Source organism: Marinobacter sp. MDS2 (assembly GCF_030718085.1).
Classification (GTDB): Bacteria; Pseudomonadota; Gammaproteobacteria; order Pseudomonadales; family Oleiphilaceae; genus Marinobacter.
Map to the genome: position 1 here is coordinate 285,692 of NZ_JAVAJF010000001.1, position 115,343 is coordinate 401,034.

Consider the following 115,343-nt stretch of genomic DNA (forward strand, 5'->3'; position numbering starts at 1 on the left):
GCCTTTCTTCCTGCGCTTCCTAGGTAGCGCCCCTTGCGAAGATGAAAATGTGCAAAGCCGCGGTCGAATTCTTTAATGGATAAAGCGTCCGGGTAGTCCCGTCTAAAATCGCGAATAATCTCTTCGTTAACTCTAAAGCGACGAGTTTTATCGGAAGAAATCTGATCCTCCATAACCCGATACCAAGCCCAATATTCGGGCTCATATCTAAAAATATACTTGGCGGACAAGCGAAGCCATAAATCATAATCATCAGCAACCCGACGCTTACCGCTCATTCCTCCCATTTCATCAAAACACTTCCGGCGGGCCATGGTTGTGTTCATCGCCACGCAATTATCCTTAATCATCTGATGAGCAATGCGGCCAGAATAACGCGATATATTTTTACGGCTGATCTCACGCCCGTTTTCATCGATAATGACATTATCGCCATACAACACGTCTGTTTCGGGATGTGCTTCAAACAACCGAACTTGCTGTTCAAGCTTCTGCTTTGGCCAGTAATTATCGGAGTCCAGGAAGCAAATAAACTCCCCTTTCGCCTCAGCCAAGGCCAGGTTTCGCGCTACACTTTGCCCCTGATTCTCCTGCCGAAACAGCTTGATCCGGCTATCGTTCAAGTAGGGTCCGAGCACTTCCGATGTATTGTCTTCAGAGCCATCGTCAACGATCAATAACTCGAAATCAGGGTAGCTCTGAACCAATACACTTTCGACGGCCTCGCCTATAAAATCCGCTCGGTTGTACGTTGGCGTGATGATGCTCACTAAGGGCCGATGAAGCGACATTACACGTTTTCCCTGTGGTTGATATTCTCATTCCAAGATTCTCTTGCGGCTTGTAACAATTCACCGTCGGAATCCCCACCCATAATGAACCAGCCTTCCGTGTTACGTTCGCACTCTGCGGGGCTAAAGTCCCTTGGCGATGTCCATATATAAAAGCGTGGCTGCTCACGCCCCTGGTAAAAACCCAGGGACTTCATAATCTTTTTGAACTGCGAGTCCGAAGTCATCGCCGAGACGGCTTTCGCATCGGGCCAAGTATCTAGCACCCCTTTGATCAACGCTCGTTTAACGCCGAAATCTCGGGCGGGCCCCATGTAATCAACAAGGCGCACTTGCCCCCCGGACGCCCGAACGATACCAATTGCTTTTAATTTGTTAGCGCTGTCCCTTAGCTCTAGGAAACTGTACGTAGCCAAAGGGTGCGTCTCATAACGCCAGTGCAGGTAGGACCAGTTTCGGACAACCACTTTGTTATAACCGGTTTTCACATCGTCCCACAGGGCGTCAACGGCAGGCTGTTCCGGAAGTGTCTCACGCACTGAAACGGAGTGCTCATCGCCACCAAAGGTCCAGTTAACAACCGACGTCATACGCTGGAAAACCGAAAGTGCGTGGTCACGCATGGAGGATGGGCATCGGATCTTTTTGAGGAAGTGAACATCATTGTTGGGTTGCCAACCCATGCGTTTCAAAACAATGGCGGCAACTGGGCTAATACCAAAAGAAATAAGTATCGGAGATTGTTGAGCAAGTTCTTCTTTGATTAATCGCCCTACTCCCTTACCCCGAAGTTCACTAGAAACTTTAAAGTCGCAACTCCACAGACCTTCGCGATGCTTACCGTGCCATAAAATAGCCACAGGAACCACGCCATTAAAACCTGCTACACGATCACTTTCTACCGCAACAACAGGCTGGAAACCGCGTTTAACCGCACCGGGATTCAATAGGAACTGATATTCCCACATAGCTTTTTTGAAAGGCACATCTGAAAACAGTGCCAGCACTTGATCGCGATGTAATTGGTCATTATAAAGAACAACTTTAGCCAAAAGACCGCTCCAGCCAAGCAAGAAACATCAGGATTCCCCACAGTTCGGAGGAGTAGTCCTCCCGCCCGCGCAAGTGCTCGTGCCAAAAAGCTAAAACAACTTCTTCATCCAAGAAGTCTTGCTTGCGGAATACGGAAGGCGCGAGTAAAGACTCTGCCCAGTCGCGCAGAGGCCCTCGTAACCACTGGCCAATTGGCACCGCAAAACCTTGTTTGGGGCGGTCAACCAGAGCTTGTGGTACATGTCGGAAAAGAACACTGCGCAACACCTGCTTTCCAACACCACCTTTAACGTTATAGCTCAAGGGTAGTGATAGCGCGAAAGCAACAACCTTAGGGTCTAGCATGGGGATGCGTGTTTCCAAACTGCAAGCCATGGCAGATCGGTCTACTTTCACCAGAATATCATCGGGTAAGTACCAGTTCAGATCTCGCCACATCAGAGTCTTCATGCTGTTATCCGGCACGTCTTGTGGCAGCGTACTGTTTAATCCGTAGACGCCCTCGAGAAATCGCTGTGTGATACATTCTGGCCCATTCCAAAATGAGACCGACTGGCGATAAAACTCTGAGATATTACCGGCTTTTGCCATGGCTCGTTCAGCTTGCAAGCGATGGGCAACCGCCAAATGTGAACGCCCTCTCTGCGAGGGTACAGCTGCGCGTATGGCCCTGCTTGCAAAAGCCTCGGGTAGGAAGGATGCAGCTTTGCGCCCTAGAGACTTCGCACCGAACCGATTCTGCCAACGATTAAATACGGATTGATAGCGGGTATAACCGCAAAACAGCTCGTCGCCACCGTCTCCGGAAAGCGCAACCGTGACGTGCTTACGGGTCATTTGACTGACCAAGAACGTTGGCAACTGAGAGGAGTCTGCAAAGGGTTCGTCGTAAAGCTCGGGCAATTGAGGAACCAAGTGCAGAGCATCCGCTGGTTTTACGTAAAGCTCGGTATGTTGGGTGCCGAGATGCCGCGCCACTTCGGCCGCATGAATCGCCTCGTTAAAACCGGGTTCATCAAACCCAATACTGAAGGTCCGGACTGGGGTGGAGGCCCGAGATTGCATCAACGCGACGACAGTTGAAGAATCAATTCCACCAGAAAGGAATGCGCCTAAAGGCACATCAGACACCATCTGGTCTTCGATCACATCACCCAACAGACTTTCGAGTTGCTGACTGCATTCTTCAAACGTGCCCTCAGCCCGCTTGCCAAAGCACGTTTCGAGTTGCCAGTAACGTTTCGGTGCTGGAACCTGACCAGAAGCGAGACTCGTTAAATCAAAAGAAATCAGCGAAGCCGGTGGTAACTTAAAAATCCCGGGGTGAATACTCCATGGAGCTGGAATAACGTTGTGTCGCAGCAACAGCGACAAGGCTTTTGGCTCGATGCCCCCTTCCCAGTCCGGATGTACTCGCAGCGCCTTTAACTCGGACCCGAACAGTAGCGTTTTCCCCTGCCAACCGTAGTACAGAGGCTTCTCCCCCATACGGTCCCGCGCTAGGACGAGCCTTCGTTTATGGGTATCTACCAAGGCAAAGGCAAACATCCCGGAAAAACGCTCAAGACTTGCTTCCAACCCCCACGCTTCAATGGAAGCAAGCATGACTTCAGTATCTGAATGGCCTCTGAAAACGCAGCCACCCTTCTCTAAATCCTTTCGAATCTGCCGGAAGTTATAAATCTCCCCGTTAAACGCGATAACGTAACGGCCAGAGGCCGATGCCATAGGCTGTGCCCCTGCGGGAGACCGATCCTGAATAGCCAAGCGCCGGTGAACTAAACCCACACCCAGCCCTCCGCCCACCCACACGCCGTCAGCATCTGGCCCACGATGGGCTATCGCCCGCCCCATCCTGCGCAACGTATTCCCTGTTAGCCCAGAGCCCTGAGGGCTTACAAACCCGGCAAAACCACACATTTGCTACGTCCTTTTATGCATGCGAGCAATTTTGGCCCCCAGAAATCCTCGTTCTTCCTTGTTCAGCACCAGCAACCAGAAGCTGACCAGCCAACTAAGGCTACTGAGCGCTGCCCCTGCAAGAATATCGGTATAAGAATCATAAATCAGGTACTCACCGACAATCAGCAATACCATAGCCATAACGCCAGCTGGCACAAACCCCGGCAGTACCGCCGAACGCAAATAATAGAGCACTGAAATATCTACGTGTCGGCAGGTATACCGAAGATATAGAGGAACGAATATCAAACCAGGAACGACGGAAGCAAAAGCTACGCCCTCAAGGCCAAACGGGTGAACAAGAACAAGGCTCAGGCCAATATTCAGTGCGGCGGCCAAAGGAGTGAGGCGTGCAAAAATCCCGTGTTTGTCAATCGCCGTCAGATAACGGCTGGCGAACGGATTGATAAAAGGCAGCACCGTAAAGAACACCAGAAACACGATAAGCCATTCCGCCTTCTCACCAAACTCTGGCCCCAGCCATACTGAGATAAAAGGCACTCCCAACAACAGAGCCCCCGTACCCATGGCCAAAAGAATGCTGACAACGTAACGGGACGAAATCAGAAAAACCCGCCGGATGGTGTCGTTCTCAGCCCTCGCACTCAAGCCGCTGAACAGCGGCATAAAGGCATGAGTTAGTGTCCACCCGAGGTTTCGGATGTGCTGAGTCAAGTTCGCGGGAATACTGTAGAACGGAACCATAGCAGGCCCCATAATCAAACCAATCACCAAAACGTCCGTAGCATTTTCAACACGTGTGGCAATACCTTGAACGAATGATTTAAAACCGAAAACAATCAGCTCTTTCAAACGCGCCCAGGAGTAGGATCGCCAACGGGCCCTGATCGCACCAAAGGCAGGGCGGGACAGCAACCACATGAAGAGGATGTACTTTATGGAAATACCAATGGCGTTGATGCCAGCCAAGAGCACCAGACCGTTTTCAGGAGTAATCAACAGGTAAAGGAGCGTAGAGCCCACGATCGAATTGATAATCGTGATGTTGTTTTTCAGGTAGTACTTCTGGAAACCTTCCAGGTAGCTCTCTGCAACATATCCTGGAAACGAGATTAACAGGTGGGCGCCGATGATGATCAGAAACAGCGTGTATTTCTGATATGGCTCACCCTCCGGGGCGATCGCACCGGAAAACCAGATTCCCCAGCATAAGAAAAAGGCGAAGAGGAGCAGCCCGACCATCATCATGAACGCAAAGGCGGACATGTACACAGACTCAAGTGCCTGTGAATCCTGCTCGGCGTGGTGTTTCGCGGCATACCGACTGATGGCAGGCCGCAGGCCAAGGTCCAATATCCCCATGTAGCCAATTACAGCGCCAATCATCTCCCACAGACCGTAGTCGTACTTCCCAAGGTTGTGAACGAAAACGGGGGTCATAATGAAGGTGATGACCAGTTTAACGAGCATCACCAGGACATTTGAGCCGGTGTTGACGAATAGGGTATGAATCATTCAGTGGCCACCCGACAGTCTGCAATAGAGAGTTCGGAGTGAATCTGCTGGCCGTGTAATTGCAAAACGATCAACTGCCTCAGGCTGGTAGCGAATGAACGCCTCTTTCGTCGGTTTGTGTATTTCCTCTGTGATCAGCTCAGCGAGTCCCCCGACATCCCCGGGAGAAAAGATACGAGCAGGTGATCCCGCAACGACCTCTCGAAGCCCGATACAGTCTGTCGAAATAAGAGGAACACCCGCCGCCAGGACTTCCATACCCAGAAGACCACATGCCTCCCAACGGGATGGCATGACAACCATATCCATAGCCTTGATCATAGCCGGCATGTCATCTGTCCCTGGCATTTGGATAAAACGATCACCAAGCCCTATACTCTCCAGATAGGCATAATCTTCCCTAATAAACCCGCCCCATCCGAAAGTTACTACTACCGGAAGCTGGAGATTCTCCTCGTTACGCTCCTTCATTAGAGCAATTGCATCAACAAGCGTACGAAACCCTTTCTGGCCCATAAATCGGCCAAAGAAACCGATCAGAGGAACAGACGCTGGAATCGAAAGCTCCGTTCTTAAATTCCACGCGATACCATTCTGAAAGTAATGAGTATCAACTCCATGAAGGATAGGATAGAAAGCTGACTGAGAAACACCTGGAAAAAACTCTTGAAAATTGCGGGTAGCATCCTCGGTCACGGTGTGTATCGCATCTATCCTACCGAAGACGAAGCCCATGATACGTTTTTTTATCCGGGATTTTGCATTCTCGAACTGGGAAGGCAAAAACACATCGTGGGCTGTCATTAAATGCTTGGGACCAATGACGAACGTCGAGGCTATCTCGGTGAGTAAACCGGCACCAAATCCGTGCGAATGTATTAAATCATAATTGTCAGATTTCAGTTCATTTCTTACAGATCTTATAAACTCAAACGGTGCACAGCCGGTGTGAATCACAGAAATCTTTCCGGATGCTACAGTCGTGTCAAGAAAACGCTGAAGTGAACCATCGGGATCCGGAGCGATAAGCACGAAGCTATCTTCCTTGAACGCAGGCTGCTGGTAAATGTACCTAAAAAAGGTTTTTATGCCGCCACTTGGCTGCATTGCAGTCATTAATACTTTCATCTATCAATCCAGATCTAACAATACTACTTGCCAACTTGTCGAGAAAATCTTTGCGCCAGTGGATACTTTGGCTCAACAGACGCCACAGGTCCCTCATTAACGATCTTTTTGCTTATAATATTATGGAAAGCCAAAGCGAGCCCTCCGAACAAATACCAGTAATACTGAGACAAACCCCAATAATTTAGGCTATAAACTACATACATCCAAAAAACAGCAATCATAGACTTATTTAACATTCGATAAAACTGAAACTCATCACTACTTATCGATTCAATATTTAACCTATTAAAAGACAACTTCTTGTAAACTCTTGTAAGAAATAGCAAGAATATGACAGTACCTACTATACCAAGCTCAATTAATAATTCGGCATATAGATTATGAGATGCTTGCCGACGACCCAGAATGTGCGTCTTCGCCTCTGGCGTCGTTCCCAGACCATGCCCTACAATCGGGCGCTCCAGTCCCAGCGAGAACTCACGAATAATCCCGTCCAATCGGCCATCAACAGTTGCAGCATTAGATGTCTCAGACTTTCCAATTAGAGAGAGATACCGATCCTTTTGATCGCTACTCATACTGCTCCACCCGAGAATTGAAACAACAACCGCGACCAAAATCAGCCTAAACTTCTGATTTGATTCTTTAAAAATAAAGAAAGCAATGACCAAAAGTGCAAGAAAAGCCCCTCTGGACTGCGTTAAAATAAGCGCATAAAGGATCGGTGGCATTATCACCAGGTAAATCAATTTATACTTGAAGCCATTAGACCACAACAAATAGTGAAGAAAAGGAATCAAAGTAACAATAACAAAACCGAGTTCGTTTGGATTAATAACATCTGAAGGCGCACCGGCGAGTCTCTGCGAAAACTCGCCATGTCCGAGATGCGTTCTACTTCCCCAGTATCCTTCCGTAATATTTAGAAATAGCGGCTCAAAAACTCGAATAACTTGACAGCCCAAAAAAACCACAAGAAACAACTTAAGCCTACGCTCGCTGTCAATTAGTAAAGCGGCGAAGAAAAAAAAGACGACAGCTTTCACGAATTCAGAAAGATTGTTTCTGATAACGCTTCCGGGCCACTCCACCAAAGGCAATGAAATAAATATATAAAAAATTAACACCAAAACCGATGATGATATCGGGTCTTTGCTCCACCCAGAAACCTTTTCCCGCTGAAGAAAAATCGACAAAGAGATAATTAAAACAAGAAGTAAAGTAGGCCGAATTACGCCATAGCCGGGTATGCGAGCAGAAAGATGTAAAAAAAAGTCAATCAAAAAATATAAAAATATAACAAAAGTAATAGTATTTATTGACCGAGATCTGCCTGCAATTTTATGGTTACTAACTCCTAAAGCTGAAGCGCCGGTTCCACTAATCATAACAGGTCTCTACCAAGTGATGCCGAAGCCGCATACCTAAAAGCTCAACACCGGATATCGATTTCAAGAATTGAAACCGATCTTGAGAGCCCGTATGTCTTCGCATGGCATAACGCTGAGCATGGCCTTGGCAATCAGCAAATGCTACCGCTGCACAGGAAAAGCCAGCGTCTTTTATAAAACTAACCTGACCCCCAACGAAATCATCAACGGTACCATTCGGGTAACAAAAAGATCGGGGCGATTCTCCCAGCTTCTGCCTCAGAATCTCGGCGCAACCAAAGATTTCGCTCTTCGCCTCTTCCATAGATACCCTTGCCAAAGAAGGATGCGAAACCGTGTGACCGCCAACTTCCAAACCTTCGCTCTGCATTTCCTGTAACTGCTCCCAGGATACGGCACGATACTCCTCAGGTGGAATTTCAGGGAGATCAATATCCCACGCTGCAGCCATTTCATTCAAACAAAGTATTTTGTCTGCGTTATCGGCCTGAAGCATTAACTGATTGAGTCTCCAGTACTCGGATTCAAACTTTTCGTTCGGAATGGGCGTTTCAATTCGTGCAATATTGAAGTCGTGCCGACCAACGGAATCTGGTGAATGCTCCAAAAGAAATCTGAGTTGATCGGGCCACAACCAGATGTCACCCGAAACGAAACCCGTGGTGACATAAAAGGTGGCAGGCACCGAATACTTCTTTAGAATTGGCCAAGCGATTTCGTAGAAGTCTTCGTAACCATCGTCAATTGTGATAGCAATTCGGTTCCTTGGCCTACGCTGCTTGACGTACAAGTCCTCAGCCAACTCAGAGACGGTTACCGGGATGTAGTTCTTTGCTATGTGTTGGACTTGCCATTCAAACATTGCCGCGTCCAAATGTCCGGGTTCCACATTCCGCGAGAACCGGTGATACATCAGTATCCTGGGGTGCTTGGCTGTTATCAGCCTGGAAAGCTGATAACCTCCGAAGCTGCCGGCAAAACGGACAAGAGGAGATATATTCACTTCGCCTCCCGGGATGAAAACGCCCCGTCATAGCACCCGATATACGAGTCATACAAACGAACATGAGCTTCGATCATGGTGTTTAGAGCATGCCTTTTGCAGGCCAAATGAAAACCGGCCTGCCCCATTTCTGCAGAAATACCCCCTTCGTCAGAGAATAATTTGCCAAGATACGCAACGAGGCTGTCCACGTCTCCAGAAGGATAGACATACCCAGTTTTGCCATGAACAACCGCCTCGGCATTGCCACCGACATTTGATGCAACAACCGGCAATCGTGCCTGCATGTATTCTACGATGGCATTGGAATAGCCTTCGGACTCCGAGCAAGACAAACCAACATCCATCGCAGGCAAAATTTCTTTAACATCGGAGCGAGCTCCAAGAAAGTGGACGCGCTCACTCACGCCCATCCGTTGAGCTAGCTCCCTATATGTAGACTGCTCTCCGGCACCGACAAGTACCAAATGAGCATTGGACACAGAATCTGATAGAGCGCTTAGCGCTATGATCGCATCCCCTATCCTTTTTATTTCGCGCAGGTTGGCAACCAGTATCGCGAAACGTCCTTCGGCAGGGAGCCCTAACTGTTCTCTACGAGGCTTCTTTTCCGCCTCTGACAAGGGGTAACTTGGGGATTTGCCAGCGGGATAGCCATTGTAGATAACAGAAACTTCGTCTTGGCTAAAATGCTCTTTCTCAATAGTAATGCCTTTCACTGCTTCGCTATTGGCGATCACATGGCTCACAAAATGCCGAGTCTTTCGGAGCAGTCTCAGGTATCCCGGTGTGTACCAAAAGCCCATGTCACGACGTGAGATCAGAGTCGGAATACCCACAAACGCCATAATCGGCGGCAATAGAATTGAAGAATCGTTAAAGAAAACGTGGCATAGGCGATAGCCTTCCGCCCTTTTTCGTAACGCATATCGGAATAACGAAACCCATGTAACCGGACTCAATACTTTTGACCGGCCGAGAACAGTAAATGAACACGGCAACCCACCCTCGCTCACAAACTTCGAGTTCCGCAAAACCAGAACTTCTGGTTCAAAACGGTCTGGTGGCAGGTTCTTTATCAACTGCATAAGCTGCCCTTCGGTACCGGCATAAGGGCTCTCAAAGCAATCAATCACATAGAGGATCTTCTTTGGAATTCCGTTTTCCATCAAAACAACTTCCCGGGCTTAGGTGATCGCTTCACGACCCCGAATTACGTCGAGGGATCTTTTGGGATCCCCAATGCCAGCTCTCAAGAGATGCGCGATAGCAAGAAGAAAACGACCTTGCTTCCAACGCACTTGCGCCATCCGAAAGTGCAAAAGCGCCAATCGCTTCCTGAGGACAGATCTTCTATACGGATAGCGGGCCTTAGCGCGGTTCAAAATCTCAAACCCCGCTTTCCAACGTCTCTCCAGACCAGTTTTGCTGATTGATTCTTCATGCTTTCGATAGAAGAAGACGATCCCCTTCAAAAACTTATACGGTGCTATCTCGGCGATACGCAAAACCATATCGTGGTCTTGACCTGCCCTGAATCTCTCCTCAAAAAAACCGGCCTGCTGAAAAACCTTCGACCTCACCATCGCACCACCGGGCAATGCCATATAGCAATCCAAAAGAAGGTCATTAGGGTCGCCCGTTTCCTGGTGATCATCGGGTGGCAGCGGAAAAAGATGTTGCCCATTCTCCGACACAGCCATTGCCTGACCGTACACCATCCCAAACTCCGGGTGCGCCTCGAGATATGCTACCTGATCACGGATCTTGTCTTTGTGAAGATAGTCGTCACTATCCAGAATGACGATGTATTCACCTTTCGCAGCCCTCAATCCGAGATTCAAGGCAGATGATTGCCCTTTATTCTGACGATTGGCATGTGACAGCAATTCAAGCTTTTGTTCGGCCTCAAATTTTTGCAGAATTTCGAACGTACCATCGCTTGACCCATCATCAACCACGACTAACTGGACATGGGGATAGGACTGACTGAGGACAGACTCTACTGCTTCGGTGATATACTCAGCACGATTAAAAGCTGGAGTGATTACGGTTACTAAAGGGTTCAAAAATTCACCTGCTAACAGTTAAACGACTGCAAACCACCTAAAAGCAACATTCCGATCGTAATGATCTTTTGGAATGAATATCGTGTTTATAGGTGCTTTCTCCACTATCTAACTGGCTTATCCGTGGTGAGCATGATTTATTGGCTAGCTCTGAAGGCCCAACCGCCGATACCTTTTCGAAACATCAATTTACACAAAATTACAGAGAATAACCACCTGTTAGAGAGGCTCATTGATCAACAGAACATCAGCATCTCGCTCATCCAGCCCCACAGCATCGGACAGGGAAAACCGTGAACAGACGCCATGTATTTTTCACAGAATCAGCTAACATTATTAAAGAGCCACGTGCCAAATGAACACTGTTAAAACGCTTAAGCCTACGGGTGGCATTATGAAGCACACAAACACCGTCTCAATAGCAATGCCTTTTGTCCTGGCTGCAACGATTACATACGGAAATGGCGCTGTTGCTGCACCGCAAATCACCCAAGCAGACCTCTCTGACAGTACGATCACCATCTATGGCACCGGATTTGGCAAAAAGGATCAACCAGCTCCTGTTCTTTGGGCATTTGGTCAGGACATCAGAGAGAACGGCGTTCAGGTTGCCAAAGAGAGAGAGATAGGTTTAGGTCGGCCCGTGCCCGTTGCAAAGGATCCCAGCTTGAGTATTTGGTCGCGGGGCACGGGTGCAACTTTCAGTGATATCACCAGAACGACAGGCATAACACATACCTACCGAGCTACCAACGAAGGGTGGCTTGGCTGGCCACATGCATTTGGTGGAGAGAACACTCCATACTCAGACAAAGCCTACATTTCTTGGAGGATTAAACCAGCTGGCGACATTAACAGTTACAGAACTGTTCGCATATCAGATGTTGGTGGCGTTTTTGACTCCGGGAAAGACCGCTATTCGCCGGGGGAACCGGTTCGGATCCTAACCTCTACCGGAAGTGAAATAAGCGGAAGAATTGTACACTATGACGCCGCCAGCTCCCTGGTCCACCTCGAGGCAGGAACTCTCCAATCAACCGATAGTGTTGGGGCCAAAATTGTCGGTCTGAATAGTGGCGCCTACGGTTTACTGAAAGGCGACGAATTCTTCCAGTCATCGATCTCCGGAAAATATTTACGATCCTACGAAACCCTCAACCAGGGTGGCACTAACTCTGTTTTTTCGACTAATAGGTGGATTGCTGTCCAGTTCAATAGCAGTGGTAGCGAGTTGCGCCGAGGATTCGAAACACAATCTGATAGCGGTTACGGCGTACCCGACATATCGAACACAACCAACTGGAAATTGCTAGAAGCTTTCATAGATCTCTCTGGAGAGTATGGCTCAGGCTATATTTCCATGGATAGCAAAGATCAAAAATGGTTTAAAAACCTCTACATTGGTGACTCGAAACCGCAAGATGCGGGCCCCACCATTTCCAATATAGGTTGGGAACCGGCAGGTGGATCAGAGTCGGTGAACGTCGGCTTAAATTTTGGAGAAATTTATTTCGATACTACTCCACAAAGAGTTGTTTTGAGTGACCAGGGCCTGTTTTCTGATGTTCGGGGAAACCAAGAGTTTCAATACATAACTGAATGGACTGATCAAAAAATCTTGGTTGATATAAGACACGGAGCACTAGCCCCAAATGGTCCCCTCTTCGTCTATGTCTTTGACGAAAGCAACGTTGTTAATAAAACTGGCTTTTGTGTCGCTAACTGCGATGTGGATATGAGTCCTCCGAGTAAAATTAATCTCGGTATCAATTGATTACTGACCGGATGGGCTCGGACGACCTTGCTCCGAGCCTGTCAATACCTACCTCGAAAAACGCTACTCAAGAACCCTCCCCCTCTGCCCAAGTAATAGACAAATGAAAGAACTAGTGAGAAAAAAAGAGATTGTAAAGGCACACCTTTTAGGCCTTGCGACCTCACCTGATTTATAAAGAAAGCCAAGGGACATAAAACAATGAATACCGAGCCAATCAGCGCCAACGAAAATCCAGTAAACAAGTATGTAAAAAATGATACCGAAGACACCAAAAAAAGAATCACAGTCAGAAACATCTTATCTTTAAAACCGTAATTCGACTTCAAGTAACTTGATGCGTGCCAGAATTCACGCTGAAAAAAACCTCGCAGAGTAGACGGATAGCCAAGATGCACCACATAGCATTCTTCTGTAAACCAAAGCTCAAAACCCAGATCGGTAATATCCATCGATAACCTAGTATCCTCGCCAGCATTAATTAACTCATTAAAGCCACCAAGTTTTTCAAATAACGACCTTCCTACGATAAAACTGCCTCCGGCGAGAGCCTTGACCTTACGGGTTTCTTTGATCGAGTTAAGCTTCCACCCACGCTCAACCCAGGATGGCCGGTCTCGCAGAAGACATCCGCCACCGACACCGCCAACATTTTCATTGGCGAGGACCTCTACCGCTTTCGACAACCAATGCTCTCCCGCAACGCAATCGCCGTCGATAAACGCTAAGATTTCGCCTTTAGCCTGCTTAACACCATAGTTTCTCACGCCGCCAACTTTAACGTTTTCTTTAATGAAAACCTTGTCCGTAAACTCTTTAGCGATACTTACACTATCGTCCGTAGAACCATTATCAACAACTATCACTTCATAACGATTCTTTGGATAGTCCTGGCGCAACAAAGCACGAAGACAATCAGAAATATACTTAGACTCATTAAAGACAGGAACAACAACAGAAACAAAAGGGACATCAACAGAATCTTTCATAATATAAAAACGGTTAGGATTAATGTTTCCAGCTAACATTATAGCTTCTGGATAAAATAGGTGTGCTTGCCTTCACTGAATCTATCGTGGTTAACTAGGACTCGGATTTCTAAATGGTCAGTCAATGAAAGACCAGTTTTTAAGTTAGATTTCAAAAACAACCTCAAGTCTTCAAGACCCCGCATGGGGGTCTCGGAAACGTAGAGATCAAACTCACTATAGCCAACCTGAACAATCGTAAACTTGAAGCAGTCACCGGTCTGCTCCATGTAGGTATTGAGTGCTCGCCCAAATACGACAGCGTGGAACTTTTGCTCCGGATTGATATAGGCAAACTGCTGAGCTGTACGTCCTCGCAGCTCTTCGATCGAGCACCTCGAACCCAACTCACCACAATCACCCTTGGCAAGGCTAACTGAATCTCCCAGCTGATAACGAACGATACTTTGAGATTTGCGAGAGACATCCGTGATCAACACCGTGTCTTCTTCTTCCTCAACCCAAAGCCAGGGATTTACCAAGTGCAAATGCCCTTTTGAGCATTCAAAGGCGATGACATCAAACTCGGTGGACCCATATTCCTCAAAAACCGGAGCTCCAAACACCTCTGCGATAAACTTCTTCTGCGCGGGCAGGATCGACTCCGCCGTGCAAATCACGGCTTTTACGCCCCTTGGGTTAAGTCCCTTCTTTTGCGCAATCTGCGCGGCCTCAAGGATGAGCGACGTATATCCATACAAATACTCAGGGCTCCACTTGACCAGTTTTTCAACCGTTTCTTCTGCACCGTCTTCCGCCGGGTAGAACACCTTACGGTTCAACAAAAAATCGCGGATCTTTGCCGTTAGGGAATTGGCTGCCCTACCCCATACTCGCGCTTCTCGCTGACCCAGTTTCAGACCGTGCTTGTTATAGCAATACGCCCTGACGGCAAGCATCTGCGCCAGCTCAGTTCTGGACAGAGAAATATGTGTTGGCTCTCCGGTAGTGCCCGCAGTGTGCCGGGAAAAACCCGATGCCACAGCGCTGCTGGCAGCGGACATTGCTCTGAGATCAGCCTTGCTCATTGGCGGTCTATCCGGCAATTCCGACAGAGAATGCACTGCCACACCCTGGGCATCTTTAGGCTGATTCTTGTTGAGTATACAAGACAGCCGCTGCAGTCTTTCGTTTGGCTCTAATCCCCAAAGGTCCTCTACTTCAGCCTGAAACCTGGCAACAGGAAGCCGCAGAACCAGGTAGGTTAAGCGCGCCAAGACATACCGAAAAAAGAACAAAGCCTTCAAGATGCCACCACCCCGTTATATACGCGCAGATACTGTTCGGCCATTGATCTTGCAGACAACTCTCCGGAGACTTTATGAAAAGCTTGCTCAGTTTTCCGATGAATGGCCTCTGTCTCGTTGAGCACGAGTTCTATGGCATCAACCAACTCTGAAGCAGGATCCTTTACCAGAACGCCGCTATCCCCTTCATCCAGAACAAACGGGATCTCGCCAACGTCGGTAGATACAACGGGCAGGCGGACAGCCATCGCTTCGAGCAAGGTGATCGGCAAGCCCTCGGTAGACGAGGAAATAACCAAAGCAGACGAGCGCGCCATCAAAGCAGGCACATTGTCGTAATACCCGGGCAAGCAGACATCGCTGCCAAGACCGAGACGTGCAACCTGGTCTTCCAGATCCTTACGCAGCATTCCATCGCCAACAATCAGCAATCCAGCTTTAGGAGCAGATTGTTTGATCTCACGGAAGCTATCAATAAGATGACTGAAGCCCTTTTCCTTGGATAGACGACCAACACCCAGAATCACCGGCTCATGGGTGCTAAAAAACTCTTCCAACGCCTCTGCCAAGGGTTCAGATACCTTGCGCTGAGTGTCGTCTACCGCCAGTCCGTTTCTTATTGTCGTGAGGCGACGGGGGCGAATCAGGCCCGTTGATAGTTCCTTCTTCATCGCCGCGCCAACCATGACCACTCCATCCAACCGACTGACCGCCAGTCGATCAAGCAATTCATATACCCACATCCTGGAAAAGCGAGGCGCGTGAACGTACCCGTGCAAAGTACTCACAACGGGAACCTTCCGACTAAACCGACCAAAGAGAGACATCAGAATATTGAATTTGTACCCGTGAGAATGCACCAGTTCGACGCCCCAATGCTCGGCCCACTCACAGATTTTCCGAGTTTCCGAGTAATTCAAGCCCGGAGTCATTCGCCATACTACAAGCGGCAATCCCAGTTTCTCAGCCTCGATCTCAAGCGGCTTTTGGTGAATCCCTTGCTCACCGGCACTCAGAATCATGGGCTCCAGCCCCTGTTTGATTTGCTCTGCTACCAGAGTCAACAGCATTCGCTCTGCGCCGTACAGGCCGCCACTATCAATCAGGTGCAATACCTTCAACTGGAACGCTCCCTGGCCGCGAGGCTCTCCATTCCGGATGGATTACCCGCCTTCGGTGAGCGTCCAGGCTTTGTTCCCACTACCTCATAGCGGTGCTTTAATCGCAGGAATCGTTTTTCGAGAAAATGGTAAGACGCTGAGGCAAGCACACCACTGAGAATCACGCCAGCCAGGAGCTGTAACCACTCGGGGAGAAAATTCAGTTTGTCGCCGGCCTGAAGGCCCCATACATGCCAAAGATAGATCGGGTAGGATATAACTCCGAGATAGACCGACACAGGGTGGTTCAACCAGCCCCAGAAAGCCCCTGAGCTGAGCCTGATCAATTGCAACAATAGAATCGCGAGCAACAACGCATCAACCGTAAACGCCGGGCCGTAGGCATAATCGCCGCTGCCGTACTCTTTTGACAGGAACAACAGGCCCAAGGGGATAAAAGGCATCCAGAACCGGCTGCTGATGCTATTGAACACAGACAGCCAACGCGGTTTTTGCGCCAGAAACGCCAAAAGGCATCCCAGAGCCAGATTATCAAATCGCGTATCAAACGCGTTGTAGGCGTAGGATGGTCCGTAGTCGAGGTAGGTGTAGGAATAGGAGCGCCAGGCCAATACAACCAAACTGGCAATAATCAGGAAAGCAACCGCGTACTCCCGGCCGCGCCTCATCAGAAATACGAAAAGCATCGGCCAGATGAGATAGAACTGCTCTTCAATGGCCAGAGACCACACATGCGCAATCGACGACGACGAATGTCCCTCCAGCGCGTTGTGGTAGTTCATAAAATAGAACAAGCCGGGGACTATGGCTTCTTTGATGTCGTCATTTCCGCGGAACAAATCCCACGAAATCGATACCAGTAAGAAGGCGTAGTAAGCCGGGAAGATGCGAAGAGACCGGCGCATGTAGAACTTTCTGAATGAAACGGTTCCCGTTTTGGCATGTTCCTTTAGCAAGAGCCAGGTAATCAAAAACCCACTCAGAACGAAGAAGCCAGCCACGCCATGGCGTGCCGAAAAGAACAGCGTGCCTACCCCTGAGTGAGCCAGCACCACGGCCATCACGGCAACCATTCGAAATCCATCAAGCCCGGGGAGTTTTTTCTCCTCCAGCAAGGCTTCCAGGTTGGGCAATGCCATTATCCCTTCCTTGGGTTCCAGACAACCTTCTTCTCGCCCTTGGCGAAGGCGACAAATGCCTTAAAGGACGCAAGGTTTAACAACACGAAGTAGTAAGGCAGGGCATACACGGTAGAAAGCGATTGCCCCCGGCTCTCTTTTTGATAGCCCGCCCACGCGAAATAGAGAAACAGGCCGTACCCTATCGCGGCTAACGCATACAACCCTTTCACCGGCGCCAGGTAAAGGGCAGCAATCGCAAGGGTTATCATGGGTGCAAAGGCCGCGTAGCGCAGCAGCTTGTGGGAGATAAGCTGCCAGGCAAACACTGGATCGTTGGCCGGGCTCATGAGCTGTTTCATGTCTTTGAGCGCCCACAGTGCACGCAGGCTTACCCGCACCCGCATGCTGAATTCACTGCCCCCATCGCTTAACGCTTCTTCCTTGAGCAGCGCCCCAGGTTCATAAACAACGCGGTACCCCTGCTCAACCACTTTGAGTGGCTGAACAAAATCCGGCAACTGATCGGCATTCAGCTCGGAATGCAGTTCTTTACGCATGGCGTCAATGCCACCGTCAACGCCCACCACAGAGCCTACCAGAGTCTCCTGTGCCCTGAGCCAGTTCTCATACTTCATGTAAGCGCTGCAGCCGTCGCCAATCAGGGCGCCCTCCGGGTTCACGTAGACCATTTTTCCGGTTACGTATCCCACCGCTGGGTCGTTGAAGTTACTCACCAGTGCTTTAAGGGCTTGTTGATCCCATTCGGAGTTGGCATCCGAAAACGCCAGGATATCCCCCTCCGCATGCTGTTTGAGCATGTTGAGCCCTGCGGTTTTACCCTGACGGGGTACCTGACGAAACAGTTTGACCGGGAAAGGCGCATCCGCAGCAACCGCCTGGACAATCTCGTCGGTCCCATCCTCCGACTCATCTGAAACCACCAGGATTTCCAATTGCTCTTCGGGATAGTCCAACGCTAGCTTGTTCCTAAGCGTCGCCTCAATATCTTTAGCCTCGTTGTAGGCCGCTATCAGTATCGAGACTTTTGGTAGACAAGCACCGCTCTTGTCTATTGGCGAAGGGCGAACAGCCGCCAGCAGCTTGATGCAGACGGGATAGCCAAAGTATATGTAGAGCAACAACAGGAAAGATAACCAGAAAACCGCAACCATCATGCTATCCCTGCTACAGAGTCTGAACCCAGAGTGTTCAGTGATCGGTCAAGAACTCCCTCATTTTCCAAAACTTTACTCATGGTGGTAAACCGGAAATCTGACAACAACGTTGCTAATCGCTGCTCACACACATCCAGATTATTGTAATGACGGAATCGCGAGAACCATTTAACGTCAAGCCGTGGTTGTTCAGGGTCTACCTCCCAAGGATGGAGATAAAAGACAAAAGGTTTCCCTTGGCGGTTTATTGAGCCCAGCCCCATCCTGCTAAACCAATACGGGAATAAGCGAAAATATCCGCCACCCGCAATCGGTAAGTTATAACCGGGAAACTTCAGGGTGCTAAGTGGGAATTCCGCTAGCTCATAACCTTTATCGGTTGTTAGCCGGTGCGGCCATCGTGGGGTGCCGGGCATGCCGTATCGGTCGTGGTGCACCGGGAAGATTGATGAGTCCCAGGTGAAGCCTTGCTCGGCTAAAATATCCAGCGCCCATCGCGACTCATTCGTGATGGAGTAACTGGCTGCGCGGTAGCCTGTGACAGGCGCCTGAACAATGTCTTCCAGAATCTTTTTCGAACGGATGGTTTCTTCGCGGAATACGTCTGGGGTTTGATTATAAATCAACTGATGGCTGTAGCCGTGGCTCGCCACTTCATGGCCCGCCGCTGCTATACGCTTGACCATTTCCGGAGAACGCTCGGCCACCCAGCCTAGTGTGAAAAATGTACCCTTTACGCCGGCTTCGTCAAACAAACTGAGGATTCGGTCTGTATTGGCTTCAACCCGATACTCCATGCTGGCCCAATCGTCGTAATCCACGGCTTCCGCCAGCGCAGCAACCTGAAAGTAATCTTCCACGTCGATGGTCAATGCATTTTGAATTCGCTGCGTCATCGCTCAAGCCTCTCGCACATCCTGTGCGTGTTATCGGAATCGGTATTCCAACCCAACCAACACCCAGTTCTCGTCATATTCACTGGTGGGCGCATCACTGACTTTATTTTGATGACCGACTTTTGCGGTCAAGCTCAAATCTCTGGAGGCCTCATGTTCAGCCCCTACTTCAACCCGTGTAATTCGTTCATCCAGCTCGTCGCTGGCATAGGTCAGGTAGTCATACCCCAACCCAATATGTCCTGTGGTGCGCTCTGCAATCGGACGGCCGTATCTGAAGTTAACGCCACCGCCGTCTTCTCGTTCGGGGTCATCGATATAGTCCGACTGGCTGCCATAAAACTCGACATTCAGCGTTGCGCCGTTGGAGAAACGATTGTCAAAGCCCGTCGAAACGGTCGTCGTTTCGACGGTAATGGAATCTTCTAAACTGAACTGGAAGTTCTCTAAAACAAAATCCACGTTCGAACTTCTATCCGTCAATTGGTGAGCTGCACGTAGATACCAATCCGAGCTGGGTGTAAGCGCCCGTTGAATCGACAGTTCGCCCACCAGACCATCACTGGATTGCGTCGAACTACCGGCCTTGGTTTCAATTTCACTCACACCTATTGCGCCCGACACATCCATGGTCGGCCAGTTTCTGCTGAACGTCAGGTTGACTGTTTTGACGTCAACTTCAGCGCCGGTATCGTATTCAGTTCGGCTGTAGTTGGCGCTCACGCCACCATTAAAGGTTTTGCTGAAGGCATGATTCCAAGCGGCGGACCCTAAATAACGTTCCGTATCGCTGGTATCCCCCTCCGAAAACTCCGTGTTCTCGTAGCGTGTAGAAAGTGTCAGCCAATTCGTGTCGTTAATTCGCCAGTTGTATCTCGGCCCGGTGCTGAAGACATTCTTCCGAGTACGGTTATCAGGGGTATCACTTGAACGGCTGCTTTGGGTTACTTCGCGAAGGGTATTGGCAACGTCCCAGTACAACTGGTTGGCTAATTCGCAGTCGCCGAGAAAGTCCATCTCTCCATAGGCTTCGTCGTCAAAGGTGCCATCCAACCAATTCGAATAACCCAGTGTTCCGGAAAACGTTGCGTTGCAGCGCCCTGGGTCACTGGCGTAATCTGCTTTGAGGTAAACACGAGATTCGAGATCACTCTGTTCGTCTCGACTGGCCTTGCTTGCGTTATCGGTGAACCTTGAATCCAAGCCGCCCGTGAGCTCAACCTGGGCCTGCGCACTTGTACCCAGAGTGCTCGCTATTACGAACATCAGCCCTATTGGAGCTAAGGCAAAACGGCTTTCCACGCCTTGTTGCTTATCCATTGATCACCGCTCCCACGAATTTATCGGGATTAAATGCCAAAGCGGCATCTTCAGCAGTACTGCCCGTAATTTTTCCATGAGGAACCACTAACATGGCGTAATCACAGAGTTCCGTGAGAATCCGTGCGTCTGGCGATTCTGATATTGGTGCCGTATCCAGCACAATAAACCGATCCGGGTAACGCCGGCGAACCGCCTGCAAAAATTGCTTCATGCGAAACGAGGTAAAGAATTCGCCGGGAGTTTCTCGCCGGCTTCCGGCCGGAATCAAACGTAGGCGAGGGATACCAGTCGGATAGAGAATTCGGGCGATATCGAAGTCAGGGTCATCGAGAAAGTCGGTTAACCCCGTTTCCGGCATAACGTCCAAGGTGCTGTGCAACGAGGGATCCCGAAGGTTGCAATCGATAATCAAAGCGGTTTTTGACTGGTCGAATGCAAAGGCGGCCGCCAGGTTCAGGGCCACGAAGGAAGTACCAGCGCCTGGGCTGGCTCCACTAACCACTAACGTAAAGTTGTTGCCGCCTGAAAGCTCCAGTAGTTTGGTCCTTAGGTTACGGAATCGGTTGACCAAGGCCCGGTCACGAGATTCCGGATAAATTACCCGCCGTTCGTCTAGGTCATCCGGTGTTAACTTTCGGGGTTCCTGCATCCGGACGATCTGTTTGCTAATCACATATTTATCGACAGCGCCCGGCCCCAATTCAAGCGAACTGGGTACCAGCAAACGGGAATCTTCTTCGTCGCGCTTCTGCATCTCGGGCTGCAGGTTCCTTTGTTCAGGCATCAAACCACTCCCAGATAAGCAAGTACGACAACGGCAACATAAATAACAACGGCCACGAGTGCGAAGACACCCACAAGAAGCGTCACTTTACGATCGAGGCGCTTTTCATAAGGCGTTCGTACTTTAGGAATTTCGATGAGCACAGGAAGCCCAATATCATCTTCCAACTGCTTGGAAGCTCTTATGCGCGGATCAACCTGGAGAATCCCGGCCAGCGCTCCGAAAGGTGCAGCCATTCCCAAAAACAATCCGGCAATCGCGAACATTGAAAACTTAGGGCCTTTGGGTTCACGAGGGTACTGTGCGGGCTCGTTAATACGGTAATTAAGTCCTTGCCCTTCAATATCCAAATGCATAGAGACACGGGCTTTTTCCCGACGCTTCAGTAAGTCGTCGTATATCTCGCGGTTTACTTCCATATCCCGGGTTAGCTCGGAATAACGCGCTTTGTTAGCTTGGATCCGCTCCATTCTGAGCGTTTGTTCTTCCATCAGTTTTTCGAGGGAGGCAATACGGGTCTTTACCGTAGCCATGTCGGCCCGAGTGGTTGAGAGAGATGCGCTGAGCTCCTGGTAAAGCGGGTTTACCGCATCTTCACCGGACAAGCTCCTTCGAGTGCTCGGTCGCCGCGCCGCCGCTCTCCGTTGTTTTTTAAGCTCTGCAAGTTGCTCTTGCAAAATAACGATATCCGGGTAGGTATCATGGTATTGCAGCCTTAACGAGTCCAACCGTTCTTCAAGGATTCGAATTCTTTCGCTGTAGCTATCCTGGCTTCGGCCTTGCCTAATAGTTGGCCGAACGCCTTGTAATTGTTCTTCCAGTGAGGCGGTTCGAGTGATGAGCTCTTCTTGCTCAAGCTTGGCCAATTCCAACTGGTTGCGAAGCTGAGCCATACGAGCATTACCCTGCTCTTCTGTTCCGTCATTGTGTTCCGACAAAAACTGTTTCAGGCGATTCTCCGCATCGGCGAGTTGCTGCTCGTACCCCTTAACCTGTTTATCTATAAATTCGTACGCGCCGCGACTTTCAACGCGTTTTCTATTCTTTGTTTCTTCGATAAACAGCTGGGCTAATCGTTGAGCCGTTCGGAACGACTCCATTTGAGATGTAGATTTAAACCCAATACTAAAGTAGCTATCTCCTCGAGGTCGCACTGCGACACCTGAGCGCACGTATGCAATCCGTTTTTCGATAGATTCCTGATCAGCTGGTGCTTCACCAAAAATACTCGAGTCTGTAGCGACCTTTTCGATAACGGTACGGCTAAGGAGAAGTTCCTTAGCGGCCGATATGCGATCACTTATCTCCGTAGTGACAGCTCTCCCCTCCATGAGCGGAGTGATAATATTTTTATCATCGACGAAAATAACCACATCAGACTGGTACTTGTAGGGCCACAAAAAACCCGCACCAAGAATCGCAAAACTCACGAAAACGAATAGGAAGAACGCAAGCCATTTACGGTTGCGTACCTCCCGGATAACTTCCTGCGGTATCTGCGAGAGCGGTAATGCCATATCTAATTAACCTTGTGTGTTCCGAAGGAACCGTCCCTCAAAATCGCCGCTCGGGAATGGTCAGAATGTCGCCTGGGCGCATGGAGTAGTTTGTTGAAACTTCACCCTTGCTCAAGATGTCATCAACATTGACCGGAATGGCAATCACCTCACCGTCTAGTTTTCGGTAAAGCATTGCGTCATTCAAAGACGCGAACTCGTTCGCTCCGCCAGCGCTTAGAAAGACATCCAGAACCGTCATGCCACTGCGATGTGGCACGGATAGGGGCTGACGAACCGCGCCAGTTACCCGAACCCTGTCGGTGAATTCGTGGCTACCCATGGAAGTGACTACCACGCTGACTTGCGGTTCACGTATGTATTCTGCAAGTGATGCTTTGATATTACTGGCCAACTCCTCCGGTGTGCGCCCGCTGGCCTGCACATCACCAACCAAGGGAACCGAGATCTTGCCATCCGGCCGAACGGGAACGGCAATGCTCAGGTCATCGTTTCGCCATACCGACACCTGAACGACATCGGTCGCTCCAAGGATGTACTGATCAACGCTGTCTCGGGTTTCGACCGCGAGCGCGCGTTGAATTTTTTCAGGAGATGAGGCGGATGGGCCGGCACAGCCGGAAAACAACGCTACCGCCAACAAAGAGACAAAAAGCCCTTGGGTGAGATACTTCCGTGACATCTTATTTCCTCGCGTCTGAGGTCCGTGCTTCGCTCCATGTCCCGGGAACAGCTTTATCCCGAAACTACCTTGATCCTTTCTTGAACAACACTACTTCTACGGTTTGAATAATGACCAGAAGGTCAAGAAGCAGGCTTTGATTCTTGATGTAGTATAGGTCATACCTGAGCTTTTCTCGGGTATCTTCCTCGTTATCTGCGTAGGCAAAACACAATTGTGCCCACCCGGTCACACCGGGCTTAACGCGGTGTCGCTCCGAATAAAAGGGAATGCTCTCGGAGAGCTGCTCCACAAACACGGGCCGCTCTGGGCGTGGCCCTACGAAGGCCATGGTGCCGTTGAGAACATTAAAAATCTGGGGAAGCTCATCAATCCGAACTTTGCGGATAAATTCACCCACCCGCGTGACCCGGCTGTCGTTCTTTTTCGCCCATACCGCGCCATTTTTTTCAGCATCGGTGGTCATAGACCGGAACTTATAAACGCGAAACACCCGATTGTTCAGCCCTACTCTCTCCTGGCTATACAGAACGGGCGCTCTCAATCCGTCTTCTATTTTGATGGCAAGCGCAGTCAGCAACATGATCGGGAAAGTGGTCAGTAACAAAGCACAAGCTGTCAGAATATCCAGCCCGCGCTTCCCGACACCGTAAACAGACGAAACGGTGAAGCCATCCGAGAAGACGAGCCAGCCCCGTGTAATCATCTCCAGCGCGACTTTGCGGGACTCCCGTTCGTAGAAACTCGCACCATCAATGATCTGAACGCCTTCCATTTTGCATTCCAAAAGATCTTCCATTGGCAGTCCGCGCCGACGGTCATCCACTGCGACCACAATCTCTCTCACAGGATGGCGCAGCACATAGTCGTGGAGCGTAAAGGGGACATTGAGAAGATGCTCCTCGGAGACTTGCACTTGCTCATCCGGCATCGGCACAAAGCCGTCTAGCTTGAAGCCTTTCCGATTAAAGGGCGTGGTTAGGTCTTCAAGCATCTGTTTCGCCCTGCGCCCTGCGCCCAGCACCAGAACGCGTCGCTTGAACACATCACTGCCAACTATCGCGAAGAACAAAACACGAACAATACCGAGCGAAAAAATCGAAAGCACAGTAGCGGAAGTGAGCACACCAAAGTTACCGAGATACCAGAGCCAATCATCTGCGATGAAATAGGCGAACCCATGTACCGGAATGGCAAGAATCATGGCCATGATGGTTCGCAGCATCATTCCGGACATGCCCTCCTCAACGCTGGCTTCGTGCACACCGAGGGCGATCATGACAATCAGATTGGCTAATGCGAAAACAAGAATGGAAGGAAGAACGAAGAGAAAACTTTCCGCAAAGAAACCCACTTCCCCGAAAAAGCGGAAAAAGGCAGCCAGTGAAAATGCGAGGCTGATGACCACAAAGTCAATCAAGCCAAGAATAACAAAAGGCAGGTGGATATAGTGTCTGAACAACCTGACGTGGGCCACGTCATCTCCTTGTGCGGTTCATACTACACTGTACTGCTAGCGTCCTTTGCTACACACCGTAACAAACCGTAACAAGATTGTACGTCAATTAGTTGAAACTTCAATCATCCCATGAGTGAGATTTTAATGTGTTTTACAATCACGTTACAAAGCATAGGGGGCACCAAGCGCCACCTAAGCGCCACCTAAGCGCCAAATAAACCCACAAACTCATGCACCGGCATAACCTCCAATGCCCCTAAATCTTCGCAACTGGTCATAATCGCCTTGCACTTCCGCGGCACGAAACGAGTCTTTAAGCTGTTTTCGAATTTTTTCACCAACAACGGCATACCCTCCTCCCGCCTTCTCCGATGCCCAATCGGGTATTCCACCGCGATCTTTTCCGTACTGCTGCCATCGGTGAAAAACACCTGAATCGCGTTGGCGATAGAACGCTTGTCTGGCTCCAGATATTCCCGCGTGTAACGTTCATCCTCAATCACCTGCATTTTTTCGCGTAGGCGATCGATTTCGGGGTGGGCTTGGTGAAAGCTGTCTTCGTAGTGCTCGGCGGTAAGGCTGCCAAAAATCAGTGGCACGGCGGTCATGTATTGCAAGCAGTGATCCCGGTCGGCCGGGTTGGCCAACTCACCTTGTTTGGAGATGATGCGTATGGCGGATTCGTGGGTGGTCAATTCGATGCGGTCAATTTCATCGAGCCGGTCTTTCACTTCCGGGTGAAGTTTCACAGCGGCCTCGGCCGCGGTTTGGGCATGGAACTCCGCCGGGAACGAGATTTTGAACAGCACGTTCTCCATCACATAGGAGCCAAAGGGCTGCGGTAATGAGAGCTTCCGGAGTGCATCAGGCTTTAATGCCTGATCGCGGTTGGTTTTACTGAACAACACATCGTAAAACCCCCACTGATTTGCGGTCAGTGCTCCGGGTACACCCATCTCGCCGCGCATGGCGATATCAGCCAGACGAACACCCCGCGAGCTAGCGTCGCCCGCTGCCCAGGATTTGCGAGAGCCGGCGTTTGGAGCGTGGCGGTACGTGCGGAGGGATTGCCCGTCTACCCAGGCGTGGGACAAAGCCGAGAGCATCTGCTCCCTGTCCGCCCCCATCAATTTGGCGCTTACAGCGGTGGAGGCCACCTTTACCAGCACCACGTGATCCAGCCCGACCCGATTAAATGAGTTTTCCAACGCGAGAACGCCCTGAATCTCATGGGCCATGATCATGGCTTCCAGCACGGCTTTCATGGCTAGGGGCGCTTGCCCGTTGGCTACGCGTTTTTGGGAAAGGTGGTCGGCAACCGCGAGAATGGCGCCGAGGTTATCAGAGGGGTGGCCCCATTCGGCCGCCAGCCAGGTATCGTTGTAATCCAGCCAGCGCACGATGCAGCCGATATCCCAGGCCGCTTTAACCGGGTCTAACCGATATGGCGTGCCAGGCACCCTCGCCCCGTGAGGAACAACAGTGCCTTCCACATAGGGGCCAAGGTGTTTGGTGCATTCCGGAAACTTTAAGGCGAGAAGCCCGCAGCCAAGGGTGTCCATCAAACAGTAACGGGCAGCCTCCCATGCCTCGTCACTGTCGATTTGGTAATTGAGGACATAGTCCGCAATTTCCTGTAACACCTCATCGTAATCAGGACGTGTGTTCTGGTCTACGTTGGCTCCCATGGCAAAATCCTCCTATTTCCGGAATCGTCAGGGTATGCCTCAGCTTAGTTCAGAAACTGTCTTGAGGCACCCTCACCCAACCTTCCATGATAATCCGCGCACTGCGGCTCATGATGGCTTTGGTTGCAGTCCACTGGCCATTCACTTCTTTGGCTTCCGCGCCTACGCGCAAAGTTCCTGAAGGATGGCCAAAGGTAACTTCGGTACGGTCACCGCCGCCAGCCGCCAGGTTCACCAATGTGCCCGGGATAGCCGATGCCGTCGCGATAGCCACCGCCGCCGTGCCCATCATGGCGTGATGCAGCTTGCCCATAGACAGAGCGCGTACCAGCAAATCCACATCCGAGGCGTTAATTTGCTTGCCGCTGGACGATACGTAATCGACTGGTTTGGCGACAAAGGCCACTTTCGGGGTGTGCTGACGATTAGCTGCTTCGGCGATGTCTGTGATCAGGCCCATTTTCACCGCACCGTGGGCGCGAATGGTTTCGAACATGGCTAAAGCTTTCGGATCGCTGTTGATGTCGCCCTGAAGCTCACTGCCTTTGTAGCCAATGTCTTCGGCGTTCACGAAGATCGTGGGGATACCGGCGTTGATCATGGTCGCTTTGAGCGTGCCTACGCCCGGCACTTCAAGATCGTCTACCAGATTGCCGGTCGGGAACATGGAGCCTTCGCCGTCGGCTGGGTCCATGAATTCGATCTTCACTTCAGCGGCCGGGAAGGTCACACCATCCAACTCGAAATCGCCGGTTTCCTGCACCTCACCGTTGGTGATGGGTACGTGGGCAACGATGGTTTTCTTAATGTTCGCTTGCCAGATCCGAACGGTGCAGATGCCGTTTTCGGGGATGCGCTCTTTCGCAACAAAACCGCCATTGATGGCGAACGCTCCGACTGCCGCAGTCAGGTTGCCGCAGTTGCCACTCCAATCCACGAATGGCTTGTCGATGGACACCTGACCGAACAGGTAGTCCACGTCGTGGTCTGGCTGAGTCGGCGCCGCCAGAATCACGGTTTTACTGGTACTGGAGGTGGCGTTACCCAAACCGTCGATTTGTTTCTCGTAGGGATCGGGGCTTCCGATCACACGAAGCAACAGTTTGTCGCGGGCCTCACCGGGCACCTGACAGGCTTCAGGCAAATCTTGCAGGCGGAAAAACGCGCCTTTACTGGTGCCGCCACGCATGTAGGTAGCGGGTACTTTAATCTGTGGGAGGAAACTCATGAAATGCCTCTCTTTGAAAGCATTTGGGGTGGTCCGAAAGTTGGGTGTGGCTAGCTGGGTGGGGTCTGACCCCGAGGGGTCAGACCCCTTTGCCAGTTTGGCTTCGGAGTCAGAATTCAAACTCTACAAGCTGATTACGCTGCGCCTTCGGCTTCCAGGAAGTCCTGGGCGAAGCGCTGGAGTACACCGCCAGCTGAATAGATGTTCAGCTCAGCGAAGGTGTCCAGACGGCACGTCACAGGCACTTCGACGGATTCGCCGTTCTTGCGGTTGATCACCAGAGTGAGCTCCGCACCCGGGGCGATTTCGCCTTTCACATCGAAGGTTTCAGTACCGTCGATGTTATAGGTGTGGCGGGTTTCGCCTTCACGGAACTGAACCGGCAGTACGCCCATGCCAACCAGGTTGGTACGGTGAATACGCTCGAAGCCTTCCGCGACAATCACTTCCACACCCGCCAGACGAACGCCCTTGGCGGCCCAGTCACGGGAGGAGCCTTGGCCGTAGTCCGCTCCAGCCACGATGATCAGCGGCTGCTTGCGCTCCATGTAGGTTTCAATCGCTTCCCACATGCGAGTAACCTGCCCTTCCGGCTCGATGCGAGCGAGGGAGCCCTGCTTCACTTCGCCGTTTTCATCCCGAACCATTTCGTTCAACAGTTTCGGGTTGGCGAAGGTCGCGCGCTGCGCGGTCAGGTGGTCGCCACGGTGCGTTGCGTAGGAGTTGAAGTCTTCCTCTGGCACGCCCATTTTGTGCAGGTATTCACCGGCGGCCGAGTCCATCATGATGGCGTTAGACGGCGACAAGTGGTCTGTGGTGATGTTGTCACCCAGAACCGCCAGCGGACGCATGCCTGTCATGGTGCGCTCGGCAGCCAGTGCGCCCTCCCAGTATGGCGGGCGACGGATGTATGTAGACATCGGTCGCCAGTCGTACAGCGGGCTCTTGGCCTGCTCAACGGCATCCAGGTTGAACATCGGGATGTAGACTTCTTTGAACTGCGCTGGCTTCACGAATTCGCCGACGATGCGATCGATTTCTTCATCGGAAGGCCACAGGTCTTTCAGAGTGACCGGCTTGCCATCTTTGTCGTAACCCAAGGCATCCTGTTCGATGTCGAAGCGCACGGTACCGGCAATGGCGTAGGCCACAACCAGCGGCGGTGACGCCAGGAACGCTTGCTTCGCATACGGGTGAATACGACCGTCAAAGTTCCGGTTACCAGACAGCACGGCGGTTGAGTACAGGTCGCGGTCGATGATTTCCTGCTGGATTTTCGGGTCCAACGCGCCAGACATGCCGTTACAGGTGGTGCAGGCGTAGGCCACGATACCAAAGCCCAGCTTTTCCATTTCTGGCAGCAGGCCGGCTTCTTCCAGATACAGGCGAGCGACTTTGGAGCCCGGTGCGAAGGACGACTTCACCCACGGCTTACGAACCAAGCCTAACTCGTTGGCTTTTTTCGCCACCAAACCAGCCGCTACCACGTTGCGGGGGTTCGAGGTGTTGGTGCAAGACGTGATTGCAGCGATGATCACAGCGCCATCAGGCATCAGGCCTTTGCGCTCTTCTTCCAGCGCAGCTTCCAGATTCACGGCAATGCCGCGCTCTTCCAGCTCTGATGTTGCAACTCGACGATGCGGGTTAGATGGGCCAGCCACGTTGCGAACCACCGTAGAAAGATCAAATTCCAGCACACGCTCGTACTGGGCTTCGGTCATTTCAGTGGCCCACAGGCCAGTTTCTTTCGCGTACTTCTCAACCAGATCCACTTGCTCCGGCTCCCGGCCGGTCAACTTCAGGTAATCGATGGTCTGTTCGTCGATGTAGAACATACCCGCGGTGGCACCGTATTCCGGTGTCATGTTGGAGATGGTAGCCCGGTCGCCGATGGTCAGGCTGGAGGCACCTTCACCAAAGAACTCGAGATACGCGCCGACAACGCGTTCTTTGCGCAGGAATTCGGTAATGGCCAGAACGATGTCGGTTGCGGTGATGCCAGGCTGGCGTTTGCCGGTCAGTTTCACACCTACGATGTCCGGCAGGCGCATCATGGATGGCTGACCCAACATAACAGTTTCCGCTTCCAGACCACCCACACCAATCGCAATAACACCCAGCGCATCGATGTGCGGGGTGTGGCTGTCGGTGCCGACACAGGTATCCGGGAATGCAATCGGATGCCCGTCTTCATCTGGACGATTCTGGATCACCGGAGACATCTTCTCCAGATTGATCTGGTGCATGATGCCGTTACCAGCCGGAATCACGTCCACATTACGGAAAGCGGTGCGTGTCCAGTTGATGAAGTGGAAACGATCTTCGTTTCGGCGCTCTTCAATCGCACGGTTTTTCTCAAAAGCATCCGGATCACAACCCGCGGCTTCAACCGCCAGGGAATGGTCCACAATCAGCTGGGTCGGGACAACCGGGTTTACCTTGGCGGGGTCACCGCCCTTCTCGGCGATGGCATCACGCAGGCCGGCCAAGTCAACCAATGCTGTCTGGCCAAGAATATCGTGGCAAACCACACGCGCCGGATACCACGGGAAATCCAGATCGCTCTTACGCTCGATCAACTGCTTCAAGGAATCCGTAAGGGACTCAGCATCACAGCGACGAACCAATTGTTCGGCCAGAATTTTGGAGGTATACGGCAATTTCGCGTAGGAACCAGGCTGAATATCTTCAATGGCCTGACGAGTGTCGTAGTACTTCAGGTCAGTACCCGGAAGCGGCTTTCTATATTCGGTGTTCATCTCATGTCCTCTAATTCGGAGATCGGCTCGGGCAACATGGATGGGGTCTGACCCCGCGGGGTCAGACCCCAGCGGGGAGTCAACAATTCCCTAAGATTGCTTAGCCTTTAGCTGCGCTTATCAATCGGCAGCCATTCCTGATCTTCCGGGCCGGTGTAGTCCGCGCTTGGGCGGATGATACGGTTCTTGGCACGCTGCTCTTTTACGTGCGCTGTCCAGCCGGATACCCGCGACATCACGAAGATGGGCGTAAACAGTTCGGTCGGGATGCCCATGAAGTGATAAGCCGAGGCATGGAAGAAATCCGCGTTGCAGAACAACTTCTTCTCGCGCCACATAACTTCTTCACAACGTACCGAAACCGGATACAGAACGGTATCGCCCACTTCTTGCGCCAATGTCTCAGACCACTTCTTGATGATGCCGTTACGGGGATCGGAGTCTGTGTAGATCGCGTGGCCGAAGCCCATGATCTTTTCTTTACGCTCAAGCATACCCATCAGGCCAGCTTCGGCTTCATCCGGAGTCTGGAAGCGCTGAATCAGTTCCATGGCAGCTTCGTTGGCGCCGCCGTGCAGAGGTCCGCGCAGAGAACCGATGGCACCGGTCACGCAGCTGTGGATGTCCGACAGCGTCGAGGCACACACGCGAGCGGTAAAGGTAGACGCGTTGAATTCGTGCTCGGCGTACAGAATCAGAGACACGTTCATTACACGCTCATGCAGCTCGCTCGGTTTCTTACCGTGCAGCAGCTCCAGAAACAGGCCACCGATAGAATCGGATTCGCTGTTCGCGGTATCGATACGCACACCTTCGTGGGCGAAACGGTACCAATAGGTGATGATCGCGGGGAACGCCGCCAGCATGCGATCAATTTTGTCGTCCTGCTCACTGAAATCGTTTTCAGTTTCCAGGTTACCCAACATGGAGCAACCGGTACGCATCACGTCCATCGGGTGAGCGTTGCTCGGGATCTGCTCCAGAACGGTTTTCAGGGCATCCGGCAGTGTACGCAGGCTCTTGAGCTTGGCTTTGTAAGCATCCAGCTCCTGCTGGTTGGGCAGTTTGCCACGCAGCAGCAGGTACGCCACTTCTTCAAACTGGGCATGTTCCGCCAGGTCTTTTACGTCGTAGCCACGATAGGTGAGGCCCGCACCGGTTTTACCCACAGTACACAACGCTGTTTCACCAGCCACCTGGCCACGCAGGCCTGCTCCGCCTAGTTTCTTTGCTTCAGCCATGTTGGTCTCCCTCAATGTTCCGTTTTTAGATTTGTAACAATTCAGTCTTTTTTCTGAGTAAACAATTCGTCCAGCTTCTGCTCGAAGTCGTGGTAGTTCAGGAAATCGTAGAGTTCCATGCGAGTTTGCATCAGATCCACTACGTCTTTCTGGTCACCTTTTTCCAGGATGTTCTGATACACCGTCAGCGCCGCCTTGTTCATCGCGCGGAAGGCACTGAGAGGGTACAGAACCATAGCGGCACCGGCTTCAGCCAGCTCGGCCTTGTTGTATAGCGGCGTAGCACCAAACTCGGTGATGTTCGCCAGAATCGGCGCATCGATGGCTTCAGCAAACGCTTTGTAGTCCGACAGTTCGTGTACCGCTTCAGCGAAGATGCCATCAGCACCGGCTTCGATGCAGGCCTTCGCTCGATCAATCGCAGCTTCCAGACCTTCTTTCTGGAAGGCATCGGTACGGGCCATGATGAAGAAGTCTTTGTCTTCACGGGCATCGGCCGCCGCACGAATACGATCTACCATTTCTTCTTTGGACACAATTTCTTTGTTCGGACGGTGGCCACAGCGCTTCTGGGCAACCTGGTCTTCGATGTGAACAGCAGCTGCGCCTGCACGTTCCATTTCGCGAATGGTGCGAGCAATGTTGAAAGCGCCGCCCCAGCCCGTATCGATATCAACCAACAGCGGCACGTCGGTAGCGGCGGTAATGCGGCGAACGTCTTCGACAACGTCGTTCATGCTGGTCATACCCAGATCCGGCAGACCGTAGGACGCGTTAGCAACACCACCACCTGACAGGTAAATGGCCTGATGCCCTACCCGCTCGGCCATCATGGCCGCATAGGCATTGATGGTCCCGACAATCTGCAGCGGTTGGTTTTCTTTCAGAGCTTTACGGAAACGAGCACCTGCGGAAAGCTTAGCCATAATAATTACCTCTTATTCAGATGGTTAACACGCCTTCTTCAATCTTTTTCTCGATATTCTGGCGTGCGGCGTTGATGTGTCTTTTCATTAGAAATTCGGCGAGTTCACCATCACGCTGGGCAATGGCTTCGACGATACTGCGGTGTTCGCCCAGCGCCATATGAGGGCGCCCGGCGGATGTGCTTAATCGGTAACGGTACATTCGCACCATGTAATAAAGGTCACCCAGAAGCATCTGGGCCAACTTGGTGTTTCGGCTCCCGGTGGCAATACGGTGATGGAAATCGTAATCGCCCTCGGCCTGATAATAGGCCTGACCGCGAGCTTCTTCGATCATGGTTTCATGGCTATCGAGAGTGGCCCGCAGATCCCGAATCTCTTCATCGGTCATTCGTTCGGCTGCTTGCCGCGCGGCCAGACCTTCCATCACTTCACGGATTCGATACAGTTCAATCAATTCCGCGGCGCTGACAGAGACCACCTTCACTCCGGCGTGCGGACGGCGCACCAGCAATCCACGAGACTCCAAACGGCCCAACGCTTCTCGCAGCGGCCCTCGGGTCAGATTAAATCGAGAACAGAGCTCTACTTCGCCGATTTTCTCGCCCGGTGCCAAATCGCCTTTTACGATTGCGGTTTGCAAACAATCGAATGCTTCGTCGGCGCGGGTTTGAGTTTGTAACTGAACTTCAGCCATGTTTTGTTAACAATCCAAGGTTTGATGATTCGAAAGCTACGCCTCAACACACGGATTGTCAACAATTCGCGTTGCGGCGAAAGTCTAATTGTTAGCAGATAACCCGCCGAAACCTTTCTTCTCTTCCTTTCTGCCCACGAAACCCTCCATTTAGACCTGCAACTTCGCTACACTTAGCGCACTTTGTGGGAAGGCTCCCAACAAGCTCGAATCGAATGAAGGATGAACCCTATGATCAAGAAGTGTCTCTTCCCCGTTGCCGGTTATGGCACGCGCTTCCTCCCGGCCACCAAGGCCATGCCCAAAGAAATCCTGCCGGTTGTTAACAAGCCGCTGGTTCAGTATGGCGTCGAAGAAGCGTCAGACGCCGGTATACACGAATTCGGGTTCGTGACGGGTCGCGGTAAGCGCGCCATCGAAGACCACTTTGACATCAGTTACGAGCTGGAACATCAGATTGCTGGTTCAGGTAAAGAAGGCCTGCTGACCTCTATTCGCGATCTGATTGATAACAACACCTTCGCGTTTACCCGCCAGAGCGAAATGAAAGGTTTGGGGCACGCTATTCTAACGGGCCGTAACCTGGTCGGTGACAACCCGTTCGCGGTGGTTCTGGCTGACGACTTCTGCGTGGGCCCGGAAGACGACGACGGCGTATTGAGCCAGATGGTGAAACTGTACAACCAGTTTCGCTGTTCAATTGTCGCCATTGAAGAAGTGCCTATGGATGAGACCCATAAGTACGGCGTGATTGCCGGTGAGTCCATGAAAGACGGCCTATACCGCATCACCGACATGGTAGAGAAACCAGCGCCCGAGAATGCACCGAGCAATCTCGCGATTATTGGCCGCTACATTCTGACGCCGGATATCTTCGAGATCCTGGAGCGCACCCCCCCGGGCAAAAACGGCGAAGTGCAAATCACAGACGCCCTGCTGGAGCAAGCCAAGAACGGCTGCGTTCTGGCGTATCAGTTCAAAGGCAAACGTTTCGACTGCGGCAGCATTGATGGTTTTGTGGAAGCCACCAACTACGTGTATGAAAACATCTACAAGAAAGGCAAGTAAGGACTTAGCCCCCTAACAGCTGCAACACCATGCGCCGGTTATCCGTTGAGGCTTTGCGGAACCGGCGCAGAATTTCCATTTCCTCGTTTGACAGCTTCACGCGCTCTATCTCCTGCTCCAACTCTTTAAGCGCTTCTGCCAGACCATCACCGTTACTGACGACCAAACCCGGTAACTCCAGCTGGTCTGCGTCGCTGTCTTCGTTCATGTCCAGCATTTGTTCGAGCGGCGTTTCTGTTTTCACACACAAATCCAGCAGCTCGGCCACACCCGGGTAACTCCGCTGCTTGAGCTCCGGCGCCTCCCAGCGCTGAACCTCCGCCTCTTCTACGCCGCACATGGCGGCAATGTCGGAACAGGATAACTGGCCCGCTTCGCGCAAATAACGTAAACGACGATGAAATGATTGCAGGTACCGCATCCTGTTGCCTCTGACCCGTTCGCGGTGGCCTTTAAAAACCACCAAGCGTTGTACGTAATGAAGTGCGTTATACGGAAATGTATCGTATATGTCGCTTTAGGCACAACGTGCGAGTTCGTATAACCCGCTCCCCTCGGTTTTCGCTGCTTTCTTTTTTAGCGACCTAACGATAAATTGAGCGACCTTTTTATCGATGCAGGCTCTTATTAATCATGTCTGACGCTCATAAATCCGACCTTCTTCTGGTCGTCGTCACTCTTCTTGCGGCAGTCGGCTGGATGTTTTCAAAAGAAGCGGTTTTGATGATGCCGCCTTTGCTGTTTATGGCTGTTCGGTTTCTAATTGCCGGTGGTGTTCTGATTCTTTTGGCCCTGCCCTCTTTGCGCCGCTTGAGCGCGGACCAGATTCGGCGAAGCATCGGCGTTGGCGCAGTGTTCGGAATTGCCATGACCTGCTGGATTATGGGGCTTTTCCACGGTGAGAGCATGGGAGAAGGCGCCTTTCTCACCAGCCTGGGCGTGGTTATTGTGCCAATACTGGCACGACTGGTGTTTGGTGAAGCCCAGCCCATCAGTACTTGGATAGCGATACCCATCGCGATATCGGGCCTCGCCCTGCTCTCATTGGAAAACGGGTTCCGGCCAGACCCCGGCCAACTCTACTTCGTGATGGCCGCGTTTATCTTTGCGCTTTATTTCACACTGAACACCCGAACTGCCAATCAACGGACGGTGGTGAACAAACACGGTGAGACCATCGAAAAAAAGAAAGTCCCCGCCCTGCCACTCACCGCCATGGCACTTCTGACCGTAGGTTTCGTAACCCTTGCTGAATCGGCCATCAGCGAACCCTGGGCAGCCACTTTCACCAACCCGCCACCCATCCTGTACGCGTGGGTGCTGGCCAGCGCCATCATTGCCACAGCGGGTCGTTTCCTACTGCAGACCTTTGCTCAAAGCCTGTCTGCACACAGTCACGGGGTGGTAATTCTGATACTGGAACCTGTGTGGGTCGCGCTGTTCGCCGCGGTATGGTTTGGCGAGAGCATGACAACCCTGCAAATAAGCGGATGTGGTCTGATTTTCGCTGCTTTATTAGTCAATCGCTGGAATGCTTTGAGCCGCGCCATCAAAGGCTTCATGAAAGTAAAAAATACGCCTCAAAGTAGTTGACCAACAAAAGGATAATCAGTATATTTCGTCCCCGTTGCAGGACATAGGACCATAGCTCAGTTGGTTAGAGCGCTACCTTGACATGGTAGAGGTCCCCAGTTCGAATCTGGGTGGTCCTACCATTCCCTGCAAGCAGAAAAGTCACTTAGGCGTAAGCCAAGTGGCTTTTTTCGTTTCTGGCGCACACCTTTCTCAAAACCAGCTATTCCACCCACTCTTAACGCCCCCATCCACACCTTCATTGCGGTGCGGTGTAATAAAAACACTAAAAACTGGTGACTCGCCAAACGTCGACTATTCTTGTCGTAAGTACTCTGTAATATGTAGCCAACGAACACACGTTTTAGAATAAAAAGCGTGCCGCTTAGAAGGAGTTAAGCGTGGGAACTGGAAAAAAGTGTACTTTTGCAGCGGGAATCATGGCCTTGGCAGTGGTCGCAGACCACCCCGAGTTGCTTGAAACCAAATACCTGGATCCGTATTACTATTACGACTGGGCGTTCTATTTCGCCCAGGATTACGTGTTGCTGGCTGGGTTCTAAATTTACCCCTCCCGCTTTTCCTCTTCTCGCTCTTCTTTCTCGAGCTGAGCTTTTCGGGCGCGGATCTTTTCCAGTTTCTCTTCCGGAATTTTCATATTCGCGCTGTCTCTGAGAAATAACAGGCTGCCAACCACCAACGCGATTGCGGCCAAAATAAACAACCATCCTATGAGCGGCATCTTTATTCTCCTTCTCGGCGTTTCTACTCAGTGTACACCCTCCCCATTGAATGGTTAACTCAGCGCGAAAGCACTTGTCCGGCGCCCTGCCGGTTCGTACCATTGCTCCGACAACCGCCCCCTTCAGGACACCCGATGCGCAAACAGATTGATATCACCGTTAATGCCACCCAAACCGCCGTGGATGCTCTGGCGCAGGCGTCAGATTTACCCAAACAGCGGATCAAGGATGCCATGGCGAAAGGGGCTTGCTGGTGGTTGCAGAAGGGCAAACGGGTACGGCTGAGAAAAGCAAAACGGGAATTAAAACCGGGAACCCGCATTGAGCTGTTCTATGATGACGCCGTGTTGGCCCGTGAGCCAGAAGCCCCAACGCTCATTGAAGACAAAGGTCGTTACAGTGTCTGGAATAAACCCCATGGGCTACTATCTCAAGGCTCTCAATGGGGAGATCATTGCAGCTTGCTGCGCCTCGCAGAAATTCAATTGAACCGCTCTTGCTTTCTGGTGCACCGCCTGGATGCGGACGCCGCAGGATTAATGCTTGTTGCCCACGATGGTAGGGCGGCAGCGGCCCTCTCTACCCTGTTTTCAAGCCGGGCCATGACCAAAATCTATTGGGCACGGGTTACCGGACAACTGACCGCCCAAGACACCAAAATTGACGCCCCTATTGATGGCAAAGCATCGGTAAGCCACGTCACGACCATTAAAGCCGATTCGGAAACGAACACAACGCTCGTGGAAGTCAAAATAGACACTGGCAGAAAACACCAGATACGGCGTCATCTCGCATCGATTGGACATCCGATCGTGGGGGATCGGATTTATGGTGCCAAAGCTCCTTCAGGACTCCAGCTGGTGGCCAAACACCTGGCCTTTGATTGCCCGCTACAAAAGCACCCGGCTCGCTACACCCTTGAATGCGAGCCGCCGGCCAACAATTGAGGGCGAGAAGACGGCCCTCAGCTTGTCAGCTTTTTATACAGTTATTCTCGCCGCCCGCACCAAAGACTTTGTAACAGACTGTTTTAAAAGAACAATATTAAACCTAAAAACATGGCACGCGGCATGCTGGTATTCCCTTACGCTCAAACTTATAACGGGCGATTTCGAATAAAATGGAACGAGGGATCCAACCATGAACCTAAAAAAACTATTCTCAGGGCTCCTGCTGGGAGCGTCCATAGCACTATCGCCGGCGCATGCGGCCCCCATTCTCAGTGACATCGTGTTTGTTGTCGATGAGTCTGGCTCCATGGGTAGTGTTCAAACCAACCTCCGGAACAACATCGGGCTGTTTGCCAGCATACTGACGGGAACCGGCCAGGTTGATGCGCAGTATGGTTTAGTAGGGTACGGAAGCGCATCGCCTGCCCCCAGAATGATCACCGATTTCACCGATGCCACGAACTTCTCGACCGCAGCGCAAGGGCTATTGACCAACGGTGGATCAGAACCAGGCTACACCGCAACCGCCTTTGCGCTAAATGCGCTGGACGGCCAGACCGACCTTTTCTCTTTCCGCGGTAATGCAGTCAAAAACATCATCATACTGACAGATGAACCCTCCAATGGCGACTTCGTCTCACGCGGAGCTGTCGGTGGTCAGGCGGTCTCAGAAACCATCCTCGACGGGCTTCTGACCAACAACAACGCGCTGTACAACGGCGTGCTCAGAAGGTCCAGCACCATTACCTCCTACCAGCAACTGATTACCGATCATGGTGGCACCGTGTTCGACCTGAACGGGTTTAACACCAGTGACCAGAACGTTGTTCAGCAGTTCGTGACCGACTTCGCAAACAAGAAACTGCAGGAAACTCTGGATTTCTGCCAACTCAACCCAACCGATCCTGCATGTCAGCCATCCGCCTCAGTGCCGGAACCATCATCTTTGGCTCTCATCGGCTTGGGTCTATTGGGGCTCGGGCTCCGGGCGCGCCGTAAAGCAATTACTGCTTAAATAAAACTGGAAGCCAAACAAAAACGGCCGACATATTTGTCGGCCGTTTTTTTTTCACGCATAACACGTGTTGTGATCAGACCTTATAAAAATCCCGGTACCAATCCACGAAGTTAGCGATACCCTCTTCAACCGGCGTTGCCGGCTTGTAGTCCACATCGTTGATCAGGTCATCGACATTGGCGTAGGTGGCGGGCACGTCACCTGGCTGCAACGGTAGCAGGTTCTTCTGCGCTTTCTTGCCCACTCGCTCCTCGATGATCTCGATAAACCTGGACAGCTCTACCGGATTATTGCTGCCGATATTGTAGATGCGATACGGCGCCTTGCTGGTGCCTGGGTCTGGCTGGGCGCCTGACCATTCGGGGTTCGATTCGGCCACGTGGTCCAGCGTGCGGATTACGCCTTCAACAATGTCATCGATGTAGGTGAAATCGCGGCGGTGTTGGCCGTGGTTGAATACATCAATGGGCTCACCCGCCAGAATTTTCTTGGTGAAGATAAACAACGCCATGTCCGGGCGACCCCAGGGGCCGTATACGGTAAAGAATCGCAATCCGGTGGTCGGCATGTTGTACAGATGACTGTAGGTGTGAGCCATCAGCTCGTTAGCTTTCTTGGATGCTGCGTAGAGACTCAATGGATGGTCCACGTTGTCATGCACCGAGAACGGCATGGTTTCGTTGGCACCATAAACCGAGCTGCTAGAGGCATAGACCAGATGCTTCACGTCGTTGTGACGACAGCCTTCCAAGATATTGGTGAAGCCCACCAGATTCGCGTCGATATAGGCATGAGGGTTTTCCAGTGAATAGCGAACACCGGCTTGCGCTGCCAAGTGCACCACTCGCTCAGGCTTGTGCTTCTGGAAAAGCGCTTCCATCGCCTCACGATTGGCCACGTCTTCCCGCACTTCAGTGAAGCCCGGCTTATCCAGCAACCGTGCCAGCCGCGCCTCTTTCAGGTTGACGTCGTAATAGTCGTTAACGTTGTCCACACCGATCACTTCGTCGCCACGTTCCAGCAGTCGATGAGCAAGGTGTGAGCCGATGAACCCGGCGGTGCCCGTTACGAGGATTTTCAAAATCTGTTCTCCAACAAAAAGGCGCCCGGAGGCGCCTGGATAGTCTGCTTAGAAGTCCACGCCGATACTTGCAAACGGACCGGACAGCTTCACGTCCAGTCGATCGTCGTCGTCTTCGTAATCAATGGCCATCTCGCGGTAGCCGGCGCGCAGGCGCAGTACAGCCACATCGAACTGTCCGTATACGTTAACGTCGTACAGGGAATCACCGCTGTAGGAAATCACGTTGCCTTCGCCACCAACGGATACGCCGGTGAACGGCAGGTCGAAGCGAACGGAGGCGTAACCCATGGGCAATACTGCATCGACCTCGGTTTTACTGACCTTCGCCGAACCAGTTTGGTCGCGAACGATCAACTCAGCATCCATCTTCCTAGCCGTCAGACCCAGATCCAGATTCACCCAGTTGTCCAGCACTTCGTAGTAGAAGGTGGCATCAAGCTGTTCGATATCGAGGTCGGATTTAACATCGGCCCCCGGCAGAATACCGTCAAAAGCCGCTGCACCAATCTTACCACTGCCACTCTGGGATATACCGGTATAGTTCAAGCGAACGTTCGGCAGTACCGGAATCGGGTGCTCAAAGCTTGCAGTAAAGTTGGCGTTGCCGTCGCTGCTCATGTTGAGATCATTCTCGATATCAACTGCGGAGTTCTTGTTAACCACTTCCCCGGAAAAATCCGACTTCCAGTAGCTAACGCTTGCACCCGCACCAACTACATCCGCGCTGGCCAACGGAGCGGCAAGCACCAAGGAGCCACCCACAGCAATCATCAATTTACGCATAAAACACCCTATCGATTGGTTATTTATTATAGTGATCAGTCAAAACTGATGCCGAGACGACGACCTACTTCTTCGTAGGTTTCAATCACGCTGCCAAGCCCCTGACGGAACCGGTCTTTATCCATCTTCTTGCGGGTTTCCTTATCCCAGATACGACAGCCATCCGGGCTGAATTCGTCACCCAGAACAATCGTTCCTTCACTGCGGCCAAATTCCAGTTTGTAGTCAACCAGCAGCATACCGGCCTCATCAAACAGAGCCTTAAGTACATCGTTTACCTTGTAGGTCAGCTCTTTCATCTGCGCCAGCTCGGCTTCTGAGGCCCAGCCGAAGCTCACCGCCAACGACTCGTTCACCATGGGGTCGTGCAGGGCATCGTCTTTGAGGAACAGCTCGTAAGTGGGCGGATTCAGCTCAACGCCCTCTTCCACGCCAATTCTACGGCACAGGCTGCCGGCAGAAATGTTGCGCACAACGCATTCAACCGGAATCATGTCGAGCTTTTTCACTAAAGATTCGGTGCCGGACAGCAGCCCTTCAAAGTGAGTCGGCACGCCGGCCGCTTCCAGCTTCTCCATGATGAAGGCGTTGAACTTGTTGTTCACCATGCCTTTGCGGTTCAACTGCTCTTTCTTTTCGCCGTCGAAGGCGGAAGTGTCGTCCCGGAATACCAGAACGAAACGATTAGGGTCATCAGTGCGGAAAACAGATTTTGCCTTGCCCGCGTATAGCTCTTCGCGCTTTTCCATTAAGGTCTCCAAACGGTCGACGGCCTGCCCGGCCGCCCCGTTAATCAGTACAAATGTTCAAACAATTTGGTAAGCAGGTCGGCACTGGTATGTTCACCATTATAGGCGTCAACGCGTTCTGCCGTAACCACCATGGCAGGGGCTGCCTGGCTGATTGTTACCGTGTGAGTGTGTGTGAGCGTGTCATCATCGCTAAACCAGGAGAACCAGCCCGGTGAACGTTCGTCTTCGGTGCGGAAATCCACCTGAACCCAACCGGCACTGCGGTCGATATCGACAATGCTTGCACCAATCTCTTCCAGTGACCGGTTAACTTCCGCCCAGGTGCGGCCATAATCGAGTTCTACTTCAACAGCTTTCGCCTGTTCATCTTCCGACACCAAACGAACCAACGGCTTAGCGACCATTCCTGAAGCCGCACGAGAGAACGATTTGCTATCTTCCCTCTGCTTCAGAAACTCTGCCAATTCGCCGAGCAGCTTTTTCTGAAGCGCCTGAGACGGCTCATTGTCGGCTGCATCCCCGTTCCAGGCCACCAAGCCCTCGGGCTTTTCAGCGAACTCCAGCACCTGGGCGCGAATTTCTGTGGTTTTCCGACGAATGCCGGGGGCCAGCCTCAGCTGCACCAGCACCTTGGGTTCAGAAGCTGATGGCGCGTTGTCCAGTTCAAGTAACGTGCGGGCCGCCATACTGAAATTGGCCAGTTCGCTTTGCAGAACACCCAATTGGGGGCTGTCGTGCGCAACACCCAATCCGGACTCGTTCATCCAGGCACTCGCCGCAGGCCACAAGCGACCCGGCACATCGTTCACCAGCAACCACAGCCGTCCATCCAGCTCCTCGATCACGTAGTTCTCGTCGAGAATCTCAGACGTCATATCGGGGGGCCGAGGGATAGAAGACGGGTACATCCGGCGAGAATCATCCGTGCGAATGCTGCGAATTGGCATAGCTTCGCCCAAACGAGAACTGTCATAGCCGGCAGGCACCTGAATGGGCGTGCCTTCCGGGGCGTTCACATAGTCTTCAGAACGATCGTGCAGAAAACCACAACCTGCCAGGGTGCCAGCAAACACAAACCCGGCAACAGGCCGGGCTAGGGATACAAGTTTGTTACGGGTTCTTCCAGGAACCTGCATCGGGTTACTCCGGTTGAAGAGAAAAGAGGTTGGCTTCAGAGAACGCCTGAAGCCTTGAGTGCGTCTTCCACTTCGCCGTGGAACTTGTCACTGAGCGGCGTCAGCGGCAGACGAATCCCTTCACCAATCATGCCCATATGCTGCAGAGCCCACTTCACCGGAATCGGGTTTGCTTCCAGGAAAAGTTTGTGGTTCAACGGCATAAGCTGTTCGTTAAGACGACGCGTCTCCTCTTCGTTCCCGGCGATCGCGGCTTCACACAACTGAGCCATGCCTTTCGGCGCGACATTCGCGGTCACTGAAACATTGCCTTTGGCGCCCGCGAGCATCAGCTCTGCCGCCGTCGCATCGTCACCGGAGTACACCGCCAAGCGCCCAGCCAAGCCTTGAATGAGCTCGGTTCCGCGCGGGATATTACCGGTGGCATCTTTAATGCCCACGATGTTGGGAATGTCAGCAAGGCGTAACACCGTTTCATTCAACATGTCACAGGCAGTACGCCCCGGCACGTTGTATACGATCTGGCTCATGCCCGGAACCGCTTCCGCAATGGCTTTGAAGTGCTGGTACAAGCCCTCTTGGGTGGGCTTGTTATAGTAAGGCACAACCAGCAAACAGGCATCGGCACCCAGCTTGTGAGCCTCAGTTGTCAGGTCAATCGCTTCACGGGTGCTGTTACCGCCCGTACCGGCGATTACAGGAATCCTGCCATCCACTCGTTTTATGATATGGCCGATAACCCGACAATGCTCTTTCGGGTCCAAAGTGGCGGACTCACCGGTGGTGCCCACAGCCACAATGCCATGAGTGCCATTTTCGATATGAAAGTCCACTAGTTTGTCCAAATCTTCCCAGTGGATGTCACCATTGGGATGCATGGGCGTAACTAGTGCGACGAGGCTACCCGTAATCATAAAAACTCCGTCCGAATAAAACCGATATGGTAATGTTGGGCTCGAACTGACACAAGGGAATTAAAGGAGATGTCATGTCATCCGTAGCATTGAATCAGCCTGTACCCGATTTTCAGGCCCAGGCCACCGGTGATCAATCAATTACCCTGGCGGACCTTAAGGGTAAAAACGTTATTATCTACTTTTATCCGAAAGACAACACCCCCGGATGCACCACAGAAGGCCAGGATTTTCGCGATCGCATGGAGCAATTCACGGCCCTGAACACCGAAATATTCGGCGTTTCCCGCGACAGCTTGCGTGTACACGAGAACTTTCGGGCTAAACACGAATTTCCGTTTCACCTGATTTCAGACAAAGACGAAGATCTGTGCAAGCTTTTTGATGTCATTAAGCTCAAAAAACTTTACGGAAAAGAGTATATGGGCATTGAGAGAAGCACCTTCCTGATCGACAAGGAAGGCGCCCTCCGTCAGGAATGGCGTGGCGTTAAAGTGAAAGGCCACGCCGACGAGGTACTAGACGCTGTCAAAGCTCTCTAGGTTTTAAACCTTCGCTGCCGGTGAGGAAACATCGTTCTTCACCGGCCAGGCTGCAAACACAGCTTTAAGCATTGTCGCCAAGGGTATGGCGAAGAAAACGCCCCACAAGCCCCAGACACCCCCAAAGAACAGCACGGCCACGATAATGGCGACCGGGTGAAGGTTATTAACCTCCGAAAACAACACCGGTACCAATACGTTACCATCCAATGCCTGGATAATGCCGTACACCACCATTACCCAGATGAAGTGGCTGCCCCAACCAAACGCAAAGAGCCCGATCACCGCAACCGGAATGGTGACCACAGCTGCGCCAATGTATGGAATGACCACGCTCAACCCCACCAGCAAAGACAGCAAGGCAGCATAAGGCATGCCTAATACCTTGAACGCAATATAGGTTACCGAGCCTACGATCAGGATCTCGACGGCTTTGCCTCGGACATAATTGGCGCACTGCCGGTTCACCTCGTGCCAGATACCAATCATCATCGGACGCTGCTTAGGCAACAGGCGTGCGAACGAGCTAACCAACAACTCCCGGTCTTTCAGAAAGAAAAACACGAGAATCGGCACCAGTACCATATAGATTAGAAGTGCGACCAGATCCGGTATGCTGGAAAGCGAAAACGACACCAGCCACTGGGTTATATGGGCCACTTCGGTAGACACCTGCTGATAAACCGCATTGACCGCCTCGGCCGAGATCAAATGCGGGTAGTCATCGGGCAACACCTCTAAATAGGACTGAAGCTCGCGGATAATCCTGGGCGCCTCTTTCGCCAGATTCGAGACCTGAGACCATACCAATGGCAGCAAACCGAAAAGAAAACCGACTAACACACCCATAAACATCAGGAACACGCTGATTACCGCAACGAAGTCTGGCACCCCCCATCGTTGCAGTTTAAGCACCAGACCCTGCAAAATAAAAGCAACAATCAGGGACGCAATTGCGGGCGCCAGCATGGCCCCGAACCAAACAATGAAAACGGTGCCCGCAAGCAAGATGAGAAACAGCACCACCGCTTCTTCATCCGAAAAGTATTTATTCGCGAGATCTCGCAAGACTCTGATCATGAAACGCTCCGACGATTATCCGCCGCACTCTATCACGAACCGGTATTCACCGTTATCTTCCTTATAGCTAAGGAGCTCGTGTGCGGATAATTTGATATAGGCAGGGATATCCCGTGCTGACCCGGCATCCGTAGCAATCACTTCCAAGCGGTCGCCGGAGGCCATTGCATTAAGCTCTAGCTTGGTTTTCAGAAGCGGCATGGGACAACGCAGCCCACTTGCATCCAGAATTCTGTCAGCCATCTTGGGAAACACCATTAATATTCATTCAACAATGGGCAGGCATTATGCCGAGAGTGTTACTCTATTGCATCAAAACACTTGGTAATGCTGTCCGGCTCCCGAGCACAAGGCACCCCAGGGCCAGCCGGAGCAAAAAACCACACACTTATGTTGAGGCAACATCTAAGTCAATGAGGCTCATTCGTACTAACCGCCGCACGCTTTCACTCATCAGCGCGGCCGCCCTGCTCATAGCTTTTCTCGCAACACCTGCGTTAAAGGCTGAACCCTCGCCCCTGCCCTCGTTTGGGGGAGGCGGACTGATTGCCGGCCAACAGGAAGCCAGCATTGGCGAGCAGGTTATGACCTCTATCCGGCGTTCTGCGCCGCAGGTACAAGACCCGTTAGTATACGACTACCTCTACAACGTAATTTACCGGCTTGTCCCTTCTGCCCCTTTGGATAACCGAGACTTGCAACTCGTGCTTATCGACAGTCCGGCACTTAATGCGTTCGCCGTGCCGGGAGGCGTCGTCGGGGTGAATGGCGGGCTGTTTCTCAACGCCGCTACAGAGCAGCAGTTCGCCTCGGTACTCGCCCACGAATTGGCGCACCTGAGCCAACGCCATTTTGCCCGCAGAATGGAGCAGCAAGAAACCAGCACCCCTCTGACTTTGGCCGGCATGATTGCAGGCATCGTTCTCTCTGCGGTCACTCAGTCTGACATCGGAATTGCCGCCATAGCGGGCACACAGGCTATGGCCATTCAAAACATGTTGTCCTACAGCCGGGCGCATGAGCAGGAGGCCGACCGGGTGGGCCTGGAGATTCTGGCGAACGCAGGCCTCGACCCAAGAGGCATGCCTGAGATGTTCGAGATCATGATGCGCCAGAACCGCCTGCAAGGGAACAGGATGCCCGAATACCTCTCTACCCACCCCCTGACCCAAAGCCGTGTCTCAGACACCCAAAATCGGGCCGAACAGTATCCGAGCAAAACCGTGCAGGATAGTCAGGAATACCACCTGATGCGCAGCCGCTTACAGGTTCATTACGCGTCGTCACCCGCGTCTGCGGTCGAAATATTCGAGTCGTACCTGAACCGCGACGATACGCAAAAGAACGATGCGATACGCTATGGACTTGCCGTGGCTTATAAAGAAGACAATCAGCTGGATAAAGCCGAAAAGATTCTGTTGGAACTTTTGTCTACACATTCTGGACGCATTACGTTCCAGGTGTCTCTGGCGGAAGTCTATACCGAGCAAAAACGCTATGACGACGCTCGACAAATTCTGCAAACAGCGCTCTCGCGAAACCCGCGAAACTACCCCATCACATGGGCTTTAGCCGGACTCGAAATTGCTGATGGTAATGGATCAGCAGCCGCGAGCTATTTGAAAGAACTGACCCGACAGCGCCCTTCGGGTGATCAAATATGGCTGCGACTGGCCGAGGCCGAAGGTATGGCCAGAAACATTGTTGGCGTTCACCGAGCCCGAGCAGAATACGATGCCTTACGGGGAGACTACCGCTCTGCCCAACGCCAGTTGCGCCAAGCTCAGGAAAAGTTACCGGCCGGCTCTGCGGAGCGGCAGGTGGTTAGCGAGCGGCTGAGCGAAATCGCCAGCCGCATTCAGCAAGCCGACAGATCCTGACCCGGATCTGCGACTCAATCAGGAGGCGTTGCCTGCCGCTTTCAGATTCATGTTGGCCGTAAAATCGAGCATGCGCTTGAGCGGGCGCAGCGCGTCTTCACGAAGAGCCGGGTCAACATGAACTTCCTGATCACCGGTTTCCAGCACATGAAGCAGATTCTCCAGCCCGTTCATCGCCATCCAGGGGCACTGTGCACAGCTACGGCACGTGGCGCCATTCCCGGCGGTCGGGGCTTCGATCAGCGTTTTATTAGGCGCTAACTGCTGCATCTTGTAGAAGATGCCGTTGTCAGTGGCCACAATAAACTCTTCATTGGGCATACTTTGCACGGCATGGATCAACTGGGACGTTGAGCCAACCACATCGGCCATTTCCACGACCGCATCGGGGGACTCAGGGTGCACCAGAACGGCCGCATCCGGATACAGCGCTTTCAGATCTTCAAGCCCTCTCGACTTGAATTCCTCGTGCACAATGCAGGAACCGTCCCACAGGAGCACATCAGCACCCGTTGTTTTCTGCACGTAATGGCCCAAATGCTTGTCTGGTGCCCAGAGGATCTTTTCTCCCCTGGCATCCAGGTCTTCAACAATCGCCTGCGCACAGCTTGAGGTGACTACCCAGTCTGCCCTCGCCTTCACGGCCGCGGAGGTGTTGGCATACACCACCACGGTTCGGTCAGGGTGCTGATCACAGAAGTCTGAAAACTCGTCTGCCGGGCAACCAACATCAAGCGAACAGGTCGCTTCAAGCGTTGGCATCAGCACGCGTTTCTCAGGGTTCAAAATCTTTGCTGTTTCGCCCATAAACCGAACACCGGCCACGACCACAGTGGTGGCTGAATGCTGGTTGCCGAAACGCGCCATTTCCAAAGAGTCAGCCACACAACCACCCGTTTCTTCAGCCAGACGCTGAATATCAGGGTCGGTGTAGTAATGAGCAACCAGCACAGCATCTTTGTCTAAAAGTACCTGTTTAATGCGGGCCTCAAGCTCGGCTTTCTCGCTAGTGCTGAGAGGCTTAGGCTCAGCGGCATGAGCCAGGTGTTCCTGAACAAGGATACGGTCTTGCGCTCGTGTCATTGATGGATCTCTGCGTTGAACGTTACAGGCCGAGTATATCACTTCCCCATTTGAATTGAGGACAGGGCGACATCTCCCCAAAAACTGCAGGCAAAAAAAAAGAGCCCGAAGGCTCTTTTTTCGAGCAAAACCCCTATTCCGGCTTTGCTATGTTGGTGGGTCGTGATGGATTCGAACCATCGACCAATTGGTTAAAAGCCAACTGCTCTACCAACTGAGCTAACGACCCATAACTGGTATTGCCGGTTTTTCACCCGACGAACAACGGACAAATCCGGTGTTCTGAAATTGGTGGGTCGTGATGGATTCGAACCATCGACCAATTGGTTAAAAGCCAACTGCTCTACCAACTGAGCTAACGACCCAATGGAGACGCGTATATTAATGATATTTTTTTGCTGATCAACCCCTTTTTTCAGGGTTTTTTAATTTTTTTCAGATCCTGGCCAAACAGCGATCAACTTGGTGGTTATGCGAACAATTTCACGCTTCACCAAGAAATTTTCGCGCCAGCTCTGCCGCACTGGAGTCGGGGTAATGGTCCAGCACCATTTGCATACGACGTTTTGCTTCGCCTTTTTCACCCAGTTTATCGAGCGTAACCCCTAACTTGTAGACCGCATCCGCCGCTTTTCGATGATCATCGTAGCGGGTAGCAACGATCGTGAAGGCTTGCTTGGCTTGTTCAAGCTGCGGCTTGGCCAGATACACTTCGCCTAGCCAATAATAGGCATTAACCGTCAGGTCGCCTTCCGGGTACTCGTCAACGAACTCGTACAGTTGAGTAATGGCCTCGTCGTAGGCCTTTTGGTTTCGGATCAGATCAATAATCTGATTGTAGGTTTTCCGCTCTTCTGCATCCGGCGCACGGTAGTTACGCACTGCTGGCTTGGCTGAAGAAGATGCCGCACTGCTTGTCGTCGCCTCAGGTGTTGAGGCTTGCTCTTCCATAGCCTTCGACAAATCAAGTATCCGCTGGTCGAGATCTACGTAGCGGTCCCTTCCCTGCTGCTGCAGCTTACGGATCTCATACTGCTGTTCTTCCACTTTACCCTGAAGCCGCCGCACATCGCCCTGAAGCTGCTGAATCATGTAAAACAATTCCGCAGTTGCCTGGCTATTGCCAGCCTTACGCTGGGCTTCTGAGGCGGCATTCTGGTACGCAGGCGTCGACGACTGTGCAGAAACAACACCCGCCAGGCCGAAGCCTAGCGGGATGAGCACGGCCGCCATGAGTGTGTGTCTCATGGGTCAGTCCGTTTATTAACGTTAATTACTTGAAAATCAGTTCAACGCGGCGATTCTGGGCATAAGCACTTTCGCTGGAGCCACGAACCACCGGCTTCTCTTCACCATAGCTTACGGTTTCAATCTGGCCACGTGAAGCGCCGTTCACTACCAGGAAACGCTCAACGGCTTTTGCACGACGCTCACCCAACGCCAAGTTGTATTCCTTGCTGCCACGCTCATCGGCGTGACCTTCAAGACGAACCTGCTGACGCGGGTTACTGGACAGGAAGCGGGCATGGGTAACCAGCGCGTTACGAGCTTCTTGCTTGATCTCGGAGGTATCGAAATCGAAGTAGAAGGTGGTGATGTTACGCAACGCTTCCTGCTCGGCTTTTGCTCGGGCCTCGGCACGCTCTTCATCAGTCAGAACGGAAGAAGAAACGCCCTCACCGTCTTCACCACCGTATACTGTGGAGCCGCCTTCCTGATCAATCGCGGCGACGTCTGAGCCGGAGTCGTATCCACCGTCTTCCATGGTGTCACCGGTCGAGCTACAGCCCGCAACCAGCCCAAAGGACAACAACATCGCAAATGCTTTGTTTTGTGCAGACACTTTCATAACTACCTTCCTTCTTTTCATGACATTGACTTTGATTAGCTTTGATGGGGTTAGCGTGTAATCGGCCCCCAAGCCGGCTCTCTGACCTCTCCTTCTGAGGCAGGCAAGCTGTATGCGGCCCCGCCATCAGCAGAAACCACGGTGAGCACCCCTTTGCCGCCTTGTTCTGTGGCATAGATCAGCATTCGGCCATTAGGCGACACACTTGGAGATTCATCCGTTCCTGTACGAGTAACAATAAACTCCTCATCGGTTTTCAGGTTGCGACGCGCAATGTGGAACGATCGGTCCCGCTGATGCACGTAGTAAACGAATTCGCCTTTGGAGTCCGGACGCGCTCGCGCGTTGTAACGGCTACCAAAGGTAATCCGCCGCGCTTCGGCACCCGGGCGCTCCATGTAATAAATCTGCGGGCCACCTGATCGGTCAGAGGTAAAGAACACGCCGTTTCCGGTATGGTCCCAGGCCGCTTCGGTATCGATCGCCCAATGATTCGTCAGTTTAGTGATCTTGCCACTCGCCAGATTCTTTTCGTATACCTCGGCATTGCCGTCTTTTGAGAGCGTCATCAGCAGCGAACGCCCATCCGGTGACCAAGCCGGAGCGGAATTCAACCCCGGGAAATCGGCGGCTTTCGTGCGCTTACCGGTCGCCAACTCATGGATATAAATCACCGGCTTGCCAGTCTCGAACGACACGTAGGCCAGCTTTTTACCATCGGGGGACCAGGCTGGAGACAAAATAGGCTCAGCACTTTCCAGACGAATTTTCGAACGCTGGCCGTCAATATCACTCACGTGCAGGCGGTAGACGCTGTTTTTACCCGTACCAGATAGCGTTACGTAGGCCAACTTGGTAGAAAACGCACCGGGCTCGCCGGTAATCGCCTCATACACGCGATCACTGATGTGATGGGCCAACGAACGTACATTTCCGGCCGGCGCTGCCGCCGTCTCGCCCAAGATCCGCTGTTCCCGATTCACATCAAACAGTTCGTAACGCGCCTCAACTTTCCCATTATTGCTAGTCAGTTGACCAACCAACACATAGCGCTGCCCCAGCATGCGCCAGTCTCGGAAATATACTTCTGAACGCTCGGACGGCAGGCTCAACATTTTCGAAGGATCCAGCGGTTTGAACTCACCGCTCATGGTCAAGTCAGCCTGCACAATGCTGCTGACTTTGTCCCCGGCTGGCATCGAACCACTTTCCGAAAAGGGGACGACGGCCACAGGAATCGCCGAGTTCGCGCCTTCGGTGATGCGAATCAGCAATTCTGCTCGCGCACTCGATGCAACAAAGCACATAACCACCAACCAACCGATAACGGTCAGGTTTCGCTTCGCTGTTTCGATCCTCGAAGGTGTGTTCTTAAGCATCATTTACCTCACCGCAACCGTTTGGGGTTGAATTCAATCGTGAACTGTCGGAAATATCGTTCAAACGTATCTCTGTCGCCCGGTACCGGGTATCGATTCAAAGAGCGCACCGCGCTCAGCGCCGAGTTATCAAACGCTGTATTTCCGCTGCTACTGACCAACGTGACACCTTGCAACTCGCCCGTCGGCAACAATGTAATCTGCAGGCGCGCCACCATATTTTCAGTCGCCGAGGCCGGCGGGTACCAAGCCTGAGCCAACCGATCACGAATCAGCGCCTGGTACTTCTCACTGTCGGTCAGCATTTGTGCTTCACGGGCTCGAGCGGCCGCCGCTTCACGCTGACGACGCGCTTCGCTTTCCCGGGCTTTCTCCGCTTCTTCTGCCAGCGCATTAAGCTGCTGCTCTCTCAGCCTGCGCTCGGCTTCCTTGCGTTTTCGCTCAGCCTCTTTACGAGCCTGTTCCTCTTTTCGCTTTCGCTCCGCCTCTTCCTTTCGGCGTTGTTCTTCCTGCCGTTTTTTCTCTTCTTCAGCTTTCCGCTTCGCTTCTTCTTTGCGCTTTCGTTCCTGCTCGGCCTTCTGGCGTTCACGCTCTTTGGCCTCGGCTTCCGCTTTTTTTCGAGCAGCCTCTTTGGCGCGCGCCTGTTGCTCAGCTTTTTCACGAGCCTTGGCTTCTTGCTGTTTGCGCTGCTGTTCTATTTTTCGTGCCTTTTCCTCAGCCGCTTTTTCGGCCGCCTTCCTTTCTGCCTCTTGCTGAGCTTTCTTGCGTTCCGCCTCAGCTTTCTTGCGCTGTTGCTCTGCGGCCTGTTCGCGCTTCTGAGCCTCGTCCCGCTGATCTTCTTCATCCACCACCGGGCTCGGCTTCGGTTCCGGGCTGATCAATCTAGCCGAGATACTGCGCGGCTCCGGCTCCTGCACAGGGCTGGACCACGACCAACCGGCCAACGCAACCACAACAATCAACAGGTGCAACCCAAGAGACATCGCCACAGGCGATTTCAGTGAGGTGCTGTCTTTATTTACAGTTTCCCGTTCGTGACCCTTCACAACAATCCTGCCATCCGATTAAGGCTGATTTTGAGGTGCATCGGTTATCAGGCCGATACCAGAGGCACCCGCAGCCTGAAGCTCTGCCATCAAACGCACGACAACGCCATAATCGACAAATTCATCGCCACGAACCAACACCTCGCTGTTGGCACGCTGAGACAAGATTTTCGCAACTTGTGCCCGCACGTTTTCCAGCGACATGGGCTCGCTGCTATCGTCACCCACTTCCAGGTAATAAGCGCCATTGCTGTCAACAGAAACGGTAATGGTCTCCACGTCTTTGTCCTGAGTGATCGGATCAGACGTTGTTTCCGGCAAATCCACCTTCACACCTTGCGTGAGCATGGGCGCGGTTACCATGAAGATCACAAGCAGAACCAACATGACGTCAATGTAGGGCACTACGTTAATTTCCGACATCGACTTGCGCGGTTCACGAGACATCATTCCCATGCCTTTCATCGGTCTACCCTCCCCATACCGTCAACAACCATTACGAGCCGGCCTTTTCGGAGTTGTGGACCCGCCGATGAAGAATGCTGGAAAATTCGTCTGCGAACGTTTCATAGTTCTTCAGCAACGCATCAGACATGGTCGAGAAACGGTTGTAGGCGATAACCGCAGGGATTGCCGCGAACAAGCCCATCGCCGTCGCAATCAATGCTTCCGAGATGCCCGGAGCAACGGTTGCCAGTGTGGCCTGCTGAACTTGAGCCAGCCCACGGAAAGAGTTCATGATGCCCCATACGGTGCCGAACAAGCCCACGTAGGGACTGGTGGAACCAACCGTGGCCAGAAACGGCAGATGCAAATCCAAACGCTCATGCTCACGAGAGAAGGCAACACGCATAGCACGCTGGGTGCCTTCCATGACGGCATCGGCATCGCGGCTTTGCTGACGAAGCCTGGAAAACTCTTTGAAGCCCGCCCGGAAGAGCGATTCCATGCCCGAATTCGGCGTCGGGTTGGCATTCACATCTTTGTACAACTGGCCGAGATCCATACCAGACCAAAAGCGCTCTTCAAACGCCAACTGAGCTTGTTTCGCTTGGCGGTAGACCTTCACCCTCTGAAAGATAAGCGCCCAAGACACCACAGAAGCCAGCACCAGTAACAGCATGACGAGCTGCACCAGAAGCCCTGCGTTCGCAATCAGATGCCAGACTGATAGTTCGGATCCCACTGTATACTCCCAAAAAGTTTCTATGTTTTCAGCTGATTAAAGCACATTCTTAAGAATCAAACTCATATTTTCTGGCAAACGCCGTGGCTTGCCGGTATCCAGGGCCACACACGCCACCCTCACCTCGGCCTCGCACAACAGGGCACGGCTATCGGCCTTCAAAACCTGCTGCCGAAACGTCATCCATACCCGGGATGAAGCAATCGGTTCGGCGGTTACCAACAGTTGATCGTCCAGCCGGGCCGGCGCTGCGTAGTGCAATGACATTTTCTGCACCACATAACTCACGTTTTGCTCGAGCCCTGCCCGCAACTCCACACCCTGACTGCGAACCCACTCCGTGCGTGCACGCTCCATGTAATGGAGGTACTTGGCATGAAAGACAATGCCGCCGGCATCGGTATCTTCTATGTAGACCCGGATCGGCAATTCGAAAACAGGTGCTGCAGTCATATCACTCAAACTCGCCATTCCCCTTTCCGGGCTTCGGCGGCACCACTCCGAAATGCTGATACGCACTCGATGTGACCATACGGCCTCTTTGTGTCCGTACCATGTACCCTTGCTGTATCAAAAACGGCTCCAGCATGTCTTCGATGGTGCCCCGCTCTTCACTGATCGCTGCAGCCAGACTTTCCACGCCAACCGGGCCACCATCAAATTTCTCAATCATTGCCAGAAGCAACCGGCGATCCATGTGATCAAAGCCCTGACTATCCACCTTCAGCATGTTCAGAGCTTGATCCGCTATGTCTGCGGTAATCCGACCATCCGACCGCACTTCGGCAAAGTCACGTACCCGGCGCAACAACCGGTTCGCGATCCGTGGTGTCCCTCGAGAGCGGCGCGCAATCTCAAACGCCCCGCCTTCATCCAGCGAGACCGAAGACAGCCGGGCCGAACGGGCAATAATATGAGTCAAGTCGGCTGTGTTGTAGAACTCAAGGCGCTGAACAATGCCAAAGCGATCCCGCAGCGGTGACGTCAGCAGGCCTGCACGCGTGGTCGCTCCCACCAAGGTGAACGGAGGCAAATCGAGCTTGATCGAACGCGCGGCCGGACCTTCACCAATCATGATATCCAGCTGGTAGTCTTCCATTGCTGGATACAACACCTCTTCAACTGCCGCACTAAGACGATGGATTTCATCGATGAAGAGAACGTCGCCTTCTTCAAGGTTGGTCAGCATTGCCGCCAAATCGCCCGCTTTTTCGAGCACGGGCCCCGAAGTGGTTTTGATGGCAACACCCATCTCATTGGCAATGATATTTGCCAATGTGGTCTTACCAAGGCCCGGCGGGCCGAAAATCAAGGTGTGATCCAAAGCTTCCTGACGGGCCCGCGCAGCAGAGATAAAGATCTCCATTTGCTCGCGCACCGTCGGCTGACCAACATACTCAGACAACAGCGTCGGGCGGATGGCGCGATCATGCACCTCTTCGTATTCTCCGGCTTTGGCCGTTATCAGTCGGTCCGATTCAATCATGGCATTATCCGCTTACTGGGAATAAACAACGTGCCTGCTGGTCGCCCTTGGCTATATGTGCCCTAATTGTACAAAGGGCACGGGCTGAGTCACGTTAAGCTCTATACACATTAGTGTCATCATACGACACAAAAAAGCCGGGCTTACCCGGCTGGAATCATGTTTCTCAGTGCAAGCCTGATCAACTGTTCGCTGTTCATGTCCGGCTCTGCCACTTTGCTGATGGCTTTTGCGGCCTCCTGGGGTTTGTAACCTAGCGCAATCAATGCAGCTTCGGCTTCCTCTCTAGGGTCAGACCCCGCTGCGGATGCGCCACCGGCCGCCCCGGCTGCCAATTGTTCGGGCGCTGAGGGTACAAACTGACCTTCCAGCTGTTTAATGCGGTCAGCCATATCGATCAACAAACGCTCAGCGGTTTTCTTGCCAACGCCGGGTAACTTCACCAGCGAATTGACATCCCTTGCTTCCACACACTGAATAAACTGCTGCGCATCCAGCCCTGACAAAATACCAATGGCCATTTTCGGCCCAACGCCGTTCACCTTAATCAATAACCGAAACAGATTACGATCAAGCAAAGAAGCAAACCCGAACAGGCTTTGTGCGTCTTCACGGACAGCAAAATGGGTATGGAGCGTCACCTCTTGGCCGGTTTCCGGCAGGTGAAAGAACGTGGTGTAAGGAATATCGACTTCATAGCCCAGCCCGGCGCATTCCACCAGCGCCTGGCCCGGCGTCTTCTCAACCAGCAAACCTCGAATACGACCTATCAAAGCCCGTCTCCTCTGGCTTTCATCAATCTTTGTTTATTGCCGGCGGGCGCGGCCGCCTCGAACTTTGCCGCCAACACCAGCAAGCTTTAATGTACTTTGGTTCATATGGGCATGACACAGCGCTATGGCTAGTGCATCAGCCGCATCTTCCTGAGGTTTTCGAGACAATCCCAGCAACGCCTGAACCATATGCTGCACCTGCGATTTATCGGCACTTCCGGTGCCCACAACAGCTTGTTTCACCTGCCTTGCCGAATACTCATGAACCGCCAGCCCACTGTTGGCCGCGCTGACAATTGCCGCTCCTCTGGCTTGCCCTAACTTCAGTGCAGAGTCCGGATTACGTGCCATAAATACTTGCTCGATGGCAAATTCTTCCGGGCGATACTCACCTATCAACAACGCAAGACTCTGAAAAATGGTCTGCAAACGCTCGGCCATAGGCTTCTGCCCGACCCGAATACAGCCACTGTCGAGGTACTCGGTTTGGCGACCTTCCACGCGGATGATGCCGTAACCGGTAATTCTGGAACCGGGGTCTACCCCCAGAATGATTGGCATCCGCGTACCTTCAAGCCTGCAAGGATCACCAAAACAAAGAGGCGGCCGAAGCCGCCTCTCGTCGTTTCCACTTACGCTTTGTCTTCAGCTTTACCGCCATCAGCGGCTTTGGCTGACCGTCGCAAGCGGATGTGCAACTCTTTCAGCTGCTTCTCGTCTACTTCCCCTGGCGCCTGAGTCATCAAGCAAGTGGCGCTCTGGGTTTTCGGGAACGCGATTACGTCACGGATAGACGCAGAGCCGGTCATCAACATCACCAGTCGATCCAGACCAAAGGCCAGACCGCCGTGCGGCGGGCAACCGAACTTCAATGCGTCCAGCAGGAAGCCAAACTTCGCTCGGGCTTCTTCTTCGCCGATACCCAGAATGCGGAAGACCGTGTCCTGCATCGCGCCATCGTGGATACGGATGGAACCACCGCCCAGCTCAGTGCCGTTCAACACCATGTCGTAGGCACGGGAAAGAGCATTCGCCGGGTCAGCCGCCAGCTCTTCCGGGGTGCAGGAAGGTGCTGTGAACGGATGGTGAATTGCAGTCAGGCCGCCATCTGAGGTTTCCTCGAACATCGGGAAATCAACCACCCACATCGGTGCCCATTCGCAGGTCAGCATGTTCAGGTCGTGGCCAACTTTGATGCGCAGCGCGCCCAAGGCTTCGTTTACAACCGTGGTCTTGTCTGCACCGAAGAACACGATGTCGCCGTCTTCTGCACCGACACGTTCCATGATCGCCATGGCAACGTCATCACCCAGGAACTTAACGATCGGAGACTGCAAGCCCTCGACGCCCTTGGCCAGTTCGTTGACCTTGATGTAAGCCAGACCTTTAGCACCGTAGATACCGACGAACTTGGTGTACTCGTCAATCTGTTTACGACTCAGCTCGCCACCTTTCGGTACACGCAGCGCAGCAACACGGCCTTTTGGATCTTTTGCGGGGCCGGCGAAAACTTTGAAGTCAACGCTCTCAACCAGATCGTTCACATCCTGCAGTTCTAGCGGGATACGCAGATCCGGCTTATCGCTGCCGTAGCGCTGCATCGCTTCAGCGTATGGCATGCGCGGAAACTCAGGAAGCTCAACATCCAGCACGTCTTTGAACAGCGTGCGGATCATGTCTTCGTTCAGGTTCATCAGGTTTTCTTCATCTACGAAAGACGCCTCGATATCCACCTGAGTAAACTCTGGCTGACGATCTGCACGAAGGTCTTCGTCACGGAAGCACTTGGCGATCTGGTAGTAACGATCAACACCCGACACCATCAGCATTTGCTTGAACAGCTGCGGCGACTGCGGCAATGCGAAGAAAGAACCGTCGTGGGTACGGCTCGGCACCAGGTAGTCACGGGCACCTTCCGGGGTGGCACGGGTCAAGATGGGCGTTTCCACATCCATAAAACCGCGACTGTCCAGGAAGTTACGGATATAGCTGGTTACCCGGGAACGGAAACGCAAGCGGTTGATCATTTCCGGACGACGCAGGTCAACAAAGCGATAGCGCAAACGCACGTCTTCACCGACGTCTACGTGCTCATCCAGCGGGAACGGAGGCGTGGCTGCGGCATTCAGGATAACCAGCTCTTTACCCAGCAGCTCTACCTGACCAGTGGGCATGTTGTCGTTTTCAGTACCGGCGGGACGGCGACGCACGCGACCGGTTACTTTAACAACGTATTCGCTGCGAACTTTTTCGGCCAGAGCAAAGCTTTCTTCGGTATCCGGGTCAACAACGACCTGAGAAATGCCATCCCGGTCCCGCAGATCCAGGAATATAACCCCACCGTGGTCACGGCGGCGATGTACCCATCCACAGAGTGTAACGTCCTGATCAATGTGAGATTCGTTGATCCCACCGCAATAATGACTGCGCATACCGGTTCCCGTAGTTTCTGAATGTGTGCGTTAAATCGTTAAGTCTGGGCAAGCAGGTGGAGATGGCTTTCCGAAACCGTGCGTAGCCATGGATGGCGGAGCCGAGCGTACACGGACGTATTCACAGCGTGTTTCGGAAAGCCATCTCCACCTGCTTGCTTGCAACAAATCTTGGTCGCTGGAAATTTTTGCGACCTTACTGGAAAAGCCGCCCATTATAAACACAATGACGCCGAAAATCAGGCGTACAAGAACGCATTTAAGACACTCTGGTGACTCTATGCAGACAGGCGGCTAGAATGGCGGTCTTTAGCCGCAATTGGAGCAGCCGTTTTGGCCACCAGAGCAGAGCAAAAACTTAAAACCCGACGGGCACTGATGGACGCCGCCCTGGCCCAACTGAGTGCAGACCGGGGATTCGGCAGTTTGAGTTTGCGCGAAGTGGCCCGTGAAGCCGGCATTGCCCCCACCTCATTTTACCGCCACTTTTCTGAACTGGACGAGCTGGGCCTGGCTCTCGTCGATGAAGGCGGCGTTGCGCTTCGGCAACTCATGCGCCAAGCGCGGAAGCGGATTGTTCGGGACGGGAGTGCCATCTCGACCTCGGTGGATACCTTTATGGAGTATCTTGGCAACAACGCCAATTTGTTTCGTTTGATGCTGCGCGAACGAACCGGTGTGTCCAAGCCGTTCCGGACCGCCGTGAAAGCTGAGATCGAGCATTTCGTAACGGAGTTAGCCGCCGACCTGCGCCGTTTCGCTGAAGAACAAAACAAGCCCATTTCAGACGCCCGGATTGTAGCCGAAGCCATGGTCACACTGGTATTCAACCAAGGGGCAGAAGCCCTGGATGCCACACCCAAAGAGCGGGAAGAGCTCAAGGCGAAACTGAAAATCGAACTGAGGATGATATTGGTAGGCTCCCAAACCCTGGCTCAATGGCAACAGGGTCGGGAATAATCAGAAACTGGGTAAAGCCAGCGATTCGAGTAGGGGCCTGAGCTTTTCAGTGACACGCTCTAGCTCTTCATCACTGTATGGCACAGGCGCCTGCGTACCCCAGACCGGTCCCGGCCAAGCCGGATCGTCCTGAAACCGGACAATATGGTGAAGATGCAGTTGCGACACCATATTACCCAATGCCGCGACGTTCATCTTGTCGCCCTCAAAGAGCTCCATCATCCCTTTGCTCAATGCCGACGACTCTTTTAGCAACTGCATTTGTTGATCAGCCGTCAACTGATAAATTTCCCGAATGCCGGAAACCGCCGGCACCAGAATAATCCACGGCCAGGTGCAGTCGTTCATTAGCCGCACTTCGCAGAGCCCCGACTGGCCTAAACTATGGGTGTCGGCGGCCAGTCGTTCGTGGAGTTCAAACATAGATGCCCCTTGATCAGTCCGCCGAATGAAACTGGTTTTGGCCGCGCCCGATGGCGTAATACGTCAAACCATAGCGCTCCAGCATTTCTGGCTCGTACAGGTTACGGCCGTCAAACACCGCAGGCTCTTTCAGCGCGCCCGCGATGACATCAAAGTCCGGTGAGCGGAACTCTTTCCATTCGGTGCAGATCACCAGCACATCCGCCCCCTTCAGCGCCTGCTCTTTCGTGCCACACAAAGTGAGGCCATCATGATCACCATAAATGCGCTGGGTTTCATTCATCGCTTCCGGGTCAAAAGCCTGAACCTTCGCACCCGCCTTCCATAAACTTTCCATCAAGGTTCTGGAAGATGCCTCACGCATGTCATCGGTGTTCGGCTTGAACGCCAAGCCCCACAGGGCCACCACCTTGCCTTCCAAAGCGCCTTGAAAATAGTGACTGATCTTGTCGAACAGTACATGCTTCTGGGCGTAATTCACGGCTTCGACCGCGTTCAGCAGCTTGGATTCGTAATCGCAATCTCGGGCGGTGCGAGCCAATGCCTGAACATCCTTCGGAAAACAGGAGCCGCCATAGCCACAGCCGGGGTAAATGAAGTGGTAACCGATGCGTGGATCAGAACCGATCCCGCGACGCACGGCTTCAATATCCGCGCCCAAACGCTCTGCCAGATTCGACATCTCGTTCATGAAACTGATTTTGGTGGCCAACATGGAGTTAGCGGCATATTTGGTCAACTCTGCGGACCGGATATCCATAAAGATCATGCGATCACGGTTCCGGTTAAACGGGTAATACACTTCACGCAGCAAATCCGCCGCTTGCTCGCTGTCGGTGCCAATCACGATGCGGTCCGGCTTCATAAAGTCGTTAATGGCCGCGCCTTCTTTCAGAAACTCGGGATTGGAGACCACATCAAACGCCAGTTCAAGCCCGCGCTTGTCCAGTTGCGCACGAACCGCACCCTTCACCTTGTCGCCGGTGCCTACGGGTACCGTGGACTTATCAACCACAACTTTGTATTCATCCATGTATTGGCCGATCGATTTGGCCACTGCCAGTACGTACTGCAGGTCCGCGGAGCCGTCTTCATCCGGCGGGGTACCGACCGCGATGAACTGCAACGTGCCGTGCTTGACCGCCTCTTCTACATCGGTGGTAAAGGATAACCGACCGGCTTCAAACGTATGCTTTACAATCGACTCGAGGCCGGGCTCATAAATCGGGATTTGCCCGTTTTTAAGCTTATTGATCTTGCCTTCATCAACGTCCATGCACAGCACGTCGTGCCCGACATCCGCCAGACAGGCGCCTGTTACGAGACCAACATAGCCTGTTCCAAAAATCGTAATCTTCATGAAGTCTTTCCCGAAAACAATAGGTTAAAGCGTTATTTCGCCGCTTTTTTCTGAAGCCAGATCTTTTCCCACGCTAACGCCGTGCGAACGATCGTATTGAGATCATCGAAATCGGGCTGCCAACCTAATACTTGCTTGATTCTGGCATTATCTGCCATCAACGCAGCGGGGTCGCCGGCTCTACGGCCGGTTTTCTCAACCGGGAAATCGACACCGGACTCTTCTTTCACCACATCGATCACTTCGCTGACGGTGAAGCCGCTGCCATAGCCACAGTTAAGTACCTGAGACTCACCACCTTCTGCCATGTAACTCAGCGCCATCACGTGGGCCTTGGCCAGGTCCTCTACGTGAATGTAGTCACGCACACAGGTGCCATCGCGGGTTTCGTAGTCGGTGCCGAAGACACTCATGCCTTCACGCTGCCCGGTCACACACTCACAAGCCACTTTAATGAGGTGCGTCGCTTCCGGCGTTGCCTGCCCAAGCAGACCATCCGGATTGGCGCCCGCAACGTTGAAGTAGCGCAAAACCACGTAATTAAGGCTGGAAGCGGCGGCCAAATCCATGATCATCCTCTCGCTCATCATTTTCGATGCGCCATAGGGATTGATCGGTGCCAATGGCAAATCTTCCGTTAGCACCGTCTGTTCCGGCATTCCGTAAACGGCCGCGGTCGATGAAAACACCATATAGGGTGTTTTATGGCGCTCAATGGCCTTGAGTAGATTCAGGGTGTTCCGCGTATTGTTGCTGTAGTACTTCAGGGGATTGCTGACCGATTCAGGCACCACAATGTTCGCTGCAAAGTGCAAAACGGCCTCAAAATCGTGAGCAGCGAACACCGCTTCAATCGCGTCTTCATCGCAAAGATCTCCTACCACTAACTCACCGGCCGTCACCGCCCACCGGTAGCCCGTAGACAGGTTATCAAACACCACGATGTCATGACCCGCTTCGGCCAACTGACGAACGACGTGACTACCGATATAGCCGGCACCGCCGGTCACAAGAACTTTCACGTGGGATTACTCCTTCCCTGAATATTGGTTACGCTTCCGGCGGATTTCGTCCCGCCGGCGGCTGAAAAAGTCACTGATCATTTGCCCGCAGTCCTCCGCCAGAACCCCTCCAAGGGTTTCGACCTGCCAGTTAAGGAACGGCTCGTCCAGCGTGCGACGTGCCGATTCGACTGCGCCTGCCTTAGGTTCTTTGGCGCCATAAACAATGCGGCTAACACGGCTGTGCACAATAGCGCCTACACACATGGTACAGGGCTCCAGAGTTACGTAAAGCGTTGCCCCGCTCAGCCTGTAGTTCCCGGCCCGCGCGGCCGCGTCACGTAAAGCGCGGACTTCCGCATGGGCCGTCGGATCACACCCGGTAATAGGCGCATTATAGCCTACGCCTAACTCGCGACCATCCCGAACGACAACTGCCCCCACCGGCACCTCATCTTTCGCAGCGGCATGGGCAGCCAGTGACAGGGCGCGGGCCATCCAGTATTCGTCATTGGCTTGTATATCTGACATAAACGAGGGTCGTCTGATAGGAACTTGAACGATCGCTGCAGCAGGCAATCCAGAAGTGGAACAAAAATACCACGATTCAGCATCTTAACCAAACAACAAGGCCGGCCTTTCATTAGCCTCCGACCATACAACTGTCGGTCAATCGGTAATGCATCAACTCACGCGCCGGGATCGGCTTGCTGAAATGGTAGCCCTGCGCCACGTCACACCCCAGCTTGCACAACACGTTAAGCTGATCGGCTGTTTCCACCCCTTCCGCAACCACTTCCAGATTCAGGCTGTGGGCCATAGCGATCGTTGCCGTAACAAGGTCGCGATCTTCCTTGTTGGTGGTGATGCCACCCACAAAGCTCCGGTCAATTTTGAGGAGATCGAAATCGTACCGCCGCAAATAACTCAATGACGAATATCCGGTTCCGAAGTCATCCATTGACAGTTTGATACCGAGGGTGTGCAGCCCCGTCAAAATGTCATCGACACACGCTTGTCCGATCAGCAGCACGCCTTCGGTAATTTCAAACTCCAGCCGCTCGGGCGCCACTCCGGATGTTCTGAGTGACTGTTTCACATAATCGATAAAATCCTGGTCCCTGAACTGCCGTGGAGAAAGATTGACCGCCATCGTATATTCCTGCCCACTGGCACGCCCCCACTCCTTCAAACACGCCAATGCCTGGGCCAGTACAAATTTCCCGATGGGAACGATCAGCCCGGTGTGCTCCGCAATCGGTATAAACTCGTCCGGCGCAACGCTTCCCATCACCGAGCTGTGCCACCGCAGCAGGGCTTCAGCACCCATGATTCGCCCGCTGCGGAGATTGATCTTAGGCTGGTAGCAAACCTCAAACTCGCCACGCTCCAAAGCACCGTATAACTGCTCTTCAATTTCCAAACGCCGCAAAATCATGGCGTTCATTTGCTTGGTGAAAAACGAATAGGTGTTGCGTCCCGCTTCTTTTGATTGATACATCGCCGCGTCGGCATTGCGCAATAAGTCGGTGGCGCTTTCACCATTATCCGGAAACACCGCAACCCCAATGCTGGTGGACAGAATCAATTCTCTACCGTCAATCGTAAAGGGTTCCCTGAAAACCCCCAGCAATTTTTCTACCGTGCCGACTGCATCAAAACTTTCAGCCAACGCCCCCAACAGCACGATAAATTCATCCCCCCCCAAACGCCCCACCGTGTCCGAGTCCCGCACTACCGAACTCAGCCTGTTTGCGGCCTCAACGAGCACTTTGTCTCCTACATCATGGCCAAGCGAGTCGTTAACCTTTTTGAAATCGTCAACATCCAAAAATACGACGGCCGCTTTTTCGCCACTGCGCTCCATCTCTTTAATCATTTGCGATAGGCGATCAAGCGACAGGAGACGATTGGGTATCGAGGTTAACGCGTCGAAATACGCCTGCTTTCGGATAAGCTCAGCAGCTTCATTTGCTTCTGTAATATCGCGAGCGATAACGACGACCTGTTTCTGGCCCGGAAGATGACTGAGCCTGGCCTCAAAATAGATCCTGCCAATCGGAAGGTCTAAATAGTACTCAAAACTCAGGACACCGCCTTCCGCGATCGATTTTGCAATGGAAGCTTTGAACTTGGCCGACACCTCTTCAGGCAGAAAATCGACCATATGCTTACCAACAATTTGCTCATACTCGACGTAAAGTTTCCGACTGTCACCCGCGTGGCATTCAACAATCCTGCCGTCTTCTGTCAGCAAGAAAAACAAATCCGGAATAGATTCAAAAACGCTGTTCAGCAGCTCCTCTTTTGAAACAGCCTGACGCTGGGCTTTTTTTACGTCTCCCAGATAGACGTCGATGCAATACATTTCGTATTCATCATGCGCGTTCCGAAACATGACATGACTTGAATAAACGCTTACATCCTGACCACTCTTGTTTCGCAAGGTAAGCTCGGAGGCTGGTATTTCAATGCCATCGGTCACCCAGTCCCGGTGCGCCGAGACAACTCCCTCCCGCATATGTTCGGGGATTATCAGATCTTCCAGTTTTTGCCCTACCGCTTCTTCAGCTGAATAGCCGTAGATCTTTTCACTGCCTATATTCCAGTAAACAACTTTTCGTTCTTGGTCGTACCCTTGAACGGAAATAGCGTCAACCGTATCAAACAGCTGACGTACAGCATCCCTTGTATCCGCGTGATGATTTTCCATATCTCCACTCTTTTTTCGATCGCACACCAGTCATTGGTTAAGCTTAGGAAAAACCGCAAAGATCACCAGTTTTTTCTTCAGGATTGATAGAAACGAAAAAGCCCACAACACTGTGGGCTTTTCAATAACTTAGGTTTCGCTATCCATCAGAAGCGGGAGAAGGTTACTCATTCCCACTCAATCGTCGCAGGCGGCTTGGAGGACACATCGTAAGTCACTCGGGAAATACCGCTGATCTCATTGATAATCCGGTTGGAAACCGTTTCCAACAAGTCATACGGCAAGTGGGCCCAACGTGCGGTCATGAAATCGATGGTTTCGACCGCTCGCAGCGCCACAACCCATTCGTAGCGACGTGCATCACCCACCACGCCCACTGATCTCACCGGCAGGAAGACCGCAAACGCCTGGCTGGTTTTGTGGTACAAGTCAGCACGATGAAGCTCTTCAAGGAAGATGGCATCAGCGTGGCGCAGAATATCGGCATATTCTTTTTTCACCTCTCCCAGAATCCGGACACCGAGACCCGGCCCCGGGAACGGGTGGCGATACACCATGTCGTAAGGCAGGCCCAGCTCAAGCCCGATTCGGCGAACTTCGTCCTTGAACAGCTCACGCAACGGCTCAACCAGCTTCAGCTTCATGGTTTCTGGCAGACCGCCCACGTTGTGGTGCGATTTGATCACATGGGCTTTACCCGTTTTGGAAGCCGCAGATTCGATCACGTCCGGGTAGATCGTTCCCTGAGCCAGCCAGTTTACGTCTTTGATTTTCGCCGCTTCGTCGTCGAACACCTCGATAAAGGTGTTTCCGATCACTTTCCGCTTCTGCTCTGGATCGCTGACACCCTTCAGCTTTGACAGGAACAGATCTTCTGCATCCGCACGAATGACCTTCACACCCATGCTGCTGCCGAACATATCCATAACCTGATCGCCTTCGTTCAGGCGAAGCAAGCCGTTATCAACGAACACGCAAGTCAGTTGATCACCGATGGCTTTGTGCAAAAGCGCAGCCGTGACCGAGGAATCAACCCCTCCGGACAGGCCCAACAGTACTTTATCAGTACCCACCTGCTCGCGAATCTGGCGTACGGCATCGTCAACGATTTTGGCCGGGGTCCACAAAGCTTCGCATTCACAGATATTCAGTACAAAGTGTTCGAGAATCCGCTTGCCCTGCAGAGTATGGGTGACCTCCGGGTGGAACTGCACGCCGTACAGGTTGCGCGACACGTCCTGCATCGCTGCAATCGGAGCACTCTCGGTCGATGCGAGCAGCTCAAAGCCTTCTGGCATCGCGACCACTTTATCGCCGTGACTCATCCAGACGTCCAGTAACGAATCGCCGGCAGGCGTCAGGTGATCAGTAATGTCGTTCAGCAATGGCCCTTTCGCGCGCACTTTAACTTGTGCATAGCCAAATTCGCGTTTCTCCGAGCTGGCAACCCGACCGCCCAATTGCTCAGCCATGGTCTGCATGCCGTAGCAAATGCCCAGCACCGGAATACCTTTATCAAACAGGTCCTCTGGTGCACGCGGCCCACCCAATTCGGTAACCGATTCAGGCCCGCCGGCCAGAATGATGCCTTTGGGGTTGAAGTCGTTGAGTTCATCTTCGGTAATGTCAAAAGCTCTAACTTCGCAATACACGCCAATTTCCCGCACGCGGCGAGCAATCAGTTGGGTGTACTGGGAACCGAAATCGAGAATCAGGATACGGTGGTCGTGAATGTTCTGAGCCATGGAGTCCTCGGGCTGAAGAAAAACAACACAGCCCGGAAACCGGGCTGTGTCAGATCAAGCAATAATTAACCGACGCGGTAGTTTGGAGCTTCTTTGGTGATGGTCACGTCATGAACGTGGCTCTCACGCATACCCGCATTGGTAATACGGACAAATTCCGGTTTGGTGCGCATTTCATCAATGTTCGCGCTGCCGGTATACCCCATAGAGGCGCGCAAGCCGCCGATCAACTGGTGAATAATGTTGCGCATCGGGCCTTTGCAGGCAACACGGCCTTCAATGCCTTCTGGCACCAGCTTCTCAATACCTTTGCTGGCATCCTGGAAGTAACGATCGCTGGAGCCCTGCCCCATAGCGCCCAGAGAGCCCATGCCTCGATAGGCCTTGTAGCTACGGCCCTGGAACAATTCGATCTCGCCCGGCGCCTCATCGGTACCTGCCAACAGGCTACCGATCATGACGCAGTTGGCGCCCGCCGCAACCGCTTTGGCAATATCGCCGGAGAAGCGCACACCACCATCTGCGATCAGCGGAACGCCGCGATCTTTCAGAGCGGCCGCAACATTGGATACCGCTGAAATCTGAGGAACACCAATACCCGCAACAATACGCGTGGTACAGATTGAGCCCGGGCCAATACCCACTTTCACCGCATCAGCGCCGGCATCTGCCAAGGCAATGGCCGCGTCTGAAGTGGCGATGTTACCGCCAATTACCTGCACCTGCGGATAGTTTTCCTTAACCCAACGAACGCGATCAATCACGCCTTTCGAGTGGCCATGCGCGGTATCCACCACAATGACATCGACTCCAGCCTCAACCAACGCCTGAACCCGAGCTTCAGTGTCACCGCCGGTACCCACCGCAGCACCTACCCGCAAACGGCCCTGGTCATCTTTACAAGCCATCGGGTAATCTTTTGCTTTCTGGATATCTTTAACGGTAATCAGACCGCGCAACTCGTAGTTATCGTTAACAACCAGAATCTTCTCGATGCGATGTTTGTGCAGAAGCTCTTTTACCTCTACGAGATCCGCGCCTTCTTTCACGGTCACCAGATTTTCTTTTCTGGTCATAATATCCCGAACCGGGGTATCCATCCGGCTTTCAAAGCGGATGTCACGGCCAGTGACAATGCCAACCAGGTCATTACCGTCGACAACCGGCAGACCGGAGATGTTGTTCGCCATGGTGATGTCAACCAACTCACGAACGGTGGTATCCGGCGTTACAGTGATGGGGTCTTTAACGACACCGCTTTCGTGCTTCTTGACCCGGCGCACTTCTGCGGCCTGCTGCTCTACCGTCATGTTTTTATGCATGATACCGATACCGCCTTCCTGGGCCATCGCGACCGCCAGCTCAGCGTCAGTAACCGTATCCATGGCGGCAGAAATCAACGGAATATTCAGAGTGATCCCTTTGGTCAACTGTGTTTTCAGGTCAACCTGATGGGGAAGCACTTCGGAAAATCCGGGCACAAGCAGAACGTCGTCAAACGTGAGGGCTTCTTCGGCAATACGCAGCATTTGGGTCCGCCTTTTGATCATGCTAAATTGGGAGCTCCTGAGCCACACCTGAAGCGGTGTGACAGAGCAAAATCCTTAATCGATCTATTATAAAGTGGTGACAGAACACAGTAAACCACGGGGTTCTTACCATCAGGTTGCATCTTTCTGAATTTCCGTTATTTTTACCCGTCACCTTCTCGGCTATTGCGTATAAAATCCACGGAGCCCGACTTTGACCCCCGCCTACCCGGACACCCGACCCCACGCTCTCAGCGTCAGCGAACTCAATCGCCAGGCACGCCGTCTGCTGGAAACCAGTTTTATGCAAGTCTGGGTAGAAGGCGAAATTTCCGGGCTGTCCAGACCGTCTTCGGGGCACTGGTATTTCTCACTGAAGGACCAGAAATGCCAGATCCGCTGCGCCATGTTCCGCGGCGCGAACCAGCACATTCGCACGCTGCCCCGGGAAGGCGATCAGATCCGCATTCGCGGCAAAGTCACCCTTTATGAAAACCGTGGCGACTTCCAGATTATTGTTGAGCACATGGAACCCGCCGGTCTCGGCGCATTGCAACAAGCTTTCGAAGCGCTTAAGGCGAAGCTTCAAGCCGAAGGATTGTTTGACCCAACGCGCAAACAGCGGCTTCCTGTCACCCCCAAACATATCGGCGTGGTCACCTCGCCTACTGGCGCTGCCATTCATGACATCCTGACGGTACTGGCCCGACGCTGCCCTGCGATTCCGGTCACCATTTACCCGACAGCCGTTCAGGGCAAGGCGGCTACATCCGAGATCGTGAATGCCATCGAGCGCGCCCGACAGCACAATGCTGCAGACGTACTGATCATCGGTCGAGGTGGCGGCTCACTGGAAGATTTGTGGTGCTTCAATGAAGAAACCGTTGCCAGAGCAATTGCCAACTGCCACATCCCCACCGTCAGCGCCGTTGGTCACGAAGTCGATGTCACCATTGCTGATTTTGTCGCCGATTTGCGTGCCCCCACTCCTTCAGCGGCAGCAGAAAAGGTCTCTCCCGACCAACAAGACTGGCTGCGCCGCCTGAACGAGCAACAGGTCCGATTGGGGCACTCGGCCCAACGCTTGTTCAAACGGCTGGAGAACCAGCTCGGTCATCTCGGTGCGCGCCTGAGAGACCCGCGCCGCGAATTGCAGGATAAAGCTCAACGCATGGACGAACTCGACATGCGCCTGAATCATGCAATGCGTCAGAAGATCGAACAGCAATCGCTTAAAACCCATCATCTGACTCTGAGGCTGGAAACCCAGTCTCCGCGAAAGATGATCACCAGCACGGCCGAACAGGTCGGCAAACTGAACGATCGCATGCAAGCGGCCATTCAACATAACCTGAGGCAGCAGCAAGACAAGCTTCACTTGCAGGCACAGACTCTCAATGTTGTCAGCCCCCTTGCTACGCTCGGGCGCGGCTATTCCATCGTCAAGAATGCGACAGGCGATATAGTGCGGAATACCAGCCAGCTCTCAAAAGGCGATACCATTCGCGCCCAATTCGGTCAGGGGCACATTTCCGCGACCGTTACAGAGGTAGAGCCTCAGTAAACCAAGCGCTCTCTTGACTCACTACGCCTATTGTCTACTAGCTCACCCCTGCAAAACTCCTACAGTTGACGGAACCAAACATAAAATAAAAACCACTCAACTGAGGTGGAGCATATGAGCTACAACTCCGCATTTCGCCGTTCCATCGATCAGCGTGACGATTTCTGGCGCGAACAAGCGCAACACATTGACTGGAATTCGGCGCCCAACACCATCTGGCAGCCACTCGAAAACGGTCACGGGGAATGGTTCGCTGACGGCACCCTGAATACCAGCGATGTCGCTCTGGACGCCAACATCCGCGAGGGCCGGGGCGATCAGGCCGCCCTTATTTACGACTCACCCGTTACCAACACCCAGCAAACATACACCTACAACCAACTCCGGGACGAAGTCGCACTGTTCGCCGGCGCCCTGCAAAACCAAGGCATAGAAAAAGGCGATCGGGTGATTATTTATATGCCCATGATCCCGCAAGCCGCCATTGCCATGCTGGCTTGTGCACGCCTGGGAGCGATCCACTCGGTTGTATTCGGAGGCTTTGCCGCCCACGAGCTGGCCGTGCGAATTGACGATGCCACGCCCAAGGCACTGATCACCGCCTCTTGCGGCATCGAAGTCAACACTGTGATTGAATACAAACCTCTGGTCGACAAAGCCATCGAGCAGTCGAGCCACAAGCCAGACCTTTGCGTGGTGTACCAGCGCCCTCAAGCTAAAGCCACAATGCAGGCCGAGCGTGACCGGGACTGGAACGAACTGTGCGCAAACGCCACCCCGGCAGAACCGGTGCCCGTAAACGCGACTGATCCGCTGTACATCCTTTACACCTCCGGCACCACGGGCAAACCCAAAGGCGTGGTCCGGGACAACGGCGGCCATGCTGTTGCCCTCAAGTACAGTATGGGCCTGGTATATGACGCCAAACCCGGCGATGTCTACTGGGCAGCCTCGGATGTCGGCTGGGTCGTCGGCCACAGCTACATTGTTTATGGCCCGCTGTTTGCCGGCTGCACCACGATATTGTACGAAGGCAAACCCATTAAAACCCCTGATGCCGGCGCCTTCTGGCGCGTCATTCAAGACCACAAAGTTGATATCCTGTTCACTGCGCCGACCGCTTTCCGAGCTGTTCGTAAGGAAGATCCCGAGGCGACGCAATTGGCGAAATACGACACCTCGTCTTTGAAACGCATCTATCTGGCCGGTGAACGCCTGGACCCACCGACCTACGAATGGCTGAAAGAAAACACTCACTTGCCGATCCTCGACCACTGGTGGCAGACCGAAACCGGCTGGGCGATCTGCTGCAACCCGGCAGGCATCGAGATGATGGCCACCAAACCCGGATCTTCCACCGTGCCATCACCCGGCTTTGATGTTCGGGTGGTCAACATGGACGGCTCGTCCGTACCAGACGGCGAACAGGGCCAGATTGCCGTCAAACTCCCATTACCCCCCGGCTGCCTGATGACGGTTTGGGGCGACGACGAACGCTTCCTGAACAGCTATCTGCGACCGATTCCTGGCTATTACAGTTCAGGCGATGGCGGGTACGTAGACGAGGATGGGTACGTCTTCATCATGGGCAGAACCGATGACGTCATCAACGTGGCCGGCCACCGCCTTTCAACCGGGGAGATGGAAGAAGTGGTTGCGTCCCACCCAGCCATCGCAGAATGCTGCGTGGTAGGTACACACGACGACCTGAAAGGCCAGTTACCCATTGGACTGGTACTGATTAAAGATGGAGCGACGATCGACCCGGACGAACTGGAAGAAGAACTGATCGAGATGGTTCGGGAAAAGATTGGCGCCATCGCCTGTTTCCGGCGGGCCATCGTCGTTGATCGTCTCCCCAAAACCCGATCCGGCAAGATTCTTCGACGGGTCATTCGCCAGATCGCCGATCAGGAAGAGTACAGCGTGCCAAGCACCATTGACGATCCCGCTATTTTGGAAGAGATCAGCGCAGCACTCCGGCGCTGACCAACAGAAGCACCTTCTCTAAGACGATTCGAGGCCGCTCCATTTCGGGGCCGGCCTTCACTCGACCAATGGATACAAGCAACTGTTTTTAATGCAAAAAAAATTTTAAAAATCGATATCTAAAAAATTGACGGACCGAAAAGTCGGTCTATACTGAAATTGCTGTGTAATTCTGCAGCGGTATTTGGCGAATGTGCACCAACGTCCTGCCCCGGCTTTTCGTTGCCCCTTTCATCAGAACGCCCCGAATTATTCAGCATGTATGGTCCCGTGAGGGCAAACCTTTTAGTAAGTACAGGAAAGATCAATGTCTGATACAAAAACTGGCCAGGTCAAATGGTTCAACGAAGCGAAAGGCTTTGGCTTTATTGAGCAGGAAGGCGGCAGTGACGTTTTCGTTCACTACAGTGCAATCAACTCAGGTGGCTTCCGCACTCTGGCTGAAGGCCAGCAGGTGCAGTTCACCGTTACTCAGGGCCCGAAAGGCCCGCAGGCAGAGAACGTAACGCCGCTATAATCAGGCTTATGTTGATTGCCTGATGCCCCTCACGGGCAGACGGAACAAAACAGCCGGCATTCGTGCCGGCTGTTTTGGTTTCGCTACAAGCTAACAAGCGAGCGTCAGGCCGAAACAGATTCGCGACTATCCGCTCCTTCCGGCATCTGTTCGCCAACTTCCTGGGCAACAGCTGAGAACAAGGCCTGCAAGGTCGCAGAGGTCGTATCTTCAGCCAGTGCAGCTGCACTGCAAAGCTTACCGTTGGCATTCAAACGAATACACGCCAGCGCATTAGCCTTGGTCCCCTCACCCAACGCAAACTCATCGTAAGCCTCAACCGCAATGGAAACACCAAAACGGCGGGTCAACGCATCCGACACAGCTTCGACTGCACCCAAACCGCGACCTTCCAGACTAACTGGCGATTCATCTGCCCCCACCACCACATCGGCGCGTACACCTTCCTCGTCGCGGTGCAAGTTATAGGTTCGCAGCGCCCAATCTTTCGCCACCTTCAGATACCGCTCTTCAAACAAATGGTGAATGGTGTGTGAATCGATCTCACCTCCGTTGGTTTCAGCTTCGGATTGAACCACTTTACTGAACTCGATCTGCAGCCAGCGAGGCAAACTGATGTCGTAGTCACGCTCGAGCACGTATGCCACGCCCCCTTTGCCAGATTGGCTGTTAATTCGCACCACCTCTTCATAACGCCGGCCCAGATCTGAAGGATCGATTGGCAAGTAGGCAACATTCCAGACATCCCCGTCCTTGCGGCGCGCCAAACATTTCCGGATTGCGTCCTGATGGCTGCCGGAAAACGCAGTAAAGACCAACTCGCCGGCGTAGGGATGACGCGGATGAGTGGATATCTCCGTGCAGGCTTCCACCACTTCGGTGATCTCTGCCATGCCCGACAAATCCAACTGAGGATCGACACCCTGCGAGTACAAGTTCATGGCCATAGTGACCAAATCCATATTGCCCGTACGTTCGCCGTTACCCATCAAGGTACCCTCAACCCGATCCGCACCAGCCATCACAGCCAATTCGGCGGCCGCCACGCCGCAGCCGCGATCGTTATGGGTATGAACGCTGATGCTCAACGAATCCCGGTATTGAATGTTTTCGCCAATCCACTCGATCTGGTCAGCGAATACGTTCGGCGTTGACATTTCAACGGTTGCAGGCAAATTGATAATCACCGGCTGCCCCTGATCTGGGCGCCAAACGCCTGTCACCGCATCAATTACGTCCTTGGCAAAATCCAGCTCCGTACCGGTAAAGCTCTCGGGAGAATACTGGAAGGTCCACTCGGTATCGGGATAACGGCCGGCAAACTCCTTCACCAGCGTCGCGCCGTTGCGGGCAATGTCGCAGATTCCCTCACGGTCGAGCCCGAACACCTGTTCACGCTGCACCGTAGAGGTAGAGTTGTAGACGTGCACAATCGCTTTCTTAGCGCCTTCCAAAGCCTCGTAGGTGCGCTCGATCAGCTCGGCGCGCGCCTGCGTCAACACCTGAATAGTGACATCGTCCGGAATCCGGTTCTCTTCAATCAGCTTCCGGCAAAAATCAAAGTCTGGCTGACTCGCGGCTGGAAAGCCTATTTCAATTTCCTTGAAACCCAGCTTAACCAGCAAATCAAACAAGCGCTGCTTTTGGGCAACGGACATCGGCTTGATCAATGACTGGTTACCATCCCGCAGATCCACCGCACACCAGGTTGGCGCCTTTTCAATAATCTGGTCCGGCCAACGGCGATCTTTCTTGGCAACGGGTTTGAAGGGTGCGTATTTCCGATGATCAAAAGCCATGTCTGACAATTCCTTTCACTGATCGAAGAGATAACGCCAGTGTAACCAATTTAACGCGCCATCCGATTGCGAATTTTAGCCGAAAATAGAAAAACTATGGCACAATATTGCCCAACCAAACTAAGCGATGACACATTATGCCGGGCAATGACAAAGCGTTAGTAAAAATAGACAAAACTGATCGAAAAATTCTCGAACAGTTGCAGAATGATGGCTCCCTCACCAACCAGCAGCTCGCCGAAAAGGTCGGTTTGTCGCCCTCCCCGTGCCTGCGCCGGGTTCGGTCACTGGAAGATTCGGGCATCATTGTCAGAACCGCCACCATTCTTGACCACAAGAAACTGGGACTGGCCCTGACCGCCGTCATACTGATAGGGATGGACCGGCACACCCCGGAGCGGTTCGCAGATTTCGAAGAACAGATCGCCAACTACCCAGAAGTGCAGGAATGCTATCTGATTACCGGGCAAAGCGCAGATTACATGCTAAAGGTAGTGGTGCCCGATATGGATCACTATCACCAATTTCTGCTGAACCGTATCACCCGCATTCCCGGTGTCAGCGGAGTGCACTCAAGCTTTGTGTTACGAAGAGTCATCGACAGCACCGCCCTGCCTCTGGGCTATTTGTCCTGACGAATCAACTCCATCAGATAGGCGCGTGCCATGCATTTAAGCTCGTTTGCCAGCAAGGTACCCTGAGATTCCGGTAAGGTAGCAGCCAGCCGCAGAATCGAACCAGCAGAACGTGGTAACAACAAGCTCGCGGTCCATCGACGTTCTTCGGGTATACCCGGAAACTCTTCTTTGAGCCGTGCATCGAAATCCCGAGCGTTACTGTATAGCTCCCGCAAATCCAGTTCCCGCAGTTCCGGCATCGATTCGACACCACTCCAGATGGCCGTATAAGCCGGCTCCGTCCGATAAAACTCGTAAAACAAGTCAATCAGCACGTCCACGGCTTCAGACAACCCGACTTCCAGCAGACGTTCCCGCAGCGCGCTTTCCATTTTTTCGACATGCCCTTCAGCGAGCGCATGAACTATGGCCGCTTTGTTCGGAAAGTAACGATACAGCGAGGCCAGCGACATACCCGATTGCCGGGCAATGGCCGACATACTGGTGCCATCTACGCCATTCTCGTGAAAGATCTCGGCCGCGTGGCGGAGAATGCTGTCCACGCGCTCCCGGCTACGTGCCTGAACCGGCTTCCGGCGCGGTGCTACATTTATAGATTCATCTGTCATCATCTGTACCTTATGGGGCAGGCTCCGTACAATAACGCTCACTTTAAGACAATGAAAGGCAGTTTCGGGCCAGTACCACTGCCAATTAGTCCAATCCCCACTTTTCGAAAAAGCGGAAGACACGATGCGAGCGAGCCGTTATTTGATTGCCACCCAAAAAGAGACCCCTGCTGACGCGGAAATCATCAGCCACCAGCTGATGTTGCGCGCAGGCATGATCCGTAAATTGGCCGCCGGCCTCTATTCCTGGCTACCACTTGGCCTGCGAACCCTGCGCAAAGTAGAACGGATTGTACGTGAAGAAATGGACAAAAGTGGAGCCCAGGAGGTCCTGATGCCCGCTGTCCAGCCGGCAGAGCTATGGCAAGAATCCGGCCGCTGGGAGCAATACGGTGGCGAGTTGCTTCGCCTGCACGACCGTCACGGCCGCGATTTCTGCGTGGGCCCGACTCACGAAGAAGTGATCACCGACCTGGTGCGCAACGAGCTCAAAAGCTACAAAGAACTGCCCGCGAACTTCTACCAGATCCAAACCAAATTCCGTGACGAGCGCCGGCCACGATTCGGCGTGATGCGTGCCCGCGAATTCATCATGAAGGACGCCTACTCATTCCACATTAACGCGGCATCGCTGGATGACACCTACCAGCTCATGCATCGGACCTACTGCAACATTTTTGATCGCCTGGGCCTGGATTACCGCCCGGTACAAGCGGATTCCGGTTCCATTGGCGGCAGCAGTTCCCACGAGTTCCACGTACTGGCCTCTTCCGGTGAAGACGCCATCGTATTCAGCACGGGCGGTGATTACGCAGCCAACATCGAGAAGGCAGAAGCGGTTGCTCCGGCTGGCGCCCGTCCTGCGGCTTCCGAAGACATGAATGAGGTACACACCCCGGATCAGAAAACGATTGATGCCGTCTCCGAGTTCTTGGGTCTGCCGGCTGAACGCAGCGTGAAAACCCTGATCGTAAAAGCCGAGGCCGACGAGAACGGAGAATCAGGCTTGGTTGCCCTTATTCTGCGTGGCGATCACACCCTGAACGAAATCAAAGCTGAAAACCTGCAAGGTGTGGCAGAACCCCTGACCATGGCCACCGACGAAGAGATCGAGAAGGCCATTGGCTGCAAGGCAGGCTCTATTGGCCCGGTGAACCTGCCCATCCCGACCATTGTCGATCGTAGCGCAGCCCATCTGGCTGACTTCGTGTGCGGCGCTAATAAAGACGACTATCACCTGACCGGCGTTAACTGGGAGCGTGATGTTCCGGTTGGCCGCGTTGAAGATATTCGTAACGTGGTAGAAGGTGACCCAAGCCCGGACGGTAACGGCACCCTGGAAATTCGCCGCGGCATCGAAGTTGGCCACATTTTCAAGCTGGGCAACAAATACAGCTCGGCTCTGAACGCCACGGTGCTGGATGAAAACGGAAAGTCGGTCGTGATGGAAATGGGCTGCTACGGCATTGGTGTGTCGCGCATCGTAGCGTCATCCATCGAACAAAATCACGACGACAAAGGCATCATCTGGCCGGACGCAATCGCACCGTTCCAAGTTGCGATTGTGCTGCTGAACGCCCACAAAGCACCAACTGTTGCCGAGGCCGGTGAAAAGCTTTACAACGAGCTTCGTGAAGCGGGCTATGACGTTCTGCTGGACGACCGCAACATGCGCCCGGGCGTGAAGTTTGCCGATATGGAACTGATGGGCATCCCGCACCGGTTTGTTATTTCCGAGCGTGGCCTGAACGCCGGCACCCTGGAATACAAAGGCCGTCGAGACGAAGATAAACAAGATATTGCAGTAGAAGACGCACTGCCTGTGCTGATGAAGGTCTCGCCAAAAGCGGGCCTGTAAAACCTGAAAGGTTCCGGGCGGCCCAGTGGCTGCCCGGAATGCTACCGCTGTTTAGCGAGCCCCAACAATGCCCGGCTCGACCTCCAGTTCCACTCCGAATTTTTCCCGCACCGACTCTCTTACATCCTCAGCCAACGCCAGAACATCCTGACCCGTACCTTGAGAGTGGTTGATCAGCACCAACGCCTGTCGATTATGAATACCGACACGTGCGTTACGAAACCCTTTCCAGCCGGCTTGATCAATCAGCCAGGCCGCGGCCAGTTTGACGCCGTCTGTAAGCGGGTAAAACACCACGTCCGGAAAACACTTCTGAAGTTGTTCAAACTGCGCCTGATCAATCACCGGATTCTTAAAGAAGCTTCCGGTATTGGGCAGGGTCTCAGGGTCCGGTAGCTTTCTCCGGCGGACCGCCATAACCGCCTCGGCGACGTCCAGCGGACTAAGCTTTTCCGCATCGGCATCACTCAGGTAGTCCTGAAGGTCACGATAGCCCAGCTTGAGAGGCGCAGTACGGGACAAGCGCAGACGAATCTCAAGAATGATATACCGACCGGGATTACGCTTGAAAAAACTGTCTCGATAGGCGAACTGACAGTGTTCGGCACTCAGGGTAACGACGTGCCGTGAATCGCAATCCAAAGCCGTCACGCTCTCAAGCGTATCGCACAACTCCACTCCGTAGGCGCCGATATTCTGAACCGGTGCAGCCCCCGCTGTTCCGGGAATCAATGCCAGATTTTCAATGCCCCGATAGCCCGAGCGCGCGGCGTACAAAACCGCATCGTGCCAGTTTTCGCCTGCAGCCAGCGCCAATACGGCTGTGTCGTCCGTTACCTGTTCCCAGCGCCTTCCGCGTATGGCGATATGCAGGACAAGCCCCTCAAAATTACCGGCGAAAACCAGATTGCTGCCGCCACCAAGCACCAGTGTTTCAACCTGCTGCTCACGCGCTATGTCGAGCGCCTGCACAAGTTGATCGGCATTTTCGATATCCACGAACTGCTCGGCTTTTACGGCGATCGCCATCGTGTTCAGGTCTTTCAAACTGACCTGTTCGCGGATCTGTGGCCCGTAACTCAAGCCAACCGCCCCCGAATATGATCAAGCAGCCCTTCGCTGGCGTCCTGGATCAGATCGAGAACCTGCTCAAACCCTTGATCGCCGCCGTAATACGGATCCGGCACTTCCAAATCGCTGGACTGGCCAAACTCCAGAAACAATTGAGGTTCCGCGCCGCCGTTCTGACGCCAAAGATCCCGTACATCGGCCAGATTCGAGCGGTCCATCACCAGCACATAATCAAAAGTATCCAGGTCATCTGGTTTGATCTGCCGTGCCTGCAGGCCAGAAAGATCAATACCTCTTCGCCCTGCTGCCTCAATGGATCGGGAATCCGGAGATTTCCCGGTATGCCAATCTGCTGTTCCGCAAGAATCGATGACTACTTTGTCCGCCATGCCCTGCTCGTTTACGAGCTGACGAAACACGCCTTCGGCACTGGGCGAGCGGCAAATATTACCCAAACAGACAAAAAGAACCCGAACGGATTCAGACATAGCGCCCTCCGGCTTCCATCAATTTTCTGATTCTCTCTAAATCTTCTTCCGTGTCCACGCCTGGCGCAGGGGGCCGCTCTGCAACGTCCACATGAATACTGGCACCGTTGTAGAGCGCCCGTAGCTGTTCCAAAGCTTCCACTTGCTCGGTGGGTGCCGGCACCCAACTCACAAAGTCGCTCAGAACGCTGGCTCGATAACCGTAAATTCCAATGTGACGGAAGTACCCGATGCCCTCCGGTAGATCCACTTCTGCGGAACTGGCATTTTGAGGCCACGTATCCCGAGCCCAGGGAATCGGTGCCCGGCTGAAGTAATGGGCAATACCGCGACCATCAAACACCACTTTAACCACATTCGGGTTAAATACCTGCCGGGCGTCGTGAATGCGCTCGCACAAGGTCGATATCGCCACTTCCGGGTAACGCTCCAGATTGTCGGCTACCTGATTAATCAACGCCGGTGGCAATAGCGGTTCATCACCTTGCACATTGACCACTCGATGCTCGGGCTCAAGCTCGAGCTTGCGCGCGACCTCTTCCAAGCGATCCGTGCCACTGGCGTGATTGGCTGACGTCATCACCACTTCAGCACCAAACGCACGGCAAGCCTCTTCGATACGCGAATCGTCAGTTGCGATCACCACACGGCCTGCCCGGCTTTCCTGAGCGCGCTCATGAACATGCTGGATCATTGGCTTGCCAGCAATCATCGCCAACGGTTTGCCCGGCAATCGGCTGGACGCATAGCGGGCGGGAATCACGACAGTAAAAGACATACAACAGTCCTGCTTACGGTTAACTCAGTGCTTATCCAGACGCTCGTCGGTGCTCAGTGTTCGAGCTTCAACAGCAATCATCACGGGAATGCCTTCTCGAATCGGGAAAGCCATGGCGTCCTGATAGCACACCAACTCCGTGCGGGCCTCGTTCAGTTTGAGTTCGCCCTTGCACACTGGGCAAGCCAGCATAGACAGAAGTTTCTTATCCATGATTTGATCTCTCGGTCATTTGAGACTGCAACTGCACAGCACTTTCGCTGAGCCGCTCCAGAAAGCGTTGTTCAAAAGGTTCGGACAGGCAGGCATCAACGGTCAATACCCACGCGTTATCCGGCGAAAAACCGCGACATTTCACCGCATCTTTTGCGGTCATCACCAACCATTCTCCGGCCCCAGAAGCCAGATCCTCAGGGCGGAACCGGTGATGATCGGGAAACGCCTGCTCCTGTACATGAGCGCCCAATTGCCGCAGCGTTTCAAAAAAACGCCCCGGATTACCAATGCCGGCAACCCCTCGTACAGGTTTCCCGTTAAGGGCTTCCGGCGCTCGGCTTTCTCCGGAATTCAGGTTTACCAACGAGGCTGGCCGCAAGGTCATGGCATGGATATTAGCGTGTTCCGTGCCGGCGAATTCATCGAGACGCTCGCCACTTGACGGAAACTGGGCCCCATTCAATATCACGAAATCAACCGAGTTGAGCCGGTCAACGGATTCTCGCAGGGGGCCTACAGGCAGAATGGCGCCGTTTCCAATGCCTCGTTGAGCATCGAACACCGCCAGTTCGATATCGCGGGGAAGGCTGTAATGCTGGAGGCCATCATCGCAGATCAATACATCGCCTAGCCCCTGCTCCAACGCCCAACGAGCCCCACGCAGGCGCTGAGGATCTACCACCACGGGGCAACCGGTTGCGAGTGACAGCATGAGCGGCTCGTCGCCACATACGCCGGCTGGAGTGCCCTCCTGCACCAACAAAGGATAGCGATCACTTTTACCGCCATACCCGCGACTCAGGATTACCGGCTGCCAACCCTCTTGGCGCATACAATCAACCAGCCGAGCCGTTAACGGCGACTTACCGGTACCACCTACGGTGATGTTACCCACCACGACCACGGGCACCGGCAAATTTTCCGCCCCAGCCTGCCAAGCCTTTCGGCGTTTGGATTCAGATATCGTGCGGTAGAGCCAGGCAAGCGGCGCCAAAACACTCAAGGGCCGCGACTGGCCATACCATAAACGGTCGATCACATTGCTCATGAATGCTCACTGAACTGCACCTGATGCAGCTGAGCATAAGCACCGCCCGCCGCCAGCAGTTCGTCGTGGGTTCCGGATTCGACAATACGGCCGTTATCCATCACCAGAATTCGGTCGGCCTTTTCGATGGTTGAAAGCCGGTGCGCAATCACCAAGGTGGTGCGCCCCTGCATAACAGTTTCGAGTGCCTGTTGGATGTGACGCTCGGATTCGGTGTCCAAAGCCGATGTGGCTTCATCCAATATCAAAATCGGGGCATTTTTAAGAAGCGCCCGGGCAATGGCCAAGCGCTGCCGCTGGCCACCGGACAGCATCACACCGTTATCACCGATCACCGTATCCAGGCCTTCCGGCATACGATCAATAAACTCAAGCGCGTGGGCTTTAGCGGCGGCCTCGCGAATTTCATCCCGGCTGCAATCCCGCAACGCACCATAGGCGATGTTTGCGGCAATGGTGTCGTTGAACAAGACCACGTTCTGGGTCACTAGCGCTATTTGGGCACGCAGTGCTTCCAGAGAGAAGTCCATCAGGGAATGACCATCAACCCGGATATCTCCGCCGGTGAAGTCATAAAACCGAGGCAACAGACTGACCAAAGTGGACTTACCACTCCCGGAGCGACCCACCAACGCGACACTCTGGCCGGCGGGCAAGTCGATCGAAATCTGGTCCAGCACATTATCGAGTTGATCGCGGTAGCGAAACGATACCTGATCGAACTCGATGTGTCCTTCAACACGGCCGGGCGCGTGGGTACCGCCGTCTTTTTCCGGCTGCTCGTCCATGGTTTCGAACACATCGTAAGCTGCCGCAACACCCTTCTGAATCTTGGAATGTATCGACGTAACCTGCCGAATGGGCTTTGCCATGGTCGTTGCGGCGGTGATGAACGCTATTAGCTGGCCGGTTGTCATTTCACCCCGAATTTCCGGCGCAAGCATGGTCCAGACCAGCGCAGCGATCGCAATGGCAACCAGAACCTGAATCACAGGCACACTGATGGCTTGTGTTGACGCCATTTTCAAGCTTTGTTTCAAGTTGCGAGCGCTGACCTGACGGAAGCGATCGCGCTCGTAGTCAGCGCCACCGAAGGTGCGCACCACGCGATACCCGGAAATTGATTCCGTCGCCACGTGGGTGATGTCCCCCATGGAGCCCTGAATTCGCTTGCTGATCTTGCGAAAGCGCTTACTGGCGTAACTAACCACAAAACCGATAACAGGCCCGACGGTCAGAAACACAAGCGTGAGCTTCCAGTTGGTGTAGATCATGAAGCCCAGCAAACCGACGATGGTCAGACCTTCACGCAGGGTGATGGTGATCGCGTTGGTTGCCGCTTCCGCCACTTGTTCGACGTTGAACGTGAGTTTGGACACCAGCCTGCCGGCCGCGTTCTCGTCGAAATACCGGGACGGTAGCGTCATCATCCGGTCGAACACGTCATTACGCAGAGCGTTAATCACATTGCGCCCAACGTAGCTGATGAAGTACTGGCTGAAAAAGGTACCCAGCCCCCGAAGGGCAAACACACCGACAATCAAACCGGTCAACAGCACTCGATTCTGAGACGTTGGATTCTCGATCGCTGTGATCACGTATTCCATGGCCGCAGCCATACCAGTGGAGGCGGCGGCGTAGAGCACGTTACCCAAAACGGCTAACGAAAACGCCAGCCAGAAGGGTTTTACGTAGGTCAACAGACGCTTGTACGTGGTCCAGCTGCCAGCTGGGGGCGTTTTCAGGGGCTCGGGAATGGAGCTGCTCACGGGGATTCAGCCTCCCGCTCGGTGGTGATGCTTAATTTCGCAAAGCCCAATCGGCCTGCCACATCCATTGCACGAACAACAAACTCATGCGGCGTGCGAGCGTCTGCAGTAATGATATACGGCAAGCTGTTATCCCCTTCGGCCAACTCGCTGACACCTCTTTCCAGAGTCTCCCGACGATTATTCACCAGCGTTTTATCATTGAGAATGTATTGACCCTGGGCATTAATGACCACATCAATCTGACGGACTTCAGTCGGTTCCGCGGGGTCCCCATTGGCTTCAGGCAACTCCACCTCAAGATGGCTTTCACGGGTGAAAGTGGTGGAAACCATAAAGAAAATCAGCAGCAGGAACACCACATCGATCAATGGCGTCAGGTCTACCCCGACTTCCTGGCTTCTCTGGCGCTTGAACTTCACGGTGTTCAGGCTCCTTCCACGTCGATTTCGCGATCACCATGAACCACCTCAACCAACTTAATGGCTTCCTGCTCCATGTTGACCACCAACTCATCGACCCGGCGAATGAAGTAGCGGTGACCAATCAACGCTGGAATGGCAACACTTAACCCGGCCGCCGTGGTGATCAGCGCCTCCGATATGCCCCCGGCCAAATTGCCGGCATTGCCAACGCCCGCCAGCTGGATTTCGGCAAACACTTTGATCATGCCGATCACGGTACCGAGAAGCCCAAGCAGCGGCGTAATAGTCGCAACCGTACCGAGCGGATTCAGAAAACGTTCGAGCTCGTGAATGACCTGGCTGGCCTCATGTTCGATGCTTTCTTTCATGATCTCACGACCATGTTTCGCATTCATCAAACCACTCGCCAACACCCTTCCCATGGGGGATGAGCCCTGCAGTGCTTTAAGCTTCCGGCCATTCAGCTCTTTCTTCTTAATCCAGCGCCAAAGCTCGTTAAGCGATTGGCTCGGTGCCACCCGGGAAGCACGCAACGACCAGAAACGCTCCAGAATAATTGCAAGCGCTAAAATGGAACAGGCAACAATGGGCACCATCAGGATGCCACCAGCTTTCAACAGCTCAAACACGCTTGATCTCCCTGATTAATGACAAGCCGCGCTACTTTAGCATAGCTGCCGGTACAGGCCACACCTGCAATGTCACGGTATTTTACATTGATCACGGGCAAGTCCCGGACCAGCAATCCAGAATGGCGCTTGTTGCGTTGCTTGGGTGATCTTCAGGTTGTCTGGCCCAAAACTCAGGAATAGCTGTCCTGAACACGCCGTATTCACCGGTACCGCGCCAACATCCTGATACCGTTCGACAACTGTGCTATGCGGGTGGCCATATCGGTGCCGATACCCTGCCGTGTAGATCACCCAGTTCGGCTCTACCGCCGACACCCACTTCATCGACGAGGAGGTCTTACTACCATGATGCGGAGCAATCACTATGCGCTGCCCCGGGAAGGCCGACAACCAATCCAAATCGCGATCTGCAAGCATTTCCGTTTCTACTCTGCGGCTAATATCCCCGGTTAGAAGCAGATCGACATTCAACTGACGATGAAATAGCCGAAGCACACAGGAAGCATCGTTTCCCGATACCGCCGAGCCACTGCGCCAGAAGCTCAGCTCGAACTCGCCCAACATCTGCGGCAATCGCGGGCAGCCCTGAATTAACGCCTCCGGATGCCGCGCCAGTTTTTGACGAACCACTTCCGGCTCTCCGGATGAGATCATCCCTATGGACAAATCCTCCAGCAAGACCGATAACCCGCCCGAGTGATCGCTATCGCCATGACTCACCACAAGATGCTCAATACGCCTCACGCCAAGTGCCCGCAGGTTCGGAAGCAAGACCGACTCTACGGCAGAATACGCGCCCTTTACCTCCGGCCCGGTGTCATACAACAAGACTTCACTACCCGAGCGAACCAGCACAGACAAACCCTGCCCGACATCCCAGATACGCACCTCGGGCACATCAACCGCCACATTCACCGGCGACTCGTGACTCAACCACCCGACCCCTAACCAACCCACCACAACGATGGCACTGAGGGCCTGGAATGACCGAGCCGGAAAGCGCAGCATCAGCAATACAACCAACGTCATTGCGATCACCGCAGCTTGTGACGCACCCGGCAACGAGACTACCGGCACTGCCTCCACCGCTTGCAGCAAATACCACAACACCCCCAGTACCGCATCAAAAACGTCGATCACATGAGCCGTTAGCGATCCCCCTGTCACAAACACCAACAATGTCCCGACGAACAACACCGGCATCACCACAAACGACACCCAGGGAATCGCTACCAGATTTGCCGCCACGCCCGCCAAAGGCTGAGCTTGGCCAAACGCTTGAAGAACGGGCCATAGGCCAACAAATACCGCACACTGAGCCAGCATCAACCCCGCCAGCCACCCGGTGTTTCCCAAGCGCCCCGAGAATACCCAAACCAGCAGTGCAACTGCAGAGAAGGACAACCAGAATCCCTGATCGAGGGGCGCAAAAGGATCGAACAACAAAACGCAGGCCATCGCGATAACGAAAGGTCGCCACGAACTGGCTTCCCAGGCCTTCAGCAGAAACCACCCACCCACGATCACCATCACCAGTGCACGACGGGTGGGCACGGTCATACCGGCCAGTAAGGCATAAAACAAACACGCGAGAACCACTGAGCCAAAGACCCCATTGCGGATGACCTTGCCCGAGATCAGGCCCGCGGGCAGCAACAGCAAAAGGCGACGACTGGCCAGTCCGGCGGCCAACGCCACCAGCCCCAAGTGCAAGCCGGAAATAGCGACCAGATGGATGGTGCCGGTTGCCTTGAGGGTTTGCCAATGCGAGGCAGAAAGGTGCCCACGATTCCCTATCAACAAAGAAGCCAGCAAGGGGTAGTGCTCTGCGCCGCTAAAGTAGCCTTCAACAACAGACGCCATTTCCCGGTGCCAGGCATGGTAGGAGCAGAAGAGCCCACACACCGAGCCCGGCAACTCCACCACATTCCGAACGCTCCCGGTTGCCCGCACACCCTGTCGAAACAACCAATCCTCGTACCGGAAACCTGCGTCATTGAGGTTGCCATGCGGGCGCTTGAGAACCACCTGAAGCGCTATTGGTCCGGAAGGTAATACCTTTTCGCCTGCACCGTACCAAGCAAGCCGGATCTTGTCCGGGGGCACGCCACCCTTCACCGAATCAAACGTTTCCGCCCAGCTGTCCACGCAAAAGTTGAAACGTATGCTATTAAAAGTGCCTGGTTGCGGTAAATCACAAACATACCCCGAAACCGTCAATGGCACTCCCTCTTCCAAAGGCAAAAGCCGCTGTTGCAGACGGGTGTCGGCATGCCACGCAGCCCATCCGAGCCCGACAGACAGCCAAATCAACCAAAGAAAAACGACACGAAAACGGGTCACTTTTGCTATGAATATTGTTAGTAGTACAAATAGGGATAAAAACAGCCACGGATAAGGTGGCAAAACCGAGAACCGATACAGTAAGATAACGCCGCAACTAAACGCGAACATGCCCGTAGGGCCAAATAAAGATCTTTCAGCTTTCGTGCTGAACTGGGTGTTTCTGGACAATCCTTGTCCTCCGATCAAAATCGACGCTCTTCATGCGCCGGTTACCATCCATACCGAGAGAACAGGCCGAACGTCCAATGCCGAAGAGGTTTATTAATTGGCATGACTGTTCGCCGTCGTCCATAATCGTTCGCCAGCCCTTGTCACGACTGAGTTTTGCACGTTATCCTTGTTCGCAACCATCCGCTTGAAATCGCCCTAATTCGGGAAAAAAGCGGGTACAAAAGCGGGTACGCTTTCGGGCGTGAAAACCAAGGAAAATCATGGCTCTTACAGATGTGTCGATCAGAAAAGCCAAAGCCATCGACAAGCCCTTTAAGCTCACCGATGCTAACGGCCTGTTTTTATTGGTGCGCCCCAACGGCTCAAAGCTGTGGCGCTACCGATACAGGATTGCCAAAAAGGAAAACACCTTTGCTCTCGGCACGTATCCTGAGATGAGCCTGGCCGACGCCAGAACGGCGCGAGACGAGGCGCGAGCCTTGGTCAAGCAAGGCATCCATCCGTCCGTAGTCCGGCAATCGGAGCGCGCCAAAGTCGTCCACCAAGGCACCCAAACCTTTGAAGGGGTGGCCCGTGAATACGCCAAAAAGAAAGCGCGGAAATGGTCGAAGGTTTACACCGACCAATTTATCCGCGCCATGGAACTAAACGTTTTTCCGTCGATTGGCCGGCTGCCCATTCGCTCGATTAACAGCGCTCACATTCTGAACATTCTAAACACCATGGATCAGCGCGGAGCCACGGCGCACGCATTAACCGTTCGGAGTTGGTGCGGCCAGGTCTTCCGGTACGCCGTTGCAACCACGCGCGCCGACCTCGATCCATCGGCGCCGCTGAAAGGGGCGCTGCAAAAGAGCGAGGTCAACCACGCTCGGCCACTGCCCTCGGATGGCATTGCCGATTTGCTGCCACGGCTGCGCACCTACAGCGGCCAGCGCACCACCGCCATCTGCGTAGAGCTGCTGATGCTCACCTTTGTGCGCACCGCCGAGATGCGTCAGGCCGAGTGGTCCGAATTCGACTTTGATACGGCCATCTGGAAAATCCCGGCCGATAAAATGAAAAAGCGGCGAGTGCATTTGGTTCCGCTCGCCACACAAACTGTGCGTCTGCTAAAGGAGTTGCGCCAGCTTACCGGGCAGGGCCGGTACTTGTTCCCGAACCGGCGCCGACACGATGCCGCTATGAGTGCGCGCACCGTCAACCGGGCGCTGGAAATTATGGGGTTTGAGTCGGGCGAGCTGTCCGGGCACGATTTCCGGGCCACGGCCACCACGCATTTGCACGAAATGGGGTTTGATCCTGCGCACGTAGACGTTCAGTTGGCGCACGCAAAAAAGAGCGCAACCGACGCAGCCTACAACCACGCGGTTTACTTGCCGCAACGCATCAAGCTCATGCAAGCCTGGGCTGATTATGTGTATTCACTAACCGCGAAGTGAGCCTGACAGGGGGCGCGCTTTGATTGATCGATGAACAACGAGGGGTAGGCTATGTTCTGGCTAGGGGCACATCAGGATTTTTGGTACAGCTTATTGCTGTCAGGGGCCTTGATTGTGATCTTTCCGGTCTGGCGAAAGTTGCGGCCGAAGGGCTATCACATGGATATGGGCTGGATGGATTGGTGTGGGTATTACTTCTTGCGGGGGATGGTCATTACCATGATCGGCGGGGTGGCCGACTGGCCGGTGGTCATGGCTGCCGGGGTGTGGCTTATGTGCGGGCTGTACCCGCTGGCCATCCTTGGCCTGCTGGGTAAGGTGGAGGATTTGCGGGTGACGCTGGTGCGCGCCTGGCGGGAGCGTTAGCCGTCCATCTCGCCGTACCGCTTGTTGAACTGGTCAATCGCCCGCTTCATCAGGCGTTCAACCTCTTGGAGCTTGACGTCCTTTTCGGCGGCCGTCAGGTCGTCCAGCGCTTCTATCCGATCACGCTTCTTGCGCAAGAGCTTCAAGCGTTTTTCGGTTGCGTTCATGGCCCCCGAGAGGCGCAGCTTGTTGCCATGATCTCGCAAGAACCGAGCCCGGTCCGCGCCCTTTAGCGCATCTCTTTCCGCTGTCAGTTGGTTGATCTCATCCCGGCGGTCGTAGAATTTCGACTGATCTTCATACGGCAGCACCTTGCCATGGAGCTTCCGAAGGAACGGCACTTCGCGCGCTTCCAGCTCCACCCCTTGCAGCCACTTGGCGCCAAAGTTGGGGGTGCGGTTGGTGAAGAAGTCATACGCGCCGCCGCCGTAGTAGCCCACCAGATAGTCCATCACGTCGGGGCTCAGGTCTACGGCGCCGCTGCGGTAATCGCTGCCGCCGGTGGCGCGGTTCAGCGTCTCGGCCAGCGTCTTGTAGAGCTGCGGGGTGTTGCGGAACGACAAGGTGCTGTCGGGCTTCGGGGTGCCGAACGGGAAGTCCTCTTTGTAGAGCGGGCCGCCTGCAAAGTTTTCGTTTAGCGGAATGGTGACCAGCGGCTTCAGAATCGTCGGCGCCACGTTCTTACCGATCAGGCCGTGCAACTCGTCGGAGTCCTCAAAGCCAATCGGGGAGAAGCTGCCGAGCGCGCCCAGCGTCAGGTTGGTGGCGATCTTGCCGGCCGACTGGCTGCTGAACGCCAAGTGTTCCAGACTCGAGCCGGCCAGCGGGAAAATGTTGTACCCGTAAGGCAGCGGGATCGTCCAATACTCGCCCGGCTCACCGCCGTACAGCGACTTCATGATGACGATGTTGCGCTCCTTCACGTAGTCCGGCACCTTGTCCCACCAGTTCTCGCCATCGTCGTCCTCGCCCGCCACCAGCCGGTTCAGCATGGACAAGGCAAAGCCGCCGACCGCCATGCCCGCGGCAATCTTCTGCGCGGTGTTAAAGCGGCTCCACAGCTTGTCGCCCTTCTGGCCATTGAGTCGGCCCAGGGTGCGGACAAAGTTGGCCGTACCCTGCACGGAAGCGTTGGCGAACATATACAGCGCGTTCATGGTGGTGCCCAGCTCGCCGCGCCGGTTAAAGTTGACCGTCATGTTTTTGGCCAGTGACGCCGCCCGCGTGCGCGGAATGCCCGCCTGAATGGCGTTGACGTAGGCCGCCAGCCGCACCCCGTTCTCGATGGCCGAGTTGGTGTGCTCCACCCAATCGGTGACCGCATGGAAGGCGCGCCGACTCATGTTGGTGAAGCCCCCGCTGGCCATGCCGATCATGGTTTCCAGCTCCGCCCGCTGGCCGTCCAAATCCTTCATATCGAACCAGCCGGTTTTCGCCCCGTCCGCCCGAAAGCGATCAAACTCTCGCTGCATCTCGCCGCTGCGACCGGATAATGCCTTGTCGCCTTTCAGTGACGCGTTGATGGCGCGAATAGCGAACGGCACGTCCTTCAGAGTTTGGGCCACAATGGCCTTGCCTTTGACCTTGCCGCCCTCGGCCGATTGCTCCGACGACAAGTTCAACAGCGCGGTCTGAATGTCCCGCGAGAAGTTGGAGATCACAAACTCCGGGTTGTAGCTGGTGTTCAGGGACGACATAAGGCGAGTGACGGCGCTCAGAGAGCGCACCAGCAGGCCGGCGTTGTCCGGTCCAAGGTTCTTCATCGCCGCCATCAGGCGCGGGTCACCGATCTTGATGTAGTAGGTGTCGCCGTTCACCTTAGTGGTGAAGTAGCGATCCTGCATCATCGCCATTGGCACGACCGTCTCGCGCACCTCGATCTTGGTCTTTCCGGTTTTGGGGTCTTTGACCCTCACCGCCTTGCGCTCCACCTCGGGGTTGTCGGCGGTGTAGATTTGCCACAGGTCGCTGTTCGGGTGGTCATGCACCAGCTTCAGGAAGGTGTTGCCAACTTCATTCTTGCGGTGGCGCAGCACGGCCTCGGTCAAATCGCTGACCGTGTTGGCGACCGGCGAGGCGGCTTTGCTCTTACGGCCGGCGGCCATCTTCGACTCGGGGCCGGAAATGGCAAAGCCCTTTCCTGCGTGCGGCAAACTGTCCTGGGTTTCGTCGGCAGCAAAGCCCTTGAGCGGTACGTAGTGGCGATAAGCCTCTTCCCATGCCCCTCGGGTTTCGTCATCCAGCAGGCCGTTCTCGTTCAGAATCTCGCGGCGCTTGGCCAGCATGGCGTGAACCTGCCCCGCCAGCTCTTTGTATTGCCGCAACTTGCCGTCCTGATCCACCTTGTTGATGATGGCAGCGGCTTCGGCGTTGGTCATGCCCGAGCCCCCGTCTGGCCGCTCAGGGTCGCGCTGGGCGATCACCCGATTACGCTCCGGGGCGTGCATGGCGTACAAGAATTCGTCCAGCGACGGCAGGCTCACGCCGTACTCGGACATCTTCTTGGCCAGCGGCTCGATCATGGATTCGCGCAGCAGGCGCAGGTCGTTCTCGACCTTGCCGTGAAACAGCTCTTCGGCCTGGTAGGCGTTGGCGTCTTCGGCAATCTCGCCGTGCGCGGCTTCAATGTTTTGCTGGATACCCTTCAGCACCGTGAACTTATCGGCAATGAGGGCGACGGCCTTGCGAATCAGGGTGTCGTCAGCGGTTTCAAACGACTGCCGCCCCGTCCGGCTGAACCGTATGTCCGCATTGTCGGGGTCGAAAGCACCGGTGTTGCCGGTGGCGGATTTGATTTGATTGGGGCGAAAGGCAGCGTACTGCAGAGTGCCGTCGCCCATATCGGAGATCACGCCATCGTAGCCGTCGCGCTCAATGACGCTGCGCCCTTCCTCGGTAGCCAGAGATTCCAGAGCATCACTTAATTCGCCCAAACCGATTTCGTCATTGATCGCGGACAGCGCATCGCTTGGTGATAAGCGTTCGCCGGTCATGGCCTCGTAAACGGTGGCGGCCTGCGCGCGATTACTGAAAAGCTCGTTAGGCGTCAGGCGTAGCGGCTTTTCGATGGCCACGTAGGCCGGTATCAGGTTGCTGCCGAATTCCGCGGCCGCATCTTGGTTGTCGGCAAAGTAAAAGCCAAAGCGGGTATCGTTCCACGCGGTATTTTTGCCGAGCTGACCCCGGTCGAACTCGGTGAACGACTCATTGGTGCCGTGATACACCACCAGCGGCGCGCCGTTCTCATCCACCACCTTGCTGTCACCGAACCACTTGCGGAAGGCGTCGGTGTCGGTTTGCTTCTGGCCGGTGCGACTGAAATTGGCGGCAGCGAAACTCGGCACATCTTCATCACTTTCGATTTGATTGGACGAGATGGCAACGCTTTCCTCTACACCAACTGATTGCCCGTCGGCCAGATAATCGTTGAGCGTCCAGCCATCATTGCCCGCATACTTATTTGCCTCGGCAACCGTGAGCAGTCTCCCGCCCGGAAGGTCAAAATCAATCTTTACGTGATTAGGGTTAATCTTGACGCTCACAACTGGCCCGCCGTCGGCGTACTCTTCTGCCATATCTTTTCTGGGAGTGAAGTAAGCCGGGCCTTTTAGCAGCCCATCCTCTGAAATTCCGGCTATAAAGCTGTCATCTGTGCCATGATAAAGCTTTACACCTCCTTGAACGTCGCCAGAAATAATGTCTGCCTGACCCTGTTCGCCCTCACGACTCATTGCTGCGGCTCCTTGTTGATCGGAGCCTGAGTTTAGAGCATTCCCCTGGCGACTAAAATACGCCTCGGCCTGAGCAATCTCATCGTTGACGGCCTGCACCGACACCACGGATTCGTCCCAGATGACGTAGTTGCGGTCGCCTTCTTCGCGCAATCGGGCCACCGCGTCAACGGTGCCGGGCGACGGGTCATAGTTGGGCAGGCTATCACCCAGCACGGTGCTCACCGCTTGGGCGGGATAGTCAAAGCCCAGCCAGTCGTCTGCGTTCAGGGCGGTCAGTAGCATCTCGTTGTCAGGCGAGAACGCGCCGGTGCCGAACAGCTCCACCACGTCCTCAATCTCGGCATCCTCCGGCAGCTCGGTTAGGAACTCGTCTCGGATTTCCTTAAAGCTGCGATGGCGACTACTGCCGTCCAGATAGCGCAGCCCCGGAATGCCCAACTCGGCCAAGCGGCGACTGGCTTTTTCTGCCGTCCCGATAGACTGGTGCAGGGCCGTGTAGATCGTCTGACCACGAATCAGTCCCTCATCAATCGTCTCTTGAAAGAACGGCTTTTCTTTGCCGATCAGATCCAGCACTGGCGCCAGCTTTTCAACCACGCCCTTTGGCTGCTTGGACAGGGGCATATCCCAATCCAGATAATCCGAGTCGTCGGGAATCTCGACTTCGTACAGGTTGCCCGTATCGGACATTGCCGCTTTTAGCTCGCCCTGCCCTGTGTCCACCAAGGCGCTGCCATCGCGCAGAATGTAGGCCCGCTGATTGTCTTGGTACAAAATGTCAACCGATCCAAGCTCCAGCTCAAAGAGCGCATCGACGTGGATCTGTCCGTCCTCGTCAAATTCGATACTGCCGTATTTTTCCAGCATCGCCAGATCCGACGCACCGAAGTGATCGGACACCTGCTGCCGGGTGAAATACGGGCCTTTCGTCATTAGATGGCGCAGGAAAACATCAGCCTTGGACCCCTTGGGCGCCGGATTCAGGTTGTCAAAATCCACGTTGGCATCGGAAAGGGTCGCCCGGTAATACTCGGCCACCTTCCGATTGCCGGCAAAGTACAAGCCCCAGCCATACGCCTGGGCGCCCTCGCCAGTACCCATTGCCGCAAGACTGAACTTATCAAAGCGGTGAGGGGTGCCGTGGAAGGCGCGCCGGAAATGGTTGTCGGCCTCGGATGGCCGGGAAACGCCCCCTTGCTCCACGGTCTTCTGTGCTCCTGCCAAAATGCCCAAAAGGTCAGTTTCGGTCATTTCCAGCGTGAAGCCAAGACGACGGAGGCCGTCGCGCACGGCGGCGACAATCTTGTGCCACAACTTCTGGTGCTTGCCGGTTTCCGCCAAGTGCGCCAGCAGTTCCTCGGCCACGGTCAGACGGTGGTTGACGTTGCTGGCGTTGAAGTCACCGTTCGGGTAATAGTTGCGAATGATCTCTTTGGCTTTGTCCGACTTGGCAAAGCTCAGGTACACCCGGTTCAGCAACGGCTTCAATTCAGCGCCCATCATCGTGCGCAGGCCGTAATGCCCCACGACTTCGTGCAGCACGACTTCTTCCAGTGCGGCGCGTGAAGGTATGCGTGAGGCCAGAATATACACCTTGCCCTCGAAGTACACGCCGCGCATGTCGCCCTCGGCCTGGGCTGCACGAATGGCGTCACGCAACCGCTTCGGGAACTCGCTGATCCGGTCGGCAATGACCACCTTGGGCTTGCCTTTCCAGTCGGCCATCAGGGTGTCGGTGATGCTCTCGGCCTGGGCGGCAGTCAGGTTCGGGCTGGCTTGAGTGGGGGTGCGGCGAAAGCCGGCGCTTTCCATGCGGTACGGCACCTCAATCGTCAGGCCGCCGCGCCCCTTCATCACCACGATGGCCTGCTCGTCTGCGGTGTCGGCAGTGCTGGACGGCGGGGTTTGCTGGCGCTCGGCATCGGTCATTGACTGACGGGCCTGCGTGTTGCGCGCCTCAATCTCTCCGGCCAGCGCACGGTACACGGCATACGGGCCACTGAATCGGTGCTGCTCGGCCACCGCTTCCGCCGCCTTCGCCTTGCTTTGCAGTTCGCGCATCGGCTCCAACTGCCGGCGCGCCTTTGCTGCACTCCGTTCCAGCGCTTTTATCATGCTGGGCAACTTGCGGGTGTCGGTATCAAACTCGTGGATCACTTCGCGGGGGATGGCCTCTCGAATCAAGATGGCGGCATCGCCGGCCTGATCCCGCAAAAACAGGTTGCGCTCCCGCATCTTGTGGCGTTTTGGCAAGCTGTACCAGTTGCGCTCCAATTCATCGAAGCGCCGCGCTAGGTCGGGGTCTTGGCGCACTTTGTCGCTATACACCCAACCCATTTCGTTTTTAATGTGGCGCAGCATTCCGCTCGGCCGGTCACTGTTGGCGTAGTCCATTAGGCGCTTGGACGATTGGTACATGAGCGCGTAGGTGGCCAGATCGGCCTGCTCATCCACGTATTGAATCAAGTCTTGATTGTCGTCAAACCAGCGTTCCAGTCGCCGGCTCCACATATCTGACTGGCCGGACAGCGCATCTTTAATGGCTTCTACAAAGTCTCGATCCGAATTGCCGCCCGTCGCAAAGCCTTCAGAATCCTGAATGGCGTGCTGGATTTCGTGCAGCAGCGTGGACAATATCTGTTCGTCGGTGCGCGTGGTGTTGAGGGTAATGCCTCGACCGTAAACGAAGGTTCCGTATGAGCCGTCTTCAGCGATGGCGTCCAGATACACCGGAATGTTCGCCAATCTCGGGTATGCGGCAAACAGCTTGGGGTGATCCAGCAAGGTGTCCAGCATCGTTGTTTCATGCTTGCCGCTCACCGACTGCAGGAGCCTGGCTTGGTCGTCGCTGATTTCGTAGCGCCACATACCATCGACGCCTCGGGACCAGCCGGTTTCCCGGCGAATTGCCGGCATTGGCCGCCCGTCCTTGGCCATATCTCTCGCCCGTTCCAGCTCCGTCAGGTCGGACGTGTCCGCCTGCGGGCCAGCAAACATAAAGCGGGGGTCGTTGCGGGAAAACATGGCGACGCTGCCGCCGTCCGTCTCTTTGGTTTCGATGACCTGGAATAACTGGTCATACGCCGCCCGAACCTCGGGGATTTCGGCGGCTTCCGGGTAGGGGTAGCTGTCGGCTTCTTCCATGCCCAAGGCTTCCGACGCTTTCCAATACTCTTCGGAAACGATGTTGGACAGGTACTCGTTGGCCGCGCCCTGATCCTTCAGCTTTTCGATCACGTAGCTTTCAAAAGCGCGCGCGGTCATTTCCACGTCGGTGGACCAATACGCTTTCGTGCGCATTCTATCCAGCCGTTTGGCGCGCTCACGCATACCGATGCGGTTCACGGTTTTGCGTATCGCTGCCAAGGCTTCCGTCACTTCCGGGCGCACACTCGCATCCGGTCGGCCAGCGGTGGCGTAGTTCTCGACGGGCTTGCCGCCGCGCTCACGACCAAAATAGTTGTCCAGCGAGTGCCACCATTCGTGCGCCAAGCTGCCCGCACCCTGCTTCTTGGTCAGGTTGATAACGATGTTGCCGGGCTCGTAATGCGCCATTGCGGCATTCTTACCGCCCTTGCCTCGCGCGCCAAAGGCCAGCCCCAGCTCACCGTTCAGAGACAGCGCCTTGGGCGGCACGTTAAGAATGCCCGCCAAGTCCATCAGCCCGTCGTAGGCTTCGTTCAGGTCTTGCTGGCGACGGCCTTGCTCCACGTAGTTGCCAAACTGCACACCACGAAAACCGAAGGCTTCAGCAAAGGCTTCGGGGGTTACGTCGCCGCCGTTGCGGTGATCCTTGCCCACCCGGGGCGAGTTGCCCGCTTTCCGGTGGTTCGGAATGTGCTTCATCTTGTCCAGTGTGCGCTCAAGCTCGGCTTGATTCTCGGCCAAATACGCGCGGGCCTCGGTCGGCGTGGTGAATCCTTCTTTGACTCGCACCACGTCCCGGCCAATTTTCTTGCCAATGAACACGTCGCTGCGGTCGTGCCGGCTGGAATAAATATCAAACCGCGTATGCTTCGCCGTCTTCTCTTTGCCGTCCAGTTCGGCGTGAACCTTGCGGAAGGCTTCAATGGCCTGCTCTTTGGTGTCTTCGGCCACCAGCTTGCGCGGCATGTTGCCAAACGAGCCCGTCTTGGCCACCCGTTCGATCAGCCACTTGTTGAAATTGCCGTGTTCGCCTTCGTAAATGGTGAAGTGGGCGGGGTAGAACCGGAGCCCTTTCAGGCTCTTGTCATGGCCCACGGCGGCGTACAAGTCGGCGCGGTTAAACACCTGAACGTCTACCGCGTGATACCGGTCTTTTTTGGCGAAGTCGCGCAGATCATTCACGGCCACGTCGCCGTCCAGCACCGATTCGGTGAAGTTGCGTAAGGCTTCAACTTGCCGCACCCAGCCTTTGAGCTTCCACTTGGCGCGGGGCTTGGGCGGCACTTCGTCGCGGGCGGCGTGTGCAAAGCTCACAGCCTCCGGGTCGGCCCCGGCGGCCAGCAATTTTTCGTAATCCGGCTCCGGCCACGACTCGGACAGCGGCACGCTGGCTACGTCTTTGTCTTTTGCCGCCGCCAGCTTGCTCGCGTAGTCCTTGCGCGCGCCTTCAATCTTCTCGCCAAAGTCTTCGATTGGCGTCTCGGGCTGGCGCGCATCGGCTTCCTTCTGCGCCTCGGTCGGGTTCTGGTCCACTTCGGCCGCAGCTTGTTCAACCTGTTCTGGCGGCGTCAAGAAGCGCTCAAGCAACTCTGCGCCTTCACGCTCATCATCGGCGCGTCGCTCTTCATCGGTCATCTTGGCTCGGCGCTCTTCTCGGGCCTTAACTTCGTCTTGCCATGCCTTTTCTTCGGCTTGCTCCTTCGCTTTTGCTTCCGCTTTTTGCTTTGTTGCGGCCTTGTGCTCAGACTCAAGTGCGCTGTGAATAATGGCACCCAGGGTATTCTCACCGTATATGGAGTCCTTTTCTCCGGCGAACTCCTTGTTGAGCTGGATAATAAGATTGTTCTTGAATGTGTCGCCCTTGTGGCGTCCTGTTGGCCACTGGCTTACGCGGTCGTACTGCTTGCCGTACCTCGCAAGAGCATCGGCCTGATCCTGCTTTGCCAGCTCCCGCGCCATCTTGGCGTTGCGTAACGCATCGTTCACGCGGCGGCGGCGGCGTTTTTCGTTCACGGAATTAACGCTGATCGACTCGCTGTTCCGGGGGCCATCGCCTTCAAGGTCGATACTTTGCTTGGATTTCTTGTACTGCCTGGATGCCCAGTCTGCTGCTATGGCATCCTGCTGTTGTGCGTAAGCCTCCAGCTTTCCGGTCCAGTTTGGCGCTTCGTCGGCCCGGGCTTTGGGTTCGCCTTGGCTCAGCATGCCGGCCTGCCGATTGAAAAACTGATTGAAGTCGTTGAACGCCTTTCCAGTTAGCAGATCATCCAGCCCGGCGTCCATAGAAGCGGTCGGTGTGCCGTCTTTTTCCAGACTGCGAGTGGCTACATTGCCATTAGGGTGGCGCACCTCCTGATAGACCTTGCCGTTCCACACGTACTGCCGGGCTTCAAAGCCGTTGCCCGCCTCGCGCCATTCCGGCTTGCGGTTGCCTTTGCTGTCCTCGCCATCGGACAGCGCGCCATTCAATTTCGGGGTGTTCGGGTTATCGCGGGCGGCAACGAGGCTGGCCATTGCTTCCGGGGTGCGCTCCCCAAGAAGGCCGTCTGCCTTGTCCTGGGGCTCGCGCTTCTGCAGAGCTGATGACTGAGTTTCGGCCGGCGCATCAAACATATTTCCCTGCCCACGCGCCTCGGCCTGGTCCACGGCACTGTCACTGCCGGACAGTACAAAGTCGTCCGCTTCCGCGTCGGCCTTCTCTTTCTGCTCGGCCTGCTTGCGCTGCTCGGCCTCGGCTTTCTCGGCGGCGTCTCGGGCAGCGGCCTGCTCGGCCAGTTGTTCCTCGGTCTGGGGTTCGAGGTCGAGGGTTGGCGCTACTTCGCTTTCTGATTGTCCGCTTTGATCTGCGCCAACGGGGTCTGCTTCAGGTACTGGTTGATTTCGTCCAGACTCTTGCCCGCTCGTAACAGGCGTTCGCTGGCCAGATGGATTTGCCGGTCGTTCGCCGCTCGGTTCAGTTGATCCGCGTTCATAGTTCAGTAGCTCCTGCTTCAATGCTTTGGCAACGGTGCTTCGATCTTCCCCATCGTACACCCTTCGGGCGGCTTGGTTCACCATCGCGTTCAGGTCGGGCGTGGTGGTGACGCGACCGATCAGGTCCAGGCTGCGCGCGCTGCGCTCGGTGATGTCGGCGTTGGCTTTCTTGGCGATCTTGTTGCCCGCCTCAGAAGCGCGATCGACATTATTATTCAATGACTTGAACAACCGCTTGTCGGCGTTCAACTGCTGGCGCAAGCTGTCCAGCACCTTCATGCGCTCTTGCATGAGGCTGATTTCCTGCGGGTCATCCCCGAACAGGCCGCTTTGCTCGCCGGCGTTTTCGGCAAACTCGGCGGCCCGCACTTCGTTCAGCACCAGTTCGCGCTCGTAGTCCTTGGTCGGCTTCAGGTTCTGAAACGCCTTCACGGCGGTTTCCTGCTGCCGGGCGTCGTCAAAGGCGCTGCCAATGGCGGCCCCGTCTTTCTCGCTCAACTGACCGGCGGCAACCATCCCGAACACATTGTCCGACAATTTGGCCAGCGCCTCGCCGTCGCGGGACACTTGGTTGTTGGGCAGATCGTAGGCTTTGCGCACCTCGGGCAGCGGCACCTCGGAATCGCGGAACACCTTGGCCACGTCCAGCGGCTCGGCCTTGCCATCGGCAATGTTGGTCATCGCGGCCTTTACGCGCACGTCGGCCACGGATTCGCCATCGGCCTCGTCGATGATGCGGGCGTTGATCTCCCCTTGGTTCAGCTTGCGGGCCAGATCGACGCGGTGATGTCCGTCGGCCACGTACAGGTCGCCGTTCTCGCGCTTGTGCAGCAACACAAAACCGGCGCGGTCGTCGTCCCACTGGGTCACGCCCTCAAGACGCTTGTCCACACCCTGCTCGTTGACGCGGCTGCGGAACTGGTACTGCTCGGGATCGACCTTGATCTGATCCACGGGCACGCGGAACACGCCGGTGCCGGATTCGGTCAGGCCGTCCGGAGCGGCCTGCGGTTCTGGGGCGGCCTCCGGTTGCGCGTCGGCTTGCGTCGGCACGGCCTGATCGAACACGTCAAACGGATTGCCGTTGACGGTCGTCTCGGGCAGCACGCCGTCGCGGAATATGTTGGTCTGCTCGGTCGCCCACTCGGGGCGGCCAGCGTAATCGTTGATCGGCGCGGGGTCGTCGGTCGGCTGCAGCACCGGCACGCCCTGATCCGGCGCCGGCGCGTCTTGTATCGGGTCGGACAGAACCGGCGGAACGGCGTCGTCGGTCGGGGGTTGCAGTCCCGGCTGGCGTGCCAGATTGACGGCAGCACCGGCGGTGCCTGCGCCTGTGCCATAAACGCCGCCCGCCACGGCGCCGGCGGCACCACGGTCCAGCGCTTCGCCAACGGACATCTCCACACCCGTGCCAAACTTCTCGCCCAGGTATTCGATGATGCCCTCTTGCATAAACTCGGTGGCCGCCTCTTTTCCACCGGCCTTCGCGCCTTCTTTGGCCATCTTGCCCAAGCCGCGCTTCAGCGCCTCTTTACCCAGCGCTTCCGCCCCGGCTTCGGTAATGCCTTTGGCGCCAAGGCGCTCCAACAGCGCCGAGCCAATCGCCGCCGGGGCCGCTTCCAGCACGTCGGTCAAATCGGCTTCCGCCTTGCCCTTGTTCTTGGCCCGCTCGGTGCCGATCTCGCCGGAGCGTGCGGTGATATACGTCGGCAGCGCCACCACGGCCGCCACCATGTCGGGAATTGATTTCACGCCCTGCTCGGCACCGTAGGCCATGACCTCGGCCCACGCACTGCCGGACAGCGCACCACCCTCGCTGAATTCCTGCTTGACGCGCTCCCAGGTGTGGTTCTCCTGATAGCCCACGCTTGCGTCGGCCCAGTAATCGGCGGCCAGCTTCAGCGGCTCATCACCGCCCTGCTCGGCGCGCCACTTGGCGTAATCCTCCGGGCCTTTGTAGTCCGGTATCAGGCCGTCTTCCCAGACCAGACCGCCCAGCGGGTGGCTTGCTTCGCCCCGTTCCGCCAGGGCGTTGGCCGACGTGAACAGGCCGCCCAGCAAATCACCGCTGCGCTCAAGCGCGCCCCGCGCCATGTTGAACGACGGAACGGGGGCTTGGTCCGCCACCTGCAAGCCCATCGGCTCACTGGCCGGCTGCTCGTCAAAAGCGTCGAACGGATTGGTCGAGGTGGCGTTGCCCGGGGCGGGCGCGTCGAATCGGTCAAAGGCGTTGGCCATTAAAAGCCCTCCGGCAGATAGCCGTATTTCGCTTCAAAGTCAGCGGCGAATTGGGGGTTTTGCTGCAGGTATTTTACCGCCTCGGGCGGCGCGGGGTTGGCCGGCTGTTTCGAGTGCGCCTGAGTAGCCAGTCCGCTTGCCGGCGGGGTGCCCTCCCGGTTCACCCGGCCGGAATAACTGCCATCGTCCTGCTTCACCGCGCTGCCGTCTTTCGGCAACACCTGCGCACTGCCACCCACCAGCTCAAGCCCCTTTGGTTTCGGTGCGCCGTCGTCCGGCCCGCCACTTTGGTGGGCGCGATTCATGATTTGCCGGTACGCCGCCATGCCTTCTTCCACCAGCTCCGGCTGGGATTTCTGCTCGTCCGGCATGAGCATTTCCTGCGCCTTCATGGCCTGGGTCACGTAGCTGCTGACAAAGCGGGACGGGTCGCTGCGCGCGGTGGACAGCATGTTCCACGCGGCGGTGTTGTCCGGCGCGATGCCCGACGCCACCAGCCACTCCGCCGTCTTCACGTCGGCGGGGGCTTTGCTGCTCGCTCCCGGCTTGTCCAGCTGTTTCAGCTGACCGTCCGGTCCCGCTTGCACCCACCCCAGTTGCGGGTGCTCAAACGGCGCGCTGTAGCGTTCGCTGCCGGGGTTCTTTCCAGTTAGCGCCGCCAACACCCGCGCGGCATTCTGTTGGGCGGCCTCGCCTCGAAACGCGTTGCGCAGAACCCGATACCCTTGCACCTGATTCACCAGCGCTTCGACCGGCGTTTCCAGCACCTCGTCATCGTCGCCCGCCACGCCCCGGTTTCGGGTCATGGGCGCGTTGTAGGTTTTGCCGTCCGGCCCTTCCACTTCCAGATCAATGGCGACCGTGCCCTTGCTTTGGCCCGGGTAGACGCCCGCAATGCGCTTGCGTCCGCCCTCACCCCGGTTGATCCGGTGGCTGAACAGGGCGTTCATCGAGTACAGCGCTTCGGGGTCGTTCGCCCCCAACGGATCGTTCGGGTCGATCACCCGTTGCGCAGCCTCAATCGCCGCGTCGGTCTTCGGGTCGAGCGCCGGCCAATACTGCGGGTTCTCTTTCAGAAACTGCATCTCGTCGTCGGACAGCTCCACGCCCTGCGCAATCTTGCCCAGCGTGAACTTCGCCTGCTCGGTTGCCCGCTTGCGCTGCGCGTCCTCCTGCTGACCGGCAAATTGCTGCTCGGTCATCTCCATGCGCCGGTCGGCGCGGTCGCTTTGCTTGTCCTGCAGCGCCTGGCTGTGCTGGCGTGCGTAATGTTGATCCATGAGGCCGAAGCCCTGCGCAAAGCCCGAGGCGAGCCCACGTGTATCGAGTGCCATAACGACTCCTTAAAAGATTTCCGAGGCGAGGTAGCCGACGCCTGCGCCGATGAACGCGCCCACCGGACCGCCCGCCATCATGCCGATGCCGGCGCCGGTGCCAATCGCGCTCATTTTCTGCTGCTTGTTGGCGGCGTCCATCGCGTCCTCAGCCTGCTTCTGTCGCGCCTGCTGACCGGCCAAGTCGCCCAGCCCCTGCAGGGCCTCGCCTTCCATCTGCTTGCCTAGCTGAAGAAGTCCGTAGCTCATTGGTTCATCACCCTGTCCGGAATGTTGGAGAGCCCCATGCCGCCCGCCAGAATGGCTTGCTGACGATCCAGCGCCGAGATGCGCGCTTCGTTGCCGGCGCTCACCGAGGCGGCGCTGCGGCCCACGTTCAGGGCTCGGGTTTGCGCCTCTTGCTGCGCCGGGGTCAAGGCCACGCCGTACCGCTCCCGGGTTTGGTTGTTGATGGTGTTGGCCGAGTCGAAGGCCAGGCCAACGGCCCCTTTGGCCTGATGGGCGGCTGCCATTGCCGCGTTCGGGTCCGTCGCTTCGGCGGCCAGCTGATCGACGCGAGGCAAGAAGCGGGTTTTCCAGTCTTCCCATTGCGCCCGGTTGAGTTGACCAAGCAGTTGGGATGCCCCCTGCTTGCCCTGAAACGCCTGATTAGGGTCTACATGGGTGCTACTGGTCAGGTTCCCGTATTGGCCATACAGCTGCTCGTTAAAGAAATCGCTGAAGCTCACGACTAACCCCCTGCGTAGTTGTAGAAGCCGCCACGGCTGTCATCCAAGCCGAACCGGTTGGGCGAGGCATCGAAGTTGGTGTTCATCGAGTAGCCGGGATCGGCGGCGGGCTTGAACCAATCGTTCTTCATGCCGTACCGAGCGCCCGCGCCCGCAACCGAGCCGATCAGCTGCAGGTTGGCCGAGCGGCGATTGAAATTCTGCGTGGCCTCGCTGATGGCGTTGGCCGAGGATTGCTGGGCAAGCCCCGAAAGCCCGGCTTGCGCCTGCCCGGACTGGCCTTGCCCGATGGCTACGATGTTCTGCAGGCCCAGTATCTTTTGGTTGTCCTGCTCAAACTGCGCCCGTCCCAGCGTTTCACCGCCGCTGTCGGCCACGTCCATCGCCAGTCCGGCCATTTCACCTTGGAATCGGCCGCTGCTGGGATCAATGCCCGCTTGGGTCATGCCCTTGGCGTAACCGTCCTGCGCGCCCCCGAGGGCTTGCGTTTGCGCCTGCATGGTGCGGCCCCGGATGTAGGACATATTCTGTTCCGAGTCCATCTGATCCACGGTGGCCATGTACTCGTTTTCCAGTGGCGCCAGCTTGTCCTGCGCCAGATTCCACTTCTCCGCCGCCACCTGCGCCAGATACTTTTGTTCTGGGGTGTCTTTTACCTCGTTGTCTCCGCCGCCGCCGCTCATGAGTGGGCGCCCTCCTTCAAGTCGTTCAAGTAGTCGCTCAGGGTGTCTTCGTGAAAATGCGCCCTGATCTGCGGGCCAGCCGACTCCATCCAGGCTTCACCGCCGACGAGGTACGCGCACTGCACCACCACGCTGGTGAGCTGGTCGCGGAGCACAAAGGCCAGAGTTTGGTTGTGCGCCGAGCCACTGCGTTCCAGCGCCACACTGTCGCGCCAGTCTTGCAGCGCGGCCGCCATGAGGGGGCGCAAATAGAGTTCGTGTTGACGGTAAAAGGGGTTGGCGGGCAGCTCGATCAGCGCCTGCCAGAACGCGGAAATGATGACCGAATCGGTCAGCGCCTTGTCTTTGTCGATCAGGTCATCGAGCGTCTGGGAGATGCGAAACAAGGTTTGGCAGAAGCGAATGGCGGGCTCGCAGCCTTGAAGCGCTTGCTGCAAAAACTGCTGTTCGTCGGGTCTTGGCATCATGTCTGCCCTACACTCGGATTGTCTGTCGATAGTGTATCACCTCGATGCACCGCAAGCACGGTCACGGCGTACATGACGTCCGAGTGAAAACTGCTCTTGCAGTGGTTGGCTTGCCAGAAGAACAGGCGGTTGATAAGGCGGTAGCCGGTGCGCCAGCGGGGGCGCTCCCGGTTCACGTAACAGCGGGCGGATACCGTCATATCCGGCGAGCCGTTCAGGACGATTTTGTTGAGTCCTTGGGACAGCCAGGCGGCAATCCCCCAGAGCCAGTCGCGCATGGGCTATTCCTCCAGCCAAAAGGAAAGATCACTCAATTGCGCCGGGGTCGGCGCGGGGTTCGTTTGCCAGAATTGTTCGGCCTTGACGTGGAGCACCGCGCCCCGGGCCGCCCGGTTGGTTTTCACTTCGGCGTACACCTGCTCCAGCTCGGCCTTGGTCAGTGCGACGTAGGTGTTGTCCGCCCGCTTCCAGGTCAGCTTGCCCTCCTGCAGCGTGGGCAAGTTGTCGAACTGCTCGATGGAACCGGCCATGCGGGCGTCGCTGCGCTCGTCGCAGTCGAACACGCCGAAGCTGGTGGCGACCGGGGCAATCTCGTGGGTGTCGCGCCAGCGCTTGATTTGTTCCCAGGTTGCCGGGCGGTTATCGGGATTAAGTTGCAGGGATCGCTTCAACGGTCACCTCCTGCGTCAAGTACGGCACCGCCTCGAAGGCCAAGGTGTAAGTGCCCGGTAAGTCCACCGAAAAACGCACCTCGCCGTCGGTCACTGCGTCGCTCTGGCCATCGGGCCAGATCACCGTGGTGCCTTCAGGGATGCCGGAAATCAAGCACTCATCAATACCGTCGGCGGTGATTTGCGCGGCACTGACGGTGAGGGTTAGCGGGTGGCGGGCGTGAAACTCCGTCCCGTCAAACCAGTGCGCGGCGGCATCGAAATCTAACGGGACTTCTTGGGCGCTCTGTCCAGCCCCAGCTTGTGGGGGGTTAAGGCAGACGTGCTCCGCAAAAATCACCCCGCGCTCGTCTGAGATTACAAACTTTCGCACACCAGTTACCTCCGCAACCCTATGCCAGCAATGAACGCAATGTAGCGATGTATATCGTTGAATGAATTGCGGTGAACCTCAATGCGCACTAAAGCGTTGTCCGGCAAGTGCTCTAACAAAGATGTTGTCTCGTAGTACGCCGAGGCTGCGCTGTCCGGCACGTCGAATGCGATGTACCCTAGCTGGGTTGACCCATACATTACGCGGACAGACCAAGTGGTGGGGTTGTTGTTGTTGTACGTGAACCCTTTGCAGCCGAACACGAGCAACACTGGAAAGTTCCCGGACTGGTAATGTCTCACCCTTAGAGAAACGAGGGTCGCCCACCCTCCGCCACTAGGCCTTGGGGGTATGTACCAAGACGGGTTTTTAGCTTGGAGGGGCACAGTGACCGCATTACCTTTGATCTGCAACGTATCCACATACGCATCGCCGGTGTAAATCTTGTTGCCGTTGATGAGGGTGGAGCCGGCGCGGGTCCATTCGTTTGACCGCTTGCCGACGTGGGAAACGTAGGGGTCTTCACCCCCGCCGCCCGCGCCGTACAACTCCCATTCGTAGCCGTGGTTGCCGGCGTTGGCGGTGCTGCCGTTCATCCACACCCGGACATAACGGGTGAATTTGCCAATAGGTGTGATCGTAGGGAATTCAAAGCCGGCCTGGTAGCCGCCAAATTCAACCCGGGAGAACTCAAACCCTGTGGCCGGGCCTCCGTCGGCGGGACCAGAACCTAAAACGTACTCCCACGTCACGCCGTCGCTCGACACCGAAACCGCCATGTAATACTTTCGCCCATCCAGCGCGTAGAAAAACATCCGGCTTTCGCTGACAAAAATTTCCTCGCCTAAATCCGCTTGCAAATATTGAACGCCAGCAGGAAGTTCCCAATAATTCCCCGAAATGGCCCGCACACCGTCGTTCAGGTAATGCGCGTTAGTCATGCCGACGGAATACGACAGCGTGGCCTGGCCGTTGCGAATGAAGTTGCCGGGCGCAAAGCTGCGGTACTGCACCACCCCGCCGATCTGCACTTGGTCGGAGATGTAGCCGGTTTCCATTTCCACGTGACCGCGAACCGTCACGTTGTTGAACTCCGCCGTGCCGTCTTTGGCGATGCGCCAGCCCTGCGAGCCGGACGTAAACGGTACGGAGCGCACTTCGTTGCCGATGTTCAGCTCCCAGATGTCGGCAATGTCGATCTTGGCGCCATTCACTGCCAGATTGGCAATCTTGGCGCGGGTCACCGTCAGGTCTTTGAGCATCCCAGCTTCAACGTACAACTGCGGGATGTACGCCGGCACGTTGATGGCAAAGCGTTTCTGGCCCTCGACCTGCGCGTAGCCGAACACGAACTGGGTGTTGCGTAGCGCAGCCATGCTCGGGTAATTGGTCTGCGGGTTGAACGCCGTGATCGACTGGCCGCGGTCGATGAAGTACACCGCGTCCGAGGCCACCACCAACTCGCTGGTTGCGCCGTCGTTCATCAGCCCGATGCCGGCCACGTAGCCGTCCACGTCCAGTTTCAAGGTGTACTTCGACTGGATGGACTGCACCTCCCCTTGCAGGTCAGTGACCACCTGCACTTCGGCTTTTTGTTGCAGCGCCGAGGTGTGGTCGCCCACCGTGGTAGACAGGCTGGTGACGTTCTGCGCAGTGGCCAGAATATCCTGTTCGTTGGTTTCCACCCGCGTGGTGAGCTGGTTCAGCGCCTGCGCGTTGCCGTCCACGTCCAGATTGTCCACGTCGGTGCGCAGCTGGGTGAGCGAGCTGTTGTGGGCCACCAGCGTGTCTTCGGTTTGCACCACCCGGTTGTCGAGCAGTTGCAGCGCGTCGGCGTTGGCCGTCACGTTACCGTCGGTGATCGCCAGTGAGTTGGTCAAACTGGTCAGCTGGGTACTTTGAGAGGAAATGTCCCCTTCGGCAGCCGTCACCCGGGTGTCGAGGCTACTGATCGCCCCGGCGTTGGCGGTTACGTTGCCGTTGGTAGCTGTCAGGTCGTTCTGCAGCTGGGTGATGTCCGTCGAGTGCGACGTAATCACTCCGTTGATGCTGCTGACATCGGTCTGCAGGGATTGAATGGCGTTGGCGTTGGTGGTTACGTTGCCGTCGGTGGTCGCCAGACTGTTTTGCAACGTGGTGATGTCGCCGGAGGCCGCTGTGATGTTGTTCTCTGCGGTGGTCACTCGGGTGGACAGCGCCGAATTGGCGTTGGCGTTGGCGGTGATGTCGCCCTGCGCCGTGGCCATGTCCGATTCCAGCAGGGTGATGTCGGTGGCCTGCGCGGTGATGTCGTTTTCAGTCTGGGTGACCCGGGTATCCAGCGCCGCCACCGCCGCCGAGTTGGCCGACACGGTGTCCGCCAGCGTTTCGTAATCCGGGCGCGCCGTATAATACGTGGCGTTCGGCGGCGTGGCGTTCGGCGGTGTTTGCGTGGCCACCACTTCGTACACCACGTTGTCGTGTCGAAACAGCTCCCCGATGGCGTAGTTGGTGTTGGCGTCAAACGCCGATACCGTCAGGTCGTTGAGCGTGGTTTGCAGCGCGGTGATCTCGCCGGCCTGGGCCGAGAGGCTGGTTTCCGTCGCAACGACGCGGGTATCCAGCGACGCATACGCGTCCGCATTGGCAATGATGTCCAGCTCGGCGTTGGCCAGCGAGGCGCCGAGGTTGGTGAACTGGTTGTTGTGATCGACCAGCTCCCCTTCCGCCGCCGCGATTCGAGGACCGTAGTCGTCCAGTAACCCCTGCATGGTCGGCAACTGAATGGCGTGGTTGCCCACCGTAGTTTCCAGCGACGGGATGCGCAATCCATGATCGTCCAGCGTTTGCTGGATGGTCGGGATGGACTGGATCGGCGTCAACAGCTCGTTGGCCAGTTCGCTCTCGCCAATCAGCCCCGCAATCTGCTCGATGATGTACTCGGGCGACAGAATGGTGGTCACCGGCGTGCCGGCGGTGGCGTTGGTCGGGCCTTCAACGTCGCTCGTTGAGGTGAAGGTGATCCAGTAGTAATAGGTCTTCTGCGCGGTGTCGGCTCGCACGTTGTCGATGTAGAACATGCCCGGCTCTTGGCCGATGCGCACGGCGTTCGCAAAGTTGTCCGACTCGGCGCGGTAGATGTTCGTCAGCGCGTGGTTGCCGTAAAGCCCTTGCGGCGCATCCCACGTCAGGAACACCTCGCCGTCAAACGCGGCCACCGCCTCAAAGCCCACCGGCTGGGGCGGCGTGCTCAGGTCTGGCACGCCAGAGCCCGGCTGCAAACCGCCCGGCCCCGACAACGACGCGCCGGGGCGCAAGCGGCCAATGCCGCTGTCCAACAGGTCGCGCAGGGTCAGCTTCCGATCCAGCGGGTCGCCCCGGACGCCCTCACCGGTTTCGATGATTTCCGCAATCGCGGTGACCAGCGGGCGCAGCTCGGCGGCAACCTTGGGCGATACCGGCGGCAGGGTGCGGCGGCGTTTAGCTGTCATCAAACAAGCTCCACAGGGCTGGTGGCGAGTTGCACAGAACGAATCTCCGAGGTGGCTTGCAGCTCAATTTCCCATTCTCGGCGCAGCGCAAACCCGGCTGGCATCCGGAACATCGCCCCCGACGGGATGGCAAAATCCAGCACGGTCAGGCCATCGGCGTACACCAGCAGGCGCACCGGGTAGCTGTCCGCGATGATCTGGCCGCACGTAAAGGCAGCCGAGCCCGGCGGCAGCTCGTGCACGCGGGAGCGCCAGGTGTACGCCAGCGGCGCACCCTCCCCCCATTGCGTGATGTTGGCACCTTGAATCAGGTACAGAATGTCCTCGGCCACGTCGTAGTAGCCGCCGCTGGCCTGCACCTCAAAGAATTCGATGCCGGCGCCGGGCGTGAACCGAAACGAGCCGCCGTCGTAAAAGCCCAGGTACGCGCCGTCGTGGCGATACCCGTGCAAGGTTTTCGGTGACAGTGCTTGCCACTGCTCGCGGGTCAGCGTGGTGTTGGTGATGACTTGCGCCTCGGAGCCGCCGATGGCCACCAGGCCGTCGTACCCGGCGTACAAGGCGTAACCGCCCATGTCCACCATGGAGCGCTTGGCAATGCACGGCTGGTTCACGTCCAGCTCCATCTGCGCCATGGCTTCAGGCGACGAACCGGTGACCAGCCACGGCTGGCCCGTGGTGGTGACCACCAGCCCACCGCTGACGGCGGCAATGGCCACAATGGGGTCGTCAAACGCCAGCTGATAGCCGGTAGGCCACGCGTGCGGCAAGTAGGCTTCGGAGAACGCCAGGGTGTTGCCGAAAAAGCCCGCCAAGATGCCGCCGGGCAACAGCGTCAGCCCGGTCATCGACGGGCCCGGTCCGTCCCAGAACGTGCTGGCCAGCGCTAGCCCCAGGTTTTCGGACAAGGTGGTATCGGAGACGCTTGCGGTTGCGGCGGTGACTTCGGCCGCCAGCTGGTACACGCCCCCGCTCTCGGCGCGGTACAGCCGTTTCTTGGTGATGTTGTGATCGCCCGGCGGGACCGGCGGCAGTGCCACGTCCAGATGCCCCGAGGGCGGCGCACCGCTGACATCATCCCAGCGCATCGCGGTGCCAGACGGGTCTGAGGGCGGCCCTTCTTCGCCGTACTCGGTCACCATGGTCACCACGTAGACCACCTCAACCGCCGTATCCGGTATTTCGCTTCGACCGGCGGGCACGCTGACAATGGGCGACGACGAGGGCGCCGGCACCCCCAAGTCGTACCAGTTGGACGGGTACGGCCCGCTGCCACTTGTCGCAATCGCCAGAGTGCTCATCTTGGGTGCGCCTTGGCCGGTCCAGTACACCCGCGCGTAGGCGTCGTTGGCCACTGGGGAGCGCACCACGTCAATGTCGTACTCGGCCCCCCATGAGAACCAGTGCCCCGCTCCGGCGTTGCCTTGGTCGTACCGCCACAGGTTGGCCGGGTTGATCGTTGCCGGCAGCTGTCCGGCCGCCAGCGTGTCGCGCTGGGGGCGCAGTGTACCGCGACGCAAATCCAGATTGCGCGCCACCTGCGCGTTGTTCTCGGGCAACAGCCGGGGGTCGAGGATCGGAATTTCCCCTCGGAACGCTGCGTGCTGTAGCTTCATGCGCACACCTTGTTAGATGAAAGGGCGAGGGCGAACGCGGGCACCGCCGCGAGCGTGGCCGAGCGTGGCCGCCTGTTTGGCGTCGTGAACGCCGGCCCGGTACTGCGTGTGGTAGTGCGCCGCCAGGGCGGGGTCTTTCCACGGCTGCGGCATCATCAGCAAGCGCCAGCGTGCGCCGTTGCCAATCGGGTCGGCCCAGTCGTTCAGCAGCGACTCCGGCAGCGGCTCGGTGGTGGTCGGACGGCACGCCAGTTCGCCGGTCAGGCTGTCTCGGTCCGGCTGGCGCAGCATTTCAACGCGCCCCGGCTCGGGTTGCCGGTAATCCGCCCCCAGGCGCAGCACGCGATCCCCGGCTTTCAGGGAGCGAATGCGCAAGGGCTCGGCCCCCTCCGGCACAATCAGTTGCGGGTAATGGCTCCGGGCGGCCACCACGACATAGCCGCGATGCACCCACGCGTCCGCGGCCTGACACAACTCTCGGGCCATGCGTTTGAGCTGGTCGCGCACGGTGGCGCGGGGCGCGCCCGGGATGTCCAGCAGCACTTGGTCAATCAGTTCGTCCTGCGTCATGCGTTATCTCCCCGGGGGATTGGCCGAAGTGTCCGGGCTGTTGGGTGAGGCCATCTGATCGGCCTGCGCCTTGCCGGTGAGCTGGGACAGGTATTGATTGAGGTGCAGCTGCGCCCGGTTCAGGTTGGTGCCGGTCTGCGCGTCCTTGCTGAAGGCGCGGTACAGCAGGTAATCCACGGCGGCGGGCACGTAGGCATCGCTTAGCCGAAACGACTCCTGACCGAACACGCTGTAATCCTGCGCGGTGTCGTGGGCGTCCGGCACCTTGGCGTACAGAATCTCAATCGCAGCGCCTGCGGCCGCCGGCGGGTACACGTAAAAGTGGCGCGGGTCCAGCTCGTCGAACACGAAGCGTTCAATCGCCGTGGTCGCCTCATCGCTGTGCCAGGTGCGCCGCACGGTGTCCAGTTCCCGGCGCGTGGCCACAAACACCGGCGGCATCGCGCCGACCGTGTTGCGAATCACGTCCAGCAAGCGCTCGCCGCCCGCCGGAATCGACTGCTTGGTGCCGGCAACCAGTTGCAGTTCCTCGTTCACCGTAGACACAGACGGCTTCATGGCCACCGCTGCCACGTAGAATTCGTTGAGCCAGTCGCCCAGCTCCGCATTGGTCCAGCGAATGCCCTCTGCGCCGATTTCCTGCAGAATGCGCTTCGCCCGATCCATCAGCACCGCAACGGTGACGGCCATGGTTTACCCCACTTCTTCCATGTGACTGTACTTCGCCATGTCCGGCGTCCACGGCAGCGTTCGGCCCGTGCGCTTGTTGCGCCCCAGCTTGCCTTTGTAGCCCGTCGAAGGCGCTGGTTCGGCAACCTGCGGGGCGGGAGCTTGAGGCTCGGGATCGGCTTCAGGGGCGGCGTCCGCAATCGCCTCGCCCGCCACGTCCGGCTCGGGTTCGTCGAGGTTCTCGGTCTGACGCTGTTCGGCCAGCAGCAACAATTTCGCGCGCAGCGCGTCCTTGGTTTCGCGCTTATCCACATCAATGCCCAGGTGCTCGATGCCCAGCGCTTCCAAGTCGTCCTTGGTGCGCGCCTTGGCGATCTTGTCGATCAGTGTTGTCGTGTCCATGGGTGCTCTCCGTTAGAAGCAAGAAAGCCGCCCCGTAGGGCGGCTCTCAGGTGGGTTAGCCGGCCTGCGCGTACAGGTGGCCGATGGCGTTGGGGTCGATGACCTTGCGGCCAAAGACGTTCAGGCCGCGCACCAACTGACCGAAGTCGTTTGGATTTGGCAGCGTGTCCATTTCCGTCATCTGGCTGGCGAAGGTCAGCGCCTTCTTGTGGCCAAAGATGATGTTGGTGCACTGCTTCGCCGTGGTGCCGTCCACAACCTTGCTCATGTTGTTGTTGACGTACACGGTGAAGCGGTCGAGCATGCCGATCTTTCCGTTTCGGAACGCCGAGGTGGCGTCGCCCATGATGCTGGCGTCGCGCAGATCGGACTTCTTGAGCATGCCGTTCATCCACGCCGGCAGCATGATGTACCGATTCTCGTCCGGTACGTTCTGCTCATCGAGGACGGTGCCGCAATCCACCAACACGTCCAGAATGTTGGCCTTGGTGATGGACACGGGCGCACCGGCGGCACCCAGGTTGATGTTGCCCGACTCCACACCGGCGGCTGCGCCCGCGTTTTCGGCGGCCACTTCCGTGTACGCATACGCGCTGATGTTCTTGTCGATGGCGATCTTCATCTGCTGACCGGCGTCGTCGGACCAGTTGTTCATCAGTTTGATGTCCGCCTGGTGCTCGTCCACGTTGTTCACTTCAAAGCTGAACGACTTGGCCTGGTCAATCTGCAGCTCGACCTTGCTGCTGACCGGCTTCTCATACGTCAGACCGCCGCCCACTTCGTAATCGTTGATGACGATGCTCGGGGTGGTGCGAATCTGAACCGAATCGCCGTGCGCCTTAATCGCGCCTTCGTAGTCGGTGTTGGCCACCTCTGCGAACGCGGTGCGCGCGTACAGCTTCTCGATCATCTTGCCGCTCCACACCGACGGGATAAAGCCCGAGGCGCTGGTGCTGGAATAATCTGGGTGCCCTACGGCACGGGTTGGACCTGCCATGATAATTACCTCTCAATCATGAGTGCCCTGGCCGCTCCGTCATCGGATGCGGCCTTCTTTTTGGGCAAGGAATATGTCGGCTTCCAGCCGCTCGCCCTCGTCCGCGCTCAGTTTTCCCTGCGATTTGTCCTGATAGAACTGCTTGATTTCCGCACCTGTCCAGATTTTCGCGCCTTGGGGCGCTTGGGCGTTGGTGCGGCTCACTTGCGGGTCGATCTGGTCTTCCGGGATCTGAGGCTGTTGAGGGGCTGGCCGGCTGTTCTTGAAGGCGTTAAAAATCTTCGCCACCTCGTCGGCATCCAGTGCTTGTTGCGCGGCGGTGAGTGCGTCCTGGCGCCGCTCTCCGGTCTGAGGATCAAATTGGGCAAGGAAGGTGTGGAACGCGGGATCGGCGTTCACGTCTTTCCAGTCGGGCACCAGCTCCGGCAAAACCGCCCAGAACGACGCCTGGCTTTTTTGCTGGTCCCGTTCTTCGAGCTGGCGCAGCTTGCTTTCCAACTCGTCCACCTTCGATGACGCGTTCGCCGGGGCGGCTTTGCTGTCGATCATTTGCTGCACGAACGACACAAAATCCTCGCCAAACTCGTCTTTGCCCGCCTGAATCTGCTCGTCGGTCAGACCGCCCGGGTTGTTGGTCGGCGCGGTCGTCCGCTCCGCCAGCTGGCGATCTTTCTCTTCAAGCTGCGTGGTCAGGCGCTTGATCTCGTCACGCAGCGCAGGCACCTCTTTGGCGTACTTGCCGTTGATGACGTTGAAGCGGTGTTCCCAGTAGCTTTCCGAGCGCGGGGGCTCGTCGGCGGGGGAGCGCTTGTCGTCGTCGGCGTTCGACTCGGGGGCTGCGGGTTGCGCGTCAGTCTCCGGTGCAACAGGCGCGTCGGGAGCCGGGGCGGTTTCCTCGGGGTTCTCGACGGGCTCAAAGTGGCGCTGTGCGTCTTCGATCTGTTGCTGGATGGACTTCGGTAGTGATGACATTTCAACTCCTGTGCGCTTCATTGCGCGGTGAGCCGGATAACCCGGGGTTCACGATTAAGGGTCACGGATTCAGGTGCCAGTGGCCGCTGGCACTGAGCGTTCGCCCACAAAAAAACCGCCTCCCATTGCTGGTGAAGCGGCTTTTGTGTGAGGCCCGACGAATCGGGCGTTGGTCAGTTGCGGGTAAAGCGTTTTTCGATTACCTCGCGGGCGTTTTCAAGCTGCTCGGCCAGGCTCTTATACGCCTCCGCGTGGCCCTGCAGGCGGCCCGTACCCAGCGGGTTGTCCGCCATTTCCAGCTTGTCCCGGCATTCCTCTCGGAGCCGTCGCAGCAGGGTTAGCAGGTGCTGGCCATCCGGCGTGCTGGCGATTCGGGCCAGCGCTTTCCAGTCGTGCTCGTTCATGCTGTCCGCCTTGCATCATGTTCAGAATCTCGGCCAGCATCTTGCGGGCCTCCAACGGGGTCAGGGTTTGTGTGCGCTGCGCCTCAGCCCGCGTTTCATCGACTTCGGCCATGGCTTTCTCGGCTTCGGCCGACTTCTCCTGCGCCTCGGCCTGCTTGATGATGCGGTCCAGCTCCTGCATCATCTGCCCCGTCTCGTTCTGCGCGGCCATGTTCTTTTCCATCTCGTCTTCGGACGGAATGGCACCGGGCAAATCCAGCTTCTCAGCAATGGACGCCAGCAGTTTGCGCCGGCCTTCTTGGCCGATGATGCCCATATCAATCGGGTTGGCGGTCATCTGCAGGAATTGCGAGCGCATCTGGTGCGTCTGCTCACGAATCAGCATGGCCGACGAACCGCGCGGGATGACGCTCACATCGCCCTTAATGCTTTGGTCGTCGCTGTACTGCATGTTGTGCAGCCACAGCGCCTCGATCACGCGGCGAATCACGCCCCGGTCGATGTGGCGAATGGCGTCCTTGATGCCCTTGTTGGCGCTCTCCATCAGCATGGACAGGCCGGTGGCTGTGCTGCCGGCCCCGCCCACGCGCTCGTTGCCGTAGGTGTAGCGCGGAATGTTGGTGGCGTCGTCGGCGCGAATCTCAAACTTCTCGTACACCGCCAGCAGCTCGGCGGCGTTGCTCGTGGGCTGGTAAAAGCGCACCGCCGGGTTGTTGCCGGTCACGTTGGAGTCTTTGGTGCGCCACACCTTCCACGGGTACATCTCGGTGGGGTCTTCGGTCGGGTCCAGTCGGTCTTCGTACACCTCCACCTGCGGGCCGGACGAAATGGCCAGGTTGTTCACCAGGCTTCGGGCGGTGGCGTTGCACACGTCCTGAATGTCGGCCATCAGCTCGGGAATGCCCATGCCCCAGAACGAGCCGGGGATCGGCTGAAAGCTGGCCTTGTGGTACGGGCGACGCTCCAACGGGTCGCGGTTGAACTTGACGCGAATCACATGCTGGCCGATCAGCGTGGCTTCCACCTCGTACTCGGCCAGCGGGTCGTCCACTTCGCTCGGATCCACCCCCCACTGCAGCAGGCTGGTGCCCTGCGCCCCGCCGCAATAAATCAGGGCGTCGATGGTCTGGCCGCGGGTCAGCCATTCGTGTCCGCGCCCTTCCAGCTCGGCCCGTTCACCGTCGGTCCACAGCCAGTCGCGCAGGCCGGTCTGGCCGTGCTCGCTCAACACTTCGCGGATCGCGTCGGCGTTGTACGACGGCACGCCGATCAGTTTGTTCAGGTGGGCGCGGGTCATCCGGGCGCGCTCGATGATGTACGCCCCGTCGTCGATGCTGGTGGCGTCCGGGCTGGGGTACATATCGAACGGGCTGACGCGATACCACTCCGGCTTGATCTCTTTGGTTTTGACGGCCTTCCAGCCGGCTTGCCACGCCAAGGCCGACACGCGGCGCAAGTTGTGCCCGCGAATGAACGCGGCGGGGTAGGTGGCAAAGTCGTCGATAAACGCTTCCAGCGCGTCGTCCCACTCGCCCTCGGCCAGCTGGTCGGCAATCAGCTCTTCGTGCCGCTCGGCGGCCTCCTGCGCTTTTTCCTGAACCGCGTGGCGAATGTGCGCCTCGGCAGCGGTCATCAGTTGTTGCGGGTCGGGCTGCTCGCCCGATTGCTGGGCTTCCATCAGCGCCCGCTGCATGAATTGCTGGAACACCGGCTGCACGAATTCAGGCGGCAGGTCGGCAATCGGCGTCGGGCTCAAGCCCCACGGTTTCTCGCTGGCCGGCATCAGAATGTCGCGCACCCACGACGCGGCGGCCCGGCATTTGGTGGCCGTCAGCATCATGTAAATGGCGCTGCCGCCCTCCCCTTTGATGGCCGACAGCTTGCTCGGGTCGTACTCGCCCTTCCGGCGGCGCAGGCAATCCAGCAGGCGCTGTTCCACCTCCTGTTTGGCCATCTTGGCTTCTTCCCAAGAACGCCGAATGTGCGAGGCCAGCGAGCTTTCAAACACGGCGGTGCGGCGCGCCTCGGCATCGGCCAGACGTTGCGCCTCCTGAAGCTCATCGTCGCGCAACTCGGCGGCAGATCGGTACTGCATCAGGCCAAGACTAGCCATTCGCGGCAACCCCTTGTGTCAATGCGTG

99 protein-coding genes and 3 tRNA genes (2 of these 102 running past the window's edge) are annotated in these 115,343 nt (G+C 55.3%); 17 read left to right on the forward strand and 85 right to left on the reverse strand.

Features of this window, described 5'->3' with window-relative positions:
* From Q9245_RS01315 to Q9245_RS01355, 9 genes are all read right to left on the reverse strand, one after another.
* On the reverse strand, window positions 1-791 hold the 5' portion of the coding sequence (locus Q9245_RS01315; RefSeq protein ID WP_305895472.1) for a glycosyltransferase. 91 nt of this gene lie to the left of the window's left edge; only the first 791 of its 882 coding nucleotides appear in the window; its start codon is at window positions 789-791; its stop codon lies beyond the left edge, outside the window.
* Window positions 791-1,843: a hypothetical protein gene (locus Q9245_RS01320; protein ID WP_305895473.1), complete on the reverse strand. Its 1,053-nt coding sequence runs from the start codon at window positions 1,841-1,843 to the stop codon at window positions 791-793. The genes Q9245_RS01315 and Q9245_RS01320 overlap by 1 nt, the downstream gene beginning before the upstream one ends.
* On the reverse strand, window positions 1,836-3,764 hold the full coding sequence (asnB, locus tag Q9245_RS01325; RefSeq protein ID WP_305895474.1) for an asparagine synthase (glutamine-hydrolyzing): 1,929 nt from the start codon (window positions 3,762-3,764) through the stop codon (window positions 1,836-1,838). Before asnB ends, Q9245_RS01320 begins: the two co-directional genes overlap by 8 nt.
* A gap of 3 nt (window positions 3,765-3,767) precedes the next feature.
* Entirely contained in the window at window positions 3,768-5,282 is a 1,515-nt protein-coding gene (locus Q9245_RS01330) for an oligosaccharide flippase family protein (protein ID WP_305895475.1), read from the reverse strand.
* Window positions 5,283-6,410, reverse strand: coding sequence for a glycosyltransferase family 4 protein (locus Q9245_RS01335; protein WP_014421311.1), 1,128 nt, complete (start codon window positions 6,408-6,410; stop codon window positions 5,283-5,285).
* Between the two features lie 23 nt (window positions 6,411-6,433).
* Window positions 6,434-7,801, reverse strand: coding sequence for an O-antigen ligase (locus Q9245_RS01340; RefSeq protein ID WP_305895476.1), 1,368 nt, complete (start codon window positions 7,799-7,801; stop codon window positions 6,434-6,436).
* Window positions 7,794-8,666: a polysaccharide deacetylase family protein gene (locus Q9245_RS01345; RefSeq protein WP_305895477.1), complete on the reverse strand. Its 873-nt coding sequence runs from the start codon at window positions 8,664-8,666 to the stop codon at window positions 7,794-7,796. The genes Q9245_RS01340 and Q9245_RS01345 overlap by 8 nt, the downstream gene beginning before the upstream one ends.
* Before the next feature lie 137 nt (window positions 8,667-8,803).
* On the reverse strand, window positions 8,804-9,976 hold the full coding sequence (locus Q9245_RS01350) for a glycosyltransferase (RefSeq protein WP_305895478.1): 1,173 nt from the start codon (window positions 9,974-9,976) through the stop codon (window positions 8,804-8,806).
* A gap of 18 nt (window positions 9,977-9,994) precedes the next feature.
* Entirely contained in the window at window positions 9,995-10,876 is an 882-nt protein-coding gene (locus tag Q9245_RS01355) for a glycosyltransferase (protein WP_014421306.1), read from the reverse strand.
* A 355-nt stretch (window positions 10,877-11,231) separates the two neighbouring features.
* Here Q9245_RS01355 and Q9245_RS01360 point away from each other — a divergent pair, with 355 nt between their 5' ends.
* On the forward strand, window positions 11,232-12,650 hold the full coding sequence (locus tag Q9245_RS01360; protein WP_305895479.1) for a hypothetical protein: 1,419 nt from the start codon (window positions 11,232-11,234) through the stop codon (window positions 12,648-12,650).
* Window positions 12,651-12,691: 41 nt separating this feature from the next.
* Here the strand turns inward: Q9245_RS01360 and Q9245_RS01365 are convergent, their stop codons facing one another.
* The 17 genes from Q9245_RS01365 to Q9245_RS01445 form a co-directional block, all read right to left on the reverse strand.
* The gene (locus tag Q9245_RS01365; protein WP_305895480.1) at window positions 12,692-13,678 is read right to left on the reverse strand and encodes a glycosyltransferase family 2 protein; all 987 of its coding nucleotides are present in this window, start codon (window positions 13,676-13,678) and stop codon (window positions 12,692-12,694) included.
* Window positions 13,678-14,706, reverse strand: coding sequence for a CoF synthetase (locus tag Q9245_RS01370; RefSeq protein WP_305895481.1), 1,029 nt, complete (start codon window positions 14,704-14,706; stop codon window positions 13,678-13,680). The genes Q9245_RS01365 and Q9245_RS01370 overlap by 1 nt, the downstream gene beginning before the upstream one ends.
* A 215-nt stretch (window positions 14,707-14,921) precedes the next feature.
* Window positions 14,922-16,046, reverse strand: a complete 1,125-nt coding sequence (locus Q9245_RS01375; RefSeq protein WP_305895482.1) for a glycosyltransferase — start codon at window positions 16,044-16,046, stop codon at window positions 14,922-14,924.
* Window positions 16,043-17,185, reverse strand: coding sequence for an acyltransferase (locus Q9245_RS01380; protein WP_305895483.1), 1,143 nt, complete (start codon window positions 17,183-17,185; stop codon window positions 16,043-16,045). Before Q9245_RS01380 ends, Q9245_RS01375 begins: the two co-directional genes overlap by 4 nt.
* On the reverse strand, window positions 17,185-18,342 hold the full coding sequence (locus tag Q9245_RS01385; protein ID WP_305895484.1) for a glycosyltransferase family 2 protein: 1,158 nt from the start codon (window positions 18,340-18,342) through the stop codon (window positions 17,185-17,187). The genes Q9245_RS01380 and Q9245_RS01385 overlap by 1 nt, the downstream gene beginning before the upstream one ends.
* Window positions 18,339-19,238 (reverse strand): XrtA system polysaccharide deacetylase, encoded by a 900-nt coding sequence (locus Q9245_RS01390; protein WP_305895485.1) that lies wholly within the window; start codon window positions 19,236-19,238, stop codon window positions 18,339-18,341. Before Q9245_RS01390 ends, Q9245_RS01385 begins: the two co-directional genes overlap by 4 nt.
* Window positions 19,239-19,268: 30 nt before the next feature.
* Window positions 19,269-20,558: an outer membrane beta-barrel protein gene (locus Q9245_RS01395; protein ID WP_305895486.1), complete on the reverse strand. Its 1,290-nt coding sequence runs from the start codon at window positions 20,556-20,558 to the stop codon at window positions 19,269-19,271.
* On the reverse strand, window positions 20,551-21,345 hold the full coding sequence (locus Q9245_RS01400; RefSeq protein ID WP_305895487.1) for a polysaccharide biosynthesis protein: 795 nt from the start codon (window positions 21,343-21,345) through the stop codon (window positions 20,551-20,553). Before Q9245_RS01400 ends, Q9245_RS01395 begins: the two co-directional genes overlap by 8 nt.
* Window positions 21,345-22,862: an XrtA system polysaccharide chain length determinant gene (locus Q9245_RS01405; RefSeq protein WP_305895488.1), complete on the reverse strand. Its 1,518-nt coding sequence runs from the start codon at window positions 22,860-22,862 to the stop codon at window positions 21,345-21,347. The genes Q9245_RS01400 and Q9245_RS01405 overlap by 1 nt, the downstream gene beginning before the upstream one ends.
* Window positions 22,863-22,899: 37 nt before the next feature.
* Entirely contained in the window at window positions 22,900-23,544 is a 645-nt protein-coding gene (locus tag Q9245_RS01410) for an XrtA/PEP-CTERM system exopolysaccharide export protein (protein ID WP_305895489.1), read from the reverse strand.
* 64 nt (window positions 23,545-23,608) lie between these two features.
* Window positions 23,609-25,021 (reverse strand): TIGR03013 family XrtA/PEP-CTERM system glycosyltransferase, encoded by a 1,413-nt coding sequence (locus Q9245_RS01415; RefSeq protein WP_305895490.1) that lies wholly within the window; start codon window positions 25,019-25,021, stop codon window positions 23,609-23,611.
* A gap of 185 nt (window positions 25,022-25,206) precedes the next feature.
* Entirely contained in the window at window positions 25,207-26,691 is a 1,485-nt protein-coding gene (gene prpD / locus Q9245_RS01420; protein WP_305895491.1) for a 2-methylcitrate dehydratase, read from the reverse strand.
* Window positions 26,692-26,740: 49 nt separating this feature from the next.
* Entirely contained in the window at window positions 26,741-27,919 is a 1,179-nt protein-coding gene (gene prpF, locus Q9245_RS01425; protein WP_305895492.1) for a 2-methylaconitate cis-trans isomerase PrpF, read from the reverse strand.
* 134 nt (window positions 27,920-28,053) lie between these two features.
* Window positions 28,054-30,678 carry a Fe/S-dependent 2-methylisocitrate dehydratase AcnD gene (acnD, locus tag Q9245_RS01430; protein WP_305895493.1) on the reverse strand — a complete coding sequence of 875 codons (2,625 nt, stop codon included), beginning with the start codon at window positions 30,676-30,678 and terminating at the stop codon, window positions 28,054-28,056.
* 107 nt (window positions 30,679-30,785) lie between these two features.
* On the reverse strand, window positions 30,786-31,919 hold the full coding sequence (gene prpC, locus Q9245_RS01435) for a 2-methylcitrate synthase (RefSeq protein WP_305895494.1): 1,134 nt from the start codon (window positions 31,917-31,919) through the stop codon (window positions 30,786-30,788).
* Window positions 31,920-31,960: 41 nt separating this feature from the next.
* Entirely contained in the window at window positions 31,961-32,848 is an 888-nt protein-coding gene (gene prpB, locus Q9245_RS01440) for a methylisocitrate lyase (protein WP_305897147.1), read from the reverse strand.
* A 13-nt stretch (window positions 32,849-32,861) separates the two neighbouring features.
* Window positions 32,862-33,542, reverse strand: coding sequence for a GntR family transcriptional regulator (locus Q9245_RS01445; RefSeq protein ID WP_305895495.1), 681 nt, complete (start codon window positions 33,540-33,542; stop codon window positions 32,862-32,864).
* A 231-nt stretch (window positions 33,543-33,773) separates the two neighbouring features.
* Between Q9245_RS01445 and galU the strand changes: the two genes are divergently transcribed.
* Window positions 33,774-34,610 carry a UTP--glucose-1-phosphate uridylyltransferase GalU gene (gene galU / locus Q9245_RS01450; protein ID WP_199006934.1) on the forward strand — a complete coding sequence of 279 codons (837 nt, stop codon included), beginning with the start codon at window positions 33,774-33,776 and terminating at the stop codon, window positions 34,608-34,610.
* A gap of 4 nt (window positions 34,611-34,614) precedes the next feature.
* Here the strand turns inward: galU and Q9245_RS01455 are convergent, their stop codons facing one another.
* A complete protein-coding gene (locus Q9245_RS01455; RefSeq protein ID WP_305895496.1) occupies window positions 34,615-35,031 on the reverse strand; it encodes an XRE family transcriptional regulator in 417 nt (138 codons plus the stop codon).
* 212 nt (window positions 35,032-35,243) lie between these two features.
* On the opposite strand from Q9245_RS01455, the gene Q9245_RS01460 reads away from it, so the two are divergent.
* The 3 genes from Q9245_RS01460 (at window position 35,244) to Q9245_RS01470 (ending at window position 36,745) form a co-directional block, all read left to right on the forward strand.
* Complete coding sequence (locus tag Q9245_RS01460) at window positions 35,244-36,203, forward strand: DMT family transporter (RefSeq protein ID WP_305895497.1); 960 nt, start codon at window positions 35,244-35,246, stop codon at window positions 36,201-36,203.
* A 45-nt stretch (window positions 36,204-36,248) separates the two neighbouring features.
* Window positions 36,249-36,325: transfer RNA gene (locus tag Q9245_RS01465), tRNA-Val, on the forward strand.
* Window positions 36,326-36,583: 258 nt separating this feature from the next.
* Window positions 36,584-36,745 carry a hypothetical protein gene (locus tag Q9245_RS01470; RefSeq protein ID WP_305895498.1) on the forward strand — a complete coding sequence of 54 codons (162 nt, stop codon included), beginning with the start codon at window positions 36,584-36,586 and terminating at the stop codon, window positions 36,743-36,745.
* 2 nt (window positions 36,746-36,747) lie between these two features.
* On the opposite strand, the gene Q9245_RS01475 is transcribed toward Q9245_RS01470, so the two are convergent.
* A complete protein-coding gene (locus tag Q9245_RS01475; RefSeq protein ID WP_305895499.1) occupies window positions 36,748-36,924 on the reverse strand; it encodes a DUF2897 family protein in 177 nt (58 codons plus the stop codon).
* Between the two features lie 135 nt (window positions 36,925-37,059).
* On the opposite strand from Q9245_RS01475, the gene Q9245_RS01480 reads away from it, so the two are divergent.
* Together Q9245_RS01480 and Q9245_RS01485 are read left to right on the forward strand one after the other, a co-directional pair.
* On the forward strand, window positions 37,060-37,872 hold the full coding sequence (locus tag Q9245_RS01480) for an RluA family pseudouridine synthase (protein WP_305895500.1): 813 nt from the start codon (window positions 37,060-37,062) through the stop codon (window positions 37,870-37,872).
* A gap of 193 nt (window positions 37,873-38,065) precedes the next feature.
* Entirely contained in the window at window positions 38,066-38,890 is an 825-nt protein-coding gene (locus Q9245_RS01485) for a vWA domain-containing protein (RefSeq protein ID WP_305895501.1), read from the forward strand.
* Between the two features lie 76 nt (window positions 38,891-38,966).
* Here the strand turns inward: Q9245_RS01485 and Q9245_RS01490 are convergent, their stop codons facing one another.
* From Q9245_RS01490 to dapA, 5 genes are read right to left on the reverse strand one after another with little or no spacing between them, the layout of a single operon-like run.
* A complete protein-coding gene (locus Q9245_RS01490) occupies window positions 38,967-39,974 on the reverse strand; it encodes an NAD-dependent epimerase (protein ID WP_305895502.1) in 1,008 nt (335 codons plus the stop codon).
* Window positions 39,975-40,022: 48 nt separating this feature from the next.
* Window positions 40,023-40,760 carry a TIGR04219 family outer membrane beta-barrel protein gene (locus tag Q9245_RS01495; protein ID WP_305895503.1) on the reverse strand — a complete coding sequence of 246 codons (738 nt, stop codon included), beginning with the start codon at window positions 40,758-40,760 and terminating at the stop codon, window positions 40,023-40,025.
* A gap of 35 nt (window positions 40,761-40,795) precedes the next feature.
* Entirely contained in the window at window positions 40,796-41,509 is a 714-nt protein-coding gene (purC, locus tag Q9245_RS01500) for a phosphoribosylaminoimidazolesuccinocarboxamide synthase (protein ID WP_305895504.1), read from the reverse strand.
* Between the two features lie 44 nt (window positions 41,510-41,553).
* A complete protein-coding gene (gene bamC, locus Q9245_RS01505; RefSeq protein WP_305895505.1) occupies window positions 41,554-42,648 on the reverse strand; it encodes an outer membrane protein assembly factor BamC in 1,095 nt (364 codons plus the stop codon).
* 35 nt (window positions 42,649-42,683) lie between these two features.
* Window positions 42,684-43,562 (reverse strand): 4-hydroxy-tetrahydrodipicolinate synthase, encoded by an 879-nt coding sequence (dapA, locus tag Q9245_RS01510; RefSeq protein ID WP_305895506.1) that lies wholly within the window; start codon window positions 43,560-43,562, stop codon window positions 42,684-42,686.
* A 74-nt stretch (window positions 43,563-43,636) separates the two neighbouring features.
* Between dapA and Q9245_RS01515 the strand changes: the two genes are divergently transcribed.
* A complete protein-coding gene (locus tag Q9245_RS01515) occupies window positions 43,637-44,104 on the forward strand; it encodes a peroxiredoxin (protein WP_305895507.1) in 468 nt (155 codons plus the stop codon).
* A 3-nt stretch (window positions 44,105-44,107) separates the two neighbouring features.
* On the opposite strand, the gene Q9245_RS01520 is transcribed toward Q9245_RS01515, so the two are convergent.
* Complete coding sequence (locus Q9245_RS01520; protein WP_305895508.1) at window positions 44,108-45,184, reverse strand: AI-2E family transporter; 1,077 nt, start codon at window positions 45,182-45,184, stop codon at window positions 44,108-44,110.
* A gap of 15 nt (window positions 45,185-45,199) precedes the next feature.
* Entirely contained in the window at window positions 45,200-45,427 is a 228-nt protein-coding gene (locus Q9245_RS01525; protein WP_305895509.1) for a sulfurtransferase TusA family protein, read from the reverse strand.
* Between the two features lie 170 nt (window positions 45,428-45,597).
* Between Q9245_RS01525 and Q9245_RS01530 the strand changes: the two genes are divergently transcribed.
* Window positions 45,598-47,064: a M48 family metalloprotease gene (locus Q9245_RS01530; RefSeq protein ID WP_305895510.1), complete on the forward strand. Its 1,467-nt coding sequence runs from the start codon at window positions 45,598-45,600 to the stop codon at window positions 47,062-47,064.
* A gap of 18 nt (window positions 47,065-47,082) precedes the next feature.
* On the opposite strand, the gene nadA is transcribed toward Q9245_RS01530, so the two are convergent.
* From nadA to aspS, 14 genes are all read right to left on the reverse strand, one after another.
* Window positions 47,083-48,147 carry a quinolinate synthase NadA gene (gene nadA / locus Q9245_RS01535; RefSeq protein WP_305895511.1) on the reverse strand — a complete coding sequence of 355 codons (1,065 nt, stop codon included), beginning with the start codon at window positions 48,145-48,147 and terminating at the stop codon, window positions 47,083-47,085.
* Window positions 48,148-48,300: 153 nt separating this feature from the next.
* A tRNA-Lys gene (locus Q9245_RS01540) sits at window positions 48,301-48,376 on the reverse strand.
* Window positions 48,377-48,436: 60 nt separating this feature from the next.
* A tRNA-Lys gene (locus tag Q9245_RS01545) sits at window positions 48,437-48,512 on the reverse strand.
* A 118-nt stretch (window positions 48,513-48,630) separates the two neighbouring features.
* Window positions 48,631-49,395, reverse strand: coding sequence for a tol-pal system protein YbgF (gene ybgF / locus Q9245_RS01550; RefSeq protein WP_305895512.1), 765 nt, complete (start codon window positions 49,393-49,395; stop codon window positions 48,631-48,633).
* 25 nt (window positions 49,396-49,420) lie between these two features.
* Window positions 49,421-49,996: a peptidoglycan-associated lipoprotein Pal gene (gene pal / locus Q9245_RS01555; protein ID WP_305895513.1), complete on the reverse strand. Its 576-nt coding sequence runs from the start codon at window positions 49,994-49,996 to the stop codon at window positions 49,421-49,423.
* Between the two features lie 50 nt (window positions 49,997-50,046).
* Window positions 50,047-51,303: a Tol-Pal system beta propeller repeat protein TolB gene (tolB, locus tag Q9245_RS01560; protein ID WP_305897148.1), complete on the reverse strand. Its 1,257-nt coding sequence runs from the start codon at window positions 51,301-51,303 to the stop codon at window positions 50,047-50,049.
* 80 nt (window positions 51,304-51,383) lie between these two features.
* Window positions 51,384-52,364: a cell envelope integrity protein TolA gene (gene tolA, locus Q9245_RS01565; RefSeq protein WP_305897149.1), complete on the reverse strand. Its 981-nt coding sequence runs from the start codon at window positions 52,362-52,364 to the stop codon at window positions 51,384-51,386.
* Window positions 52,365-52,439: 75 nt separating this feature from the next.
* The gene (gene tolR / locus Q9245_RS01570; protein WP_305895514.1) at window positions 52,440-52,886 is read right to left on the reverse strand and encodes a protein TolR; all 447 of its coding nucleotides are present in this window, start codon (window positions 52,884-52,886) and stop codon (window positions 52,440-52,442) included.
* A 31-nt stretch (window positions 52,887-52,917) separates the two neighbouring features.
* The gene (gene tolQ / locus Q9245_RS01575) at window positions 52,918-53,607 is read right to left on the reverse strand and encodes a protein TolQ (protein WP_199006910.1); all 690 of its coding nucleotides are present in this window, start codon (window positions 53,605-53,607) and stop codon (window positions 52,918-52,920) included.
* A 36-nt stretch (window positions 53,608-53,643) separates the two neighbouring features.
* Window positions 53,644-54,078, reverse strand: a complete 435-nt coding sequence (ybgC, locus tag Q9245_RS01580; protein WP_305895515.1) for a tol-pal system-associated acyl-CoA thioesterase — start codon at window positions 54,076-54,078, stop codon at window positions 53,644-53,646.
* Window positions 54,062-55,093 carry a Holliday junction branch migration DNA helicase RuvB gene (gene ruvB, locus Q9245_RS01585; RefSeq protein WP_305895516.1) on the reverse strand — a complete coding sequence of 344 codons (1,032 nt, stop codon included), beginning with the start codon at window positions 55,091-55,093 and terminating at the stop codon, window positions 54,062-54,064. The genes ybgC and ruvB overlap by 17 nt, the downstream gene beginning before the upstream one ends.
* Window positions 55,094-55,236: 143 nt before the next feature.
* Window positions 55,237-55,866, reverse strand: a complete 630-nt coding sequence (gene ruvA / locus Q9245_RS01590) for a Holliday junction branch migration protein RuvA (RefSeq protein WP_305895517.1) — start codon at window positions 55,864-55,866, stop codon at window positions 55,237-55,239.
* A 33-nt stretch (window positions 55,867-55,899) separates the two neighbouring features.
* On the reverse strand, window positions 55,900-56,427 hold the full coding sequence (gene ruvC, locus Q9245_RS01595; protein ID WP_305895518.1) for a crossover junction endodeoxyribonuclease RuvC: 528 nt from the start codon (window positions 56,425-56,427) through the stop codon (window positions 55,900-55,902).
* A gap of 71 nt (window positions 56,428-56,498) precedes the next feature.
* A complete protein-coding gene (aspS, locus tag Q9245_RS01600; RefSeq protein ID WP_305895519.1) occupies window positions 56,499-58,298 on the reverse strand; it encodes an aspartate--tRNA ligase in 1,800 nt (599 codons plus the stop codon).
* 333 nt (window positions 58,299-58,631) lie between these two features.
* On the opposite strand from aspS, the gene fabR reads away from it, so the two are divergent.
* On the forward strand, window positions 58,632-59,258 hold the full coding sequence (gene fabR / locus Q9245_RS01605; RefSeq protein WP_305895520.1) for an HTH-type transcriptional repressor FabR: 627 nt from the start codon (window positions 58,632-58,634) through the stop codon (window positions 59,256-59,258).
* Here the strand turns inward: fabR and Q9245_RS01610 are convergent, their stop codons facing one another.
* The 7 genes from Q9245_RS01610 to guaB all read right to left on the reverse strand — a co-directional run bounded on the left by Q9245_RS01610 (window position 59,259) and on the right by guaB (window position 68,029).
* Window positions 59,259-59,681 carry an HIT domain-containing protein gene (locus Q9245_RS01610; protein ID WP_305895521.1) on the reverse strand — a complete coding sequence of 141 codons (423 nt, stop codon included), beginning with the start codon at window positions 59,679-59,681 and terminating at the stop codon, window positions 59,259-59,261.
* A 13-nt stretch (window positions 59,682-59,694) separates the two neighbouring features.
* Complete coding sequence (locus Q9245_RS01615) at window positions 59,695-61,041, reverse strand: UDP-glucose/GDP-mannose dehydrogenase family protein (RefSeq protein ID WP_305895522.1); 1,347 nt, start codon at window positions 61,039-61,041, stop codon at window positions 59,695-59,697.
* 32 nt (window positions 61,042-61,073) lie between these two features.
* Window positions 61,074-62,063 carry a UDP-glucose 4-epimerase GalE gene (gene galE / locus Q9245_RS01620; RefSeq protein ID WP_305895523.1) on the reverse strand — a complete coding sequence of 330 codons (990 nt, stop codon included), beginning with the start codon at window positions 62,061-62,063 and terminating at the stop codon, window positions 61,074-61,076.
* 6 nt (window positions 62,064-62,069) lie between these two features.
* Entirely contained in the window at window positions 62,070-62,573 is a 504-nt protein-coding gene (gene tadA / locus Q9245_RS01625) for a tRNA adenosine(34) deaminase TadA (protein WP_305895524.1), read from the reverse strand.
* A gap of 112 nt (window positions 62,574-62,685) precedes the next feature.
* Complete coding sequence (locus Q9245_RS01630) at window positions 62,686-64,782, reverse strand: bifunctional diguanylate cyclase/phosphodiesterase (RefSeq protein WP_305895525.1); 2,097 nt, start codon at window positions 64,780-64,782, stop codon at window positions 62,686-62,688.
* A 140-nt stretch (window positions 64,783-64,922) separates the two neighbouring features.
* Window positions 64,923-66,500, reverse strand: coding sequence for a glutamine-hydrolyzing GMP synthase (guaA, locus tag Q9245_RS01635; RefSeq protein WP_305895526.1), 1,578 nt, complete (start codon window positions 66,498-66,500; stop codon window positions 64,923-64,925).
* Window positions 66,501-66,565: 65 nt separating this feature from the next.
* Window positions 66,566-68,029, reverse strand: a complete 1,464-nt coding sequence (guaB, locus tag Q9245_RS01640; RefSeq protein ID WP_305897150.1) for an IMP dehydrogenase — start codon at window positions 68,027-68,029, stop codon at window positions 66,566-66,568.
* Between the two features lie 214 nt (window positions 68,030-68,243).
* Between guaB and xseA the strand changes: the two genes are divergently transcribed.
* The 3 genes from xseA to Q9245_RS01655 all read left to right on the forward strand — a co-directional run bounded on the left by xseA (window position 68,244) and on the right by Q9245_RS01655 (window position 72,099).
* Window positions 68,244-69,593, forward strand: a complete 1,350-nt coding sequence (gene xseA / locus Q9245_RS01645; RefSeq protein WP_305895527.1) for an exodeoxyribonuclease VII large subunit — start codon at window positions 68,244-68,246, stop codon at window positions 69,591-69,593.
* A gap of 114 nt (window positions 69,594-69,707) precedes the next feature.
* Window positions 69,708-71,582 carry a propionyl-CoA synthetase gene (locus tag Q9245_RS01650; protein ID WP_305895528.1) on the forward strand — a complete coding sequence of 625 codons (1,875 nt, stop codon included), beginning with the start codon at window positions 69,708-69,710 and terminating at the stop codon, window positions 71,580-71,582.
* Between the two features lie 307 nt (window positions 71,583-71,889).
* Window positions 71,890-72,099: a cold-shock protein gene (locus Q9245_RS01655; protein WP_114333539.1), complete on the forward strand. Its 210-nt coding sequence runs from the start codon at window positions 71,890-71,892 to the stop codon at window positions 72,097-72,099.
* Window positions 72,100-72,203: 104 nt separating this feature from the next.
* Here the strand turns inward: Q9245_RS01655 and leuA are convergent, their stop codons facing one another.
* The gene (gene leuA, locus Q9245_RS01660; protein ID WP_305895529.1) at window positions 72,204-73,898 is read right to left on the reverse strand and encodes a 2-isopropylmalate synthase; all 1,695 of its coding nucleotides are present in this window, start codon (window positions 73,896-73,898) and stop codon (window positions 72,204-72,206) included.
* Between the two features lie 137 nt (window positions 73,899-74,035).
* Here leuA and Q9245_RS01665 point away from each other — a divergent pair, with 137 nt between their 5' ends.
* Window positions 74,036-74,533: an Lrp/AsnC family transcriptional regulator gene (locus Q9245_RS01665; protein ID WP_305895530.1), complete on the forward strand. Its 498-nt coding sequence runs from the start codon at window positions 74,036-74,038 to the stop codon at window positions 74,531-74,533.
* On the opposite strand, the gene Q9245_RS01670 is transcribed toward Q9245_RS01665, so the two are convergent.
* Window positions 74,521-75,144 (reverse strand): TetR/AcrR family transcriptional regulator, encoded by a 624-nt coding sequence (locus Q9245_RS01670; RefSeq protein WP_305895531.1) that lies wholly within the window; start codon window positions 75,142-75,144, stop codon window positions 74,521-74,523. The two genes, Q9245_RS01665 and Q9245_RS01670, sit on opposite strands and share 13 nt — an antisense overlap.
* A 124-nt stretch (window positions 75,145-75,268) precedes the next feature.
* Here Q9245_RS01670 and Q9245_RS01675 point away from each other — a divergent pair, with 124 nt between their 5' ends.
* Window positions 75,269-77,002, forward strand: coding sequence for a proline--tRNA ligase (locus Q9245_RS01675; protein ID WP_305895532.1), 1,734 nt, complete (start codon window positions 75,269-75,271; stop codon window positions 77,000-77,002).
* A 51-nt stretch (window positions 77,003-77,053) separates the two neighbouring features.
* On the opposite strand, the gene murB is transcribed toward Q9245_RS01675, so the two are convergent.
* The 9 genes from murB to Q9245_RS01720 all read right to left on the reverse strand — a co-directional run bounded on the left by murB (window position 77,054) and on the right by Q9245_RS01720 (window position 85,883).
* Window positions 77,054-78,085: a UDP-N-acetylmuramate dehydrogenase gene (murB, locus tag Q9245_RS01680; protein WP_305895533.1), complete on the reverse strand. Its 1,032-nt coding sequence runs from the start codon at window positions 78,083-78,085 to the stop codon at window positions 77,054-77,056.
* A complete protein-coding gene (locus tag Q9245_RS01685) occupies window positions 78,082-78,561 on the reverse strand; it encodes a low molecular weight protein-tyrosine-phosphatase (RefSeq protein WP_305895534.1) in 480 nt (159 codons plus the stop codon). Before Q9245_RS01685 ends, murB begins: the two co-directional genes overlap by 4 nt.
* Window positions 78,554-79,339 (reverse strand): 3-deoxy-manno-octulosonate cytidylyltransferase, encoded by a 786-nt coding sequence (gene kdsB / locus Q9245_RS01690; RefSeq protein ID WP_305895535.1) that lies wholly within the window; start codon window positions 79,337-79,339, stop codon window positions 78,554-78,556. The genes Q9245_RS01685 and kdsB overlap by 8 nt, the downstream gene beginning before the upstream one ends.
* Window positions 79,340-79,363: 24 nt before the next feature.
* Entirely contained in the window at window positions 79,364-79,552 is a 189-nt protein-coding gene (locus tag Q9245_RS01695) for a Trm112 family protein (RefSeq protein ID WP_305895536.1), read from the reverse strand.
* Window positions 79,545-80,603, reverse strand: coding sequence for a tetraacyldisaccharide 4'-kinase (gene lpxK / locus Q9245_RS01700; protein WP_305895537.1), 1,059 nt, complete (start codon window positions 80,601-80,603; stop codon window positions 79,545-79,547). Before lpxK ends, Q9245_RS01695 begins: the two co-directional genes overlap by 8 nt.
* Window positions 80,600-82,372, reverse strand: a complete 1,773-nt coding sequence (msbA, locus tag Q9245_RS01705; RefSeq protein ID WP_305895538.1) for a lipid A export permease/ATP-binding protein MsbA — start codon at window positions 82,370-82,372, stop codon at window positions 80,600-80,602. Before msbA ends, lpxK begins: the two co-directional genes overlap by 4 nt.
* Window positions 82,369-82,794, reverse strand: a complete 426-nt coding sequence (locus Q9245_RS01710) for a biopolymer transporter ExbD (protein ID WP_305895539.1) — start codon at window positions 82,792-82,794, stop codon at window positions 82,369-82,371. The genes msbA and Q9245_RS01710 overlap by 4 nt, the downstream gene beginning before the upstream one ends.
* 5 nt (window positions 82,795-82,799) lie before the next feature.
* Window positions 82,800-83,426: a MotA/TolQ/ExbB proton channel family protein gene (locus tag Q9245_RS01715; protein WP_199006883.1), complete on the reverse strand. Its 627-nt coding sequence runs from the start codon at window positions 83,424-83,426 to the stop codon at window positions 82,800-82,802.
* A gap of 72 nt (window positions 83,427-83,498) precedes the next feature.
* Window positions 83,499-85,883 carry a DNA internalization-related competence protein ComEC/Rec2 gene (locus Q9245_RS01720; protein WP_305897151.1) on the reverse strand — a complete coding sequence of 795 codons (2,385 nt, stop codon included), beginning with the start codon at window positions 85,881-85,883 and terminating at the stop codon, window positions 83,499-83,501.
* Between the two features lie 323 nt (window positions 85,884-86,206).
* Here Q9245_RS01720 and Q9245_RS01725 point away from each other — a divergent pair, with 323 nt between their 5' ends.
* Together Q9245_RS01725 and Q9245_RS01730 are read left to right on the forward strand one after the other, a co-directional pair.
* Window positions 86,207-87,388: an integrase arm-type DNA-binding domain-containing protein gene (locus tag Q9245_RS01725; RefSeq protein ID WP_305895540.1), complete on the forward strand. Its 1,182-nt coding sequence runs from the start codon at window positions 86,207-86,209 to the stop codon at window positions 87,386-87,388.
* 51 nt (window positions 87,389-87,439) lie between these two features.
* Entirely contained in the window at window positions 87,440-87,754 is a 315-nt protein-coding gene (locus Q9245_RS01730; protein ID WP_305895541.1) for a hypothetical protein, read from the forward strand.
* On the opposite strand, the gene Q9245_RS01735 is transcribed toward Q9245_RS01730, so the two are convergent.
* The 18 genes from Q9245_RS01735 to Q9245_RS01820 all read right to left on the reverse strand — a co-directional run.
* Window positions 87,751-99,846 carry an LPD38 domain-containing protein gene (locus Q9245_RS01735; RefSeq protein ID WP_305895542.1) on the reverse strand — a complete coding sequence of 4,032 codons (12,096 nt, stop codon included), beginning with the start codon at window positions 99,844-99,846 and terminating at the stop codon, window positions 87,751-87,753. The genes Q9245_RS01730 and Q9245_RS01735 overlap by 4 nt on opposite strands.
* Window positions 99,846-101,180: a hypothetical protein gene (locus Q9245_RS01740; RefSeq protein WP_305895543.1), complete on the reverse strand. Its 1,335-nt coding sequence runs from the start codon at window positions 101,178-101,180 to the stop codon at window positions 99,846-99,848. Before Q9245_RS01740 ends, Q9245_RS01735 begins: the two co-directional genes overlap by 1 nt.
* A gap of 9 nt (window positions 101,181-101,189) precedes the next feature.
* Window positions 101,190-101,429 carry a hypothetical protein gene (locus tag Q9245_RS01745; protein ID WP_305895544.1) on the reverse strand — a complete coding sequence of 80 codons (240 nt, stop codon included), beginning with the start codon at window positions 101,427-101,429 and terminating at the stop codon, window positions 101,190-101,192.
* Entirely contained in the window at window positions 101,426-101,908 is a 483-nt protein-coding gene (locus Q9245_RS01750) for a hypothetical protein (protein ID WP_305895545.1), read from the reverse strand. The genes Q9245_RS01745 and Q9245_RS01750 overlap by 4 nt, the downstream gene beginning before the upstream one ends.
* Window positions 101,909-101,910: 2 nt before the next feature.
* Window positions 101,911-102,591 (reverse strand): hypothetical protein, encoded by a 681-nt coding sequence (locus tag Q9245_RS01755; protein ID WP_305895546.1) that lies wholly within the window; start codon window positions 102,589-102,591, stop codon window positions 101,911-101,913.
* Complete coding sequence (locus tag Q9245_RS01760) at window positions 102,588-103,058, reverse strand: hypothetical protein (protein ID WP_305895547.1); 471 nt, start codon at window positions 103,056-103,058, stop codon at window positions 102,588-102,590. The genes Q9245_RS01755 and Q9245_RS01760 overlap by 4 nt, the downstream gene beginning before the upstream one ends.
* Complete coding sequence (locus Q9245_RS01765) at window positions 103,055-103,336, reverse strand: hypothetical protein (protein WP_305895548.1); 282 nt, start codon at window positions 103,334-103,336, stop codon at window positions 103,055-103,057. Before Q9245_RS01765 ends, Q9245_RS01760 begins: the two co-directional genes overlap by 4 nt.
* 3 nt (window positions 103,337-103,339) lie before the next feature.
* A complete protein-coding gene (locus tag Q9245_RS01770; protein WP_305895549.1) occupies window positions 103,340-103,729 on the reverse strand; it encodes a DUF4376 domain-containing protein in 390 nt (129 codons plus the stop codon).
* Window positions 103,707-104,102, reverse strand: a complete 396-nt coding sequence (locus Q9245_RS01775; RefSeq protein WP_305895550.1) for a hypothetical protein — start codon at window positions 104,100-104,102, stop codon at window positions 103,707-103,709. The genes Q9245_RS01770 and Q9245_RS01775 overlap by 23 nt, the downstream gene beginning before the upstream one ends.
* Before the next feature lie 5 nt (window positions 104,103-104,107).
* Window positions 104,108-107,572, reverse strand: coding sequence for a hypothetical protein (locus Q9245_RS01780; protein WP_305895551.1), 3,465 nt, complete (start codon window positions 107,570-107,572; stop codon window positions 104,108-104,110).
* Window positions 107,572-109,188 carry a hypothetical protein gene (locus Q9245_RS01785; RefSeq protein WP_305895552.1) on the reverse strand — a complete coding sequence of 539 codons (1,617 nt, stop codon included), beginning with the start codon at window positions 109,186-109,188 and terminating at the stop codon, window positions 107,572-107,574. Before Q9245_RS01785 ends, Q9245_RS01780 begins: the two co-directional genes overlap by 1 nt.
* A gap of 12 nt (window positions 109,189-109,200) precedes the next feature.
* Window positions 109,201-109,758, reverse strand: coding sequence for a hypothetical protein (locus Q9245_RS01790; protein ID WP_305895553.1), 558 nt, complete (start codon window positions 109,756-109,758; stop codon window positions 109,201-109,203).
* 3 nt (window positions 109,759-109,761) lie between these two features.
* Window positions 109,762-110,448, reverse strand: coding sequence for a DUF6682 family protein (locus tag Q9245_RS01795; protein WP_305895554.1), 687 nt, complete (start codon window positions 110,446-110,448; stop codon window positions 109,762-109,764).
* Window positions 110,449-110,451: 3 nt separating this feature from the next.
* Window positions 110,452-110,829 carry a hypothetical protein gene (locus Q9245_RS01800; RefSeq protein WP_305895555.1) on the reverse strand — a complete coding sequence of 126 codons (378 nt, stop codon included), beginning with the start codon at window positions 110,827-110,829 and terminating at the stop codon, window positions 110,452-110,454.
* 55 nt (window positions 110,830-110,884) lie between these two features.
* Window positions 110,885-111,826: a P22 phage major capsid protein family protein gene (locus Q9245_RS01805; RefSeq protein ID WP_305895556.1), complete on the reverse strand. Its 942-nt coding sequence runs from the start codon at window positions 111,824-111,826 to the stop codon at window positions 110,885-110,887.
* Window positions 111,827-111,865: 39 nt separating this feature from the next.
* A complete protein-coding gene (locus Q9245_RS01810; protein WP_305895557.1) occupies window positions 111,866-112,798 on the reverse strand; it encodes a hypothetical protein in 933 nt (310 codons plus the stop codon).
* Window positions 112,799-113,035: 237 nt separating this feature from the next.
* The gene (locus tag Q9245_RS01815) at window positions 113,036-115,315 is read right to left on the reverse strand and encodes a hypothetical protein (protein ID WP_305895558.1); all 2,280 of its coding nucleotides are present in this window, start codon (window positions 115,313-115,315) and stop codon (window positions 113,036-113,038) included.
* Window positions 115,308-115,343, reverse strand: the 3' end of a protein-coding gene (locus Q9245_RS01820) for a hypothetical protein (protein WP_305895559.1). The gene runs 360 nt beyond the window's last position; only the last 36 of its 396 coding nucleotides appear in the window; the start codon falls outside the window, past its right edge; the stop codon is at window positions 115,308-115,310. Before Q9245_RS01820 ends, Q9245_RS01815 begins: the two co-directional genes overlap by 8 nt.

Bases quoted from the DNA above. Each gene is read 5' to 3' on its own strand.
- asnB (WP_305895474.1), bottom strand. From the start codon at position 3,764: ATGTGTGGTTTTGCCGGGTTTGTAAGCCCTCAGGGCTCTGGGCTAACA.
- Q9245_RS01330 (WP_305895475.1), bottom strand. From the start codon at position 5,282: ATGATTCATACCCTATTCGTCAACACCGGCTCAAATGTCCTGGTGATG.
- Q9245_RS01335 (WP_014421311.1), bottom strand. From the start codon at position 6,410: ATGAAAGTATTAATGACTGCAATGCAGCCAAGTGGCGGCATAAAAACC.
- Q9245_RS01340 (WP_305895476.1), bottom strand. From the start codon at position 7,801: ATGATTAGTGGAACCGGCGCTTCAGCTTTAGGAGTTAGTAACCATAAA.
- Q9245_RS01345 (WP_305895477.1), bottom strand. From the start codon at position 8,666: ATGTTTGAATGGCAAGTCCAACACATAGCAAAGAACTACATCCCGGTA.
- Q9245_RS01350 (WP_305895478.1), bottom strand. From the start codon at position 9,976: ATGGAAAACGGAATTCCAAAGAAGATCCTCTATGTGATTGATTGCTTT.
- Q9245_RS01360 (WP_305895479.1), top strand. From the start codon at position 11,232: ATGAACACTGTTAAAACGCTTAAGCCTACGGGTGGCATTATGAAGCAC.
- Q9245_RS01365 (WP_305895480.1), bottom strand. From the start codon at position 13,678: ATGTTAGCTGGAAACATTAATCCTAACCGTTTTTATATTATGAAAGAT.
- Q9245_RS01370 (WP_305895481.1), bottom strand. From the start codon at position 14,706: ATGAGCAAGGCTGATCTCAGAGCAATGTCCGCTGCCAGCAGCGCTGTG.
- Q9245_RS01380 (WP_305895483.1), bottom strand. From the start codon at position 17,185: ATGGCATTGCCCAACCTGGAAGCCTTGCTGGAGGAGAAAAAACTCCCC.
- Q9245_RS01385 (WP_305895484.1), bottom strand. From the start codon at position 18,342: ATGATGGTTGCGGTTTTCTGGTTATCTTTCCTGTTGTTGCTCTACATA.
- Q9245_RS01390 (WP_305895485.1), bottom strand. From the start codon at position 19,238: ATGACGCAGCGAATTCAAAATGCATTGACCATCGACGTGGAAGATTAC.
- Q9245_RS01395 (WP_305895486.1), bottom strand. From the start codon at position 20,558: ATGGATAAGCAACAAGGCGTGGAAAGCCGTTTTGCCTTAGCTCCAATA.
- Q9245_RS01400 (WP_305895487.1), bottom strand. From the start codon at position 21,345: ATGCCTGAACAAAGGAACCTGCAGCCCGAGATGCAGAAGCGCGACGAA.
- Q9245_RS01405 (WP_305895488.1), bottom strand. From the start codon at position 22,862: ATGGCATTACCGCTCTCGCAGATACCGCAGGAAGTTATCCGGGAGGTA.
- Q9245_RS01410 (WP_305895489.1), bottom strand. From the start codon at position 23,544: ATGTCACGGAAGTATCTCACCCAAGGGCTTTTTGTCTCTTTGTTGGCG.
- prpD (WP_305895491.1), bottom strand. From the start codon at position 26,691: ATGGGAGCCAACGTAGACCAGAACACACGTCCTGATTACGATGAGGTG.
- prpF (WP_305895492.1), bottom strand. From the start codon at position 27,919: ATGAGTTTCCTCCCACAGATTAAAGTACCCGCTACCTACATGCGTGGC.
- acnD (WP_305895493.1), bottom strand. From the start codon at position 30,678: ATGAACACCGAATATAGAAAGCCGCTTCCGGGTACTGACCTGAAGTAC.
- prpC (WP_305895494.1), bottom strand. From the start codon at position 31,919: ATGGCTGAAGCAAAGAAACTAGGCGGAGCAGGCCTGCGTGGCCAGGTG.
- Q9245_RS01445 (WP_305895495.1), bottom strand. From the start codon at position 33,542: ATGGCTGAAGTTCAGTTACAAACTCAAACCCGCGCCGACGAAGCATTC.
- galU (WP_199006934.1), top strand. From the start codon at position 33,774: ATGATCAAGAAGTGTCTCTTCCCCGTTGCCGGTTATGGCACGCGCTTC.
- Q9245_RS01455 (WP_305895496.1), bottom strand. From the start codon at position 35,031: ATGCGGTACCTGCAATCATTTCATCGTCGTTTACGTTATTTGCGCGAA.
- Q9245_RS01460 (WP_305895497.1), top strand. From the start codon at position 35,244: ATGTCTGACGCTCATAAATCCGACCTTCTTCTGGTCGTCGTCACTCTT.
- Q9245_RS01475 (WP_305895499.1), bottom strand. From the start codon at position 36,924: ATGCCGCTCATAGGATGGTTGTTTATTTTGGCCGCAATCGCGTTGGTG.
- Q9245_RS01480 (WP_305895500.1), top strand. From the start codon at position 37,060: ATGCGCAAACAGATTGATATCACCGTTAATGCCACCCAAACCGCCGTG.
- Q9245_RS01485 (WP_305895501.1), top strand. From the start codon at position 38,066: ATGAACCTAAAAAAACTATTCTCAGGGCTCCTGCTGGGAGCGTCCATA.
- Q9245_RS01495 (WP_305895503.1), bottom strand. From the start codon at position 40,760: ATGCGTAAATTGATGATTGCTGTGGGTGGCTCCTTGGTGCTTGCCGCT.
- purC (WP_305895504.1), bottom strand. From the start codon at position 41,509: ATGGAAAAGCGCGAAGAGCTATACGCGGGCAAGGCAAAATCTGTTTTC.
- bamC (WP_305895505.1), bottom strand. From the start codon at position 42,648: ATGCAGGTTCCTGGAAGAACCCGTAACAAACTTGTATCCCTAGCCCGG.
- dapA (WP_305895506.1), bottom strand. From the start codon at position 43,562: ATGATTACGGGTAGCCTCGTCGCACTAGTTACGCCCATGCATCCCAAT.
- Q9245_RS01515 (WP_305895507.1), top strand. From the start codon at position 43,637: ATGTCATCCGTAGCATTGAATCAGCCTGTACCCGATTTTCAGGCCCAG.
- Q9245_RS01520 (WP_305895508.1), bottom strand. From the start codon at position 45,184: ATGATCAGAGTCTTGCGAGATCTCGCGAATAAATACTTTTCGGATGAA.
- Q9245_RS01525 (WP_305895509.1), bottom strand. From the start codon at position 45,427: ATGGCTGACAGAATTCTGGATGCAAGTGGGCTGCGTTGTCCCATGCCG.
- Q9245_RS01530 (WP_305895510.1), top strand. From the start codon at position 45,598: ATGAGGCTCATTCGTACTAACCGCCGCACGCTTTCACTCATCAGCGCG.
- nadA (WP_305895511.1), bottom strand. From the start codon at position 48,147: ATGACACGAGCGCAAGACCGTATCCTTGTTCAGGAACACCTGGCTCAT.
- ybgF (WP_305895512.1), bottom strand. From the start codon at position 49,395: ATGAGACACACACTCATGGCGGCCGTGCTCATCCCGCTAGGCTTCGGC.
- pal (WP_305895513.1), bottom strand. From the start codon at position 49,996: ATGAAAGTGTCTGCACAAAACAAAGCATTTGCGATGTTGTTGTCCTTT.
- tolB (WP_305897148.1), bottom strand. From the start codon at position 51,303: ATGTGCTTTGTTGCATCGAGTGCGCGAGCAGAATTGCTGATTCGCATC.
- tolR (WP_305895514.1), bottom strand. From the start codon at position 52,886: ATGAAAGGCATGGGAATGATGTCTCGTGAACCGCGCAAGTCGATGTCG.
- ybgC (WP_305895515.1), bottom strand. From the start codon at position 54,078: ATGGCGAGTTTGAGTGATATGACTGCAGCACCTGTTTTCGAATTGCCG.
- ruvB (WP_305895516.1), bottom strand. From the start codon at position 55,093: ATGATTGAATCGGACCGACTGATAACGGCCAAAGCCGGAGAATACGAA.
- ruvC (WP_305895518.1), bottom strand. From the start codon at position 56,427: ATGCCAATCATTCTGGGGGTAGACCCCGGTTCCAGAATTACCGGTTAC.
- aspS (WP_305895519.1), bottom strand. From the start codon at position 58,298: ATGCGCAGTCATTATTGCGGTGGGATCAACGAATCTCACATTGATCAG.
- Q9245_RS01610 (WP_305895521.1), bottom strand. From the start codon at position 59,681: ATGTTTGAACTCCACGAACGACTGGCCGCCGACACCCATAGTTTAGGC.
- Q9245_RS01615 (WP_305895522.1), bottom strand. From the start codon at position 61,041: ATGAAGATTACGATTTTTGGAACAGGCTATGTTGGTCTCGTAACAGGC.
- tadA (WP_305895524.1), bottom strand. From the start codon at position 62,573: ATGTCAGATATACAAGCCAATGACGAATACTGGATGGCCCGCGCCCTG.
- guaA (WP_305895526.1), bottom strand. From the start codon at position 66,500: ATGGCTCAGAACATTCACGACCACCGTATCCTGATTCTCGATTTCGGT.
- guaB (WP_305897150.1), bottom strand. From the start codon at position 68,029: ATGCTGCGTATTGCCGAAGAAGCCCTCACGTTTGACGACGTTCTGCTT.
- Q9245_RS01650 (WP_305895528.1), top strand. From the start codon at position 69,708: ATGAGCTACAACTCCGCATTTCGCCGTTCCATCGATCAGCGTGACGAT.
- Q9245_RS01655 (WP_114333539.1), top strand. From the start codon at position 71,890: ATGTCTGATACAAAAACTGGCCAGGTCAAATGGTTCAACGAAGCGAAA.
- leuA (WP_305895529.1), bottom strand. From the start codon at position 73,898: ATGGCTTTTGATCATCGGAAATACGCACCCTTCAAACCCGTTGCCAAG.
- Q9245_RS01665 (WP_305895530.1), top strand. From the start codon at position 74,036: ATGCCGGGCAATGACAAAGCGTTAGTAAAAATAGACAAAACTGATCGA.
- Q9245_RS01670 (WP_305895531.1), bottom strand. From the start codon at position 75,144: ATGACAGATGAATCTATAAATGTAGCACCGCGCCGGAAGCCGGTTCAG.
- Q9245_RS01675 (WP_305895532.1), top strand. From the start codon at position 75,269: ATGCGAGCGAGCCGTTATTTGATTGCCACCCAAAAAGAGACCCCTGCT.
- Q9245_RS01685 (WP_305895534.1), bottom strand. From the start codon at position 78,561: ATGTCTGAATCCGTTCGGGTTCTTTTTGTCTGTTTGGGTAATATTTGC.
- kdsB (WP_305895535.1), bottom strand. From the start codon at position 79,339: ATGTCTTTTACTGTCGTGATTCCCGCCCGCTATGCGTCCAGCCGATTG.
- Q9245_RS01695 (WP_305895536.1), bottom strand. From the start codon at position 79,552: ATGGATAAGAAACTTCTGTCTATGCTGGCTTGCCCAGTGTGCAAGGGC.
- lpxK (WP_305895537.1), bottom strand. From the start codon at position 80,603: ATGAGCAATGTGATCGACCGTTTATGGTATGGCCAGTCGCGGCCCTTG.
- Q9245_RS01720 (WP_305897151.1), bottom strand. From the start codon at position 85,883: ATGTTCGCGTTTAGTTGCGGCGTTATCTTACTGTATCGGTTCTCGGTT.
- Q9245_RS01725 (WP_305895540.1), top strand. From the start codon at position 86,207: ATGGCTCTTACAGATGTGTCGATCAGAAAAGCCAAAGCCATCGACAAG.
- Q9245_RS01730 (WP_305895541.1), top strand. From the start codon at position 87,440: ATGTTCTGGCTAGGGGCACATCAGGATTTTTGGTACAGCTTATTGCTG.
- Q9245_RS01735 (WP_305895542.1), bottom strand. From the start codon at position 99,846: ATGGCCAACGCCTTTGACCGATTCGACGCGCCCGCCCCGGGCAACGCC.
- Q9245_RS01740 (WP_305895543.1), bottom strand. From the start codon at position 101,180: ATGGCACTCGATACACGTGGGCTCGCCTCGGGCTTTGCGCAGGGCTTC.
- Q9245_RS01745 (WP_305895544.1), bottom strand. From the start codon at position 101,429: ATGAGCTACGGACTTCTTCAGCTAGGCAAGCAGATGGAAGGCGAGGCC.
- Q9245_RS01755 (WP_305895546.1), bottom strand. From the start codon at position 102,591: ATGAGCGGCGGCGGCGGAGACAACGAGGTAAAAGACACCCCAGAACAA.
- Q9245_RS01760 (WP_305895547.1), bottom strand. From the start codon at position 103,058: ATGATGCCAAGACCCGACGAACAGCAGTTTTTGCAGCAAGCGCTTCAA.
- Q9245_RS01765 (WP_305895548.1), bottom strand. From the start codon at position 103,336: ATGCGCGACTGGCTCTGGGGGATTGCCGCCTGGCTGTCCCAAGGACTC.
- Q9245_RS01780 (WP_305895551.1), bottom strand. From the start codon at position 107,572: ATGACAGCTAAACGCCGCCGCACCCTGCCGCCGGTATCGCCCAAGGTT.
- Q9245_RS01785 (WP_305895552.1), bottom strand. From the start codon at position 109,188: ATGAAGCTACAGCACGCAGCGTTCCGAGGGGAAATTCCGATCCTCGAC.
- Q9245_RS01790 (WP_305895553.1), bottom strand. From the start codon at position 109,758: ATGACGCAGGACGAACTGATTGACCAAGTGCTGCTGGACATCCCGGGC.
- Q9245_RS01795 (WP_305895554.1), bottom strand. From the start codon at position 110,448: ATGGCCGTCACCGTTGCGGTGCTGATGGATCGGGCGAAGCGCATTCTG.
- Q9245_RS01800 (WP_305895555.1), bottom strand. From the start codon at position 110,829: ATGGACACGACAACACTGATCGACAAGATCGCCAAGGCGCGCACCAAG.
- Q9245_RS01805 (WP_305895556.1), bottom strand. From the start codon at position 111,826: ATGGCAGGTCCAACCCGTGCCGTAGGGCACCCAGATTATTCCAGCACC.
- Q9245_RS01810 (WP_305895557.1), bottom strand. From the start codon at position 112,798: ATGTCATCACTACCGAAGTCCATCCAGCAACAGATCGAAGACGCACAG.
- Q9245_RS01815 (WP_305895558.1), bottom strand. From the start codon at position 115,315: ATGGCTAGTCTTGGCCTGATGCAGTACCGATCTGCCGCCGAGTTGCGC.